66 protein-coding genes and 4 pseudogenes are annotated in these 90541 nt (G+C 70.3%); 32 read left to right on the top strand and 38 right to left on the bottom strand.

Annotated elements, in window-relative coordinates; genetic code table 11:
- The first annotated feature begins 106 nt into the window (after positions 1-106).
- The gene (locus JKV81_RS05260; RefSeq protein WP_202075017.1) at positions 107-1792 is read left to right on the top strand and encodes a lipopolysaccharide biosynthesis protein; all 1686 of its coding nucleotides are present in this window, start codon (positions 107-109) and stop codon (positions 1790-1792) included.
- Positions 1789-3027 (top strand): MATE family efflux transporter, encoded by a 1239-nt coding sequence (locus tag JKV81_RS05265; protein ID WP_202075018.1) that lies wholly within the window; start codon positions 1789-1791, stop codon positions 3025-3027. The genes JKV81_RS05260 and JKV81_RS05265 overlap by 4 nt, the downstream gene beginning before the upstream one ends.
- Here the strand turns inward: JKV81_RS05265 and JKV81_RS05270 are convergent.
- On the bottom strand, positions 2996-4501 hold the full coding sequence (locus tag JKV81_RS05270; RefSeq protein ID WP_129266062.1) for a hypothetical protein: 1506 nt from the start codon (positions 4499-4501) through the stop codon (positions 2996-2998). The genes JKV81_RS05265 and JKV81_RS05270 overlap by 32 nt on opposite strands.
- Before the next feature lie 108 nt (positions 4502-4609).
- Here JKV81_RS05270 and JKV81_RS05275 point away from each other — a divergent pair, with 108 nt between their 5' ends.
- Positions 4610-5770 carry a glycosyltransferase gene (locus JKV81_RS05275; protein WP_129266063.1) on the top strand — a complete coding sequence of 387 codons (1161 nt, stop codon included), beginning with the start codon at positions 4610-4612 and terminating at the stop codon, positions 5768-5770.
- A 4-nt stretch (positions 5771-5774) separates the two neighbouring features.
- Here the strand turns inward: JKV81_RS05275 and JKV81_RS05280 are convergent, their stop codons facing one another.
- Genes JKV81_RS05280 through gmd form a run of 5 tightly spaced genes read right to left on the bottom strand, consistent with a single transcriptional unit; the run spans position 5775 to position 10981 of the window.
- Positions 5775-6602: a glycosyltransferase family 2 protein gene (locus tag JKV81_RS05280; protein WP_129266064.1), complete on the bottom strand. Its 828-nt coding sequence runs from the start codon at positions 6600-6602 to the stop codon at positions 5775-5777.
- Complete coding sequence (locus tag JKV81_RS05285; RefSeq protein ID WP_129266065.1) at positions 6599-7300, bottom strand: Rv1352/Rv1906c domain-containing protein; 702 nt, start codon at positions 7298-7300, stop codon at positions 6599-6601. Before JKV81_RS05285 ends, JKV81_RS05280 begins: the two co-directional genes overlap by 4 nt.
- A complete protein-coding gene (locus JKV81_RS05290; RefSeq protein WP_129266066.1) occupies positions 7297-9552 on the bottom strand; it encodes a LamG domain-containing protein in 2256 nt (751 codons plus the stop codon). The genes JKV81_RS05285 and JKV81_RS05290 overlap by 4 nt, the downstream gene beginning before the upstream one ends.
- Positions 9549-9971: a hypothetical protein gene (locus JKV81_RS05295; RefSeq protein ID WP_129266067.1), complete on the bottom strand. Its 423-nt coding sequence runs from the start codon at positions 9969-9971 to the stop codon at positions 9549-9551. The genes JKV81_RS05290 and JKV81_RS05295 overlap by 4 nt, the downstream gene beginning before the upstream one ends.
- On the bottom strand, positions 9968-10981 hold the full coding sequence (gmd, locus tag JKV81_RS05300) for a GDP-mannose 4,6-dehydratase (RefSeq protein ID WP_124275257.1): 1014 nt from the start codon (positions 10979-10981) through the stop codon (positions 9968-9970). Before gmd ends, JKV81_RS05295 begins: the two co-directional genes overlap by 4 nt.
- Positions 10982-11096: 115 nt before the next feature.
- Between gmd and JKV81_RS05305 the strand changes: the two genes are divergently transcribed.
- On the top strand, positions 11097-12080 hold the full coding sequence (locus JKV81_RS05305; RefSeq protein WP_202075019.1) for a GDP-L-fucose synthase family protein: 984 nt from the start codon (positions 11097-11099) through the stop codon (positions 12078-12080).
- A 72-nt stretch (positions 12081-12152) separates the two neighbouring features.
- On the opposite strand, the gene JKV81_RS05310 is transcribed toward JKV81_RS05305, so the two are convergent.
- The gene (locus JKV81_RS05310) at positions 12153-13700 is read right to left on the bottom strand and encodes an exopolysaccharide biosynthesis polyprenyl glycosylphosphotransferase (RefSeq protein WP_129266070.1); all 1548 of its coding nucleotides are present in this window, start codon (positions 13698-13700) and stop codon (positions 12153-12155) included.
- Between the two features lie 202 nt (positions 13701-13902).
- On the opposite strand from JKV81_RS05310, the gene JKV81_RS05315 reads away from it, so the two are divergent.
- Positions 13903-14280 carry an ankyrin repeat domain-containing protein gene (locus tag JKV81_RS05315; protein WP_129266071.1) on the top strand — a complete coding sequence of 126 codons (378 nt, stop codon included), beginning with the start codon at positions 13903-13905 and terminating at the stop codon, positions 14278-14280.
- A gap of 68 nt (positions 14281-14348) precedes the next feature.
- Here the strand turns inward: JKV81_RS05315 and JKV81_RS05320 are convergent, their stop codons facing one another.
- Both JKV81_RS05320 and JKV81_RS05325 read right to left on the bottom strand, forming a co-directional pair.
- Positions 14349-15821 carry a catalase gene (locus JKV81_RS05320; protein ID WP_129267160.1) on the bottom strand — a complete coding sequence of 491 codons (1473 nt, stop codon included), beginning with the start codon at positions 15819-15821 and terminating at the stop codon, positions 14349-14351.
- 25 nt (positions 15822-15846) lie between these two features.
- Positions 15847-16293, bottom strand: coding sequence for a Fur family transcriptional regulator (locus JKV81_RS05325; protein ID WP_129266072.1), 447 nt, complete (start codon positions 16291-16293; stop codon positions 15847-15849).
- Between the two features lie 132 nt (positions 16294-16425).
- On the opposite strand from JKV81_RS05325, the gene JKV81_RS05330 reads away from it, so the two are divergent.
- The 9 genes from JKV81_RS05330 (at position 16426) to JKV81_RS05370 (ending at position 28846) form a co-directional block, all read left to right on the top strand.
- The gene (locus tag JKV81_RS05330) at positions 16426-17913 is read left to right on the top strand and encodes an AlkA N-terminal domain-containing protein (protein ID WP_129266073.1); all 1488 of its coding nucleotides are present in this window, start codon (positions 16426-16428) and stop codon (positions 17911-17913) included.
- An 86-nt stretch (positions 17914-17999) separates the two neighbouring features.
- On the top strand, positions 18000-18509 hold the full coding sequence (locus JKV81_RS05335; RefSeq protein ID WP_129266074.1) for a methylated-DNA--[protein]-cysteine S-methyltransferase: 510 nt from the start codon (positions 18000-18002) through the stop codon (positions 18507-18509).
- A gap of 252 nt (positions 18510-18761) precedes the next feature.
- Complete coding sequence (locus tag JKV81_RS05340; RefSeq protein WP_129266075.1) at positions 18762-19280, top strand: hypothetical protein; 519 nt, start codon at positions 18762-18764, stop codon at positions 19278-19280.
- Positions 19280-20674: a hypothetical protein gene (locus tag JKV81_RS05345; protein ID WP_202075021.1), complete on the top strand. Its 1395-nt coding sequence runs from the start codon at positions 19280-19282 to the stop codon at positions 20672-20674. Before JKV81_RS05340 ends, JKV81_RS05345 begins: the two co-directional genes overlap by 1 nt.
- A gap of 146 nt (positions 20675-20820) precedes the next feature.
- Positions 20821-22221 (top strand): vWA domain-containing protein, encoded by a 1401-nt coding sequence (locus JKV81_RS05350; protein ID WP_202075036.1) that lies wholly within the window; start codon positions 20821-20823, stop codon positions 22219-22221.
- 62 nt (positions 22222-22283) lie between these two features.
- Positions 22284-23396, top strand: a complete 1113-nt coding sequence (locus tag JKV81_RS05355; RefSeq protein ID WP_129266077.1) for an ATP-binding protein — start codon at positions 22284-22286, stop codon at positions 23394-23396.
- Positions 23393-26191 (top strand): DUF5682 family protein, encoded by a 2799-nt coding sequence (locus tag JKV81_RS05360; protein WP_202075022.1) that lies wholly within the window; start codon positions 23393-23395, stop codon positions 26189-26191. Before JKV81_RS05355 ends, JKV81_RS05360 begins: the two co-directional genes overlap by 4 nt.
- Before the next feature lie 145 nt (positions 26192-26336).
- Positions 26337-27395: a vWA domain-containing protein gene (locus JKV81_RS05365; RefSeq protein WP_099176671.1), complete on the top strand. Its 1059-nt coding sequence runs from the start codon at positions 26337-26339 to the stop codon at positions 27393-27395.
- A 233-nt stretch (positions 27396-27628) separates the two neighbouring features.
- Positions 27629-28846, top strand: coding sequence for an FAD-dependent monooxygenase (locus JKV81_RS05370; RefSeq protein WP_202075023.1), 1218 nt, complete (start codon positions 27629-27631; stop codon positions 28844-28846).
- Positions 28847-28936: 90 nt separating this feature from the next.
- Here JKV81_RS05370 and JKV81_RS05375 read toward each other — a convergent pair whose 3' ends face one another.
- From JKV81_RS05375 to JKV81_RS05400, 6 genes are all read right to left on the bottom strand, one after another.
- Positions 28937-29665: an ABC transporter ATP-binding protein gene (locus JKV81_RS05375; protein WP_202075024.1), complete on the bottom strand. Its 729-nt coding sequence runs from the start codon at positions 29663-29665 to the stop codon at positions 28937-28939.
- 10 nt (positions 29666-29675) lie between these two features.
- Positions 29676-30527, bottom strand: coding sequence for an ABC transporter ATP-binding protein (locus JKV81_RS05380; protein ID WP_202075025.1), 852 nt, complete (start codon positions 30525-30527; stop codon positions 29676-29678).
- Positions 30524-32620, bottom strand: coding sequence for a branched-chain amino acid ABC transporter permease (locus JKV81_RS05385; RefSeq protein ID WP_202075026.1), 2097 nt, complete (start codon positions 32618-32620; stop codon positions 30524-30526). The genes JKV81_RS05380 and JKV81_RS05385 overlap by 4 nt, the downstream gene beginning before the upstream one ends.
- Position 32621: 1 nt before the next feature.
- Positions 32622-33824, bottom strand: coding sequence for an ABC transporter substrate-binding protein (locus JKV81_RS05390; RefSeq protein WP_129266083.1), 1203 nt, complete (start codon positions 33822-33824; stop codon positions 32622-32624).
- Between the two features lie 77 nt (positions 33825-33901).
- Positions 33902-34303: a roadblock/LC7 domain-containing protein gene (locus JKV81_RS05395; RefSeq protein WP_099176677.1), complete on the bottom strand. Its 402-nt coding sequence runs from the start codon at positions 34301-34303 to the stop codon at positions 33902-33904.
- Positions 34300-36807: a sensor histidine kinase gene (locus JKV81_RS05400; protein ID WP_129266084.1), complete on the bottom strand. Its 2508-nt coding sequence runs from the start codon at positions 36805-36807 to the stop codon at positions 34300-34302. Before JKV81_RS05400 ends, JKV81_RS05395 begins: the two co-directional genes overlap by 4 nt.
- A gap of 764 nt (positions 36808-37571) precedes the next feature.
- Between JKV81_RS05400 and JKV81_RS05405 the strand changes: the two genes are divergently transcribed.
- Positions 37572-38504, top strand: a complete 933-nt coding sequence (locus JKV81_RS05405) for an endo-beta-N-acetylglucosaminidase H (RefSeq protein WP_129266085.1) — start codon at positions 37572-37574, stop codon at positions 38502-38504.
- Between the two features lie 78 nt (positions 38505-38582).
- Here the strand turns inward: JKV81_RS05405 and JKV81_RS05410 are convergent, their stop codons facing one another.
- The 6 genes from JKV81_RS05410 to JKV81_RS05435 all read right to left on the bottom strand — a co-directional run bounded on the left by JKV81_RS05410 (position 38583) and on the right by JKV81_RS05435 (position 46576).
- Complete coding sequence (locus JKV81_RS05410) at positions 38583-39620, bottom strand: glycoside hydrolase family protein (protein ID WP_129266086.1); 1038 nt, start codon at positions 39618-39620, stop codon at positions 38583-38585.
- A gap of 43 nt (positions 39621-39663) precedes the next feature.
- Entirely contained in the window at positions 39664-40944 is a 1281-nt protein-coding gene (locus JKV81_RS05415; protein ID WP_124275276.1) for a TRAP transporter large permease subunit, read from the bottom strand.
- Between the two features lie 4 nt (positions 40945-40948).
- The gene (locus JKV81_RS05420; RefSeq protein ID WP_202075027.1) at positions 40949-41524 is read right to left on the bottom strand and encodes a hypothetical protein; all 576 of its coding nucleotides are present in this window, start codon (positions 41522-41524) and stop codon (positions 40949-40951) included.
- Complete coding sequence (locus tag JKV81_RS05425; RefSeq protein ID WP_129266088.1) at positions 41521-43650, bottom strand: hydantoinase/oxoprolinase family protein; 2130 nt, start codon at positions 43648-43650, stop codon at positions 41521-41523. The genes JKV81_RS05420 and JKV81_RS05425 overlap by 4 nt, the downstream gene beginning before the upstream one ends.
- Positions 43651-43791: 141 nt before the next feature.
- On the bottom strand, positions 43792-45402 hold the full coding sequence (locus JKV81_RS05430) for an FAD-dependent oxidoreductase (RefSeq protein WP_129266089.1): 1611 nt from the start codon (positions 45400-45402) through the stop codon (positions 43792-43794).
- A gap of 55 nt (positions 45403-45457) precedes the next feature.
- Positions 45458-46576 (bottom strand): LacI family DNA-binding transcriptional regulator, encoded by a 1119-nt coding sequence (locus JKV81_RS05435; RefSeq protein ID WP_129266090.1) that lies wholly within the window; start codon positions 46574-46576, stop codon positions 45458-45460.
- 191 nt (positions 46577-46767) lie between these two features.
- Between JKV81_RS05435 and JKV81_RS05440 the strand changes: the two genes are divergently transcribed.
- Complete coding sequence (locus JKV81_RS05440; RefSeq protein ID WP_202075028.1) at positions 46768-47133, top strand: hypothetical protein; 366 nt, start codon at positions 46768-46770, stop codon at positions 47131-47133.
- A 272-nt stretch (positions 47134-47405) separates the two neighbouring features.
- Here JKV81_RS05440 and JKV81_RS05445 read toward each other — a convergent pair whose 3' ends face one another.
- On the bottom strand, positions 47406-47846 hold the full coding sequence (locus tag JKV81_RS05445) for a hypothetical protein (RefSeq protein ID WP_202075029.1): 441 nt from the start codon (positions 47844-47846) through the stop codon (positions 47406-47408).
- A gap of 510 nt (positions 47847-48356) precedes the next feature.
- Here JKV81_RS05445 and JKV81_RS05450 point away from each other — a divergent pair.
- Positions 48357-48683: a type 1 glutamine amidotransferase gene (locus tag JKV81_RS05450; RefSeq protein WP_307820489.1), complete on the top strand. Its 327-nt coding sequence runs from the start codon at positions 48357-48359 to the stop codon at positions 48681-48683.
- A gap of 232 nt (positions 48684-48915) precedes the next feature.
- Here JKV81_RS05450 and JKV81_RS05455 read toward each other — a convergent pair whose 3' ends face one another.
- Positions 48916-49725: an SAM-dependent methyltransferase gene (locus JKV81_RS05455; protein ID WP_202075030.1), complete on the bottom strand. Its 810-nt coding sequence runs from the start codon at positions 49723-49725 to the stop codon at positions 48916-48918.
- 89 nt (positions 49726-49814) lie between these two features.
- Positions 49815-51464 (bottom strand): SpoIIE family protein phosphatase, encoded by a 1650-nt coding sequence (locus JKV81_RS05460; protein ID WP_129266094.1) that lies wholly within the window; start codon positions 51462-51464, stop codon positions 49815-49817.
- A gap of 969 nt (positions 51465-52433) precedes the next feature.
- Between JKV81_RS05460 and JKV81_RS36080 the strand changes: the two genes are divergently transcribed.
- The 3 genes from JKV81_RS36080 (at position 52434) to JKV81_RS05475 (ending at position 54404) form a co-directional block, all read left to right on the top strand.
- On the top strand, positions 52434-52901 hold the full coding sequence (locus JKV81_RS36080) for a hypothetical protein (RefSeq protein WP_236055428.1): 468 nt from the start codon (positions 52434-52436) through the stop codon (positions 52899-52901).
- A 29-nt stretch (positions 52902-52930) separates the two neighbouring features.
- A complete protein-coding gene (locus tag JKV81_RS05470) occupies positions 52931-53647 on the top strand; it encodes a DUF4839 domain-containing protein (RefSeq protein WP_129266095.1) in 717 nt (238 codons plus the stop codon).
- Positions 53648-53861: 214 nt separating this feature from the next.
- Entirely contained in the window at positions 53862-54404 is a 543-nt protein-coding gene (locus tag JKV81_RS05475) for a hypothetical protein (protein ID WP_202075031.1), read from the top strand.
- Between the two features lie 353 nt (positions 54405-54757).
- Here JKV81_RS05475 and JKV81_RS36920 read toward each other — a convergent pair.
- Positions 54758-55054 (bottom strand): annotated as a pseudogene (locus JKV81_RS36920) (hypothetical protein); the annotation flags it as partial.
- Between the two features lie 52 nt (positions 55055-55106).
- Here JKV81_RS36920 and JKV81_RS05480 point away from each other — a divergent pair.
- From JKV81_RS05480 to JKV81_RS05510, 6 genes and pseudogenes are all read left to right on the top strand, one after another.
- Positions 55107-55451, top strand: coding sequence for a hypothetical protein (locus tag JKV81_RS05480; protein WP_202075032.1), 345 nt, complete (start codon positions 55107-55109; stop codon positions 55449-55451).
- 268 nt (positions 55452-55719) lie between these two features.
- A pseudogene (locus JKV81_RS05490) lies at positions 55720-65220 on the top strand (LamG-like jellyroll fold domain-containing protein); the annotation flags it as partial.
- Positions 65221-65231: 11 nt separating this feature from the next.
- Positions 65232-65750: a hypothetical protein gene (locus JKV81_RS05495; protein ID WP_014153388.1), complete on the top strand. Its 519-nt coding sequence runs from the start codon at positions 65232-65234 to the stop codon at positions 65748-65750.
- A 350-nt stretch (positions 65751-66100) separates the two neighbouring features.
- On the top strand, positions 66101-66316 hold the full coding sequence (locus JKV81_RS05500) for a hypothetical protein (protein WP_236055383.1): 216 nt from the start codon (positions 66101-66103) through the stop codon (positions 66314-66316).
- A gap of 190 nt (positions 66317-66506) precedes the next feature.
- Positions 66507-67308: pseudogene (locus JKV81_RS05505) on the top strand (IS5 family transposase).
- Positions 67309-67488: 180 nt separating this feature from the next.
- Positions 67489-67809, top strand: a complete 321-nt coding sequence (locus JKV81_RS05510) for a hypothetical protein (RefSeq protein ID WP_014153387.1) — start codon at positions 67489-67491, stop codon at positions 67807-67809.
- 75 nt (positions 67810-67884) lie between these two features.
- Here JKV81_RS05510 and JKV81_RS05515 read toward each other — a convergent pair.
- From JKV81_RS05515 to JKV81_RS05535, 5 genes are all read right to left on the bottom strand, one after another.
- Positions 67885-68666, bottom strand: a protein-coding gene (locus JKV81_RS05515) for an IS5 family transposase (protein ID WP_372444073.1) whose coding sequence is annotated in 2 segments (ribosomal slippage) — positions 67885-68354 and positions 68354-68666 — 783 coding nt in all. Because the reading frame shifts where the segments join, the coding sequence is not laid out codon by codon here.
- 92 nt (positions 68667-68758) lie between these two features.
- Positions 68759-69658 carry a hypothetical protein gene (locus tag JKV81_RS05520; protein WP_014153386.1) on the bottom strand — a complete coding sequence of 300 codons (900 nt, stop codon included), beginning with the start codon at positions 69656-69658 and terminating at the stop codon, positions 68759-68761.
- A gap of 41 nt (positions 69659-69699) precedes the next feature.
- Positions 69700-70869: a restriction endonuclease subunit S gene (locus tag JKV81_RS05525; protein ID WP_158687101.1), complete on the bottom strand. Its 1170-nt coding sequence runs from the start codon at positions 70867-70869 to the stop codon at positions 69700-69702.
- Between the two features lie 132 nt (positions 70870-71001).
- Positions 71002-72168 (bottom strand): N-6 DNA methylase, encoded by a 1167-nt coding sequence (locus JKV81_RS05530; protein ID WP_202075034.1) that lies wholly within the window; start codon positions 72166-72168, stop codon positions 71002-71004.
- Between the two features lie 389 nt (positions 72169-72557).
- Complete coding sequence (locus tag JKV81_RS05535) at positions 72558-73682, bottom strand: DUF4062 domain-containing protein (protein ID WP_202075035.1); 1125 nt, start codon at positions 73680-73682, stop codon at positions 72558-72560.
- 78 nt (positions 73683-73760) lie between these two features.
- Between JKV81_RS05535 and JKV81_RS05540 the strand changes: the two genes are divergently transcribed.
- The 4 genes and pseudogenes from JKV81_RS05540 to JKV81_RS05550 all read left to right on the top strand — a co-directional run bounded on the left by JKV81_RS05540 (position 73761) and on the right by JKV81_RS05550 (position 77379).
- Positions 73761-74213, top strand: a complete 453-nt coding sequence (locus JKV81_RS05540) for a hypothetical protein (RefSeq protein WP_014153382.1) — start codon at positions 73761-73763, stop codon at positions 74211-74213.
- 285 nt (positions 74214-74498) lie between these two features.
- Positions 74499-74673: pseudogene (locus JKV81_RS36085) on the top strand (ATP-binding protein); the annotation flags it as partial.
- A gap of 516 nt (positions 74674-75189) precedes the next feature.
- On the top strand, positions 75190-75687 hold the full coding sequence (locus JKV81_RS05545; protein ID WP_014153381.1) for an ATP-binding protein: 498 nt from the start codon (positions 75190-75192) through the stop codon (positions 75685-75687).
- A gap of 102 nt (positions 75688-75789) precedes the next feature.
- Entirely contained in the window at positions 75790-77379 is a 1590-nt protein-coding gene (locus JKV81_RS05550) for a hypothetical protein (protein ID WP_014153380.1), read from the top strand.
- Between the two features lie 298 nt (positions 77380-77677).
- Here JKV81_RS05550 and JKV81_RS05555 read toward each other — a convergent pair whose 3' ends face one another.
- The 3 genes from JKV81_RS05555 to JKV81_RS05565 form a co-directional block, all read right to left on the bottom strand.
- Entirely contained in the window at positions 77678-79207 is a 1530-nt protein-coding gene (locus tag JKV81_RS05555; RefSeq protein WP_099176720.1) for a helix-turn-helix domain-containing protein, read from the bottom strand.
- A 150-nt stretch (positions 79208-79357) separates the two neighbouring features.
- Positions 79358-79558 (bottom strand): DUF4236 domain-containing protein, encoded by a 201-nt coding sequence (locus JKV81_RS05560; RefSeq protein WP_124275325.1) that lies wholly within the window; start codon positions 79556-79558, stop codon positions 79358-79360.
- Positions 79559-79573: 15 nt separating this feature from the next.
- A complete protein-coding gene (locus JKV81_RS05565) occupies positions 79574-80305 on the bottom strand; it encodes a GNAT family N-acetyltransferase (RefSeq protein ID WP_129266105.1) in 732 nt (243 codons plus the stop codon).
- Between the two features lie 284 nt (positions 80306-80589).
- Between JKV81_RS05565 and acnA the strand changes: the two genes are divergently transcribed.
- Complete coding sequence (gene acnA, locus JKV81_RS05570; protein WP_124275327.1) at positions 80590-83304, top strand: aconitate hydratase AcnA; 2715 nt, start codon at positions 80590-80592, stop codon at positions 83302-83304.
- A 70-nt stretch (positions 83305-83374) separates the two neighbouring features.
- Positions 83375-84604, top strand: a complete 1230-nt coding sequence (locus JKV81_RS05575) for an ROK family protein (RefSeq protein ID WP_129266106.1) — start codon at positions 83375-83377, stop codon at positions 84602-84604.
- Positions 84605-84632: 28 nt separating this feature from the next.
- Here JKV81_RS05575 and JKV81_RS05580 read toward each other — a convergent pair whose 3' ends face one another.
- The 5 genes from JKV81_RS05580 to JKV81_RS05600 form a co-directional block, all read right to left on the bottom strand.
- Positions 84633-85655, bottom strand: a complete 1023-nt coding sequence (locus JKV81_RS05580; RefSeq protein ID WP_124275329.1) for a YihY/virulence factor BrkB family protein — start codon at positions 85653-85655, stop codon at positions 84633-84635.
- A gap of 185 nt (positions 85656-85840) precedes the next feature.
- Positions 85841-87220: a GH1 family beta-glucosidase gene (locus tag JKV81_RS05585; protein WP_129266107.1), complete on the bottom strand. Its 1380-nt coding sequence runs from the start codon at positions 87218-87220 to the stop codon at positions 85841-85843.
- Positions 87221-87228: 8 nt separating this feature from the next.
- Positions 87229-88086 (bottom strand): carbohydrate ABC transporter permease, encoded by an 858-nt coding sequence (locus tag JKV81_RS05590; protein ID WP_129266108.1) that lies wholly within the window; start codon positions 88084-88086, stop codon positions 87229-87231.
- Between the two features lie 5 nt (positions 88087-88091).
- The gene (locus JKV81_RS05595) at positions 88092-89063 is read right to left on the bottom strand and encodes a carbohydrate ABC transporter permease (protein ID WP_129266109.1); all 972 of its coding nucleotides are present in this window, start codon (positions 89061-89063) and stop codon (positions 88092-88094) included.
- An 11-nt stretch (positions 89064-89074) separates the two neighbouring features.
- A complete protein-coding gene (locus tag JKV81_RS05600; protein WP_129266110.1) occupies positions 89075-90337 on the bottom strand; it encodes an ABC transporter substrate-binding protein in 1263 nt (420 codons plus the stop codon).
- Between the last annotated feature and the right edge of the window lie 204 nt (positions 90338-90541).

Below are 90541 nucleotides of genomic sequence, written 5' to 3' on the forward strand. Positions count from 1 at the left end.
GGGCATCCGGGGACGCCGGGGCATCCGGGGACGCCGGGGCCGGGCAGGCCGGGACGGAACGAGGCGGGCCCGGGCAGGCCGGGGACGCCCGAGGGGGAGCACGCCGATGACACATCAGATCCGTCCCCTGGACGACCAGGACGAACCGGCGCTGCTGCGGGACCAGTTCCGCCAGCTCCTGCGCTACCGCGCTCTGCTCGCCGGAGGTGTCCTCGTGGGCCTCCTCGGCGGGGGGTTCCTCGCCCTGAGCGGCGACGACACCTACACGGCCGCCGGTGAGGTGCAGGTGCGTTCGGCGACCGCCGACCCCTTCGCCACCGGGGCCTCCGCCGACAAGGGCATCAACATCGGCTCCGAACGGCAGACGGCGGTCAGCGACACCGTGGGCGACCTGGCCGCCGGAACCCTGCTCAAGCAGGGCGACGACGTCACCGCCCGGAAGCTGCTGGCCGGGCTCCAGGTGACCAACCCGCCCAACACCCTCACCCTCCGCTTCTCCTACACCGGGGCCACCCCCGAGCAGGCCCGCGCCCGCGCCGAAGCGCTGGCCAACGCCTACCTCGCGCACCGCAAGGCGCGTACCGAGGAAAGCATCGACAACATGGCCGACGGCTACCGCGCCCAGCTCGAACCGCTGGAGGAGAAGCGCGACCTGCTGGAGGAGCGGACCGGGGTCGGCGCGGCGGACGACGTCAGCAGCGCCCGCGCCAACATCATCGTCTCCATCTCCGAGCTGAGCCGGAAGATCTCCGAGCTCAAGGCGCTCGACACCACCCCCGGCTACCTCAACAAGAAGCCCGTCGCCCCCACCACGCCCGCCGGTGCGGGGCTGCCGCTGCTCCTCGGGCTCGGCGCGGTCGTCGGCCTCGCCCTCGGACTGCTGCTGTCCTGGGTCCGCCTCGTCTTCGACCCCGCCGTACGCTCCCCCCGCGAGCTCGTCCGCTCGCTCGGGGCCCCGCTGCTCGGCACCCTGCCCAGGGAACGCGCGGCGGCGGGCACGCTCCTCGCGATCGGGCGCAGCGGTTCACGGCTCGCCGAGGAGTACCGCGCGGTGGCCTTCCGGCTCGCCTACGACCCGTCGTTCGCGGAGAGACGCCGGCTCCTGGTCACCGCCCCGCGCGGCGACGACACGGCCGCGAAGGCCGCGGCCGTCAACCTGGCGGCCGCCTTCGCCGAGATGGGCCGTGACGTCCTGCTCGTCGAAGCCGATCTGCGCACCCCGTCCCTCGCCCACGACCTGGGACCGGCCGCCCACGAGGTCCGGCCGCCGCGCTGGGCCGCCGACGACGGCGACCGGGGCTGGCCCGCCGGTGCCCGCTCCAACGTGGACGTGCCCGGCTCGGGAGCGTTCGCCCTGGTGGCCGGGGTCACCGCGGACAACGTGCCGCGCGCCCTGACCTCCGCCTCCGTCGGCCGGATCGTCGCCGAGGCCGACCGCCCCGGCGCCGTCGTCATCGTCCTCGCCCCGCCGGTCCTGTCGTACGCCGACGCGGTCGCCCTCGTCGACCGGGTCGAGGGCGTCATGGTCGTCTGCGACCCCCGTGAGGTGCACCGGAGCGACCTGGAGCGCATCCGCGAGATCATCGGCGCCTCCGGCGGCTCGGTGCTGGGCGCGCTGCTCCACACCGGCCGGGGCAGGCTGCGCCGCGCGGACCGCCGGCACAAGTCCCCCCGGCGCCGCACCGGCGGGCCCGGCGGACCGGCCGCCGACGCGGACGCACCGGAGGTCACCGGCAGCCCCGACGAGACGATGGGGCTGCGCTCCTTCACGCTCCCGGGGGCGCGCCGGTGAGAGCCCGCACCGCGATCCTCTGCTCGGTCGCGGACCAGGGCGTGGCGGCGCTCACCAACATCCTGGTGCTGGTGGCCGCCGCCCGGCTCTCCACCGTGGCCGACTTCGCCCGCTTCTCCGCGGTCTACCTCGTCTTCACGGTGCTGCTGGGCGTCTCCGGCGCGTACACGGGACAGCCGCTGGTCCTGCGGCGCGGCGGCGCGGACACCCTGGGCGCCTGCCGCTCGGCCGTCGCCTTCACCCTCGGGGCCTCGGCCGCCCTCGGCGCCCTGCTGGCCGCCGTCTGCCTGTTCGTCCCCGGGGACACCGCGCGCGCCCTGCTGGCCCTCGGCCTCGTCCTGCCGGTGGTGCTGGGCCAGGACGCCCTGCGCTACGCCTTCTCCACCCTCCAGCGCCCCCAACTCGCCCTGACCTCGGACCTGGTGAGGCTGGGCTGTGTGCTCGGCGCCCTGGCCGCCCAGGAGTACGGGGCGGCCCCGGCCCGGCTGATCGGGGTCTGGGGACTGTCCGCCCTGCCGGCCCTCCTGCTGTCCGCCGCACTGCTGCACCGCGCCACCGCCGGGGCACCGCTGCTGCTGCGCCCGATGCTGCGGCGCGGCCACCTCGGGCAGCGCTTCACCGTCGAGTTCGGCGTCGGCAACGCGACCAGCCAGCTCTCCGTCCTCGGCCTCGGCGCCGTCGGCAACCCGCTCCTGGTCGGCGCCCTGCGCGGCGCGACCACCCTGTTCGGCCCGCTCAACGTGCTCTACACCTCCGCCACGTCCTTCGGCCCGCCGCTGCTCGGCCGGATCGACGACGAGCGGCGCCGCGTGCGGGCCACCGCGGGACTCGCCGCCGTCCTCGCCGCCACCGCCGCCCTCTGGGCCGTCACCCTGGCCCTGCTGCCCGACGGCGCGGGCCGCCAACTCCTCGGCGACACCTGGCCGACGGCCGCCGCCCTGCTCCCGGCGACCGGCAGCCAGTACGCCGCGATGGCCGTGGGCACATCCGGACTGCTCGCCCTGCGCATGCTCGACCCGCGTACGACCCTCGGCATCCAGGTCGTCTTCTCGCTCACCGCAGTGGCCCTGATGGCCGGGGGCTACGCCCTCGGCGGCGTCCCCGGGGCCGCCTGGGGGCTCGCTCTCGGATCGCTCTGCAAGGCCGCCGCCACCTGGGCCCGCGTCGCCCGGCTGCGCCGCCGTCGGAGCACGGCGGAAGCGCTCAGCGCCGACGTGCTGCCCGCTGCTCCCTGAACGTACTGATCGCCAGCAGACACAGTGCGGCGATGGCCAGCTTCCCCGCCGCCTGGAGGAGCGGGCCACGCAGCAGGATGAAGGTGTATCCGGCGATCAGCGGCGCCGCGATCGCCAGCACGCTGCCCGGACCGGGCCCCGCCCGGGTGACGGCCAGCGCGTACCGGCGGTCGGTGCGGGCCGACGCGTAACCGATCAGGGCCAGCCCGCCGATCATGCCCGACGCGCCGAAGTCGACCCAGAACTCCGTCCACAGCGGGGCCGAGAGATTGGTCATCCGCAGTCCCATCCACTGCCCGACCCGGACCCCCGTGTCCTCCGGTTTCCCGCTCCACACCGCACGCGGCACGAAGAACAGTCCGGAGCCGGCCAGTTGGCGGCCGTACGTGTGCCCCCGGGTGTCGACCCAGGAGATGGTGTTGGCGAACATCACCATCTGGTCGTAGTCCTTGGTGACCAGCGGATCGAAGACCGAGGCCGACTGAACGGACCGCTGGCTCCCCTCCTCGTACCGGAACCGGTCGGCGTACGGGAACAGCACCAGCGCCCCCACCACGCCCGTCGTCAGCACCGTCCGGTAGACCGCCGCACTGCTCGGGAACGCGGCGAACGCGAACGCCACCACCACCGTGAGGAACCAGTAACGAGCGTTGGAGACGGGGTTGTTGACCAGGAGGTTCAGGGCCGCCAGAGCCACCCACACCAGCACCGTCGACGCTCTGCGCCGGGCCCGGTAGGAGGTCGCCAGGCGGCGGGTGTAGAAGAGCAGCGCCAGCAGCGCCGGGACCTGGCCGAAGCCCTTGATGAACGCGGAGCCGACATTCGACCCTTCCGTGACGACTCCGCTCGCCGCCACGGTCTCGTTGATCTCCTGCCGGCTGGAGAAGAAGACCGCGGGGCCGCCCAGCTTCAGCACGTAGAACGCGCTCGCCGTGAACGCCAGGAGCACGAGGAGCCGCAGCCGCACCGGATGCGCCACGGCGGGCCCGCCGCCCGGGCCCCGCGCGGAGGGCATACGGCGCCGCAGTGGCCGCCGCGAGGCCAGCAGCGCCCCCAGGTCGTAGGCGGCACACCCCACCAGGACCATCGCGATGGCCGTGACGAGATCCTGGCGCGGCCCCACCATCGGCGTCGGCGTCTGCCCGATCACCACTTGGGCGAACGGCGCCACGCCCATCGCGATGTACACGAACATCCAGAAGACGCCCTGGAGCAGCCGCCGGCGGGTGGAGAGGATCATCGTGGCAAGCCGGGCCCCCGCGTAGCAGGTCAGCACCAGCTGGAGCCAGTACGCCGTGTCCCGGACCCCCGCGCCGGGCTGGGCGGCGATCACCGCGGGCAGGAAGCAGACCAGGCCCAGGATGAGGGGCACGGACACGGCCCGCGACAGCATCGACCAGACGATCGGTCGTTCCGGCGCGTCGGAGGCGGGCCTGCGGGCCGGCGTGCGCGCCGACGTGTGCACCGACGTCATGCGCCCCCCCGGGATCAGTGAACCGCTGAACACCTTAACGAATCAGCCCACTTGAGGGGGGCCGATGGCTACGCTGTGAACACTTGGCCAAAGTCGAGGGGAACTCTGGTGAAAATACTGCACGTTGTCACGCTCCATACCCCGGACCACGCCTTCGGCGGTCCGACCCGGGTGGCGTTCAACCTCTCCAAGGTCCAGCGGGCGAACGGCGACGACGCGCGCGTCATGGCCCTCGGCGACGGCTTCCCCGAAGGTGAACTTCCCGGCCGGGTCGAGGGAGTTCCGGTCCATCTCTTCCAGGCCAGGCACGTGCTCCCGATGTTCGAGGTCAGCGGCATCACCTCCGCCGCGCTGCTGAACACCGCCCGCCGCATGATGCGCGGCGCCGACCTCGTCCACGTCCATCTGATGCGGGACCTGGTGACCCTGCCGGCCGCGCTGCTCGCACTCGCGACCCATACGCCCCTGGTCGTCCAGACCCACGGCATGATCGACCCCACCGAGAAGAAGGCCGCCCAGCTCACCGACCTCCTGGGGGTCCGCAAGGTGCTGCGCGAGGCGGACGCCGTCCTGCACCTGACGGAGATGGAACGGCTCGACGTGAACGCCGTCGCCGCCCCTGTCCCGCTCACCCGCACCGTACGGCTGGTCAACGGGGTCCGCCCGCAGGAGCGCAAGCCCGCCCGTCAGCCCGGCCGCCCGCCCACCGTGCTCTATCTGGCCCGGATCCAGGAGCGCAAGCGGCCCGAGGACTTCGTCGCCGCGATGCCGCACGTCCTCGCCCGCCACCCGGACGCCCGCTTCGTGCTGGCCGGTCCTGACACCGGCGCGCTGGCCGGCACCCTCGCCCTGGCCCGGAAGCTGGGCGTGGCCGGCTCCCTCGACCACGTGGGCCCGCTGGAGCACGACGAGGTCCTGGCCGCCGACCGCGAGGCGGATGTGTATGTGCTGCCCGCGATCGAGGAGCCGTTCCCGGTCTCGGTGCTGGAGGCGATGTCGGTGGGCACCCCGGTCGTCATCACCCGCACCTGCGGGCAGGCCCCCGATGTGGCGGAGGCGGGCTCGGGCCGGGTCATCGACAGCCGGGTCGGCGAGGACGCGGCCAACGGGCGCAAGGTCGCCGACGCGATCCTGGAGCTGCTGGAGCCGGAGGCCGCCGAGCAGGCGGGCAAGGCCGCCTGGGAGCTGGTGAACGAGCAGTTCACCATCGAGGCCGTCACCGCCACCCTCCGGCGGACCTACGAGGACGTGGTCCGCCGGAGGGCCTGACGCTTCAACCCGTCTTTCCTTCACGGGACTTGAGGGCGATCTGCCAGCGGTAGAAGCTCATCGCGAGCGCGAAGTCGAGGCCGGCCCGGCCGTCCAGGAATCCCCGCTTGTAGAGGTACATGTAGGCGAAGGACACCACCGGCTTGAACGGCGCCTTGTGGAACAACTGCCCCTGGCGCGACTTGACCTGGCGCACCTGCTCCTTCACCTGGGGGTGGTGCTCCAGCCAGGCCTCCCAGTCCGAGTAGCGGTTGTGCCGCTCGAACCACGCGGTGACCGGGTCGAGGTCCTGGTGCTCGATGGGGTTGCTGAGCGCCTCCGCGGTCGCCGCGACCGGCTGGTAGTGGCCCTCGACCTCACCGATGCCGGGCGCCGCGAGGTCGCCGACCTCCGGGTAGGAGCACCTGGTCCGGTCGGTCAGGGACCGCTTGCGGATCGTGTAGCCGTGCCGCAGCCGCTTCCCGGAGAACCAGTAGCCCAGCGGTATGTCGTACGCCGCCGGCTTCGGGCTCTCCCGGTCGGCGAAGATCCGCCGCAGCTCGGCGAGCAGGCCGGGGCTCAGCCGCTCGTCACCGTCGAGCAGCAGGATCCAGTCCAGATCCGTGCGGACGTTCTCCAGGCACCACTGCTTCTTGCGCGGATGCCCGCCGTCCCAGGTGTACGTGACCACTTCGGCGCCGCACTCCTCGGCGATCTTCGCCGTGTCGTCGGTGCTGTGGGAGTCCACCACGACGACCGCCTCGAAGTGGCCCAGGACCGACTTCACGGCCTCGGCGATGTTCAGGCCCTCGTTCTTCGTGGGGATCGCGACGGCGATGGGCAGCTTGCTCATCCGTTGTCTCCTTGCGGCAGCCAGGCGTAGCAGCCTGTGGAGGTGAAGGTGCGGGCGGTGGCGGGGACGGTGACGGTCACCGGCTCACCGGCGCCGGACGAGCCCGACGCCAGCTCCTTGCCCTTCGCCCCGGTCAGCTGCCAGCTGCAGGCGTCGGTGGGGGAGGGGGCGCGGTAGCGGCCGGCCCTGAGCTTCGTACCGGTGTGCGTGCCGTCGGCGTAACCGAGGGCGGCCTCGTCGACGAGGTCCTGGTGCCGGGGGCAGAGGTGGGTCACGGCCGGCTCCGCGCCGGTGACCTCGCCGGAGACGATCGCGGCGACGGCGATGTCCCGGTCGGCCTTGACCAGGTAGCGGAGCCGGTCGCAGGTCTCCTGGCCGGTCTGGAGCACCGCGGCCGGGTCCATCCCCTTCGGCACCCGGTCGGTCAGGTACTCCTTCTGCTTCTTGGTGAAGGTGCCGGTGGCCGGGGTGAGTTCCCCGGCGGGCGCCTTCGGCGTACTGCTGGGCCCGCGGGGGCCCGGGGCCGTCGTCGGGGAAGCGGACGGCGCGGGGGAGGCCGCCGCCGTGACGGACGGCGTGCCGCCCGCCGCGGCGGCGGTCTCCTTGCCCCGGTCGTCCTGCCCGCCGGACGAGCCGCAGGCGGCCAGTACCGCCGTCGCGAGGGCGACGGCGGCACCGGCCAGGAACGGGTGTCTCATTCAGCGTTCCTCAGTGCGTAGTGCGCGCTGACCTGGGAAGCGCTCAGCGCAGTCGGGTAGACGGCGGTCTCGTCGATCTGGCCCGCGAAGAAGTTGCTGGTCGGGCGGCTCGGCCAGTTGGCCAGGTTGTCGCCGCCGACCCGCCAGTACCCGGGGTAGTTCTCGTTGCCGGTGTAGAGGAAATTGGAGGCCCGCAGCTGCCCGTCGACGTACAGCGCCATGCCGCCGGTGCCCTGGGTGGCGACGACGTGGTGCCAGTTGCCGTCGTTGAAGGCCCCGGTCGTGGTGACGGTGCGGTAGCCGCCGCTGTAGACCCCGAAGACCAGCCGCCCGTTGTTGGCCATGTAGACCTGCTTGTCGTAGCGGGTGCTGTTCTGCATGGTCAGATTGCCGAACCCGATGATCTTGCCGCCCCTGACCGTGGTGGTTTTGATCCAGGTCTCCACGGAGAAGCGGGTGGGCTGGGCATGGCGCTTGTTGCTGTACGCGTACTCGCCGGCGCCGTCGAAGCCGATGGCGGTCGAGCTGCCCGCGATCGCCGCCGGGGTCTGCCGGTAGGCGGGGGCGTTGCGCAGGAAGCCGTTGTTCAGGCCGCCCGTGGTGTCCGCGGCGAAGGTCGAGGTGCCCTCGTCGTAGCGCCAGTACAGCGAGGCGCCGTCGGACAGCACCCGCGCAGGGTAGGGCTGGGCGGAAGCCGCGACGGTCGCCGACTGGGCGGGTGACTTGGCGCTGGTGTTGGTGCCGTCGCTCGCCGTGATGCGGTACGAGTGGGTCTCGCCCGCCGCCACATCGGTGTCCGTCCACTTCAGCTGCGGGCGGTCCCAGAAGAGCGAGTAGCCCGTGGCGGTGTGCACGGGTGTGCTCGCGCCGTCCTTGTAGATCCGGTACGTCAGCTCCCCGTCGTCGGTGTCGAAGCTGGTCTGCCACTGGACGTCGATCCGCCCGGGGGTGACCGTGGAGAGGCTGACGTTGGGCACCCAGGGCACCCCGGTGTCCGGGCCGTCGGCGAAGCGGGTCAGCCCCTGCTGGCCTGTGCCGTTGACGGTGGTGAACTCCCCGCCGACCCACAGGTAGTGGTGGCCGCCCTTGTCGGTCTGCGTCATCACCCGGGGCCCGACCGGCTCGCCGATGCCGTCGTTGGTGTCCGGGAACCAGGGCAGCAGCTTCGGGTCGTCGACGGACTGGGCCAGCAGATGCCTGCGCGGCTGGTCGGGGAACTCGTCCATGCTGGAGCAGTCATGGGCGTGGCTCCCGCTGTACAGCACGCCCGAGTGGACCAGGACGGCCTGGGTGGCGCCCAGGCAGGTGTCACGCCAGCGCTGCTGGTAGTCGTCGAGGTCGATGGCGATACGGCCGTCGAACACCCCGCCGCCCGTGCCCTCGTTGGCGGTGTACAGGCCGGTCGCGTCCGTGGTCAGGTCCTGCACGGTCGAGGTGTTGGGGATGAAGCCCGGGTAGCTCTTGGTGAGCGCGCCCGTCGTGGCGTCGACCACGGCCAGCGCGTGCGAGGTGGTGCCGTTCACGGTGAAGAAGTCACCGCCGAGCGCCACGTGCTGCCCGTCCGGGGTCACCTGCACGGCCCGCGCCACCTCGTCGGCGTTGGCCGTCCACGGCAGCAGACCGGCGCCCGTGGTGACCGCGGCGAACTTGTTCCTCGTCTGCCCGCCCACGCTGTTGAAGTCCCCGGCCAGATAGACCGTGTCCGCGGTGACGTCCAGGGCCCGTACGGTCGCCGACACGGAGATCTTGAAGTTCTGGCGAGGTGTGCAGGTCGCGGTGTCGACCGCCACGATGTTGCTGACGCCCACCCCGTTGACCGCGCCGAACTGGCCGCCCGCGTACAGGGTTCCACCGTCCGGTGAGAGGGCGAGCGCCCGTACGGTCGCGGTGCCCGAGGACAGGGTGAACGACAGGCTGCACCCGGTCGGCGCCCCTGTCGCCGCGTCGAACGCCGCGAAGTTGACGGCGGGCTGCTCCGAGGTGCCGGCCGCCGCGCCGGGCGGCCGGACGGTGGAGAACGTGCCGCCCGCGTAGACGACCCCGTCCGCCGCCGCCATCGACCAGACGATGCCGTTGGTCTGCCAGGTGGTGAGGTCGTCGGCGGTGAGGGAGACCGGCGGTGTCAGCGACGCCGCCGGGGAGGCGCCGGCCGCTGTCGCGGTCAGGGCTCCGGCGAACAGGCAGAGCGCGGCGGAGGCGGCCCGCACACGGCCGCTTCTCCCGGGTCTCCGCCCCGAGCTTGCGTTCATCATTCAACTCCGATGGTGAGGACGAGCTGCGGCCGAAAGGCCGTGGTTGCCTCGCCCGGCCGGATGCGGAGACGGTCCGTCCCGCTGCCGGTCGGGGCGAGTGAGGTGACGGAGCCCAGGGCCCCGCCCGGTGCTGACGCGGCCGGCTCCGCCGAGTGGCCGGTGGAGACCGGGACCGCGCCGGTGATGGTCCCCGGCACGGGCGTGGAGAGCGCCGGCCGGGTGTCGTGGGTGACCGCTGATCCGGTCGGTGTACCGGTGACCGGCACGCTGTCGTGGCTCCCGGCCGACCTCGCGATCGGGACCACGCTGTTGACACAGGTGTCCTCGCCCGGGGCGGCGAGCGCCGTGAGGCCCGGCACGGCGGCGAAGACCCTGCTCCGGGTGCGTCCGAGGCGTCCGGCGCCTCCCGGTCCGCTCATCGGTCCACCCGCACCGCGGACCCCGCCAGCTGGTCGCTCAGCAGCCGGATGTCGGCGTCCACCATGATCCGGGCCAGCTCCCGCGACTTCACCTCCGGCTTCCAGCCGAGCAGTTCCTCCGCCTTGGACGCGTCCCCGATCAGCGCGTCGACCTCGCTGGGACGCTCGTACTTCGGGTCGTAGCGCACATGCTCGGCCCAGTCGAGACCCGCGTGCTCGAAGGCGTACTCCAGGAACTGCCGGACGCTGACCCCCTCACCGGTGGCCACCACGTAGTCGTCGGGGGTGTCGCACTGGAGCATCCGCCACATCGCCTCCACGTACTCCGGGGCGTACCCCCAGTCGCGTACGGCGTCGAGGTTGCCCAGATGCAGCCGGTCCTGAAGGCCCGCCTTGATCCTCGCCACCCCGCGGGTGATCTTCCGGGTCACGAAGGTCTCACCGCGGCGCGGGGACTCGTGGTTGAACAGGATGCCGTTGGTGGCGAACATCCCGTACGCCTCGCGGTAGTTGACCGTCGCCCAGTACGAGTACACCTTGGCCACGCTGTACGGGCTGCGCGGGTGGAACGGGGTGCTCTCGTTCTGCGGGGGCGGGCTCGCACCGAACATCTCGGAGGAGGACGCCTGGTAGACCCGGGTCTCGATGCGGCTGGCCCGGATCGCCTCCAGCAGCCGGACCGTTCCGAGCCCCGTGACGTCCCCGGTGTACAGCGGCGCGTCGAAGGAGACCCGCACATGGGACTGCGCGCCGAGGTTGTAGACCTCGTCCGGCTGGATGTCCCGCAGCAGGTTCACCAGCGCGACCCCGTCGGAGAGATCGGCGTGATGGAGCACGAAGGAACGATTCGCTTCCTCGGGGCCCTGATAGATGTGGTCGATCCGCTCGGTGTTGAAGCTCGACGAGCGGCGTATCAGGCCGTGGACCGTGTACCCCTTCTCGAGCAGCAGCTCCGCCAGGTACGAACCGTCCTGTCCGGTCACGCCGGTGATGAGTGCGGTTTTTGCCATGACTCCCCCCTTCTGTGGCCGCCCTGCGGGCGGTTCGGTTCACCGAAATATCTGTATCTGAGCGGAATGCGGCAAAGTGTCACCCGGGTGCCGGGCTGCTGGCAGAATCCGAGCCATGACGACCGACCTCCCCGGACCTTCCCGGGAATCCGCCCGCCCCCTGCTGCGCCCCGGCTCCCGCATATTCGTCGCGGGCCACCGCGGCCTCGTCGGGTCGGCCCTGGTGCGCCGCCTCACCGCCGACGGCCACGACGTGATCACCCGTGGCCGGGACGAGCTCGACCTGCGCGAGGCCGCGCCGACCGAGGCGTTCCTGCGTGACACCCGCCCGGACGCGGTCGTGCTGGCCGCCGCCAAGGTGGGCGGGATCATGGCCAACAGCACGCGTCCGGTGCAGTTCCTGGAGGACAACCTCCGGATCCAGCTCGCCGTGATCGCGGGCGCGCACGCCGCCGGGATCCAGCGGCTGCTCTTCCTCGGCTCGTCGTGCATCTACCCCAAGCACGCCCCCCAGCCGATCCCCGAGGACGCGCTGCTCACGGGCCCGCTGGAGCCGACCAACGAGGCCTACGCGCTGGCCAAGATCGCCGGGATCGTGCAGGTCCAGTCGTACCGCCGGCAGTACGGCGCCTCGTACATCAGCGCCATGCCCACCAATCTCTACGGCCCCGGGGACAACTTCGACCTGGAGACCTCGCACGTCCTGCCCGCCCTGATCCGCCGCTTCCACGAGGCGAAGCGGGACGGCGCGGACCAGGTCACGCTGTGGGGATCCGGCAGCCCCCGCCGCGAGTTCCTCCACGTCGACGACCTCGCCGCCGCCTGTGTGCGGCTGCTGGAGGTGTACGACGGTGCCGAACCGGTCAACGTCGGCTGCGGCGAGGACCTCACCATCCGCGAACTCGGCGAAACTGTGCGGGATGTGACGGAGTACCAGGGCGGCATCGTCTGGGACACCTCGAAGCCCGACGGCACCCCGCGCAAGCTCCTGGACGTGTCCCGGCTCTCCTCCCTCGGCTTCAAGCCGCAGATCCCCCTGCGGGACGGCATCGCCCGCACCTACGCCTGGTGGCTCGGCCGGAACGCCCCCCGGGGCTGACGCTCCGGCCGGACGGCCGCGGTACGCACCGAACTCGTGCACGCCGGTCTCCTCGTGTCCCCCCACCACGTCTCAGTACGCCCCGCGGCCGTCGGTGACGGCGCGCACCGTGCGCGCCAGGAGCCCCATGTCCGTGACCACCGACCAGTTGTCGACGTACCAGAGGTCCAGCGAGACCGTCTCCTGCCAGGAGAGGTCCGACCGCCCGCTGACCTGCCACAGACCGGTCAGGCCCGGCCGCACCGCCAGCCGCCGCAGCTCCCGCTCGTCGTAGTGCGACACCTCCTCCGGCAGTGGCGGACGGGGACCGACCAGGGACATGTCACCCCGCAGCACGTTGAGGAGCTGAGGGAGCTCGTCCACGGACGTACGGCGCAGGGCGTGGCCGATGCGTGTCACACGGGGATCGCGGCGCATCTTGAACATCGGGCCCTCGCTCTCGTTCGCTGCCGAGAGCTGCTCCCTGCGGGACTCCGCGTCCGCCACCATCGTGCGGAACTTCCACATGGTGAACGGCCTGTTGTGCCGGCCGTGACGGATCTGCCGGTGGAAGACCGGCCCCGGCGACGAGAGCCGCACGGCCAGTGCCACCGCGAACAGGAGCGGCGCGAGCACCAGCAGCCCGAGCGCGGCGCCGGCCCGGTCCACGACGGTCTTGAGCACGGCCTGCGGGCCGCGCCGCAGCGGTGGTGCGACGTGCAGCAGGGTCAGCCCGGCGGCCGAGGCGGGCCGCACCCGGGCCGCGGCGACCCCCGACAGGTCCGAGAGCACGCAGAGGGCGAGACCGCCGTCGTGCAGGCCCCACGCCAGCCGGCGCAGCCGGTCGTCGTCGAGCTGGGGGCCGGGTGCGACGAGCACCAGATCCGCGTCGTGGGCGAAGGCGCCGCCCAGCACCGTGGAGACGTCGTCGTCGGCCGGCCTCGGCGCCAGCCGCCCCGTCACCGGAGTCCCGCAGTCCGGCGCCGCGGGGCCCACCGGGACCACTGCCACCGCCGTGTACGGGTGGTCCTCACGGGAGTTGAGCAGGCGCACCGCCCGGTCCAGTCCCGCCGCCTCACCGACCACCAGGACCCGGCGCACCCCCCGGCGCCCCGCCGTGCGTAACCCGCCCGCCGTCCCGGCGAGGACGGCCACGGCCAGGCCGGGCACCAGCGCCGCGACGGCGGCCGCCGGGTCGAGGTCACCGCCCGTCACGGCCAGCAGCACCGCCAGTAACCCGACGAGCACCAGCCAGTCGCCCGAGGAGGCGCGGGCCGCCCCGGGCGCTTCCCCCGGCAGCCGCCGCTCGTACCGGCCGCGCGCCGCGCGCACCCCGGTCCACACGAGTGCGGCCGACGCTCCGGCGGCCAGCGGTCCGGGCTGGTCGCCGGCCCGCAGCACTAGCCAGGCGGGAACTCCCAGGCCCAGCAGGTCGGTCAGGACGAGGAAGGGCACACGCGGACCGGACGACTTCTTCGCCGGTGGTCTCTCCGCGTGATCGCGCTCAACGGTCGTCGGGGTGCTCCACACGCGCTCCGGAGCCACCGTGCGGTTCCGGGAAGCGGCGGTACGCGGTCGTGGTGCTCCCGCGAGCCCGACAGGCCCGGATATATCCGATTCAGGTATCTCGACATGCCCCATGAACCCCCCAGCCACAGTTGCATCCCCACAAACGGGGCGCATCCGCCGATCCCATGGACAGACGGATGCGCCCTCGCTCGGTGCACGATATCCACACACGTGCCATTTCGCTGGAGTTCTCGTGAAGTTCAGACACAGCGGACGATGTGATCCGTGTCGCCCTCTCCGGAGGGTTGAAGGGGGCCACACCTAGAGTGGAGGGATGGAACCGCTTTCCGAGGAACAGACCCGCAAACTCGTCGCGATCGTGGCGGACCTGGCCAGGCAGGGGCGTACGCCGGAGCTCCTGGAGTTCTTCGACCACGGGCTGCCCGTCGACGTGCAGGACCCGGAGGGCAACACCGCCCTCATGCTCGCCGCGTACCACGGGCACACCGGGACGGTCGGGGCGCTCATCGCGCGCGGGGCCGACGTCGACCTCCGTAACGCCAGGGACCAGTCACCGGTGGCGGGGGCCCTGTTCAAGGGCGAGGACGCGATCGTCGCCGCGCTCGTCGCGGCGGGCGCCGACCTGGACGCGGGGACCCCCAGCGCGCGGGCCACGGCCGAGATGTTCGGGCGGACGGCACTGCTCACGTAGCCGCCCCGCACGCGTGAGGGCCCGGGGCGGCCGACCGCCGCCCCGGGCCCTCACGTACAGCCGGTGGTTCAGGCCTGCTTGGAGGCCTTCAGAGCCTCGATGGCCTTGCGCACACCCTCACCGTAGGCCGGGTCGGCCTGCGTGCAGTGGTTGATGTGACGCTCGACGGTGGCCTGGGAGGCGCCGTCGATGGCCCGGGCGGTGTTGCCGAAGAGGGCGTCCTGCTGCTCCGGGGTCATCGCCCGGAAGAGGTTGCCCGGCTGCTCGAAGTAGTTGTCGTCGTCCTCGCGGTAGTCGAACCGGTCGGCCGCGGCGCCGTCGAGCGCCAGACCCGGCTCGGCGAACTGCGGCTGCTCCGCCCAGCGGCCGTAGCTGTTCGGGGTGTAACCGGGGACCGCGCCCTGGTTGCCGTCCACGCGCAGCTGGCCGTCGCGGTGGTAGGTGTTGACGTTCTTCGCGCCGCGGGGCTGGTTCACCGGGATCTGGTGGTGGTTGACCCCGACGCGGTAGCGGGCCGCGTCACCGTACGAGAACAGCCGGCCCTGGAGCATGCGGTCGGGCGAGGCGCCCACGCCGGGCACGAGGTTGGCCGGGGTGAAGGCGGCCTGCTCCACGTCCGCGAAGTAGTTCTCCGGGTTGCGGTTGAGCTCGAACTCGCCGACCTCGATGAGCGGGTAGTCCTTCTTGGACCAGACCTTGGTGAGGTCGAACGGGTGGTAGCGGTACGTCGCGGCGTCCGCCTCCGGCATGACCTGGATGGAGAAGGTCCACTTCGGGTGGTCGCCGCGCTCGATGGCGTCGAACAGGTCCGCCTGCGAGGACTCGCGGTCGTCGGCGACGATCGCGGCGGCCTCCTGGTCGGTCAGGTTCTTGATGCCCTGCTGCGTACGGAAGTGGAACTTCACCCAGAAGCGCTCGTTGCTCTCGTTGATGAACGAGTACGTGTGGGATCCGAAGCCGTGCATGTGGCGGTAGCCGTCGGGGATGCCGCGGTCCGACATGACGATGGTGATCTGGTGCAGCGCCTCGGGGAGGTTCGTCCAGAAGTCCCAGTTGTTCTCCGCCGACCGAAGGTTGGTGCGCGGGTCACGCTTCACGGCGCGGTTGAGGTCGGGGAAGTGGTGGGGGTCGCGGTGGAAGAAGACCGGCGTGTTGTTGCCGACGACGTCCCAGTTGCCCTCCTCCGTGTAGAAGCGGAGGGCGAAACCACGGATGTCGCGCTCGGCGTCGGCGGCGCCGCGCTCACCGGCGACGGTGGAGAACCGGGCGAAGACCTCCGTCTCCTTGCCGACCTCGGAGAAGAGGGCGGCACGCGAGTAACGGGTGATGTCCTGCGTCACCTTGAAGGTGCCGAAGGCGCCGGACCCCTTGGCGTGCATACGACGCTCCGGGATGACCTCACGGCTGAAGTGGGCCAGTTTCTCCAGGAACCAGACGTCCTGGAGCAGCATCGGGCCACGCCGACCGGCGGTGACGGCGTTCTCGTTGTTCGCGACAGGTGCGCCGGCGGCAGTCGTCAGCGGCTTCGTGTTGTCAGAAATTTTCCTGCTCCTCCGTGTGAAGACTTCAATGCACCGACTCCGGGTCCCGCCGGCCGCGCGCGGTCCGGCAACCGGGGCACAGGCCCCAGTACGTGACCTCCACGTGGTCGATGGCGAACCCGTGGTCCTGGGGCGCCTCGGGGCGCGGAGAGCCCTGGGGGACATCGACGTCGGCGATCGTGCCGCACGAGCGGCAGACGACGTGCTGATGGTTGTCCCAGGACTGTCCCTCGTACCGTGCCGGAGAGTTCGGCAGGTCGATCCGCCGCGCCAGTCCGGCGTCGACGAGCGTCTTGAGTACGTCGTAGACGGCTTGGGTCGAGACCGCGCCGATGCGTGTACGGACCAGGGTGAGGAGGGTACTGACATCGGAGTGCGGGGCCTCGTGGACCGCCGAGAGCACGGCGACCCGGGGGCGGGTCACCCGCAACGACGCTTCCCGCAGGAGCGCCCTGGCCTCGGTTTCGATCACGTACGCAGTGAACCACCTTTCTGGAATGATTCCAATGAAAGACTGAAACCAGTTCTGGGGACCGGGGTGTGCAGGGAGCTTGATGTCCGATTCCCGCCAGCTCCGAGGGTGCGCATGACGCATCCTTGAAGCATGACCAGCGACGACAGCAGGTACGAGGCGGTGACGAGCCGCGACGCCCGGTTCGACGGCGAGTTCTTCTTCGCCGTGTCCACGACGGGGATCTACTGCCGCCCGAGCTGCCCGGCCACCACGCCCAAGCGCCGGAACGTGACCTTCTTCCCGACCGCGGCCGCCGCCCAGAGCGGCGGGTTCCGTGCCTGCCGGCGCTGCCGCCCGGACGCGGTGCCCGGCTCGGCGGAGTGGAACGCCCGCGCCGACCTGGTGGGCCGCGCGATGCGACTGATCGGCGACGGAGTCGTCGACCGCGAGGGCGTGGCCGGGCTGGCCGCGCGCCTCGGCTACAGCGCCCGCCAGGTGCAGCGCCAGCTGAACGCCGAGGTCGGCGCGGGCCCCATCGCGCTCGCCCGCGCCCAGCGGGCCCACACCGCGCGGGTCCTGCTCCAGACCACGACCTTGCAGGCCGCCGACGTCGCGTTCGCCGCCGGGTTCGCCAGCATCCGCCAGTTCAACGACACGGTCCGCGAGATCTACGCGCTCACACCCGGCGAGCTGCGCACCGCCCGCCCCGGCCGCTCCTCGCGCTTCGGTTCCGTCGGCGCCGCCGACGGGGCCGGGGGAGTGCCGCTGAGGCTCGCCTTCCGGGGACCGTACGCGACGGCCGGGATCTTCGACCACCTCGCCGCCCGCGCCCTGACCGGCATCGAGGAGATGGCCGGGGCGCGGGGCGACCGCACCTACCGGCGCACCCTGCGCCTGCCGCACGGAACCGGCATCGCCGAGGTCCAGGAGCGGACCGGCGACGGCTGGCTGGAGTGCCGGCTGCACCTCGGCGACCTGCGCGACCTGACGACCGCGACCCAGCGGATGCGCCGGCTCTTCGACCTGGACGCCGACCCCCACGCGGTCGCCGAACGCCTCGGCGCGGACCCCGCGCTGGCCCCGCTCGTCGCCCGTACGCCCGGACTGCGCGCCCCCGGAGCCGCCGACGTCCATGAGCTGGCCGTCCGGGCCGTCCTCGGCCAGCAGGTCTCCGTGGCCGCGGGCCGCCGGCTGGGCGGCGCCCTCGTCGCGGCCCACGGCGCACCCCTCCAGGTGCCCAGCGGCGCCCTGACCCGTACGTTCCCCGACCCCGCGGACCTGGCGGAGGCCGGCCTGGAGGAGCTCGGGGTGCCCGCGTCCCGGCGCGACACCCTGCGCGCCGTCGCCGCCGCGCTGGCCGACGGGCGGATCGCGCTCGACCCGGGCGCCGACCGCGACCGGGCCGAGAAGGAACTCCTGACCCTGCGGGGCGTGGGACCCTGGACGGCCGGCTACATCCGCATGCGGGCGCTCGGCGACCCCGACGTGCTGCTGACCGGTGACGCGGCCCTCCGGGCGGGCCTGCGGCACACCGGTGCCGACGCGGTCGACGCGGAGGCCTGGCGCCCCTGGCGTACGTACGCCCTGCACCACCTCTGGAACGCCACTGCCGGCCGGTCCCGTCCGGTGGCAGCGTGACGTCCGAATCCCGCCAGCCGAATCGCCCCGGAACCCGCACAGTTGACGTACACGACACCGACGCACAGCCCGGAAGGACCACGACCATGACGCTCTACACCACGATCGACAGCCCGCTCGGCGAGCTGCTGCTGGTGGGCGAGGAGTCGGCCACTGCACAGGGCGGCACCGCCCTCGCCTCGCTCTCCGTGCCGGGGCAGAAGGGCGGCGCCACGGTCCAGGACGGCTGGACGGAGAGCGCGGAGGCCTTCACCGTCATCGCGGGCGAACTCCGCGCGTACTTCGAGGGCAGCCGGACCCGCTTCGGGATCGAGCACGCCGCCGGCCGCGGCACCGACTTCCAGCGGCGCGTGTGGAAGGCCCTGGAGGACATCCCGTACGGCACGACCCTCAGCTACGGCGAGATCGCCGCCCGGATCGGTGCGTCGCGCGCGGCGGTGCGCTCCGTCGGCACCGCGATCGGCGCCAACCCGCTGCTGGTCGTACGCCCCTGCCACCGGGTGATCGGCGCGAGCGGCGCCCTCACCGGCTACTCGGGCGGCCTCGACCGCAAGAGGCGGCTCCTGGACCTGGAGAGCCGCCACCGGGCGGTCTGAACGGCCGCGTCCCGGTGGCTGGCCGAAACATGTCGCCCGCACGCGCCCCGAGTGGTCCGTCGCGACGGGAACGGCAGGCCCCGACCGGATCGGCCGGCGCTGCGACCGGGCCGCCGCCGTCCCCGGCTCCGCGCCATTGCCGTGAACCGCCCTCCCCGGCCCTCCTGGGCCGCTCCGGGCCGCGTTGTCAGTGCACGCCAGTAGGTTCATGAGTGTTCCGCCGGTCCGGCGGGAACACCCCCTCAGCTGTGCATGGGAGATGGCGCGTTGTCCGATTGGGAGAGGTCGAGCACGGCCCGGGTGATACCACCCGCGAGGCCACGCAAGCTCGCCAAGGTTCCGTTCGTCGAGCTGGCCGACGGGCGCCTGCAAGGTGTGGTGTCCAGCGGCTCGGACATCGGGCGCGTCTACGTCTCGTCCGTCGCCGCGGGGACCTACGCGTTCGCCTGCAGCACCAACAACAACCGGCCCTGCGGCGGCGCGCGCGGATCGTTCTGCAACCACATCGGCGCCCTGATCAACGAGGCGGTCCTCCAGTACGGCGCCGAGCGCGTCGTCCGGTATCTGAAGGCCGAGGTCCCGGAGGGCGAGGTCGACGGTGCCGTGCTGGCCTCGGCCATGAGGAGCACCCGGCCGCCGGCGGACGGGACCAAGGCCGCCGCCTCCGTCTTCAGCCGCTTCCTGCGCCACCTGGCCTACCTCGAACACCCTCCGGTCACGGCACCGTTGCCCGAGATGCAGTTCTTCCCGCCGACCCGGGCGGTGGCCTGATGCGCACCGGACTCCTCACCGAACCCGTCGACGGACTGGGCGAGGCACTGGAGGCCATCGACGCCTTCGACCGGGCGCTCGTCGCCGGCCTGCTCCGCCCCCAGGCCGACGGAGCCGCGGGCCCGGCACGGCTCGCCGACGCAGTGGCGGGGACACCGCTGGCCGCCAGGGTCGCCGAGGCGGCGGCGAAGGCGGCCGCCGGAGTGGCGGGCGAGGACCACTTCGTGGCCCTGGCCGCCGCCAGGACCGCGCTGCTCGGCTCCGTCCACGACGCACTGCTGGCCCGCGTCGAGGAGGCGGCCGGCCGTACGCGCGACGCGGACACCGCACCGGCCGCCGCCGAACGGCCGCCCGCCGCGAATCTGCTCACGGCCGCCCGCGCCTGGCTCTCGGACCTGGCGCGCTGCGGATGGCAGGGCCTCGACCACGAGGTGGTGTCCGGGGCGGCCGAGGTCGTCTCCGCGATGCTCCCCGACCCGTCCCGGCGCCGCCTCGCGACGCTCCTCGACGGTTTCGCCGCCGAACTCGCCGCGTCCTGCCCCGGCGCGTCGGCGGAGCGCTTCCCGGTACGCCGATGGGCCGACCTGTGGTCGCGCGGGATGCTGCTGACGGTGCCCGGAGCCGCCGTTGCGCCCGCTACGGGGACCGTCGACGGCCGGCTGCTGCCCCTCGGCATCGACCTGACGGAGCACGCGACCGCCGCGCAGGCGCAGGTGCACGCGGTGTTCGAACCCGCCGACGGATCCGCGTCCCGCCTCGTGCGCGCCGCGGTGTCCGTGCCGAAGCCGGACACCGTCGTCGGAGCTGGGATCTGGCAGCTGCTGCGCCCGCACATGTCGCTGCTCGCGGCCGCCGGCGAGGGGCGCTCGATGGAGCTCACCGGTATGCCGGTCACCGCCGAGGGCGACCTCCTCTGGAGCGACGAGCACGCCCGCCCCGGTGAGCCCGCCGAGGCGTTCGCCACCGCCCGCGTGGCCCTGCCCACCGCGACCGCCCCGGTGACCGCGCCCCTGGACCGGCATCCGGCGCGCATCGCCGTACCCGTCTTCCTGGAGGGCTACACCGCCCGGACGGACGACGACGGACGACTGACCTTCACCGTCGCCGGGACCGAACTGGCCGTGGACACCGACCGGATCCCGGCCGCCGGGCCGCTCACGCCCGAGGCCGTCGCCACGTCCGGCGCCTGCATCGCGCTGATCCGCTGGGACGCCGGCGCGTTCCGTGTGCAGCCGCTCGCCGTCGAGACCACGGTGCGGAAGAAGGTGACCCCGGTGCACGCGGGGGCATGGGCCGGGGGGACGGCCGACAAGGCCGGGGCCAGGGCCGAGAAGGCGGCCACCGACGCCGCGAAGGTGCTGAGCGAGCGCGCGGGAAGGCTGCTGCGGAAATGACCGGAGAGCAGAGCCCCGAGGTCACCGCAGGGACCTCCGCGTACGACGCGACCGCAGTGGACCTCCCGCTTCAGGCGACCGCGGAGGGCCCCTCGCCCGCGACGACCGGAGAGGCCCCTACGCCCGACGCGACCGCGGAGGCCGCCATGCCCGAGGCGCCCGGACAGGTCGCGCACGACAACCGCCGCCAGGTCATGTACTGGCGCCTCCTCGCCCGGCTCTTCGACCACGAGGAGCAGGCCTCCCTGGAGTCCGCGAGCCTCGCCGTGATCGAGGACATCGGCCTGCCGGCCAAGCTGCTGGACCCCCAGGCGTCCGTCGACTCCGTGGTCCAGCGCCACCCCGAGCTGGCCGCCGACTTCGAGGGCCTGATGGTCCCCGCGGCGGAGGAGGGCGAGGACGCCGGCCCCCGTGACCGGGCCGCCGAGGTGCGGCGCGCCGCGCTCGTGTCGAAGGTCCTGCTGAACGTCTTCCACACCCCGCCCGGCACCGTCACCGCCGGCCAGTTGTCCCGCTGGCAGTCAGACGCGGGCTGGCTGGAGCGCGCCCTCGGCTGCGAGCCCGGCGAGCTGCGCGGCGGACGCGCGGGAGGGACGGGAGCCGCCCCGACAGGCACCGGCGGCGGAGGCAGGACCCCCGACCTCAGCCGTCTCGTCCCCGGGATCGGCCCGGAGCTCGGCTCCATCGAGGCCGGGCTCGTCAAGCGCATGCGGCTCCGTGAGGTGCTCGCCGACCCCCAGCTGGCCGCACAGCTCACGCCCAGCATGTCCCTGATCGAGCAGCTGCTGCGCGACAAGGACAACCTCTCCGGTGTGGCCCTCGCCAACGCCAAGGCGCTGATCCGCCGCTTCGTCGACGAGGTCGCGGAGGTCCTGCGCACACAGGTCGAGAAGTCGACCGTCGGCGCCCTGGACCGTTCGGTCCCGCCCAAGCGGGTCTTCCGCAACCTGGACCTGGACCGCACGATCTGGAAGAACCTCACCAACTGGAGCCCCGAGGAGGAACGGCTCTACGTCGACCGCCTCTTCTACCGCCACACCGCGCGCAGGACGACGCCCCAGCGGCTGATCGTGGTCGTCGACCAGTCGGGCTCCATGGTGGACTCCATGGTCAACTGCACCATCCTGGCCTCGATCTTCGCGGGACTGCCCAAGGTGGACGTCCACCTCATCGCGTACGACACCCAGGCGCTCGACCTCACCCCGTGGGTGCACGACCCGTTCGAGACCCTGCTGCGCACCAACCTCGGCGGCGGCACCGACGGAACGGTCGCCATGGCACTGGCCCAGCCGAAGATCGCCGAGCCCCGGAACACCGTCGTGGTGTGGATCTCGGACTTCTACGAATGGCAGACCGAGCCGCTCTTCGAGAGCATGGCCGCCATCCACCGCTCCGGGGCCAAGTTCATACCGGTCGGCTCCGTCTCCAGTTCCGGCCGCGCCAGCGTCAACCCGTGGTTCCGCGAGCGGTTCAAGGACCAGGGGACCCCGGTCCTCTCCGGCCACATCCGCAAGCTCGTCCACGAGCTCAAGACCTTCCTGACCTGAGACCGGTCGAGCCTTCCCGGCCCCCGGTGCAGTCGAACCCGAAATCTTAGAGAGGCACACCCATGTCCGACCTGTTGCGCGCCCCCGCCGAGATCAAGTACGCCGAGGAGCTGGACTGGCTGGAGTCCGTCGACGACGGCCCCAAGCCGTTCTCCTGGCGCCTGTCACCGAAGATGGTCCGCCTCTTCATCCTGGGATCCGAGCGCTCCGACGGCCTCGACCGGGAGATCTCCCAGAAGTGGTACGGCGACCGGAGCTTCGTCGAGCGCTCCATCGTCACACTGGCCTCCGACCGGGGCCTGCTGCTCATCGGCGACCCGGGCACGGGCAAGAGCTGGCTGGCCGAGCTGCTGTCCGCCGCCATCTCCCGTAACTCCACCCTCGTGGTCCAGGGCACGGCCGGCACCACCGAGGACCACATCAAGTACTCGTGGAACGTGTCCATGGTGATCTCCAAGGGCCAGTCGCGGGAGTCGATGATCCCCTCGCCGATCATGACCGCGATGGAGACGGGGGCGATCGGCCGCTTCGAGGAGCTCACCCGCTCCACCAGCGACGTCCAGGACGCGCTGATCTCGATCCTGTCGGAGAAGTACATCTCGGTCCCGGAGATGGACAGCGACAACATCGTCTTCGCCAAGCCGGGCTTCTCCGTCATCGCCACCGCCAACAGCCGCGACCGCGGCGTCAACGACCTGTCCTCCGCGCTGAAGCGCCGCTTCAACTTCGTCCGCATCCCGGTGGTGACGAACAAGAAGAGCGAGGCCGAGATCGTCCGCTTCCGCACCGAGGAACTGCTGCGCCGCCACCGGATCGAGCTGGACGTCCCGCCCACCCTGCTCGACGTGCTGCTGCAGAGCTTCGCCGACCTGCGGGCCTCCGCCGCCGCGGCCGGCAGCGACGACGAGAAGCTGGAGTCCGCGCTGTCGAGCGCCGAGCAGATCGGCGTACTGGAGGACGCCATCCTGCACAGCAACTTCTTCGGCGAACGCGCGCTCACCGCCCGCACCCTCGCCTCCTCGCTCGTCGGATCGCTGGCCCGGCGCGAACCCGAGGACCTGGCCATCCTCAACAAGTACCTGCACGGTGTCGTCGAGCCGCGCAGCAAGGAGGAAGGGGGCTCCTGGCCGGAGTTCCTGGAGGGCGGCCGCGACGCGATCGCCACCCTGTCATGAGCGCCCTGAGCGAGGGGACGCCCTTCGAGGCGCTGCGCGGACAACTCCAGGACGCCGCGACCGAGTTCTCGGATGGACCGGACGCGCTGGAGGGCATCCTCCTGGGCATCGTCGACGACGTCGACCGCGCCGTGCGCGAGCCCCTGGAGATCTTCCCCGTCTGCCACCACTCGCCCGCCTCGGCGGTCGCGATGGCACGGCGGCTCCGGGAGAAACAGCCGAAGGTGGTGTATCTGGAGCTGTGCGAGGACATGGCGCCGCTGCTGACCGAGCTGCGCAACTGCCGGCTCCCGGTGGCCGTCCAGGCGTTCGCGAGCGAGGTGAAGGGCTTCCCCGCGGAATGGGCGCCGCTGTCGGTCGTGGCCCCGATCACCGAGGCCTCCGCCGAATACCAGGCCATCGCCTACGCCCTGGACACCCCCGGCGTCGAACTGGTCCTCGTCGACCGCTCCTCGGACCACGTCTTCCAGTGGCAGAGCGGCGCACCGGAGCCCACGGACCCCGACGCACCGCCCGCCGAGGAGGAGGCGGCGCTGCACGGCGACGCCGTCGGGGTGGAGATCGGCGACCTGCGCCCCCGCTTCGCCGAACTGGAGGAACACCTCCTGCACCACGGCCGTGTGCGGCACTGGTCGGAGTGGTGGCACCAGTACGTCGAACTGCCGCTCGGCGACAGCGACCACGACACCTACCGGCAGGTCATGCTGCTGATCGGCAGCCTCTTCCGCCGCCTGGCCCCCGGGGACGCCGGCCGGGTCAGGGTGGACGAGGACCGTGAGCGCTACATGTGGACACGGATGCGCGAGCACCTCGCCGCGACCGGCACCGACCCCGAGGACTGTCTCTACGTCTGCGGCGCGTTCCACGCGTCCAGCCGGGTCGAGGAGTTCGGTGTCCACGGCAGCGACACCTTCGTGATCACCCCGCCGAGCGAGAGCACCTGGCAGCACGGGCTGATCCCGTCCAGCCACGCGGCGATCGAGGCGCAGTTCGGCCTCGCCGCCGGATCGGTCTCGATCGCCGCCACCCAGTGGGCGAAGAACCTCAAGCGCACCCGGGTCAAGCCGTACCGGCTCGCGGGCCAGGCAGGCGCCACGAAGGCCGCCGGAAGGACGAAGGCGATCGCGCCGGCCGCCCCCGTGACGCCGGAAGCGCCCACCGACAAGCTCTCCGGCTTCCTGCAGAGCCCGCCCGCCCTCGACCGGCTCGACGAGGCCGAACTCCTCGGCTGGTCGGTGGAGATCGTGCGCTCCGCCCGGCGCAACGGCTACCTGGCCTCCACCGCCGACGCCATCGCCGTCTTCGAGACGTCGATCCTGCTGGCCGGCATGCGGGACCGGGCCAGGCCCACCCCGTACGACTTCCAGGACGCGGCGGTCACCTGCATCGAGAAGGACACCGTGCCGGGCAGGCGCGACGTCCGCCGCCTCGTGGAGATCCTCATGGGCGGCGACCGGATCGGCCAGGTCGGCTACGACGCCCTGCCGCCCCTGGCCCGGGACGTGCACGACCGGCTCGCCCCGCTGGACCTCAAACTGCAGCAGCGCGGTGTGCGGCGGGCCCTGCTCGACATGAACTCCCGGCCGGAGCTGCGCCGGTGCTCCGACGTGCTGTGGATGCTGCGCCGCCTCCTGCCCCACGGCGCCGCACGGCCGATCATGGGCGAGCGGGAGCTCGGCAAGCAGTCGGTGCAGGAGTCCTGGGACCTGGCGCTCGGCACCCACCAGCGGGCGCTCATCGAGCTCGGTTACGAGGGCGTCAGCATCGAGCAGGTCCTGGAACAGCGCCTGCGCCGCGCCGCGTACGCCCCGAACGCCACCACGGCGCAGGTCCTCGGGGCCGTCGAGGACGCCGTACTGCACCTGCGCGGCGGCCGGCTCGCCGACGAGCTGGGCACCCGCGCCCTGGAGGTGCTCGCCACCGAGCGCAGCGTCGACGGGGCACCGGAGGTGCTGCGCCGGGTGCGCCGGCTCCTGGCGTACTACCGGATCAGCCGGCCGGAGCTGCCGGCGTGGATCGAGTCCTTCGCCAAGACGGGGTACGCCCACTACTGCACGCTCCTGCCGACGGCGTTCACCGACGAGGACGCGACCGTCCGCCAGGTCGCCGCGATGCTGGGATTCCTCTTCAGCATGGAGAGCCTGGCCCTGTCGCTCGGGTGCGACCGGACCCAGCTGGACCTGGCCTTCGCACAGTCGCACCCGCAGGAGCCCTCACGGGTGGCCCTGCTGTGGGCGGCCCAGGTGCACCTCGGGCAGCTCTCCCGCGCGAAGCTGAGGGAGCGCTGCGACGCCCTGCTGGACAACCCCCTGGTGGTGCCCGCCTATCCGCGCTACCTCAGCGGTTTCCTGCACGCCCTGGAGCCGGTGCCCCAGCTGGCCGACTTCGTCGTGGAGGCGGTCTCGAACGCCTTCGCACGGCTGCCGGACCCGGTGCTGCTGCCCTGGCTGCCGACGCTGATCACCACCCTGCGCGCCGAGGGGGCGGAGCTGGCTCCGCTGCTGATCCGCGAGGCCGGACGCGTCTTCCCCGGCCGCCTCCCGGCCCTGGACGCCTGGACCCCGCCGTGGCGGGCCGCACCGGAAGCACCGGCCGTCCCGGCGGCGCCCTGCGGCGGCGCGGCGGGCCGTGCCGCACTGCTGGCCGCGCACCCGGAGACCTGCGACAGCCTGGCGGCGCTGCTGGGCTGCGAGGGCCCCTGGGAGACGGAGCCACCGGCACCCTCGGGCGCGGTGCTCGCCGGCCGCCACCCGGAGACGGCGACGGCACTGGAGGCGCTGCTGGCGGGCGTATGAGGGGGTCTGAGGGGGGCGACGGGGGATTGCCCGGACGGCGCGGGGGCGCCGGTGGCGGCGGGTGATCCGCCGTCAGGATCCGTTGTCAGTGCCTCCTCCTAGGGTGAAGACATCACTCGGGGAGCCTCGGCGAAGGAGCACAGCCATGTCCGCAAACAAGATCCAGCACAAGGTGAATCACGTCGCGCTGGTAGTGGACTGTTCGGGTTCCATGTACCAGCACCAGGGTCAACTGATCCGGGTGGTCGACGAGTTCGTGGCCGGTCTGAAGGCCGAGTCGGACATCCTCGGCCATGAGACGCGGATCAGCCTCTACTCCTTCGACCACCGGGTGGAGAACCTGGTCTGGGACATGGACGTGAAGCACCTGCCGTCCATGCGGGGCCTGTACAAGGTCAACAACGGCGCCACCGCCCTCATCGAGGCCTCGCTCAAGTCCCTGGACGACCTGGGCCACATCTGGGAGGAGTACGGCGAGCACAGCTTCCTCCAGATCGTGGTGACGGACGGCGAGGAGAACGCCTCCGGCGGCGACCGGAGGCACGACGGCGACATGACCATCCTCCGTCCCTGGCTCGACAGGATCGCGGCGAAGATGGGCGCGCTGCCGGGCCACTGGACGTCCGCGATCCTGGTCCCCAACTCCCTGGCGAAGCGCACAGCTCAGAACTACGGCTTCCCCGCGGGCAACATCGCCATCTGGGACGCGGACTCCCAGAAGGGCGTCGAGGACGCGATCGGTACGGTGCGCGCCGCCGCCACCAGCTTCCTGCGGGGGCGCGAGCAGGGCGTGCGCGGCACGAAGAACCTCTTCGCCGTCGGCCAGGACATATCCGTCGACGAGGTGCGGGCGAACCTCGAACCGGTGGCGGCCGACAGGTACCGGCTCCTGAAGGTCGACAAGGAGACCGAGATCCGCGCCTTCGTCGACTCGCATCCGGGCGTGACGTACCAGCGCGGTGCGTGCTACTACCAGCTGGGCACCCGGGTGCAGGTCCAGCCGGACAAGGACGTCATCGTCGTCGAGAAGGACACCGACCGCGCCTACACGGGCGACGCGGCGCGCAACCTTCTGTTCGGTACGGGCATCCACGGCACCGTCTCGGTGAAGGCCGGCAACAACCCCAAGCTGGAGGTGTACGTGCAGAGCCGCTCGGTGAACAGGAAGCTCAAGGCGAACACGCGGCTGCTCATCATGCTGTGACGCGCCACGGCCGGGGGCGGAGGCCCGGGCTGCCCGCCGTACGTGCGCCGCTCGCCTCCCGGACGCCCCTCGGTAGGATCCGGTGCGGGTCCTGACCGCACCCACCCGACGGCTCAACGACGGCCGCATACAGGCGAGTTACGCCAAGGCCGGGCGTCGTGGAGGAGCAGCATCCGGACGGGAGCGCGGCACCCGGAACGCGACCGTAACACCGAGTGAGTGGAGTGCCAGTCATGCGTGGAGGCAGCATCGCCGTGGTCGGCGGCAGCATAGCGGGGTGTGCCGCAGCGCTGGCCGCGTCGCGGGGCGGAGCCGAGAAGATCACCGTCTTCGAGCGCGCCGATGCCCGGCTCCGCGACAGAGGGGTGGGAATCGCCCTCCACAGCGACCGGTACGACGAACTGAGGGACGCCGGATATGTGGCCCCGGAGATGCCCTGGGCGCCACTGACCCGGCGGGTGTGGAGCGTGCGGGACGGAGAGGCCGACCACGGCCGGGCCATCGGCGAGCAGCCCTTCCCCTTCCGCGCCTACAGCTGGGGCTCGCTCTGGAGCGAGCTGCGCCGCAGGGTGCCCGAGGAGGTCACCTACCGTTCGGGCGCGGTGGTCACCGGCGTGGATCCGGACGACGACGGGGTGACGCTGCGTCTCGCGGACGGCCACCAGGAGCACTTCGACGTGGTGATCGGGGCGGACGGCTACCGCTCCGTCGTTCGCGAGGCCATGTTCCCGGGCACCGACGCGACGTACGCCGGTTACATCGGCTGGCGCGGTACGTCGTCGGACGTGGCCGGCCTGCCCTCGGACGGCCACGACGCGCACAACATCGTCTTCCCCGGCGGCCACTGCATGCTCTACCGGATCCCCGACGGCCTCGGCGGGGAGCTGCTCAACTGGGTCCTCTACACCGCACCCCCGCAGGCGGACGGCCTCCACCCCGACCTGACGCGCCCCACCTCGCTGCCGCCGGGCCGGCTCAACTCGGAGCTCACGGCGTACCTGCGTGCCCTGGTCGCGGACAACTTCCCGCCGTACTGGGCGGCCAGGGTGCTCCGCACCCCCGCCGAGACCACCTTCATCCAGCCCATCTACGACCTGGAGGTGCCGCACTACACCTCGGGCCGTATGGCACTCGTCGGCGACGCCGCGAGCGTCGCCCGGCCGCACATCGGCGGCGGCAGCGTGAAGGCACTCCAGGACGCCAACGCCCTGGAGGCCGCGTGGCGGGCCGGGGACAGCTGGAAGGAGGTCCTGGAGAGCTACGACGCGGGCCGGGGACCCGTCGGAGCGGCCATGGTCGCCCTCGCCCGCAGGATGGGCAGCGCACAGGTCGAGAACACACCCGACTGGTCGGCCATGGGCCAGCCGGAGTTCGACGTGTGGTGGCAGGACCAGAACAGCGGCTCCGACCAGCGCAGCGGCTTCGGCGGCCACAGCATCAAGGCCGGCTAGGCCACGGCGGGGCGGGCGAGACGGTGTGCGGCGGTCCGGCGGCCGGGGGCCACCGCGCCCCCCCGGCCGCCCCCGGCCCGCCCGCCCCCCTCAGGCCGCGCCCGGCGTCAGTTCCAGTGCGGTGTGCAGGGCGGAGGCGTCGGTGCGGGCTTCCTCGCCGGCGATGCGGAGCGTCATCCGGCCCGAGGTCAGCACCGTCAGCGTGCGGGCGCACTCGACGGCCCGGGCAGGGCTGGGGGACACCAGGAGTACGGCGATGCCCTCGTCCGCCAGCGTGGTCACCAGCTCGTGGACCTGCCGGACAAGGACGGGGGCGAGGCCCTCGGACGGCTCGTCGAGCAGCAGCACACGCGGCGAGCCGAGCAGCGCACGGGCCAGGGCCAGCATCTGCTGCTCGCCGCCGGACAGGTCCGTACCCCGGTTGTCGCGGCGCTCGCCCAGCCGGGGCAGCAGCTCCAGGACCCGCGCCGGGGTCCACACGCTGGGGCGCGCGGGCCCGCCGCGCCGCGGCGGACGGTAGGAGAGCCGCAGGTGTTCGGCGACGGTGAGCCCGGCGAAGACCCGGCGGCCCTGCGGGACGAGGCCGATCCCCGCACGGGCGACGCGGTGCGCGGGCAGTCCCGTCACATCCCGGCCGTCGAGGCGTACGGTGCCGGCGCTCGGGCGTATCAGCCCGGCGACGGTGTGGACGAGCGTGGTCTTGCCCGCGCCGTTGTGCCCGACGACGGCGTGGACCGAGCCGGCGGGCACCGACAGGTCGAGGGGGTGCAGCGCGGTGCCGCCGTCGTAGCCCGCGGTCAGGCCGGTGAGTTCGAGCATCGGTGGCCGGTCATCCTCTCGCCTCGGTCGCTTCGGTCGCTTCGGGGGTGGGCCGGTCCGAGGAGCCGCTCCGCGCCGTCGTACCCGGGTCGTGGTACGCGTCGCGGACATCGGGGTGGGCGAGGGCCTCCCGCGTCGGCGCGGTGACGAGCACCCGGCCGGCCGCCAACACGGTCACATCCGTGGCGAAATCGGCGACCACCTCGACATGGTGCTCGACCAGGATGATCGCGACGCTGTCCGGAAGGCCGCCGAGAATACCGAGCAGCCGCCCGATGTCACCGTCGGTCAGACCGGCCGCCGGCTCGTCCAGGAGCAGCAGACGCGGGTTCCCCGCCAGCGCGGCGGCGAGGTCGAGCATGCGCCGCTGCCCGTGGGAGAGCGTGGAGGCCGGCCGGTGGGCCAGGTCGGCGAGGCCGACCGTCTCCAGATGACCGCGCGCGGACTCGGCGTGCAGCCGGTGGCGGGACGGCCTGCGCCAGGCGCCACGGCGCTTCGGATGGTGCGGCCACCCGGCCAGTACGACGTTGTCCAGGACCGACAACTCGGATATCACCGAGGGCTGTTGGAAGCTCCGCGCGATACCGAGCCGGCTGCGCCTGGCCGTGGCCGTACGGGTGATGTCCGCACCGTCCAGCGCGATCGTCCCGTGGTCGGGCCGGTCGGTGCCCGCGATGAGGTTGAGCAGGGTGGTCTTGCCGGCCCCGTTGGGCCCGATGACGGCGTGCCGGGCACCGGGCGGGAGCCGCAGGCCGACGTCGTCGACGGCCGTGAGGCTGCCGTATCTGCGGGTGAGACGGGTGAGGTCCAGCAGCGGGGGCGCCGAGGCGGCGTTCGGTGCGGGCGTCGAAGGGGGTGTCAAGGGGAAACCTTCCCGGCGGGGCCGGCGGGGGTCGGGTCGGGCGCGGGCGGGTGCTGCTCGCCCGGCCGTGGCAGGCCGGGCTCCGGTCCGCTCCGGGCGGAGCCGCCGCGCAGTCCGGCCAGACCCCGGGGCAGCAGGTACACCGCGGCCACGAACAGCACCCCGAGCAGCAGCGGCCCGTGGCCGGGCCACGATCCGGCGACCCAGTCCCGGGTGACGACGATGAGCCCGGCGCCCATCAGGGCGCCGATCACGGACGTGGTGCCGCCGATGACGGCCGCCAGCAGTGCGAACGCGGCGATCTCGAAGCCGACGTCGGCGGGGGAGAGGTACTGCTGGACGGTGACCATCAGCGAGCCGCCCACGCCGGCCAGCGCACCGGCACAGATGTGCGCCACCAGCAGATAGCGTCCCACCGGGTGCCCGGAGGCGCGCATCCGCGCCTCGGCACCCCGGGTGCCGGTCAGCAGCTTCCCCGCCGGGGAGCGCAGCACGAGCAGGGTGACGGCGACGGCGACGGCGGCGACGACGAGCGCGAAGGTGTAGAGCTCGCTCTCCTCGAACATCCCCTCCCCGCCCCACAGCGCCTGCGTGGCAGGGAAGCCCACCAGACCGTCGGCGCCTCCGGTGACGGACTTCAGCCGGTTGACGACCGCGCCGGTCAGCTCCCCGACGGCGAGCGTGATCATCAGCACGGTGGTGCCCCGGGCCCGGATCACGGCCGGGCCCGTGAGGGCGGAGAAGAGCGCGGCCGCGAGCGCCGAGAGGGCGATCTGGACCGGGCCCATGGTCCACCCGGCCTGCGCGAGATTCGCCGTGGCGTACGCGCCGACCGCGAACGGCGCGGTCTGCCCCAGGGTCGGCAGGCCCGCGTAGCCGGTGAGGACGGTGACGCTGACGGCGAGCAGTCCCAGCGCCAGGGCGGAACCGGCCAGCGAGAGGGTGTACGCGTCGAGCACCCACGGCAGCGCGGCCAGCACCGCGAGGAGGACGAGCAGCGGCGCGGCACGCCGGGCGGCTCCACGCGGACGGGGAAGCGAAAACGGAAGGGAGATCGACGGGTACCCGGCCCCCTCGCGCCTGCTGCTGGCCCGGAGAAGTGCCGAACTCCCTGCCGAATCACCTGCGGTAGCCGCCACCGCCGCGCCCGGCCTCCGGCGCAGCCGTGCCGCGAGGTGGCGGCGCAGGCGGGCCACCGGGTCGGGGGGCGGGCCCTCCGGGCCGTGCGCGGCGGCCGGTTCCGCGAAGCGGGAGCGCAGCACCAGCACCGCCGCCATCGCGGCGAAGAGCAGGTACGGCGCGAGGTCCGGCACCAGCGAGACACCCAGCGTCTGCACCTCGCCCACGGCGACGGCCGCCGCGAGGGTCGCCCACAGCGAGCGCAGCCCGCCCAGGACGACCACCACGAGGGACAGCATCAGCACGTTCTCGGACGTGCCCGGCCCCGGCCCGATGATCGGTGCCCCCAGCACCCCCGCCGCCCCGGCCAGCGCGCCCGCCGCCGCGAGCACGCCGGTGTGCACGGCCCGGGGGCTGTGGCCGGTGGTCGCCAGCATCTGCGGATCGTCGGCGGCGGCGCGCACCGCGGCGCCCATACGGGTACGGGTCAGCACCCAGGTCCCGAACGCGGCGAGCAGCACGGCCATCACGATGAAGCACAGCCGGTACGCGGGGTACCGGTGGCCCAGCAGCCGCACCGAGGAGTCCAGCGCCTCCGGGACGCGTACGGGGAGTTCGTCCGCGCCGAAGAGCTGGATGAGCAGATCGCCGCCGACCAGGGCGAGCCCGAACGTCAGCAGGGCCTGGGCGAGATGCCCGCGCCGCGCGAGGGGAGCCGTCGCCGCGGACAGCCCCGCCCCGGCCGCGCACGCCGCGGCGGTCCCGGCGGCCAGGCCGAGGGCGAGGCCGCCCCAGGTGCCGTCGCTGAGCGCGGCCCCCGTGTAGGCGCCGATCGCGTACAGCATGCCGTGCGACAGATTCAGTACGCCCGCGGTGCCGAAGGCGAGGCTCAGACCGGCGGCGACCACGAACAGCAGCAGCCCGAAGGCCACCCCGTCCACCGCCGGTACGAGGTGGGCGTCGAGGAGATCCATGTCAGCTGCCGAGCGTCGCCAGGTCCTGGACCATGACGTTGGCCAGCTGGGACCCGTCCGGCCGCACCTGGCGCAGGTACCAGGTCTGCACCGGCGCGTGCGCCTTGTCGCTGAACTCCCAGGCGCCGCGCGGGCTGTCGATCTGCCCCAGACCCTCGATGGCCTTGTTGATGGTCTGCGGGGTCACGTCGCCCTTCTTCGCCGCGTCGGCGATGGCCTTGTCCAGCACGGCGGCCGCGTCGTACGACGCCATCGCGTACGTGGTGGGCTGGGTGTCGTGCTCGGCGGTCCAGTCGGCGGCGAACGTGCGGTTGGCCTCGTTGTCGAGGTCGGCCGCGTAGTTCAGGACCGAGTAGATGCCCTTCGCCGCGTCGCCCTGCGCCTGGAGCACGCTGCCCTCGGTGACGAAGGCCGTGTACAGCGGCAGATCGGCGATGTCGGACTGGGCGTACTGCTTGGCGAAGTCGATCGCGGCCTTGCCGGCGTAGAAGCAGTACACCGCCTTGGCGTCCGTCTTGGCGATCTCGGCGAAGTACGGCATGAAGTTGGTGGTCTTCGGGAACGGCGTCCAGGTCGTCTTCCCGCCGGGGTTGGCCAGCTTGCCCTTGACCCGCTTGAACTCCTCGGTGAAGCCGCGCAGTTCGTCGTAACCGCCCTGGTAGTCGGGGCCGATCGCATAGACCGGGCCGTCGACCTTCTCCTTGACGTACGGGGCGATGGCCTTGCCCGGTTCGTCGGACAGGAAGCTCGTCGTCCACACGTACTCGATGTCCTTCACCGGCGGCCGGGCGTTCGACCCCAGGAAGGGGATCTTGGCCTGCTCGACCAGCGGGAGCACCGCGTTGACCGATCCGCCGCTGACGAGGCCCGTCAGCACGTCGACCTTGTCCTTCTTGACCAGCTTGGTGGCCGCGGGCAGAGCGGTCGGCGGGCCGTCGCCCTCGTCCGCGACGACGAGCTCGGCCTTGCGCCCGCCGAGCTTGTTGTCATGGGTGTCCAGATACAGCTCGAAGCCGGTGCGCAGCTCGGTGCCGACCGGCTCGTACGTGCCCGAGAGGGAGGCGACCAGGCCGATCTTCACGGTGTCGTCGCCGCCGGATCCGCTGTCACTGCTGCAACCGGTGACGGCGGCCAGACCGAGGGCGAGGGCGGCGGCGCCGACCGGACGGAACCGGCGGCGGGGGCGGGGTATGTCGAAGAACATGAGGCTCTCATCAGGAGTGTCGGCGTCGGGCGTCGGGTGTCGGGTCGGGGGCGGAGGGGGCCGGGGAGGCCCCGCGGTCAGGCGGACGGCAGGCCGGCTTCGCGGACCTGGGGGGACAGTGCGTCACCGACCTGGTTGATCAGCTCGGACATCATGTAGCTGACCTCGCCGATGTCCGCGTCCCTGGTGGTCGTCACCAGGAGCGAGGCGCCGCTGGAGACGGCCATCGAGAACATGTAGCCGCCCTCCATCGCGGTCAGGCTGTGCTCGACGGGGTCGGTGTTCGTCAACTGGGCCGCTGCGGAGAGCAGATTGACGACGCCGGAGGCGATGGCGGCCAGCCGCTCGGCGTCGTCACGCTCCACACCGGTGTAGGCCAGCGCGAGTCCGTCCACGGACACGGCTATCGCCTGGGTGACTTCCGGTACGCGTCCGGCGAAGTCGCTCAGGATCCAGCTCAGGTCGGTGGGAGAGGTCATTTCTTGGTCCGTTCGGTGTCGTCGTCTGTGGTGGAGCGGCCACGGTGGTTCGTGCTCCTGTTGATCCCCTGGGCGTACGCAGCCAGGACGTCGGAGACCTGCCGGGAGTCCCGGCGGCGGGGCGAAGGCCGTGGTGCGGTGGGGCCGGGGCGCCGTTCGCCGCCGTCCCGTCGGCCCGCCGTGGGCCACTGCTGGGGCGTGCCGCGCTGCCGCAGCGGCAGCCCGGCGGAACTGACCCCGGCGATACGCGAAGCCGGCTCCTCGTGCACGGGGTGCGGCGCGGGCGTGGCGCCGTGCTCCCGTCCGCGCGGGCCGGCGCCCGATCCGTGCTCTGCGGGCGGTGTGCGCCGGTCGTCTTCACTCCGGCCGTCCGCACCCGCGTCGGCGCCGTTCCGGTCCGCGCCCAGGGGTGCGTCCGTCCGGCCCGGCCGGTAGTCGCCGGCCCGGGCACCGCCCGCCCCGGCGGCCGCTGCGGGGACGCCGGGGCGCCCGCCAGCCCCGGTCGGCAGCCGCCGGACGGGCTGTCCCGGCCGTGCGACCGGGCCCGGCACCTCGTAGCGGGCACCGCCGGTGTGGTCCTCGCCGGCCGTGTCCTGCGGGCGGGGCGTCTCCTCCCGCGGAGCCAGGGCCAGCACCTTCGCGGGCAGCGTGACCTCGGCGATCGTGCCGGGGCCGGACGAGTCGCGGAGCTCGACAACGATGCCATGGCGCGCGGCGAGCCGTGCCACCACATGCAGGCCCATGGACCGTACGTCGCCGATGCCTGTCTGCGGTTCGAGCAGTGCGGCGTTGTGGGCGGCGCGGCGCTCCGCGGGGATGCCCACCCCCTCGTCGACGATCTGCACGACGGCCCGGTCCCACAGCCGCCACACCGCGACCCCGACCTGTTTGTCGGGAGGCGAGTACCTGGTCGCGTTGTCGAGGAGCTCCGCCAGGATGTGCGCCACGTCGTGCACCGCACGGGCGGTGATGCCGATCCCGGACTCGATCACGCCGAGCGAGACACGGTCGAAGCGCTCGATCTGCTGGGCCGCCGCCACGATGACGGTGGAGCAGGCGACATCGGCCGAGCGCACCCGCGCGTTCCCGTAACCGCCCAGCACCAGCAGGTTGTTGGTGTTGCGCTCCATACGGACGGCGAGGTGGTCCAGCGCGAACAGGGTCTTCATCCGCGCCGGGTCGGCCTCGTCGCGCTGCACCGCGTCCAGCTCGGAGACCATGACCGCGGTCAGCCGGGCGCCCCGGCGGGCGACACCGACGAGGGTCTCGGCGAACTGCTCATGGGCGTATGCCTGTTGGGCGGCGAGCCGGACGGCTTCGTGGTGGACGGCGTTGAACGCCTCACCGACCTCGCCGATCTCGTCCTGGCCCGTCGTCCCGACCGGGTCGCCCGTCCGCAGGGCGACCTGCTCAGGTGTCGCACCCCGCAGCGCGCCGGGCTGGGACAGTTCGTTCATCACGGCGGGGAGCCCCGTGTGGGCGACGGTGTGCGCGGCGTTGCGCAGGTCACGCAGCCGCCGGATCATGACGCGCCCCAGGCGGATCGCGACGACGACGGCGACGACCAGGGTCAGCACCACCAGGGCGACCTCGGCCCCCGCGGTCCACATGAGGGTGGTGCGCGCGTCGGAGACCATCGCCAGGACGGCCTGGTCGACGCGTTCACCCACCGAACGCAGCAGCGCCTGGCGGTTGTCGGAGGCGGCCTGCCACTCCTTCGGGGTCACGGCGAGGTCCTTGCCGGCGCCCGTACGGCCGATCTCGTCCTCGAGCTTTCTGGCCTCCAGCGCCCTGTCCCCGGAGAGGGTGCGCTCCAGCCAGGTCCGCCATTCGCCGGGCCCCAGGTCGAACATGACGCCGATCGACTCGGTGTAACCCAGCCGGGCGGCGTCGAACGTCCGCTGCGAGGCGGTCGTGAAGCCGCCCGCGGCCTGCGCCCGCATCACCGTGACCTGCTGCTGAGCCGTGTGCTCGGACGCCTCCGACAGGGCGGCGGCGGCGCGGATCCGGTCGGCGATGTCGGCGTCGACACCGTCCGCCTGCGCGATGCCGTCGCGGTAGCCGTTGAGGTCGGCGATCACGATCCGGTAGCCGAAGGCCAGCGCGGAGATGGTGCTGCTTCCCGACCGGACCTGTGCGCGCAGCGCGGGCATCTCGTCGATGAAGCGCTCGATGCGGTCCAGGGCGTTCCGCGCGGTGCCGGGGACCTCGGAGAGGTGCCCGACCCGCTCGCGGAAGTCCGCGATGCTCCGGTCGGTCGCGTCGGCACGCGAGCGGAAGGTGTCCGCGTCGGTCTGCCGGGACACGAAGGCGGTCGCCGCCGCACGCTCGCGCTGGAGCTGGTGGGTCAACTGGCCCGCGCTGCCCGCGGCTTCGACCATCGCGGTCAGCCTGTTCGCCTGGAGCGCCTGGTTGGTCGCGGGGGCGAGGGCAAGGATCGCGAAGGTGACGGCCACCGTGAGAGGCGCGGTGACGAGGAGGACGAGACGTCGGTTGATTTTCACTGCGCGGCTCCCTGGTCGGAGGAGCCGGTGCTGAGTATCGGTAACACGCAGATACCTGTTAACGGGTAGTGGGAGGTGGGGGGCAACGTCGCCACATCGTCTGCACCACTGTGGATGGGACAGATGGGGCGGGTGGGGGACAAGGGGGCCCTGTGACGCGGCATGATCCTATGCGGTAGGACGTAGTTACGGACAGGTACATGTTCAAAAGTTGTGTGGACTCAAAGAGTCGAGGAACGGTCCAATCCGGTCACAACCGACGGGTCGAGGCGTCCAGCGACGCTGTCGGCACCGGGGGCGAGGGCCTCGGCGTACGCCTCCGAGAGGTGACTGCCGTCGCGCTGGACAGCGGTGTCGCCGACGACGACCGGGCAGACACCGGTGCGGGCGGCGCAGACCCACGGGGTCGTGTCGACGACCGAGGCGGACGCGGCGGCGCGCAGGGCCGTACCGCGTGCCGCGTCGCGGGTCGCCCCGGGCGGGTGGTTCGCGCAGATCGGTCCGCCGCCGCACGGGGGTTCCGCTGTTGCCGCCCCGGCCCGTCGCAGCCCTGAAGATTCAGCCGCGGGAGAACACCCGTTCACCTCACCGCCGCCCCGGGCAAGCCGACGGGCCCCTCGCCCGGGCGAGGGACATGCGGAGGAAACGTGAGAGTTCAGGCAAGGCTCCCGGGGCTCGCTCACGGGTGCGGAAGCCTCGGGAGGCTGACTCGGCGTTCTCGAACAGGTCGGGCGCCGACCCATGCGAGGGGAGACCGATCAACGATGTTCACTCCGGTACGGCGCAGAATACGCACAGCCTCGCTCGCGCTCGCGGCCGTCGCGGCACTCGCCTTCGGTACGACCGCCACGGCCGGTGCGGCGGCGGCCCCCGCTCCCGCTCCGGCCCCCGTTTCCGCGAAACAGGGGCCGACCTCGGTGGCGTACGTCGAGGTGAACAACAACAGCATCCTCAACGTCGGCAAGTACACGCTCGCCGACGGCGGCAACGCCTTCGACATCGCCGTGATCTTCGCGGCGAACATCAACTACGACACGGGCACGAAGGCGGCGTATCTCTCCTTCAACGAGAACGTGCAGCGCGTCCTCGACAACGCCGCCACGGAGATACGGCCGTTGCAGCAGAAGGGCATCAAGGTCGTCCTCTCGGTGCTCGGCAACCACCAGGGCGCGGGCTTCGCCAACTTCCCGACCGAGCAGGCGGCTTCGGCGTTCGCGAAACAGCTGTCGGACACCGTGGCCGAGTACGGCCTCGACGGCATCGACTTCGACGACGAGTACGCCGAGTACGGCGCCAACGGCACGGGGCAGCCCAACGACAGCTCGTTCGTGCACCTGGTCACCGCGCTGCGCGCGAACATGCCGGACAAGATCATCAGCCTCTACAACATCGGCCCGGCCGCGTCCCGGCTCTCCTACGGCGGCGTGGACGTCTCCTCCGCGTTCGACTACGCCTGGAACCCGTACTACGGCACCTGGCAGGTCCCCGGCATGGCACTGCCCAAGTCGAAGCTGTCGCCGGCGGCGGTCGAGATCGGCCGGACCTCGCAGAGCACGGCCGCCGACTTCGCCCGCCGCACCGTCAGCGAGGGGTACGGCGTCTATCTGACGTACAACCTCGACGGCGCCGACCGCAGCGCCGACGTCTCCGCGTTCACCAGGGAGCTGTACGGCAGCGACGCCGAGTACACGCCGTAAGGCGGCCCGACGCCCCGGAGGGTGGGCCTGATCCGGGCGGCCCGTGCAGGAGACGGGCCGCCCGGCCGGCGTCCTGGCTCACTTCCCACGAGCCAGCGCGATCGCCCCCTGGAGCCGCTCACCCGCTTCGTAGATCATGTACGGCACCCCGTTCTCAGTACCGAAACTCGGCGACGCCGTACGGCCGTTGTCCGGGGCGCCGTCCATCGAGTCGTGGAACACGCCCAGGTGGTCGCGGCGGGAGAAGTCCGTACCCACCTCGGTGATCATCAGATCGCCGCCGCTCGCCTTGTCCTTGTTGTAGACGACGTACGCGCTGCCGCCCCGGGTCAGCAGGTGCGGCCCGCCGACGTTCACCGCGCCCACGTCGGAGTGCCGGATCAGCGGCTCCTGGGCGAAGGCCCAGTCGCGGCCGTCGGGCGACCAGCCCCAGGCGATGTCACGGTGATCGGTGGTGTTGTTCAGCATGAAGAGCATCACGTACCGGGCGCCGCGGGCGGGCAGGTCATGCCGGAACACCCGGGCGTAGGACGTCTCGGTCGACCCCGCGGGCAGCATCGAGGTGGAGAGCACGACCTTGTCGTACGTGAAGTCGACGCCGTCCTTGGAGCGGGCGAGCCGGGTGGTGGTGTTCTCGCCGTGGAAGTACAGCCACATCTCCTTCTCGTCCTCGTTCCACAGCACATGCGGCGAGGAGACGTGGCTGACCTTGTAGTGCGGCTGCCAGTCGTTGGTGACGATCGGGTTGCCCGCGTACTCGGTGAACGGCCCCTCCAGGGAGTCGCCGTAGGCCAGGCAGATTCCGCCGGGGGCGTCGTGCGGCGCGTAGTAGAGGTGGAAGCGGCCGAGCGCCGAGGAGATCCGGCCCACCGTGCCCCGTACGCACGGGAAGATGATCTCGCCGGTCGGGTTGTACGCGAGGTCCGAGGGCTTCAGCAGGGTCCTGACGTACGTGTAGTCGGGGAAACCGCCCGGTCCCGCGGCGGCGGGGCCGGTCGTCGCGGCACCGACCACGAGGGCGGTGCCGGTGGCCGCCGCCCCGCGCAGGAAGACGCGTCGCGAGAGGAACGAGGGGCTTTCGGGGCTCTGTTGCGGCGTGTCGTGGTGCTCGTTCATGTCTGTACTCCGTCCCGGAAGTGGATGTTCGGAGAGTGCGTGCTCAGAGGTGGGCGGCGGCGGTGACGCAGAACCCGCCGAGTGCGACGGCCCAGACGTAGGGCAGGGTCCGCACCATGACCTGCTGCGGGCCGACGCCCGCGTACTGGGCGCTCCACACGGTCTGGGTGCTCGTCGGATCGGAGACCCCGAAGACCTGGTTGTACGAGGCGGCGAGGCCGAGCACCGCGACCGCGGGGTAGATGCCGGCCGCGATGAGGACTCCGGCGATGCCCGCGCCGAGGCCGTAGACGTTCAGCGGGCCGCGGTAGAGGCACAGCGGCACCAGCAGGGTGAAGACCAGGACGAACAGCACCGGGTTCTGCGGACTGACGGCCTTCACCAGGGGTTCGAGCGCGTCGATCGCGCCGGGCAGCTTCACCGCCGCGAGCAGGATGCCGATGGCGATGAACAGCGCGATGGGCGGCGCGGCGACCTCGAACCCGCCGTAGAGGGTGCGCAGCAGCCGCTTGTTCATCTCGCGTGGCCGCGTCGTGGTGACCAGGGCGTAGACCACGCCTGCCAGCAGCGACGGGATGATGGCCACGTCGAGACCGAGAGCCAGGACCAACGGCACGGCCGGGGTGAGCAGGGCGTACCAGGGTGCGTCGCCGAGTCGCTCACGGCGCGAACGCGGCTTGTCGGCGGCCGTCTTGAGCGACCAGGTATGCTCCACCCCCCGGCGGCGGGACTCGATCAGCACGAAGGCGACGGCGGCGACCAGCGCCAGCGGGAAGAGCTTCACCATGAAGCCTCGCACCGTCGGTACGGGCAGGTCCAGGGCGGTGGAGAAGAACTGCCAGATGGGCAGTTCGAAGGGGACGCCCACGGCGATGCCCATCAGGATGGTGCCCGCGGCGGTGACCTTCGGGATGCCCACGGCCACCATCGCCGGGATGCCGATGATGCCGGCGAGCATCGCGGCAGGCGCCGAACCCGTCACCGTGCCGATCAGCGCGGACACCGCGAGGACGCCGAGTGCCACGACCGTGGGCCGGTCGCCGCCGAACTCCACGATCTTGCGGACGATGGTGCCCGCGATCCCGGTCTCGTCGAGGAGCTTGCCGAGCCACGATCCGAGCAGGACAGCGATCATCGTGGAGGCGAGCATCGGAGCACCCTCCTGGAGGACCGTGTCCAGGACACTCTCCTTGCCGGTCAGCGGTGCGCCGGCGACGAACGCGATGACGACGCCCAGCAGGACGAGGGCGAAAGCGGTGGGGAGTTTGCGGGTGAGCATCGCGGCGACACCGGCCGCCATGACGATCAGGATGACTACGCCCATGACGCTACTTCTCTCTCTGGGTCACGGCGTCGGCGAGCGCGGCCGTGAGGTGCAGGGGGCTGCGGCCGAGTCCGCAGACGGTACGGGCGTAGGCGTGGGCGGCGATCTCCTCGGCGCCCGCCACATGTCCGTACAGCCGGAACCGGCCCGCGCGCAGGACGAGATGGCCCAGGGCCCGCTTCAGCGCGCCCTTCGCCGGGCCGTGGTGGAGCTGCTCGTGCACGGCCTCGTGGGCGAGGGCCGCTTCGCGGACCGAGCCGGGCGGATACCAGTGCCGCCAGCCCCGCGCGTCGATCAGCTCCTCGGCCGCCGCGAGCGTGTCGGTGTAGAGCTCCACGGTCGGCGTGGGCCGCGAGACGTAGCGGGCCAGCAGGCCGCGCTCCAGACCGTCGGCGCGCTCGGTGACCCTCGCCCGGCACGGTACGGGTGCCAGCGCCGCGCCGAATGCCCCGGCCGTACGCGCCCAGTGGCGCAGCAGCTCCGGGTCGCGGCCCTCGTGGACGGGGATCTCGGACAGCAGCCGCACCGCGAACCCGAGGTCGTCGCGGGTCTCCCACGAGGCCGCCGGTGGCGAGCTCATATGCGTGCCTCCAGCACCGCGACGACCGGTTCGTCGGCGGCACGGGAGTTCAGCTCGCTGCGGGCGAGCGCGAGCAGCGGCTCCGGGTCCAGCACGCCGGACAGGTCCGCGATCCGGGAACCGAGCAGCAGCCGCACCGCCGGGGCACGGACCCCACCGTCCCCGTACGACGTGGTCTCCCGCACCAGCCGGGCCAGCACCTCGGGCGCCTCGGCCACCCGGGTGGTCTCCACCCGTGCGTCGGAGAGGTGCAGCCGGATCACCCCGTCGGCGTCGACGACGCGCACCGGGTGCCGGGTGGCACGCAGGGTGCGCCGGACCTCCGCCCCGTACACCGTGTGGGCCGGGGTCCCGGCGAGGACCGTGACCCCCGACGGGTCGGTCCTGAGGCTGGCCGCCGCCGTGCGCAGCCGCTCCTCCTCGTCCGCGCGGTGCGCCCGGTCCTGGGTGCGCAGTTCGGTGGCGCCGGTGGCCACGGCCCGTACGGTGCTCGTCTGCGGGTCGACGATGACCTCGACCTCGACCCCGTCGGCCGCCGCGCCCTGTGCGACGACGGCGGCCTCCGCCTCGGCCCGTACGGCGAGGATCTGTTCCTGTCCCGCACCCGGGATGATCCGCTCGATCTGCTCGCGCACCAGGGCGAGCGCGACCCCGATGGGACTGATCACCTCGCTGTGCCGGGCGATGCGCCCCTCCAGGCCACTGGTCGCCGCGAGGTGCGGGGTGACGGACGCGGCCCCACCTCCGCCACCGACGAGCACGGCGGTGTCCCCGTCCAGGCGGTAATCACTCATCATCGTGTCGACGACGGCTCCGACCTGCGCCGTTCCCGCGTCGAGGAGCCGCGTCGCGGCGGTGGCGGTGTCCACTCCGAGAGCCTCGGCGAGCGGGGCGAGGGCCGCCTTCGCGACCTCCTGGTCGCTGCGGGCGAAGTCGCCCTCGGGCACCCGGCCCAGTGCGTTGGCCGCACAGGTCATGGTGAGCGCGAAGCGTCCGCCCGCCGCCTCGATGACGGCGTAGTCCGCCGGGTCGCCGGCCATCGGCCTGACGGTGCGCAGCGTCGCGTCGCGCAGATCCTCCGCCGACGCGTAACACGCGTAGGGCAGGCCTGCGATATGGGCACTGCGGGGTCCGACCCCGGTGACCTTGCCGCCGCCGATCCGCACCATGGAACCGCCGCCGACACCGACGGTGCGTACGTCCAGGGCGTTGAGGTAGGACTTCTTGCCGAGGATCGTCGCGTGCCGTACAGCCACCTTGCCGCGGCGCACGACGCTGATGTCGGTGGAGGTGCCGCCGGTCTCCAGGAACACGCCCTCGCTGATCCGTTCCTGCATCAGCGCGCCCGCGACACCGGCGGCCGGCCCCGAGAGGACCGTCAGCAGCGGCCTGCTTCGCATCTCGTCCAGCGACATCACCCCGCCGTCGCAGCGCATGACCATCAGCGGGGACGAGACCCCTGCCTTGGTGATCGAGGCGTCGACGAGATCGGCGGTGGCGAGCATGCGCGGCAGGATCGCCGCGTTGACCACGGCGGTACGGGTGCGTTTGTGCAGCCCGTAGAGGGAGGTGATCTCGTGGGCGGCGGTGAGCGGCAGCCCGGTGGAGCGGGCGGCCTCCACGACGGCCTTCTCGCCCTCCGGCCGGTCCACGCTGAACGGCTCGGTGGCGACGAGCACCTGGGCGCCGTCCTGGGCCAGGCCGTCGGCGGCGCGGCGGACGGACGCCGTGTCGTCGGGGTCGCCGACATGGGCGTAGACGAGCGGAAGTGTCTTGCCCGGGGTGAGCCGGAGCTTGCCGAGTGAGGCGAGCCGGCGGGTGAGCGCGGCGGCCGGGCCGCCACCGATCCCGATCAGTCCTACGGTGGCGACATCGCCCTCCAGCAGGGCGTTGGTAGCCTGGGTCGTGCCGTGCGCGAGGAACGCGACGTCCTCGGCGGCACGGCCGGTCTCCTCCAGCAGACGGTCGAGTGCTTCCACGATGCCGTGGGCCACGCCGTCCTCGTGATGGTGGCTGGTGGGGACCTTCACCTGTCCCAGGAGTTCCAGGGTCGTGGCGTCTACCGCCACGGCGTCGGTGAAGGTTCCGCCCACGTCGATGCCGATGCGGATGCGGTGGGTGGTCATGGTTGGGCACCTCCTTGTGCGGGTGGGCAGTGCGCGGGCGGGCCGGGTGGGACAGGTGGAGCTGTCCCACCCGGCGTTTCCGTGAGGTGGAGCGTCGTTCGGGGTGGTGCCGGGCGCCGTTGCCCTCAGGGACTGCCGCTCTCAGTAACCGCGTACGTCGGGCCAGTGGCGCTGGACCCCGTTCGAGTCGAGCACTTGGGCGAACTCCCCGAACCGCTTGTCGTCGGCCTGTACCTGGTGGGGGTCGACGCCCTCGGAGACGCAGTGCGCGGCCAGTGCGCCGGCGACCTCGCCGATGTTCCATTCGACCGGGTGGAGCCGGTAGCAGCCGTTGGTGATGTGGGTGGTGCCGATGTTCTTGCCCGCGGGGAGGAGATTGCGGACCCGGCGCGGCACGAGCGCGCCGAGCGGTATCTCGAAGGGCACCGAGCCGATGTCGACGTAGTTGTCGCCTCCGGTGGAAGGGTGCAGGTCGATGCGGTAGTTGCCGACGCCCACCGAGTCCCGGTACGCGGTCCGTCCGTAGGGTCCGACGACATCGATGGCGACGTCCTGTTCGGTGACGGTCGTGACGGCCTTGATCCGTCGCGACTCCCGGACGTACGGCGCCTTGGCGAGGCCGTCGGCCGTGCCCGTGATGTCGGGGCGCGGGCGCAGACCGGGGAAGCCGGTCCCGCCGTCCTCGCGCGGTGCCTCGGTCTGGAGCCAGTGGAGGACCGAGAGCGACAACTGCCGGGCCTCCGCGATCGCCTGGGCCGAGGTCTCCGGACCGCCCCCGATCAGCGGCTTCAGCCAGTAGTCGTTGAGCGGCCAGTTGACCAGGGTGATGTCGGAGTCGAAGGCACCGGTCCTGTGCATCCTGCGGGCGAGGATGCGGCGGAAGCCCCACAGCTCCTTGTCGCCCGCGTCGGCGCTCTGGTCGGCGTTGACGGCGAGGGGGTCGATCTCCGGGTTCGGGACGAACGTGCGGGGAACGGCCTCGAGCGACCGGGGGTCAGGGGCGAGGAAGCCGAGGAGCGGGCCCGGCCAGAAGTCGGGCCGGTAGGAGCGCCAGAAGTCGTAGTCGGCGGGCCGGTCGATGATGTGGTTCTCGCCCTCGTGGTGGGAGAGCGCGAAGCAGACGGTGATGCCCTGCTGGTTGAGGGGCTGTGCCTCTTCAGGGGCGTGCGGCTCCCCGAACTCGGCACGCGACTCGGCGCCGACGGCGTGCTCGACGCCGCCGAGTTCGAGGAGTTCACCGGTCTCCGTGGCGTCGATGACGTACCGCGCCCGGATCGTGGACCGGGAGCCGTCGCGCAGGTTCTCCAGAGTGACCGGGCCGATTACATCGTCGTCCGACTCGGCGGCGACCGCCCGGTGCTCGGTGAGCAGAGTCAGCCGCCCCGATGTCCGGTGCGGGGCGATCATGCCCTCCAGGACGGCGAGGGCGACACGTGGCTCGTGGCAGAGCTTGCTGACCCGGCCGGCCCCCGGGTTGAGGTCGGTCAGCGCGAGCGCCTCGGAACGCATCGGGTACCACTGGCGGTAGTAGTCCCGGATGCCCTCGCGCAGCGCCCGGTAGGTGGCGGTCGTGCCGAACTGCTCCACCCAGGGGTGCTCGTCCGGCGGGACCGCCTGACTGGTGAGCTGGCCACCGATCCAGTCGGTCTCCTCCGTGAGGACGACGGTCCGGCCGGCCCGGCAGGCGGCGAGCGCGGCGGCCACGCCGCCCAGGCCGCCGCCGACGATGAGGATGTCCGGTTCGTGGATCACAGTTCTCCTTGTGCGGTACGGATCGTGCCGTGCGGGTCCCGTTGTGGGGCGCGGGTCAGCCGGGGGCAGGGCGCGCGCCGGGTGGCGGCCCCGCCGTGGCGCCGGGCCGGTACGTGCAGGCCACCAGTGCCACCGGCCGCTCCGGGACGTCCTCCCCGGCGACCAGCGTGGCGAGCAGGCGTACGGCCTCCGCGCCCAACTGCGCGCGCGGGATGTCGAATCCCGTGGGCTCCGGCGCGTCGGCGAGGTCCGGCGGGGGACTGCCGAGCAATGCCAGGGAGAGGTCGCGGGGAGCCTTCAGGCCGGCCTCGCGGACAGCTGTGCTCAGCGCCCGCCAGGCGCCGCCGCTGTCGGTCTCCTCGGCCACGAACGCGGTGACGCCGCCGGCCAGCCACTGCCTCAGGCGCTCCGGTGTGAGGTCGAGCGCGGGGTCCGCGCTGCGGAACACCGCCTCCGTCTCCGGGAGTTCAGCCACCCGGAGGCCCTCCAGGAATCCCTGTTCACGGTCGGTGGAGGCCGGTGCCTCGTCGTCCTCGCGCACCAGGACGATGCGGCGGTGCCCGAGCGACGCCAGCCGCTCGACGACCTCGCGGCTGGAGCTGACGTAGTCGGCGCCGACCCAGGCCAGGCCCTCCGGTTCGTCTCTGCGGCCCAGGTGGACCACGGGAAACCCGTCGTCCACCAGCCTGCGCAGTTCGTCCACCGGGGCGTGACGTCCGAGCAGGAGGCAACCGTCGGCCAGCCGCGCCCGGTTCAGCGGGTGCGGACCGCCGGCACCGGCGCCGCCGGTGCTCGACCCGGTGAAGAGCACCAGGTCGTACCCGCGCGCGGCGGCTTCCCGCTCCACGCCGACGAGGAACGGGTAGTACGAGTGCTGGACGTCGGTGGGGAAGGTGGCCGTGAAGCTGAAGACCCCGAGAAGGTCGTTGCGCGCGGCGGCCAGCCGGCGGGCCGCGGGATCCGGTACGTAACCGAGGCGGCCCGCGGCGTCGAGCACGTTCTGCCGGGTCTCCTGCGAGATGGCGGCGCCCTGCTGCTTCCCACCCAGCACCAGCGAGACCGTCGCCTGCGAGACCCCCGCGAGCCGTGCGACCTCCGCCTGACGCGGCCGCCCCGTGCGCCCGGCCGGTGCGGGCGCACGGCCTCGCCTGGCCCGCTTCGTGGGTTCCTCCACCACTGTTCCTCCAGCTGTTAATGCGTATTAGTGATGCGCATTGACGAGCACTGTGCGCGCGTCGGGAACGTGGGTCAAGAGGTTGAACAGAACTTTGTGGCCGGGGAATCCGGCACGCCGGCCCCGGAGCCGGACGAGGCACCCGGCGTATCCTGACGGCACCGCCGGGGGAGCTGGGAGGGGGAGAAGCGATGAACTGGGTCTGGGTACTGCTCATCCTGTTCTGGACGGGAGGCTTCGCATGGGCGGCGGACAACGTCCGCACCGCGCTGCGCAACCGGCACGAGCGCAGGATGGAGCTGATGCGGGAGACGAAGCAGGAACGCCTGTCCCTCGAAGCGGCGTACAGGACGCCGGAGCCCGTCTGTGGATGCACGCACCACCTCGCCAAGCATGACAAGGCCGGCCGCTGCCATGAGCGCGTCGAGGTGCCGACGGCCTGGGACGAGGAGAAGAAGCCCCTCCGCTACGAGGCCGGGCAGTGCAACTGCCAGCAGTACGTGGGCCCGCAGCCACTGTCGCAGGTCTTCGCGGAGGATCTGACGGACCGGGCGTAACGACAGCGCACCATGTCCCTGGGATCGCTCCGCGTCACCGCAGGGACGGACCGGCCGTACGAGGGCCTCCCGTCGCTACGGCCGGGGAGCTCTCTCCCGTGTTCTCCCAGGGGGCAACACGGGGCGTCGGACGTGAGGCTCGGGGCGGCAGTTGGCGCTGAAGGCTACCCAGGGTTCGCGTGCACGTGAGGCTGAACGCGCGGTCCTCGCCTCGGGTCGGGGGGTCGAGCCGACGGTTCAGCTCGACGCGAGGGTGCGCCGGTGATCCCCGGTCAGCGGCGGTCGATGGCCAGGGTGACGAGGAACTGGCCGCCGCCCGGCTCGATGCCGGCGGTCACCGGCAGCCCCGGAACCAGCCGGGCGAAGCGGTCCACCAGCCAATCCGCCGCCTCTTGGGCGTCCCGCCTTGTCGGACAACGGCCCACCATCTCGCGGCCCCCCTTGCGCTCCAGCCGCCCGGCAACGGTGATCAGCGGCGCGGGTTCCACCACGTACAGGTGGTCCGGCCAGGCGATGACCACCTTGACGGCGCCTTTGCGGGTGTTGCACCCACGGTGTGCGAGCCGCTCGGCCATCTTGGCCTTCCGGTCGGCAGTCCGGCTGTCGACGCTGGGCCCCCGCGGGTCGTTCACCGACTCGTCGGGATCGACCGCTTCGTCGCATACCCAGCATCGCCAGCCGTCACGCTCGGCCACATCATCAAGGAGACTCATCCGAGCAAACTAGCCTGTCCGGCCGCGATCCTGCGTTCGGCGGTGATCTCCCGCTGTCGACCAGTCGTCCCACCGTGTCGGCGCTGACACCGAGCAAGGCAACGGCTTCCCCGATCCGGTCGCTGTGCATGTGCTGGTTATTCGGCAGCAGATGCAAGCGGAAAGTCTCTGTTACTTGGCATGACCTGGAATCCGTAGCAAATCAGGTCGCATGTGCGTTTATGTGGGATGTGCGCCCGGGTACGGTCACCGGGGAGGTGGTAGCCCGTGGGTCGGTCCGTCACAGCTTCGATCGCGCCACCGGCGGAACCAGGTCGTCCGTACGGCGATACCGAAGGGCGACCGCTGCTGCCGCGGGAGGAGCCGGCAGGCGTCCTGGTCGTCCAGCACACGCCCCACGAGGGGCCGCACGCCCTTTGGGCGGCGTTGGAGGCGGCGGGACTGCCGGTGCGGGTGTGCCGTACATGGGCGGGAGACCCGGTTCCGTCGTCGCCCCGGACTGCCGCGCTGGTGGTGACGGGCGAGCCCGCAGCGGCGTACGAGGACGCCTCGCCGTTCGCCCCGCGCGCGGCCCAACTGGCGCTGCCGCGTGCCGCGCTGGAGGCGGAGGTGCCGGTTCTCGGGGTGGGCCTGGGGGCGCGGCTCCTGGCCGTGGTGGGCGGCGGCACGGTTTGTGCCGGCGAGGCCCCGCGGATCGGCTGGGGGGAGGTGCGTACGGCTCCGGGCGCGCCCGACGACCCGCTGTTCGCCGGACTGCCCGAGCGTCTGCGCGTCCTGCACCGGCACGACGACAGGGTGGATCCACCCGCCGGCGCGACCCTGCGGTGGAAGACGTGAAGCACAGAGCGAACGGTGAACACAAGCGACGGGAGTGTGAGTCCCGCCGGCGGACAGCCGTGGAGGAGGCGAGGAAACTCGCGCTTCGAGAACAGCTCGCCGCGGGACTCCGAGATGAGGCCGCAAGGCGCTCTCCTCGTCGGCTGCGGTGATGCCGAGTACGACGTGCCCGGGCTCGCTGACATGGCGGGCTGCGATGACGGAATCCATAATCGGACGACGCCGCGGCTGCTCAGGGCTTTTTGGCGACTGCCCCGTACATGGCGATGTCGCTGCCGTTGATGCCGTTCTGTTCAGGGCCGGGGCGCCAGGAGTGCACCTGGGTGACCCCCGGCTCCTGCAGTTCCAGGCCGTCGAAGAGCGAGGTGGCGGTGGCGAGTTCGCGCAGGACGAAGGGCATGCCTTGCTGGCGGTATTCCTGGGCGACTTGGTTGACCTCCTCGGGGGCGAAGTCTGCGGTGCCGATGGTCATGGCCAGGTAGCTGCCGGACGGCAGTGGATCCAGCAGCTTGGCGATCAGACGCCGGTCGTCGGGCGGCAGGATGAAGTGCATGATGCCGATCACCATGAGGCCGACGGGCTGGCTCAGGTCGATCAGCTCCCGGAACTCGGGGCTGTCCAGGATGGCGTCGGGGTCGTGCATGTTCGCGTCCACGTAGGCGGTTGCGCCCTCGGGTGAACTCTGCAGGAGGGCGCGGGCGTGAGCGAGGACGATGGGGTCGTTGTCGACGTAGACCACGTTGGATTCCGGAGCCACTTCCTGCACGATCTCGTGCAGGTTCGGCGACGTCGGCAGGCCGGTTCCGATGTCGAGGAACTGGCGGATGCCCCGTTCCTCTGCCAGGAAGCGGGCGGCTCGGTGCATGAACCGGCGGTTCTCCAGCATGTGCACGGGCAGGGCGGGCCAGTGCCGGGCCATGGCGTCGCCCGCTTCCGCATCCACGGCGTAGTGGTCTTTGCCGCCCAGGATGTAGTCGTACACCCGGGCGGAGTGGGCACGTGTGGTTGCCAGCCCGTCCTGACGGTCGTTCGGCGTGTTCATACAGAGCCTCTTTCGTCCGGGGACGGGCGTTCTCGACGGTATAGAGGCACTGTTCCGGGTGCAAGCGATGAGGTGCTCGGTAAGGGTGGTCATGAGTCCGGCCGGGCTTGCAGGGCGATGATGGCGATGTCGTCCCGGCGGTGGTGAAGAGGTGGGAGAAGGCCGCGGATCAAGGAGCGCAGCGGAGGGCTTCGGCGGGCCAGCGCGTCGGTGCGTTCTCGCAGCCTTCGGAGGTTGTCGCCGATGTCCGTGTCCGGCGTCTCCACCAGCCCGTCGGTGTAGAACACCAGGGTGTCGCCCTCAAGCAGGTCTGCGTAGAGGGTGGCGCGGGTGAGGCTGTCGGTGACGCACAGGGGCGGGTCCGGGGCTGTGAGGTCGTGCAGATACCGCGACGGCGCGTCCGCCGGGATCAGCAGGGGCGGCGGGTGCCCGGCGTTGGACAGGGCGATGTACCAGCCGCCGTGTGTCTGGCGGCGCAGGACCGCGTGTACCGCCGTGACCATCGCCGGGCTGTCGAGCGCCTGCACGATGCGGTCGAGACGGCTCAGGGTGACCGCAGGACTGGCGGCCGGGCCGCTGTCGTACGCGAGTCCCCGCAGGATGCTGTTGACCCGTGCCATCGCCATGGCCGCGTCGAGGTCGTGCCCCGCGATATCGCCGATGGACAGGGCGAGGGCGTCCGCGGAGAGCCGGACGGCGTCGTACCAGTCCCCGCCGACCTCCGCCGCCGAGTCCGCCGGATGGTAGAGCGCGGTGATCGTGAGACCGTCGATGGACGGCGGGGCCGCCAGGAACGACTTCTGCAGCGCAAGCGCCTTGCCACGGATGCTCTGCAACTCCATCGTCCGGCGCAGCGGCCCGCTCATCTGCTGAAAGAGGTCCCGCAGCAGCGAGAGGTCTGCCTCGTCCGGGGGCGGGTTGCCCCGACAGGTTGCGATCGTCGCCAGCGCGACGGTCCGGCCGTCCACCACCACGGGCACCAACGCCACGCCAGTCGCCCCGGCCTCCCGCAGCCACCGCACGGAAACGTCCGAGAGCCCGTCCCCGGGAGGCCCGTCAGGGGGGAAGGCCAACAGGCTGGCCTCCTGGCTCTCGATCGCCCGCTGGGCGACCGGACCCAGCACAAAATCGGCGTCGAGCGGGGGCAGGGAAGGCAGCCCGGGGGCGAGCCCCACACGCTCCGGCGACGTTGCGGCCGGTGCGTCGGCGGGCCGCACACCGGCCTCGACGCCGTCCACGAGACGGAAGATGGCCACCGCGTCAGCGAGCTCGGGCACAACGGCTGCGGCCGTCGTCAGAAAAGCCTCCGAAAGATCGCGGGCCGCGGGCACCGCCGCCATACGAGCCAGCAACTTCTCCCGCATACGGCCGCGCCAGTGTTCCTCCGCGTCGGTGGCCGTTCCAACAAACTCCACCTCACCGTCCTCGTCGACAACGGGCGCAGCGATGATTTTGACGTGGCGGAAGCGGTCGACGGCACCGTCGAGCCGCACCCTGACGATCGTATCGAGAGGGGACCGCTGCTGCGTGGCCCTGCGCCACGCCCGCTGGAACCAGTCCCGGTCCTTGGGATGCACGGCATCCATCCACGAGGTATCAGTGCCGGGAGCCCACAGCTTCTCGGCGATCCCGCCTCCGGACAACACGGTGACGACACCGCCGGGCGACATCACCCACACCGACTGCGGTACGGCTCCCATGAGCGCCTGGTACCGCCTGAGGAGACGCTCCTCGTTCACGGCCGTCCCCTCCGCCGCCGGGCCGACGAGCCCGAGGACCGGGCCTGCGGCACGGCACCGCCTGCGGCCTGCCCTGAGCGCCTTCGCCCGTCCCACTCTCCGGACGGCGCCAGTGGATCATCACCACTCATGCTCCGATAGTCCCTCGCATCCCGCACATCAGCACACCCAGGCGCTGCGCGCGACCACCGAGCCTTGCAGCGGCCGACGGCGCCGCGGTACATACCGTCGGCCGCAGAGTGCACTCGCACACGAGTGGGCGGGATGGGCTGTCAACCGTGACGCCCGTTAGAGCTCTGGGCGCACTCACGCTGTGCGGGGGAGCTGGAGAAGTGGCTCTGACCTGGTCTTTTCCGTAGCGCACTCAGGCCGACATCTTCCCGATGACTCATCACGTGAAGAGCGCGGTGCACGGAAGCCGTCGCTCCTGGTTCGAAGTCCCAGAAAAGTCCCAGGGACTCCGTCACACCCCGCCTCGACTCGCATTTGTGCAGGTCAGAAGGAGTGTGACGGTGTTTCTTCTGCAGGCTTTCAGATGTCCCGGAAGAGACCAGTCGCTCAGCTGACCTGCGGGAACGCACGACCATCAGCCTCTGACCTGGGGAAACGGCCTTTCGGTTGTTTCACGCCTGTGCCCCTTGATGTGGCCGAAAGTCCCAGGAAAGTCCCAGAGGGCTCCCAAGGAGACCAGGCGTTCTTTCCAGGTCATGCGGGCTATGCGAGACGCCTTGGAGCTCAGCGGTCGGGGTATTCGTCGGCCGGGGCAGAGGCGAATCCATGGCGGGTTGAATTCCTGACCTCTGCGGTCTGGGGCGACCGGATCCGGACACCCCCGCTTGGCGGGGAGGATCGGCCCCGGACGTAGCCCATGACCGCGGCGTCCGGAACACCCCGCGTCGGTTGGGAGGACAATTGCTGACCTGCATCTTAAGAAGGGCTTTGCAGTTCCCGCACTGCCCGCCCCACTCCATGTGCCACACCTGCGTCTCATGGCTAGTCCAGAAAGGAGTCTCCCTCTACGAGCTCCAGCACCTCCTCGGCCACGAAAGCTTTCAGACCACCTGCAGCCGGACGCGCACAAGGCCGTCCTCGGGGCCTGGGAGCGGATGGAAACCCCGCTCTCGATCGCCGCATCAGCGTTCCTTCGCCCCTGTCCTGCTTGGACAGGAGCGAAGCCGGTTGCGAGCGGAACATGGTCACGATCACGGTTGCGAGTTCGAGTCGGGCGGCTCTTCGTGGGGGGAGCACCCTGCGGCCGTCCGCGTCGAACGGCCACAGACAGGCGTAGGCATCGACGTCGTCTTTATGCTCTGCATCCGCAGCCGAAACGCGCTGCTCAAGCGCGGTAGCGAGCGACCCGGTCGAGCGGGAGAGCAGGGGTCGAAGGCGACGCTCGTCTCACGCGGAGTCATCTATGCTCGCGCCCAGTTGGTATGACCAGTTCGCTTCAGGGGGCGGAGAGCCGCATGGCCGATGAGATCAAGTACGAGTACAAGGCCGTGCAGACGGTTCGGGGCACCGACGGTTTGGTGATCTCGAAGATGCAGGAGGACGGATGGGAGCTCGTGGAACAGCTCCGAGGCAGACTTCGCACCACCCTCAACTTCCGTCGGCCTAAGAGGCCACTGCCTTGGCGTCTGATCGGGGCGGGGGCTGCCACCCTCGTGGTCTTGACCGCCATCATCGGCACGGGCGTTGCGCTCGGCGACGGCGACGAGGAGAAGGGCGCGTCAGCCAGTTCGCCGGCCGCCAGTGAGAAGCCTTCCGCTACGCCGCCCGCAAACGAGCCGACCACCGCTGAGGTGATCACGGCGCAGAACAGTCCCGACTTCGCAACGTTGTTGAAGGCGGATCCGTGTGGCGAAGCGAACGTGAACTTCGCAACCAAGCACGAGGGGCAGACGGTCGCCTTCGACGGGTCAATCAGGCACATGGCGGCCCACGCGGATGACCGGACCCGCTACGACTTCCTTCTCGGCCCGGGCGACAAAGGGCCGCAGACGACGGACGGCCCGAACTTCAAGTACGAGGACGTCAACACCGGCAACCTCCACCTGACCGGCAAGGATATCCCTGCCGCCATTGCAGTTGGCGACAAGTTCCGCTTCATCGCCGAGGTGATCGAGTTCAACACAGTCCAGTGCCTATTCCGCCTCGCCCCGGTCTCGACGGAGACCCGGTAGCCGAGATGGCCAGCCTTCCCATCATGGAGGGAAATGCCCGATGGAACGGTGCCCTGCTCCATCCATTCGAGAGTTTTGAACTTTCCCACCAGCTTGCCAGACGGCAGCGCCATCCTGACCCATGCTCGCATCCAGCCCTGCCCAACGGCTCGCCGACCACGTTCGACAGTTCCTTGGCAGCGGACCGTTTCTCCAGCCCGGCGGATGGACCCACATGGGTGCTGTCATCTGCGACGTCAGCTTCCAGCCGCGGTGCAACTACGAGAGGACTCTCCGACCGCGGCTCCTCCATTTGCAACTGACCTGGGCTGATGCAAGGACAATCCGCGGATTCCAGCGCCGGCTCGTCACGGAAGACCTCACCGTGGTCATGAGGTTCAACCATGCACAGAAGGTTGCGACGGCCCAGCCATCACCGACCTTCTCGCTGCCGACGGGGTCGGTACCCGCGAGGACCTTCACGCCTGGCTCGATCGAGCCCGCCCAGCGCGTTGCGGACACCGACCTTGCCGGCGGCGTGCTGCAGGTCATGCTGGGCGGGTGGTTGAGCGGGGGCGGATGCGGGGCCGGGTCCCTACGGCGACGATTGGTGGCCCTCTCGCAGAAGCACGGCCAAAATCCGCTCGGCCTCGGCAGCATCCGCCATGCGCAGCTCCCGGCGCGCGCCGCCCACACTGAGCTCGAGGCGCTGCACCAAACCCTGTCTCTGGAGACTGGACAGAACGGCCGCCACGCGACCCGCTCGCAGGCCCGGTAGCGCCACCGCGACTGCATCGCGCCAGGCACGAAGGACACTCTGGTGGTTGCCCCCTCGTCGAGGAGCCTGCGGGCCAACCGCCAGAGCACCATCGGGTCCTCGTCCTCGATGATGAGCCACTCGTGGAGCCCCTCCGGCTCGCTGACCATCAGGCCGGGCTCGCGGGGCAACGCCCTCTCGGCGGCAAGTCCGTAATCCCTGCCCTGCGACGGCGCGCCGCTCAGCACACGCCACTCGATCCGCAAGGCGCTCGCGTCCGCTTCCACGTGGAAGGGCAGCGAGTTGCCGGGCCGCGCCCCTTTCGATGCCCGGTGCTCCGGCCTTTCCGGATGAGCGGCGGTGAATGAGGAGAGCGACGACGGCAGCGATGCGCGCAGGTAGGGGGCCAGGAGGCGGCGCAGCGCCTCACCTGGCTCCGGTGCCTGCGATTCCAGCAACGGGCGGGCCAGCTCCGCGGCGAGTAGGTCCAGGCCCTCGGACAGAAGTGGGGCTCCTCGTGCATCGGCGAGTCGGGCCAAGACCCAGGCGAGGTCCCGAGAATCACCGCGGCGCCGAGCGAGCCACGCGTCCACGGCCAGGACGTCGATCCGAGCGGAGCCGGTCTCATAGCGGTCCCAGTTCATCTCCTTCCACTGGCCGGCGCGGTCCAAGTCGCCTCGCCTGCATGCGAGATAAGCGACCGCCAGATCGAAGAGTGACCGGATGAAGAAGGCCGGGAACTACCACGCGGATACCATGCACAGTTTCAGCGACGAACGCGTCCTGGAGATTCTCAAGAGCCCGGACGCCGTGTACCACTCGACGGCGGGCAGCGGAAGGCTGATCTTCCGCCAAGGGGACGACATCGTGGTGACGGAGGGCGGCGGTGCCGGGGCGGGCAATGCCATCACGGCGTACGGCCCGTCCGGCATCAGAGGCGACTCCGGTGCGAGGGCACTCGGCGGCTTGCCCACCGACCCCGGGGGACCGGTCACTCACGCGGACGTGGTGGAAGGCAGAATTCCAGCCAAGAGCGGTTACATGGCTCCCGCGGTACAGATTCGATGAGGCGGCATTCACCATGAGACTTACCCTGGACGGCGACTGGAGTGCGACGGTGACGGACAACGCCCTGCGCATCTCCCCCCGCTTCGACTTCCGGAACCAGTGTGTGCGCATCGCGGAGTACGCGGACGTGGGGGAATGGCAACAGTCCCTCGGGAACACCTTCGGCAGCCAGGAGTGGCTGTGGGACGATCCCGACGAGCTCCGGTTCGACCCGGACGGCCGTGAACTGGTCGGTGCCGGGTTCCGCCTGCCCCACGAGGCCGCCGACTTCCCCGTACGGGTGGACCCGTCCCTGAAGTCGGTGAACGCGACTTCAGGGACGTACGTGCAGTCTCCGTACAACCAGAATTTCTCCAGTGACACCGTGCTGAAGACCGGCACCTACGATGCAGGGGGTCACAAGGCGGCTGCCTTCCTGCGCTTCTCGGGCCTGGAGACCACTCTCAAGAACGCCTGGGTGGTCAACACCAGCCTGGCGCTGTACAACACGTACTCCTACTCGTGTACGGCCAGGCCCGTGACGGTCCACCCGATCACGTCGAACTGGGCTGAGTCGACCACGACCAAGTACCCCGGGCCGTCGACGGGTTCTGCTCTCGCGTCGAAGAGCTTCGCGCACGGCTGGCGCCCGGAGGGGCAGACCGCTTACCCGTGTGGTGGTGCCAAGTGGGAGTCCATCAAGCTGGGTTCGGCCGGACGCAAGCTGGTGGATGACTGGACACACGGTCGGAAGAAGAACTACGGGCTGGCCGTCAAGGCATCGACGTCCGACTCCAAGGGATGGAAGCAGTTCGGTTCGGACGACTACCCCAACGGGAAGCCGAGCCTGGATGTCACGTGGACGCCGTACGGGGCGACCTACGGGCTGGGCGACTTCACCGCGCCGGTTACCGCCACCACTCAGGGGTCGATGAAGGTCACCGTCACCAACCGGGGGCAGGCGACCTGGCCCAAGGGCGGCGACTACAGGCTCCGCTACAACCTGTACAACGCTTCCGGCACGGAGATCACCGACAGCTCGAAGATCGCTTACACGCTCATGCCGAGCGACATCTCTCCCGGCGAGAGCGTGACGCTGGACGCCAAGATCGCACCGTTGACGCCAGCCACGTACACCATCGAGTGGACGATGACGGATCTCGGCGTCTCCCGCTTCACCACGGCAGGGGTGCCGGGCGCGGCCGTCAAGATATCCGCGGTCAACATACCGCCGGTGCTCACGGCCGAGGCGCCTGCGAGCGGCACCCCCGTGGACTCCCTCACTCCGGCCCTCTGGGCGAACGGAAAGGACACCGACCGATACCCGTCATCGGCCCTCAGCTACACCTTCGAAGTCTGCGAGATCGAGGGAAGCGACAGCCGTAAGAACTGCCGCAAGGGGACGCGGAGCACCAAGCAGCAGTGGACGGTCCCGGCGGGATGGCTGTCCTGGGGCAAGACCTACGCCTGGTACGCATACGTCTACGACGGCAGTGCGACCTCGTCCCAGCCGCACGCCTCCGTCTTCACCACATCGGTCCCGCAGCCCGCGGTGACCAGTCACCTCGGTGGCGCGGACGGCACGAGTGAGATCGGCGCCCGCTCCGGCAACTATGTGACTGCGGCGACCGACGCGGCGATGCCGACCGTCGGACCGGAGCTCTCCGTCACCCGTACGTACAACTCCTTGGACCCGCGCCGGACCAACGCTTTCGGCGTCGGCTGGTCGACGCGTTAGGACATGCGACTGGTCCAGGAGACCGTGGGCAACACCGTGATGGTCACCCGGGCCGACGGGTCGCAGGTGCGCTTCGGCCGCAATCCGGACGGCACGCTCGCGGGTCCCTCCGGCAGCACCACAGACCTTGTCGCGGACTCGACCGGCTGGACCATGCGCCAACGCGGAGGGACGACAGCCCGGTTCGACAGCTCGGGACTGCTGACCTCCGTCACCGACAGCGCCGGCCGAGTACAGACACTGACCTACGGAGGGGCGGACAACCGCACGCTGAGCACGGTCTCGGACAAGCTCTCGGGCCGTTCGCTCCACTTCACCTGGACCGGCGGCCGCATCAGCTCGGTGACCACGAGCCCCATGGGTGCAGGCTCACCCGGACTCACCTGGACATACAGCTACTCCGACGACCGGCTGACGAAGGTGTGCCCGCCTTCGTCCTCGACCCAGTGCACTGGGTATGACTATGAGAACGGTTCGCTATACCACAGCATGGTCCTCGACGCGGGCCCACAGTCGTACTGGCCACTTGGCGAGGAGGAAGGCTCCACCGCGAGCAGCAGCGCGCCCTCCCGCGACGGCCTCAACGACGCCCTCTACCGTGACGTGACCCTTGGCGCTACTTCCGCGCTCACCGGAACGACGGACACCGCTGCCTCCTTCGACGGCCGGGACTCAGTCGTCGAACTCCCGGACGCAGCTCTGGAGACCTCCGACATCCTGACGGTCGAGCTCTGGTTCAAGACCACCCAGCCCGGAGTACTCGCCACTCTCCAGGACGCCGAGATCGGATCCAAGCCGACCCGATACAGTCCTTTCCTCAACGTGGACGCCGACGGCAAGCTGCGAGGCCAGTTCTACACGGTGGAGTACGCCGGCACGAAGCCGATCGTCTCCCCCAAGGCAGTCACCGACAACGCCTGGCACCATGCCGTCCTGACCAGCCAGGGCACCGCGCAGACCCTTTACCTGGACGGGGCCAAGGTCGGAAGCCTGACCGGGACCGTCAGCATGCGCGAAGACCAGAAGGCATACCTCGGCGCGGGCTGGGCCAACGAGGGCTGGATGGGCGTAGCGGCTGACACCCACCGCTTCAGCGGCACGATGGACGAGGTCGCGGTCTACGGACGCCCCCTCGACGCGGCGACTGTCAAGGACCACTACACCGCGCGCGAGGCCGCCGGCCGAATCACCAAGGTGACCCTTCCCTCGGGCAGGTCCCACGCTTCCGCCGTCTACGACCCGGCCACCGGCCGACTCACCGAGCACACCGACGACAACGGCGGAACGTGGAAGGTCTCCGCCCCCGACTACTCAGCCGGTTCAGTCACGTACGCCGACGAAGTGCGGGCCTTCGCACCAGAGGGCTACTGGCGGCTGGGGGAGCGCTCCGGATCCAAGGCGGTCAGCGCCGCAGGCGACGGATCGGAGGGTTCCTACGGGGACGGGACAACGCTGGGCGCAGCCGGTGTCTTCGCGGACGGTGACGACACCGCCGCCACCTTCGACGGGAGCGTCGATTCCTACGTCCAGCTGCCCAACGACCTGCCCACGAGCCCGACCACTCCCACGGTCGAGCTGTGGTTCAAGACAGCCAAGTCCGGTGTGCTGATGGGCCTGCAGGACGTGGAGCTGGGCGAGACCCCCACGTCCTGGCGGCCGGTGCTCAACATCGACACCGCCGGAAAGCTACGCGGAGAGTGGTACCTGGCCGGTAACCCGGGCGCGGACCCGATCACGTCGAGCCAGACGGTTACCGACAACAAGTGGCACCACGCCGTTTTGACCGGAGCAGTGAATACGCAGTCCCTCTACCTGGACGGTCAACTGGTCGGGTCGATGGCCGGCACCATATCCGACCAGGGAAGGCCGTACGCCTACCTCGGTGCGGGTTATGCGAGCTCCGGCTGGATGGGGGTGGCTGCGGGTACCTACCACTTCACCGGCCAGATGGACGAGGTCGCGCTGTACGAGCGCACCATGAGTGCGGCAACGGTCAAGAAGCACTACGCCGCCCGGTCCGCACTGATCACCGGTGACAGCGCCCACTACCGCGGCGAGATCGTCGGGGACGCCCCGGCCGCGTACTGGCCGCTGGACGAGAACAAGGGCGCGACCACTGCAGTCAGCAGGGTCACAGCTGCTCAGGGCAACGGCACCTACGTCAATGCGACTGCAGGAACGACAGGCATCTTCGGCACGGGCGACGGGCAAGCGGTGCAGCTCTCCGGGACCGGGGCGGTCTCCGTCCCCGGCAATCTGGTGGCAGGCACCACGGACCTCACGGCCGAACTTTGGTTCAACACGACGAAGTCCGGTGTGCTGCTCGGATTCCAGAACGCCGCACTCGGCGCCACGCCGACTTCTTGGCGCCCCGCCCTCAACATTGACGAGGCAGGGAAGTTGCGTGGTGAGTGGTATCTGACGGGTAATCCGGGCGCGAAGCCGATCACTTCCACCCAGACGGTGACCGACGGCAAGTGGCACCACGCAGTGCTCACCGGTGCCCGTACCACTCAGTCGCTCTATCTGGACGGTGTGCTCGTCGGTTCGCTGGCAGGCACGATCTCCGAGCAGGGGCTGGCGTACGCCTACCTCGGCGCAGGGTACGCAAGCTCCGGGTGGATGGGAGTAGCCAGCGGTACCTACCGGTTCACCGGACAGATCGACGAAGCAGCCATCTACCGCAAGGCGCTGTCGGCCGACCAGGTCGCCGACCACTTCCAGTCACGCGAGCGGTCCGGGCTCTCTTCGCTGGCGGCCACCATCGGCGTGACCGACCCCCTCGGACACACGGTCCGTACGTCGTACGACGCGCTCAAGGGCATGCGGCCCACGCAGGTCACGGACGCCGAAGACGGGGTGACCACCTACACCTACGACACGGGTGGCTTCATCCACACCGTGACCGACCCCAACGGGCACGCCACGGTCACCGGGCACGACGCCCGGGGCAACGCGGTCACCACCACGACGTGCCGTGACGCGGACTCGTGCTGGAGCGCGTACACCGAGTACTACCTCAACCCGGACGACGAACTCGACCCGCGCAATGACAAGCCGGTCACTGCACGGGACGCACGTTCCACCGGGCCGGACGACGACCGCTACAAGACGTCCCTGACCTACACAGCGCTCGGCCTGCCCAGCACCACCAGGCTCGCGGACGCCCGTACCGCGACCACCGCCTACACCGACGGCAGCGAAGCAGTTGTCGGCGGCGGGACCACCCCGGCCGGGCTGGTCGCCAAGGAGACGACTCCTGGCGGCGCGGTGACCACCTACCGGTACTTCGCCACGGGAAGCACCGCCGCGATCACCTCGCCCTCCGGACTGGTCACCGAGTTCACCTACGACGGCCTGGGCCGCAAGACTGCCGAGAAGCAGATATCCGACGCCGCTCCTGAGGGCGTGACCACCAGCTACGGCTACGACACCATGTCCCGAGTCGTCTCCGAGTCCGGCGTCGGCGTGAAGAACGAGATCACCGGAGTGACACACACTGCGAAGATCACCCGGTCGTACGACGCCGACGGCAACCTGCTCACGGAGTCGGCCGAGGACACCTCAGGCGGCGACGCCAAGCGCACCACGAGCTATCACTACGACAGCCACGGCCTGAACGACACGGTCACCGACGCGGAGGACCATGTCACTTCCCTCACCCACGACGCCATGGGACGGGCCGCCACGACGACCGACCCGACCGGCACCCGTCTCACCTACGCTTACACACCGCGCGGCCAGCACGCCGAAACCGTCCTGAAGGACTGGACCGGGTCACCTACCGGCGAAGTCCGCGACCTGGTCGTCACCTCCAACGCCTACGATCCCGCAGGCCGCCTGGCCTCCTCGACCGACGCGATGGGCGCCACCACCACGTTCAGCTACTTCGACGACGGTCTTACCGCGACGAGCACGGCACGGCAGGTGAAGCAGGCGGACGGCACCCGGCGCGATGTCCAGCTGGAGTCGAACACTTACGACGGTGCCGGAAACCTCACCCGCCAGGTCACCGGCGGCGGCAGCGTGACCATGACGCACACCGTGGACGCGACCGGGCGCACCACCCGCAGCGCCCTCGACCCGGACGGCCTGAACAGGATCACCGACCTCGCCTACGACGCGGACGACCGGCTGACCGAGGAGAGCCGGCCGGTCGACGGCTCGGGGAAGCGGCTGACCACCACCGCTGAGTACGACGCCGCGGGCAACGTCACCCGCCAGCAGATCACCGACGGCACGTCCACCCACATCACCACCAGCACCTATGACCAGCGAGGGTTGCCCACCTCCACCGTCGCCCCCAGGGGCAACGCGGAAGGAGCCGACCCCGACACATACCGCACCACTTACCGGTACGACGCGCTCGGGCGCCTGGTGGAAACTAAGGCACCGGCCACTTCAGTCGAGAACAAGGGCGGGACGGCTGCCACAGCCACGCCGACCACTCTGGGCGGATACAACACCTTCGGCGAAGCGACGGACAGCCGTGACGCACGGGGAGCCGTCACCCGCACCACTGTGGACGGCCTCGGACAGCCCACCGCTGTCACCCTCCCCGACTACACACCGCCCAGCGGCACCAAGATCAGCGCCGTCAGCAGCACCACGTACGACGCCCTCGGCAGACCCGCCACGACGACGGACCCGCTGGGCCGCACCAGCCGCTACACCTACGACCAGTTCGGAAGCCTGGTCCGGCAGACCGACCCCGTCGCGGGCACCGTTCCCACTGTTCTCGGACTGGAGAAGTCCGGCCTGCTGGACAGCACCTCCACCGACCTCGACGGAGCGGGCGTCTCGGAGTTCACCTGGACCCCGACCGGCCTGCAACTCTCAGCCACCGACCCGACAGGGGCCAGGACTCAGGCCACCTACGACGAGCTCGGTCGTCAGCTGACCGCGACGACTGTCGAGCGGTATCCGACCCTGCAGAACCTCACGACGCGGTACGTCTGGGACGACGCGGGCAACCAGACCGCATCCACCACCCCCGCAGGCCGCACCACCACCGCCACGTACAACCCGGCGGGGGAGACGACCACGGTGACCAACCCGGTCTACGGCGTCACCCGGCTCAGCTACGACCGGCTCGGCCGGCAGACCCAGATGACCGACCCGACCGACCGCAGGAGCACTACCACATACGACGCGCTCGGCAACGTCACAGCCGCAGCGGACTACGGCACAGGCCAGAGCGTGCTGCGTACCGCGAAGGCGGAGTACGACGCCGACGGCAACAGGACGGCCACCGTCTCCAGCACTCAGGCGCGCACCACGTACACCTACGACGCACTGGGGCACATCACCAAGCAGGTCGAACCCGTGACGGACGCCAAGTCCATCACGACGACCTTCGGCTACGACGCGGCGGGCAACCGCACGCGGCTGACTGACGGCCGGGACAACACCACGACGTACACCTTCACGCCCTGGAACCTGCCCGAGTCCACCATCGAACCCTCCACCACCGCCCACCCAGCCCTTACCGACCGCACCTGGACGACCGTCTACGACAAGGCGGGCCAGGACATCGCCGAGCTGCTGCCCGGCGGCGTGGAGCGCCGACGTACCTTCGACGGCCTCGGCCGCCTCGTTCGCGAGACCGGCACGGGCGCGGAGGCCGCCACCACCGACCGCACCCTCACCTATGACCTTGCGGGCCGCATCACCGCCGCCGGCACGGGCAACGACCTCGCACGGAACACGTACACCTACAACGACCGAGGACAACTGCTCACCGCCGACGGCCCTGGCGGAAGGGTCGGCTACGGCTACGACGCCGACGGCAACATGACCGAGCGGGTGGGCGTCGAATCCGAGTCGTACTACGGGTACGACGACGGCGGCCGGATCGACTGGGTCTGGGACTCCCTCAGCGACAGCGACATCTGGTACGACTTCGACACCGCAGGCAGGCCCCTGCTCGAGGAGTACGCGGTCAAGCCCGCAGGCTCCACGGAGTACGAAGCCATCGCCCGTCGCGACTACACCTACGACAGCCTCGGTCGCCTCGCGAGCGACAAGGTCGCCAACCTGGACAAGACAACGCAGAAGGCCGGCACCACCTACGGCTACGACCTCGACGACCGCCTCACCGAGAAGACGACGAGCGGAACCGCAGGCGCGGGGAAGAACACCTACGGCTACGACAAGGCCGGCCGGATGACGTCCTGGACCAGCGGCACGACCACCACCGCATACGGATGGGACGACGCCGGCAACCGCATCAAGGCAGGAGCAGCCACCGCTTCGTACGATGCCCGCAACCGTCTGACCGACGACGGCACCACCACGTACGGCTACACCGCACGCGGAACTCTTGCCGCGGCCACCAAGGGCGCCGGCGCATCCCGGGCTCTGACGTTCGACGCCTTCGAGCGCAAGGTCAGCGACGGTTCGGCGACGTTCACCTACGACTCGTTCGACCGCGTCGCCCAACAAGGCAACGCCACGTTCAGCTACGACGGCGGATCCAACAACCTACTCAGCGACGGCACCAGCGTCTACAGCCGCACCCCGGACGGCGCCCTGCTGGCCAGCCAGGCGGGCAATGCGGCCCCGCAGTGGTCCATCACCGACCAGCACACCGATCTGGTCGCCGGCCTCTCGGCCGACGGCACCCAGGTCACCAGCTCCACCGCCTACGACCCCTTCGGCCAGGAGACCGCCACAAACGGCACCACCCCCGCCCTGGGTTACCAGTCCGGCTGGACCGACCCCACATCCGGCGACGTCAACATGGCGGCCCGCTGGTACCAGCCCGGCACCGGAGGCTTCACCTCCCGCGACACCTGGCAGCTCGACCCCTCCCAGTCCGCACAACGCGCCAACCGCTACTCCTACGGCTTCGGATCACCCCAGAACGGCACCGACCCGACCGGGCACTTCTTCCCACTCGTAGCTCTCGGCGGACTCGCTGTCTGGGAAGCGCTGGGTTGGGGAACCGCCGGCGTAATCGCCGTAGGAGGCGGAGCAGTGGCCGCCGACCGGTACGTGCGTTCGCGTAGCGACACCATGAGTAACAGCTACGTCCAGACCAATGTCCTGTCGAACAGCTACGCACGGTCCACGGCCGCCGCGATCCGAGCCCAGGCCAGCAGGTTCAGCAGCTCGCACTCCACTGGATCATCGGCAGGGGGAGGGAGCGGCGCGGGATACACCCCCTACTACCCCCGCTGGAACACTGCCCCCACCTATCCGAACCTGGGCAGTGCTGCAGCCCAGACAGTCCGCGCCGCAGTTCGCCCGCCCCGCCCGGTAATCGACCAGAACGTCAACAACGGCCCGAACCCCAAGCCGGCCCCGAATCGGCCGGCGCCCAAGCCCGACTGGGACCCCAAGAACGGCGGCTGGACGCCCGGCGATGGCTGGAAAATGATCGTCGGCGCACTAAACATGCTGAACCTGGCCGGCAACGACCAGTACACGCCGGACCAGGCGCCGACCACGCATCCGGCACCCGGCGTTGACCCTGGTTCGGGCAACGGGCCGGACAGCGAGGAGGAAGAGGAGGACTGCACCAGCCACCTGGCCAAGACAAACGCACAGCGTGGAATGTCCGGTCCAGTGTGCTTCCGGGCGCCCAGCGGGGCGACCAAAGCACAGATCGATGAGTTGAAGGACCACATTGCGGCGATCAACGCGGTCCGGCAGCACTGGTCTCCCAAGGGAAGAGTTTCCCCGGGCACGGAGCTGATGGGCAGCCGACCCAACAGTAAGCCGATCACCTTGGCGCAGGTGGCCGAGGAGTACAAGGAGCGTCACATCAGAGAGGTCCGGGGCACTCCGTACCAGTACAACGGCAACGTGGCAGGGCACCTTCCGGATACCACTTGGTCAGGTAAGTGGAGCCCGTACTGTTGGCACCAGCAGGACGGGAGGGTCAACTCATTGGTCGGGTCGTACGCAAGGAAGTACAACCAGGGATACCAGCCGACCGGCTTCTACTACGCCGGCGTCTCGAAGGACCCGAGTACCTACACCACGGAACATGTGACCGGGTCGGTCAAAAGAGGCAAGTACGGTATTTGCCAGATATCGCGCCCGTGAGGAGTTGAACTGTGCAGATGCGTGACCTCGTCACCCAGGTGGTGGTTGAGCGAGTGAAAGAGTACTTTGCGGATTCACCGGTGGGTACCAGCCCTCTTCCTGCGATCCGTTCCCCTGCTGACGCCGCGGCGCTGGCCGAACTGGAGCGCCGATCCGGTCAGACGCTCGAGGCCGGATACCGAGAGTTCCTGTTGCTTACGGACGGCCTGGAAGGCTTCTCCATGCTGCTGCTCGGCTGCCGCGACTGGGAGCCTGGCGGGATGGGTGAGGCCGCTGAGGAATTCCGGGAGACGGTTCTGGACAGCGAGCCGGAGGATGTGGGGGTACCCCTGGGGGCGCCTCTGTTTCCGGTGGCCGTCAACGGCGACCGCAGCCAGGGCATCTTCCTGATCGATACCGCAGGCCCAGCCGAGGAGCGGTTCTGGTGGACCGGCGAAGGAGACAGCTTCTTCTTCACGGGGTTCGCCGACGTCCTCGGCTTCCTGACCGACGCGGGCAGCTATAACCCAAAGGAGTCACTGAGCAGTTGAAGCGTGTGGCAGGGTCGTGGTGACGCAGGCGTGCGAAATGCGGGACGGCCGTTCGCCGGGGAAGCCTGGACCACGCAGCAAACACCGCATGAGACGAGCCGCTGGACCTTGCTCGACGGCCGAGCGACAGCGTTTGTGCGTGGCAGCTCTGACCGGTGAGGTGCGCCCGTCCAGCGAACGGCTCTCGGCGAGCGGGGGGCATGGGTTCGTGAGCCGGCGCGTCGTGTAGGGACCAGCAGGCCCTGTACCTGGTCGATACGGACTGTGCCGACGGGGTCGATACCCGCGAGGACCTCCACGCCTGGCTCGATCATCAGGCCAATCGCGCCGCTCTGCGCACGGTGAAGGGAGTGGGGCCGAAGAGCATCGACTACATAGGCAATCTCGTCGGCCGTTCGCATGTCGCCGTTGACGTACACCTGCGTGCCTTCGCCGTGGATGCTGGTGTTCCGGACCTCCCGTACGCCCAATTGCGCGCCGTGTATGAGGAAGCCGCCGCGCTTCTCGGGCACGACAAAGGCGGGCTGGAGCATGCCGTTTGGCGGCATAAGTCGAAGGCCACGTAGCCACTTGGCGGGCCTGGCCGTTGTAGGTGCGGTTGCAGCAGGCTGATCTGCTCGCCGAGTCCGTGGACCTTTTCTCCGGTTTTCCCCTCCCACCAGTTAGTGAAGATCCTGCGGTGGCACCATCGAGGCCAGGCGGAACTGTCCTGTGGCCGGGGAGCTACCGTGATCCGCGCGTTGGGTCGACTGTTCGATCCGCTATGCGGCTGAAGTCGCGAACGACCCGCCCGTTCCCGGCAGGCAAGGGCTCTTCGGAGCAGTTGAGCCGGGCCCCGTGGACGGGCGTTCAGTCGAGCGGACTGTACGCGCGCGATCCTGTTCGTGTTGCATACCGGGATCCAGTGGGAGTACCTGCCGCAGGAGCTGTGCTTCGGTTCAGGCATGACGTGCTGGCGTCGGCTCGCTGCCTGGAACGAGGCCGGCGTCTGGGACAGACTGCACGTCGTGCTACTGGCCCGGTTGCGAGCGGCGAAACAGCTCGACTGGTCGCGGGCGGTGATCGACTCTTCCCCCGTCCGGGCCGCTCGGCGCGGCCCAAAAACGGTCCCAGCCCGGTCGATCGCGCACGGCCGGGCAGCAAGCACCACATCCTCGTCGACGGGCAGGGCATCCCGCTCGCGGTGTCCCTGACCGGCGGAAACCGCAATGTCATTACCCAGCTGCTGCCCCTGCTCGCCAAGATCCCGTCGGGCCCGGGACTCGTGGGACGACCCCGTCGAAGGCCCGACGTCCTGCTCGGCGACCGCGGCTATGACCACGACAAGTACCGCCGGCTGGTCTGGGCGCAGGGCATCAAACCGGTCATCGCCCGCCGTGGAGTAGCGCACGGCTCCGGCCTTGAAAGCCATCGCTGGGCTGTCGAGCGCACGATTGTCTGGTTCCACGGCTTCCGACGCCTCCGCGTCCGATGGGAATGACGCGACGACATCCACGAAGCCCTCCTCGGCCTTGCGACCTGCCTCATCACCCACCGACACGTCCAACGCCTTTGTTAGGACCTCTAACTGATCGTTTCAAAATGAGATCCGGAGACAGCGAGGGCACATGCGGTGCCGCCGGTTGAGGCGAGGGCCTGTCCGGCCCTGCAGCTCTGACTCAAGCCTGCCCCACCCCCACGGCGGCCAGCAGCCGCACAGACTCGCCCGTCCAGCCTGGCCGCCGTGCATAGTGTGCTCATGGATCGATTCGCGGGTCAGGCCCGCCTCGAATGGTGGGCCAATCACGCGACGTGTCTTGAGAAGTACGACATCACCGTCACTGTCGACGCGGTCGGCGCGTGGCGAGCAACCGGTCGGCATGCCAACGCCCTCGACACGACCCAGCGTGAGGGCTGGGACTTCCTCATGGAGATGGACCCCCATTTCTCCATAGTGTTTACCGGCGAGGACAACGGCGGGATCTTGGTGAGGGTCTTCGAGGCAGAGGATGGAATTCTCACGCTCACGAAGGCGCCGGACTGGGACGGTTCGGGAGGCGTCACCTTCGACCTCCCCTGAGTTCAGCCGCCCAAGGGCAGGAACCAACTTCGCCGACCTGCCACCACCTCCGGCATGTCGCCTATCACTGATCCTTCAGAATGAGGTTCGGAGTCGGCGAAGGCAGATGAGACTGCAGGCCAGTTCGAGGAGACCTTGGTGTAGATCCGCGCGTCGTTCGTAGCGGATGCGGAGTCGCTTGAACTGGTGCAGCCAGGCGAAGGCGCGCTCGACGACCCAGCGCACCTTTCCCAGTCCGGAGCCGTGTGCGACCCCGCGTCGGGCGATCATCGGCTTGATGCCGCGCTTCCACAGCAGACGGCGGTACTTGTCGAAGTCGTAGCCTCGATCGGCATACAGACGACGGGGCTTGCGGCGGGGGCGTCCTCGCCGGCCCCGAATCGCTGGGACGGCGTCCAGCAGCGGCAGCAACTGGGTGACGTCATGTCGATTCCCACCGGTGAGCGTGACAGCAAGCGGTGTGCCGTGGCGGTCGACGATCAGATGGTGTTTGGAGCCGGGACGGCCACGGTCGACAGGCGAGGGACCGACGTGATCCCCCCTTTTAGGGCCCGGACATGTGACCCATCCACGGCGCAGTCGTCCAGGCCCAGAACGTCAGCGCGGCGCAGTTCGGCCAGGAGGGCGGCATGCAGACGCGGCCAGACGCCGGCCTCGGTCCAGTCCCGCAGCCGGCGCCAGGCCGTCACCCCGGAGCAGCCCACGGTCTCGGCCGGGACATCGCGCCAGGCGACACCGGTCCGCAGTACGAACATGACGCCCGCGAGAGCCGCCCGGTCCGGAACCCGAAGTCGACCCGGGTGGCGACGGCGCCGTTCAGGAGCGGACGGCAGCAGCGGAGCCACCCGGTCCCACAGGTCATCCGAACAAGATCAGCACGCACTCGGAACACCCTGCCGACCAAGATCACCCGAGCGCAAGACCCACAGCTCAACTCATTCTGAAACGATCAGTAAGCCCACCACTCCGTAGGCATCTCCCGCACGAGGTAGCTCCACGGATCGTTCCGAAGAGCCGGTGGTGGGTCTTCCTCGTACAGGTGGCGAGAGACCTCCTGGCAGACGAACTGCGTGAGCCCACGGAGGGTCACCCGCAGGTGCTCCCAGCCGTGCGTGTCCTCGACAACTTCCACGAATCGTTCTGGACGACGCGCATCGTCCGTGACGTGTGACAGGGTGTTCCTGCGTGCCCCGAAGCGGCTGAAGTGATTGTTGAGCTGGGAGAAGACTGGCTGTGAGAGCAAGGGCCGCGATTCCACTAGCAGTTCCAGAAGTGCTCGGCCGCCATCCCCGGCCCCCGGTTTCAGTGCCTCTGCGATCCCGTAACCGCGCCAGTAAGTGGACGTCTGCATCATCTCGGGCCACGGCTCGGCCATGCCCTCCAGCGCAAGAACGTGGTTGACGAGCCCGAGGTACGCCGCGACGAGGTTATCGTCGTCAGGCATGCTTGCCGGAGCGACGGGTTCGACCGGTACGTCAGTCGAACTTAGGCTGACGACTGTGCCGAAAGTCCACCCATATATGACCGGGTTGAGGACCGATGGCAGGGGCATCTTGAGGTCGGGGACCTCGCTGATCGCACGCCTAAAGACGTTCGCCCTGAGCGCCGAACTCAGCGTGTTGTCGTCGCCTGTGTTGCGAAGGCCGGCCAGTATCCAGGTAGCCAGGAGGGCATGCTCGGAACTCCCCACCGAGATGTTCCCGACGCCTTCCGCACCGGCCAGTTCCAGCTGCATCGCCCAGTACTCGTCGTAGGCGTCGGCAGCGGTACTCAGCCACGCGGGGGCGTACCCGATCTCGCTCAGCCGCTCTTCGATGTCGTCGTACCACTGCTTGTCCGCGGCAAGCAACCGGTACAACTCCGCCTAGACGAGGGGTGAAAGCGTGCAGCTCATGCCGTCCACAAGACCTGCTCCAATTGGTCCGCCAACCCCACGTCCGGATCGACGTCCCCTTCGAACTCGAGGGCTTCTGCAGGGATCGGGAATCTCGCGATGTCCGCCCTCCGCAAGGACGGAACCGTCATGCCCCGCAAGAACATGCGCCTCCTGGTCTGCCCCTCGCGCCCGTTCAGGAAGTGCGCGAGCGCAGGTCCTTGTGACTGGTCACGCAACCGGAGGACGAAGATGCCCGGATCCGCGACGGCCGGGCGTTGTGCGACGGTGGCGTACGAGTACTCGCCCACGCGGGAGATCAGGAGGTCGCCCGGGGTGATGAGGGTGACGGCGGTGGACTGCGGCGCGGCCCATCGCCGGGTCGGACGGCCCCCCAGGACACTTACGTCCACGACCGGAAGCGTGCCCGGCAGTTCTGTCGGCACCTCGAAGCTGCGGGTTGAGCGGGACGGCTTCATCTCGCGTACGAAGGAACCGAGCGGTTCGCCGTCCTCCAGGAGCTCGGGACGAGGAGTGGCGAGCATGATCCCCCAGTCGTCCCGGAGCCGAAGGTCGGCCGTGACCCACCACGTCGACTCCGACGGCTCCTCCTCGCGATGTGTTTTCGCCTCGATCGAAGCCAGCACTCCGTCGAGCCGCTGGACCTCCACAAGGGGCGGCAGGGGCACGCCCATCTCCAGCAAATCCGGCATCTTCACGGACGCCATGGTGGTACCTGTCGCCAGCGACGCCCGGCGAGCTTGTCCCGCCGGCGAGTTCAACACGGCCCAGATCCACCGGGAAAGCACCGGTTCGAGAGGCCGGAGGGCTATGAACCGGGATGAGAGGAGCGCGCCGTTCAGCTGGTCGTCGACAAGAACGGCCGGCCCGGACGGCGAGGGCGGCACCAGGACATCACCACGCCGAAGGCCGCGCGTCCCGATTGTGAATGCCTTGCCTTGGTACTTGGTGCTCCGGCGCCGAATCGCCCCGGTGCGCGCCACCAGGCCAGCGGGCGCGATGACCGGGGAACCAGCGGTCGCGACACTCCCCGCCCGGACAGTGGTAACTAGTTCCCGCAATGGGACCACCGGCGCCGCTGTCGGCCAAGCGAAGGTGGAACCAACCAGGCGTCCTGGATCCCAGTCGGCCTCGCCCCGCAGGTCAACTGCCAAGAAGCTGCTCATGACCGTCCTGCGGTACGTGGCCGGTCGTCTTCTGCGTCGACGAACTCCAGGACGGCGTTCAGCCCGGGACCTTCCGGGCCGAGTTGCGTCTCCCAGTCCTCACCGAGATGGGTGACCAGCGTCTCCGCGGGCTCAGTGCGGTCGATGACGACGAGAACAGAACGGACACCGGTGCCCGTGATCGCTCCTGCCGGAAGCCCGATAAGAGCGGCTACGTGGAAGTTCTCGGCCAGGAACATCCTGTACGCCGCGTACCGGTCCGCGAAGGTGAACGAGTGAGCGATATTGCAGGACAGCGCGTCCTCCGGGCTTCAGCGCCCGCACACACTTGTCCAGCGCTGCGACATAGCCCTCGGACGTGGTCGATCCGTCCAGGAGAAGGTGGCGGTCGGCCAGGGAGAGACCGACAGGCGGCGCCGTGACAACGACGTCGGCATCCGCGAGGCCCCTCTGGAAGGAGTCGCCCTTCTCGATCACCACGTGCCTCGGCGCGTCCCGACCGATCCCTTCCGCGAGTTCGGCGAGCTGTGCGTCGAACTCGTAGCCGATGAACTCCGCCGCGACGCCTTGCTCCGCAGCATGGTCCAAGGCCGCCCAGAGGAACGATCCGGTTCCGCAGAACGGATCCAAGACGGTGCCAGCCAGATGCTTCTCCACCAGCGCCGAAACGGCGGAGGCAACCACTCGGGGTGAGCTGAACTCTCGGTGTCTGCCACGAGAGGCGAACTCGGTCAACGCGTCCCGCTTCGCGCGCCAGAGTACGTCTGCCCGAACCGGCACGAACCCACCGTCGGGCAGTTCGATACCCGGCCTCCCATTTCGGGAGGACGTCAGGACGTTCCCGGAAGGAAAGTACCGGTCGGCTGAGACCCCGGAGTTGCGGAGACGGTCCGCCTCGAACCACAGACGTTGCACCAGGAGGGAGGTAGCCAGCGACCGGTCGGTGACCAAGCCTTGCGAGCCGTGCTCGGGCAGAGTCGGGCCGTCGACCGGCTGCAAGGAACGGACACCACGGTCGGCCTTGAACCACTGCCCATTGATCACCGCGTAGTGCTCGAGCGTACCCAGCAGGTCCCGGCTGCCCGCCAGGGAGGGAAGGACGAGCTCGGGCTGCCTGAGTTTCTTGTACTCGACAACCGCCCACGGCACGAGTTCCCCGTCGGCATTCGACGCCCACGCCAGTACATCCGGCCGAAGGTTCGACAAGTTTTCAAGCCGCGGCTCTACCTGCAGAATCGTGTAGCCGACGGCACGCATCGCGGCACGAACCTCGGCGATGTCGGACCTGTGATTCGGCATGGGGCTCCCGTCCCTTCTGCCGCCTTCCGCAACAAGGCAGCCCGGCAGGCTATCGCGTCTGATCATGCCCTGCCAACGGAGGCGCGACGGGTACGGAGGCCGGTCCGCGCCTTCGACTCGGGCAGCGGTGTCGAGGCTGGGGCGCGACTGGCCCGTGCGGCCCCGGAGACACGAAGTGACACTGGCGTTGACCTGCACCCTTCCGTCCGGTACATGGTTCACGCGGTGGAACTCGGCTGGACGGCCCGGGCGGGGTGGTGTGCTCAGTAGGTCGACCGTCCGCGTCAGTCGCTGGAAGAAGAGGGCGTCGATCGCCAAGCCGATTCGGACCTTGTCAAGCGTCACACGAGTGCAGGCTTCGGCCGTGCCCGCTTGCTGTCGAAACGACCTCAGGCAGCGGAGGGGTGGTGCGCGATCAGTCCCCGCGCGAGATGTTCGGCAACTTCCTCGGCTCCGGCCTGCAGGGCCGCCAGGGTGACGGACTCGTCGGGTTCGGTACGCAGGGCGAACGACCTGCCGAAACCGGCGAGACTGGCTGTGCGCCGTGACTGACGTGGGTCGAAGGTATCGATGCTGGTCATTGCGGGCTCCGACACGCCAGCAGTCACCACGATGCAGTCCTGCCTGATGATGTTCAACGCAATGGTGAACCTGAGCAGTTCGGCGATCTGCTTGGGCAGGGCGTTGGAATCGAGGATCGGCCCCATACTGTCCTGGGGAAGCAAGGCCCGGGTGGAGAGCTGGCCCGTCTTGTACAGGCGGACCTCTACGAGCTGGCCCGGGCGGGGCGTGTCCCACGTAAGGGGGCGGCTGGCAGGGACGGAGACGGCCATATGGCCCTGCGGCCGGGAAGAGTTTAGGGGGACATCGTCTTCGACCATACCGGTCGCGCGTATACGGCCCGTCAGCGATTGGCCGAGCGCCTCCAGTTCCCTGGCTGAGTAACCAGCAGAGTCCAGCGGTAGGACGTGCAGCTCCAAAAGGGTGGTCACGCCGGCGGTCTGCAGACCGCCTGTGCCCTCCTCAAGGGTCCAGTGCAGGGCGGGTGGCTGGGCCAGCTTGGCGAAGGCCAGGGGGGACGGGCCCGACTCCAGCTCCCGGATCTTCCCGGCGACCTTAGGGAGAAGATCCGCGGCCGTGCGGAAGCTGTCGCGGAATACCCCGGTGGCGTACGCCTCCACTACGCGTACGAACGCGTGCTGATTGGGCTCGAAGGTCACGTCCAGCTTGCGATAGACGAGGCGGGGCATACCTGCTTGCTGGGCTGCTACCCACTCGTCATGGGTTGCTGACTGCCCCGTCTCGGGGAACACGTGGCCGTAGTTCGGGCCTAGGAGGAAGAGGCACGCGTCGGCGGTCGACAGAGCTTTCAGGCAGGCTTCCCGGCTCGGCGTGGTCTGAGCTGAGAAGTCCTCGAACCGGACAGGGGTGTGACCGAGAGCGCGGACCAGCCCGTCAAGGGCGTCACGCTCCTCCTCCAGACCCTTGCGGGCGCTACTGATGAAGATCCTCACGTTACGGTGTCTCCACTGCTGAGGGTTCTGCTGTGAGGCGAACTGGGTGGCTGGTGCCGGCATTCAACTGGGGGTTTGATGGCCGAGACGTCGGAAGAGGCGATACGCGCCTATTGGAAGGAGCACCGAGAACAACTGCGGCAGTGTGAGACCCAGCGCTCCACATTGACGAACCTCCTGCTCATCGTCACGGCAGCCCTGAGCGGTCTGATCGTCCAGCAGAAGTTCACGCTGAACGTTCTGCCTTTGTGCCTCTTCGTCGCGACGACTGGAGTCTACGGGGCTGTGGCGGTGGCCAAGTACTACGAGCGGGCCTCCTACCACCTCACCCAGGCACGGGCGTTGTCCCGAGACCTGGCGGACCGGGGCGTGCTGGGGTCCGATGAAGGGCTCGCCCGGGCACGCGCGGCGCACTACCGCGCGTTTCCCCGGCTGCACCGGCTTCGGCTTCACCGCCTGTGGGTAGGGCTGCACCTCGCTATAGCCCTCTACGGGCTCGCCCTCCTTCTCGTCTGTGTGATTGTCGCCTGACGACTCAGGGAGAAGGAGCACAACACACGTGCGGCGCTCTGGTGCGGTCAACTGCCGCCTGAGCAGTAGTTGTCGCACTGCCTGCCTGGACCCCGTGATCCGCTCTGGTTCTTCGCGGCACCGCCAGGTTGTCTCCACAGCACTCCCTTGCTCTGAATGAGCTGCCCCGAGTTTCGTAGCGTCCGATCTTGATTGGTTCAGGCGGACTGCGGGATTTGCTCCTGGCTCCGCCAGAAGGCTTCTTCGTCCGCTCCCACGACCGGCCATGCGCAATCCGTCGCGGCTGTGCTTCTCCAGCGGTTCAGCTCCACCCAGCGAGCGTGGCGCGCACCTCGCCCGTCGGCTCTTGCTGCACCAGCTCGACGCATGGGGCGTGCCGCACGGTAGCGAGGCATCTGACACCGCCGCGCTGCTCGTCGCGGAAGTCGCTGCCAACGCCGCCCCGCACGGCCGCCTTCCGGCCGGTACATCGAGGTCGCCGCCGAGGTCCTCGGCCGGACCCTCTTCCCGCGCGTTACCCCTGCCCTACGTGCTGATTCGGCGCAGGGCGAGGAGCGTCGCGTCGTCGGTGCGGGTCGTCCAGGCGGGCCGCGAGGTGGTCGACGTAGTCCTGGAGTCCGGCGTGGCCGGCGCCTGGGGCGGCTTCCCGGAAACAGGTTGCGCAGCTACGAGAAGGCGGCGCGTGTCATGGTCCGGGTCGGCCGGACGACGTTCGATCAGGGCGGTCCGAGCACTTCAGGACGAGGTCACCGATATCCTGCGGCGTGGCGATGGCGGTGCAGGTCGCGCCGGGGCAGGACACCCAGAGAGAGCCCGGGCCCGCCGCCGTGGGTCGGTAGCTGGGTGGCGTGACCATCGTGCATCAGGAGGGGGCGCGATCTCCCGTGCAGGCCCAGCGAAGCAGCGCGCATGCCCGCGCTGAAAATCCTGCCTGAACAGGTGGTGCCTCGTCGAGGCATGTGAGGGGGCGGTACGTGTGCCGGTCACCCGAATCGTCGGCCGGCCGGACGGAACCGGCGTCGGCGACGCCTTCCCTCACGGCTTTCCGGTCGTCTCCAAGCCCCGCACCGACCTCGAGTCCCGCGGTGTCACCGTCGTCGAGAACCGAGCCAGCCTCGCCCGGCTCCCGTTCGTCGCCGAACTCGCCGTCCTCTACGGCATCCCCGGACGGGGCTTCGCCCCGCCCCTTTCCCACAACGAGAGCCTGGGCGTCGTCCGAATCGCGGTGACCGACCTTCACCTCGCCCGGTTGGCGCGACCGGCTCCCGATCCGGACGAGGGCGGAGGCCGCAGAGTGCTCCTCGTTGACGCGCTCGCCGCTGACTGGCGCCTGCGTGACCACTCCCGGCCCGGGAAGACGGTCCGGGCGGAGTGCGCAACGGCTCCCCGTTTCATCGGGCCCGTCGGGGCCAGCAGGTATGGCGTTCGGTCGACCGGACGGTCGGCCCCGAAGATCCGCCCAGGGCATTACTGACATGGGCGGAGCGGTATTAGGGTTGCTCTCCGAGCGGTGCCCTGACCGCTTTCGAGGGGGAAACGGTCGTCGCCCAGGGCATCGGGGGTGAGGGGAGCCGCCGTGCAGGCGCTGTACGCCGTCAGTTTCGACATCCGGTCCGCCCAGGAGCAGCCGGGCCGCGTCTACGAGAGCCTTCGCGGCCATCTCGCCGACTGGCTCGGCCACCACGGACGCGTACCGGCACCTTCGGTGGCCGAACTCGACCGGGATGGCCGGGCGGTGCTCGTCGGCAAGTTTCCCGGCCATGGTGACCGCACAGTGAGCTGGACCGTGGCGGGCGACGAACTCACCCGCGCGCTGCGCATGACCATCCATCAGCCGCTGTCTACTGGACCGGCCCAGTTCGTCACCCGGGTCACGGTCTCCGAGTGGGAGGAAGGCGGTGGCGGGCTCAGGATCGTCATGGGCAGGGAGATCCCCGACGGTTGGATAGCACCGGTGCAGGATCCACAGCTCAAGCGCCCGAACCTGCTGCGGGCGGTGCTCGGCGACCAGGAGCTCGAAGTGCGGGTGCTGAGCCAGCTCGCCACGGGGCGGTACGAGAGGATCCGGGAGGAGAGCCATGCTGACGTACTCCTTGATGTCCTGGCGCTGCGCACGCGGCTCCCCATTCTCCTGATACATCCCAGGGACCAGGCGGGATGGAGCGCGGCGGCCGACGCTTCGGGCCAACTCGCTGGCCTGGCCCAGGTGGTGACCCTGAACTACGTGACTGCACAAGCCGTCCGGCGAACCCACGAGCAGTTGGCCGTACCCAGCGGTGGCGCCCGGCTGGTCTGGCCCGACCTCGGCTTGGAACACCCCTCGTACTCGCGTGAGGAGGTGTCCCAGACGTCCTTCGTGGAACGGCGATTGATGCTGTCGCTCGCCCATCTTTCTGTCATCGCCCGTGGCAGTGACACGGCGTGGGAACGTGCGCGGCAGGCTTCGTACCGCGCGGGAGCCCGTAGGGCGGCGGAGCAGTTGTCGCGCGCCCAAGCCGCCGGAGACACGACCGCCGAGCTCGAAGCCCTGCAGAAACGTGTCCGGCAGCTCGAAGAGGACGCCACGTCCTGGGAGGACATGGCACAGAGCTGCATGGAGGAACGCGACAAGGCGCGAGACGATGCCGCCACCGCTGAGGCCCTGCGTCAGGACCGGGACTACTGGAAGAACGAGTACTTGGGCCTGTCGAAGGGCGGGAGCGGGCGGGCGGCCACATTCGATGCCTGGAGCGAGATCCCTTCTTTGGGATCGGATGCCGTGCTCACTTTCGAAGCTCTCGCCAAGGCGTCGGAGGAGCACATCGTGTTCACGGCGAAAGCGGCACGCGCCTGGAAGGACTCCCGCTACCCGTACCCCCAGGAGATGACCGACCGGCTGACCGCCCTCGCGCAGGCTGCGATGGACCTGTACTCCAATTCCGGCAAGATGCCCAGGCTGGCCCAGTGGTTCTACGACAACCACGGACTGAAATTCGCGCCCAACGACGAGAAACTTAGCAAGGACAAGGACAAGCGTTATTTCACGTTCAACGGGAAGCGCTGGGACGGATTGCCGCACATCAAGGTACGGGACGCCGTCTCGCCCAACGAGGTCGGACGCATCTACTTCGCCCTCGACTCCGAGGAGAAGCGGTTCATCGTGAACCATGTGGGACTGCACCTGTAGTCGGCCCTGGCCGGCACTTTGGCGGCCTGTTCACCGACTGTCGGCTGTGACGCTCGTTTGACGCTCCAGGTACCCACACGCAGGATGGCGAGCTGAGAAATGGTGTCTGACCTGGGCTTTTCCGTGACTCGCCCAGGCCAACGTCTTTTCGATACTCATCACGTGAAGAGCGCGGTGCACGGAAGCCCTTGCTCCTGGTTCAAAGTCCCAGAAAAGTCCCAGGGACTCCGTCACACCCCACCTTGACTCGCATTTGTGCAGGTCAGAAGGGGTGTGACGGTGCCATTCTTGCGGGCTTTCAGATGTCCCGGAAGATCTCGATCTGCGCGCCCACCGAGTTCAGCCGCTCCGCCAGCTCCTCGTAACCCCGGTTGATCACATACACGTTGCGCAGCACCGACGTGCCCTCGGCCGCCATCATCGCCAGCAGCACCACCACCGCCGGCCGCAGTGCGGGCGGGCACATCATCTCGGCGGCGCGCCAGCGGGTGGGGCCCTCGACCAGGACGCGGTGCGGGTCCAGGAGCTGGAGCCTGCCGCCGAGGCGGTTGAGGTCGGTGAGGTAGATCGCGCGGTTGTCGTAGACCCAGTCGTGGATCAGGGTCTTGCCGTGCGCGGCAGCGGCGATCGCCGCGAAGAACGGCACGTTGTCGATGTTCAGCCCGGGGAAGGGCATCGGGTGGATCTTGTCGATCGGCGCCTCCAGCTTGGAAGGGCGGACCGTCAGGTCCACCAGCCGGGTGCGGCCGTTGTCGGCGGCGTACTCCGCCGTACGGTCGCAGTCGACGCCCATCTCCTCCAGGACCGCAAGCTCGATCTCCAGGAACTCGATCGGGACCCGGCGGATCGTCAGCTCGGACTCGGTGACCACCGCGGCGGCCAGCAGGCTCATCGCCTCGACCGGGTCCTCGGAGGGGGAGTAGTCGACGTCCACGTCGATCTCCGGCACACCGTGCACGGTGAGGGTCGTCGTCCCGACCCCGTCGACCCGTACGCCGAGCGCCTCCAGGAAGAAGCACAGGTCCTGGACCATGTAGTTGGAGGACGCGTTGCGGATGACCGTCGTGCCGTCGTGCCGCGCGGCGGCCAGCAGCGCGTTCTCGGTCACCGTGTCGCCGCGCTCGGTCAGCACGATCGGGCGGTCCGGCCGGACCTCGTGGTCGACCTGCGCGTGGTACAGCCCGTCGGTCGCCGCGATCTCCAGGCCGAAGCGGCGCAGCGCGATCATGTGCGGCTCGATCGTGCGCGTGCCGAGGTCGCAGCCGCCGGCGTACGGCAGGGTGAAGCGGTCCTCGCGGTGCAGCAGCGGGCCGAGGAACATGATGATGGAGCGGGTGCGGCGCGCGGCGTCCGCGTCGATGGCCTCCAGCTCCAGCCGCTCGGGCGGCAGGATCTCCAGGTCGACGCCGTCGTTGATCCAGCGGGTGCGCACACCGATGGAGTTGAGGACCTCCAGCAGCCGGAAGACCTCCTCGATGCGGGCCACCCGGCGCAGCACGGTGCGGCCCTTGTTGAGCAGGGACCCGCAGAGCAGCGCGACGCAGGCGTTCTTGCTCGTCTTCACGTCGATGGAGCCCGAGAGCCGGCGGCCGCCGACCACACGCAGATGCATGGGTCCGGCGTAGCCGAGCGACACGATCTCGCTGTCGAGGGCCTCGCCGATACGGGCGATCATCTCAAGGCTGATGTTCTGGTTGCCACGTTCGATGCGGTTGACGGCGCTCTGGCTCGTGGCCAGCGCCTCGGCGAGCTGACTCTGTGTCCAGCCACGGTGCTGACGGGCGTCACGGATGAGCTTGCCGATACGGGCGAGGTAGTCGTCTTCCATGTCTGCACGCTATCTCAGATATGAGATGACGCTCGTGCCGGGGGTGTGGGGTTCGGGTGACGGTCGGGTGCCGGACCGCGGGCGGGCGCCTGATTGAAGGGTCAGCCGCGCCCGGCGGCCCGGCGTGCGGAGCTCCGCCGAACGGGTGAGTCAGCTGCGACGGCTGCGCTTGGTGGTCCTGCGCCAGCCGAAGGGGCCGGGCAGGTCCATCGACGTGGTGCGTCGGCCGGTGCTGCTCGTGGTCCGCCTCGGCCCGTGCCGTCCGCCGGAGGTGACGGACCACGAGCGGCGGTTGATGTTCAGCCGGACGCCCGGAAGGATCTGGAAGCTCTTACGGAAGGTGAGCGGCATTCTGTGCCTCCTCTGTCAGGAGTACGCCTGTCCCGAAGCCGCCGGGTCATGCGTGCCGGCCCGTGATCCGGGGCGTCGGTGTCCCGCCGGGCCCGGCCCCCGCAGGGCGTTGGCCAAGGGGGCTGTCACGCGCCATCCGGTCGCCTCGTACAGCGCCCGCCCCTCCGCCGACGAGGCCAGCAGTCCGACCGTCGCGCCCTGTTCGGCGGCCGCGTCGGTGAGCGCGCGCATGATCAGGCGGCCCAGGCCGCGGCGCCGGTGGGCGAGGTGGGTCTCGACCTTGTCGACGACGGCGGTGGCGCCGGTGACGGCCGTCTGGCCCCGCGCGGCCTGCGTGCCGTCGGCCGCGCACACCCGGGCGTGGGTCACGCCGTCGCGGGTCCAGGTGCGGAGCCGGTAGCCGTCGGGGAGGAGGGGCGGGAGGGCCGGGGTGCGGGCGGAGTGGAGCGGGGCCGACATCAGGTGGCCCGGTTCGCCGGAGAGGGACCAGCCCGGTGCGATCCACGGCGCGAGCGCCTCCGCCCGTACGAACGCCTTCAGCCGGACACCGGGCCTGGTCGTGCCCGCGGTGACCTCGCGTACGGTCGCGGCGTCGGCGGTGGTCAGGACGTGGCTCACGGCGTGCCGGGGAGGGCCCGTGGTCACGGTGAAGCCCCAGGGCGCGGGGTCCGGCTCGGCCGCTCCCCGCGAGAGGGCCCAGCCGTGGACCCATGCCCGTACGGCCTCGGAGGTGGTGGTGAAGTGCACGGCGCCTTCCCGGACGGGGGTGGATCGGCGTCGAAATCTACCGGTCCCGCCGCGCGCGTCATCGCGGACCGGCGCGGGACACGGACGCCCGGGCATGACCGCGCGGCGGCGATGTACTAGAGTTATCTCGACATCGAGATATCTGCCGAGGCGCACCGCAGCCGCCGCTCGGTAAGGGTTACCTAACTAATCCTTACCTTAGCGGATGGTGGGGGCCGCAGGCGGCGCCGGCCGCACATGAGGCGCGGCGCGGTTGAACGCGCACATTGAAGAAGGAGACTGTCGTGTCGGCGAACAGCTTCGACGCCCGCAGCACGCTGCAGGTGGGCGACGAGTCGTACGAGATCTTCAGGCTGGACAAGGTCGAGGGCTCCGCGCGCCTCCCTTACAGCCTGAAGGTGCTGCTGGAGAACCTGCTCCGCACCGAGGACGGCGCGAACATCACCGCCGACCACATCCGGGCGCTGGGCGGATGGGACTCCCAGGCCCAGCCCAGCCAGGAGATCCAGTTCACGCCGGCTCGCGTGATCATGCAGGACTTCACGGGCGTCCCCTGTGTCGTCGACCTCGCCACCATGCGTGAGGCCGTCAAGGAGCTCGGCGGCGACCCGGCGAAGATCAACCCGCTGGCCCCGGCCGAGCTGGTCATCGACCACTCCGTCATCGCCGACAAGTTCGGCACCAACGAGGCGTTCGCCCAGAACGTCGAGCTGGAGTACGGCCGCAACAAGGAGCGCTACCAGTTCCTGCGCTGGGGCCAGACCGCCTTCGACGAGTTCAAGGTCGTCCCCCCGGGCACCGGCATCGTCCACCAGGTCAACATCGAGCACCTGGCCCGCACGGTCATGGTCCGGGGTGGCCAGGCGTACCCCGACACCCTCGTCGGCACCGACTCGCACACCACCATGGTCAACGGCCTGGGTGTGCTGGGCTGGGGCGTCGGCGGCATCGAGGCCGAGGCCGCGATGCTCGGCCAGCCGGTCTCCATGCTCATCCCGCGCGTCGTCGGCTTCAAGCTGACCGGCGAGCTCCCGGCCGGCACCACCGCCACCGACCTCGTGCTGACCATCACCGAGATGCTCCGCAAGCACGGCGTCGTCGGTAAGTTCGTCGAGTTCTACGGTGAGGGCGTCGCCGCCACCTCCCTCGCCAACCGCGCCACCATCGGCAACATGTCGCCGGAGTTCGGCTCCACCGCCGCGATCTTCCCGATCGACGACGAGACGCTGAAGTACCTCCGCCTGACCGGCCGTGACGCGCAGCAGGTCGCGCTCGTCGAGGCGTACGCCAAGGAGCAGGGCCTCTGGCTCGACCCGGCCGCCGAGCCGGACTTCTCCGAGAAGCTGGAGCTCGACCTCTCCACGGTCGTCCCCTCCATCGCCGGCCCGAAGCGCCCGCAGGACCGCATCGTCCTCGCCAACGCCAAGGCGCAGTTCGCCCAGGACGTCCGCAACTACGTCGCGGACGACGAGGAGGCGGGCAAGGAGTCCTTCCCGGCCTCCGACGCCCCGGCCTCCTCCAACGGCGTCCCGACGAACCCGGTCACCGTGACCGCCCCCGACGGCACGACGTACGAGCTGGACCACGGCGCCGTCACCGTCGCCGCGATCACCTCCTGCACCAACACCTCGAACCCGTACGTCATGGTCGCCGCGGCGCTCGTGGCGAAGAAGGCCGTCGAGAAGGGCCTGACCCGCAAGCCGTGGGTCAAGACCACCCTCGCCCCGGGTTCCAAGGTCGTCACCGACTACTTCGACAAGGCGGGCCTGACCCCGTACCTCGACAAGGTCGGCTTCAACCTCGTCGGCTACGGCTGCACCACCTGCATCGGCAACTCCGGCCCGCTGCCGGACGAGGTCTCCAAGGCGGTCAACGACCACGACCTGGCCGTCACCTCGGTGCTCTCCGGCAACCGTAACTTCGAGGGCCGGATCAACCCCGACGTCAAGATGAACTACCTGGCGTCCCCGCCGCTGGTCGTCGCGTACGCCCTCGCCGGTTCGATGAAGGTCGACATCACCAAGGACGCCCTCGGCGTCGACCAGGACGGCAAGCCCGTCCACCTCGAGGACATCTGGCCGACCGAGGCCGAGGTCAACGACGTCGTGGCGAACGCCATCGGCGAGGACATGTTCAACAAGTCCTACCAGGACGTCTTCGCGGGCGACGCCCAGTGGCAGGCGCTCTCGATCCCGACCGGTAACACCTTCGAGTGGGACTCCGAGTCCACCTACGTGCGCAAGCCCCCGTACTTCGAGGGCATGACGATGGAGACGTCCCCGGTCGAGGACATCACCGGCGCCCGTGTCCTCGCCAAGCTGGGCGACTCGGTCACCACCGACCACATCTCCCCGGCCGGTGCGATCAAGGCAGACACCCCGGCCGGCAAGTACCTCACGGAGCACGGCATCGAGCGCCGTGACTTCAACTCCTACGGCTCGCGCCGTGGCAACCACGAGGTCATGATCCGCGGCACGTTCGCCAACATCCGCCTGCGCAACCAGATCGCGCCGGGCACCGAGGGCGGCTACACCCGCGACTTCACCCAGGGCGACGGCCCGGTGTCGTTCATCTACGACGCCTCGCAGAACTACCAGGCCGCGGGCACCCCGCTCGTCATCCTGGCGGGCAAGGAGTACGGCTCCGGCTCGTCCCGTGACTGGGCGGCCAAGGGCACCGCGCTCCTGGGCGTCAAGGCCGTCATCGCCGAGTCCTACGAGCGCATCCACCGCTCGAACCTCATCGGCATGGGCGTCCTCCCGCTCCAGTTCCCCGAGGGCCACACCGCCGAGTCCCTCGGCCTGACCGGTGAGGAGACCTTCTCCTTCGCCGGCGTGACCGAGCTGAACAACGGCACCACGCCGCGCACCGTCAAGGTCACCACCGACACCGGTGTGGAGTTCGACGGCGTCGTCCGCATCGACACCCCCGGCGAGGCGGACTACTACCGCAACGGCGGCATCCTGCAGTACGTGCTCCGCAGCCTCATCCGCAAGTAGAGGCACCGCGAAGTGAGCGAGGGCCGCACCCCGGTGGGTGCGGCCCTCTCCCGTTAGGCTCGAAGGTCTGATGAAGAACACCCTCACCTCGCCGGCGGCCAAGGCCGGACACGAGTCCGTGCGCCGTCACAACCTCAGCCTGGTCCTGCGGACCGTCCGCGCGGAGGGGGAGGTCACCCGGGCACGGGTGGCGAGCCTCGTGGGACTCACCAGGGCCGCCGTGTCCTCACTCGTCGAGGAGCTGCTCGCGCTGGACTGCCTCAGCGAGTCCGGCAAGACCTCCAGCGGATCGGCCGGACGCCCCGGCACCGTACTGAAGCTCTCCAGGACCGGCCCGGCGGGGCTCGGTGTGGAGATCAACATCGATTACGTCTCCGTGTGCGCCGTCGACCTCACCGGCACCGACCGCGTCCGGGTCACCGAGCACACCGACCACCGGGACGTCCCGCCCGCCGAGGTCCTGGCCCACGCCGCCCGGCTCACCAACCGTGTCATCGCCTCCACGCGGGAGCAGGAGCTGCGGGTGGTCGGCGTCGAGCTGGCGCTGCCCGGCCTCGTCTCCGGCGGCGTCGTCCGGCAGGCACCCAACCTCGGCTGGAGCAGGGTCGCCGCCGAGGGCATCTTCGGGCAGGCGCTCAGCACACTGCGCCCGGCCGGACGGGCGCTCGCCGTCGGCTCCGACAACGAGGCCAATCTGGCCGCCCTCGCCGAGCTGTGGTTCGGCGGACTCGGCGGCGTACGCACCTTCCTCTATCTCACCGGTGAGATCGGCGTCGGCGGCGCGCTCGTGGTGAACGGCGAGATGCTGCGCGGCGCCCACGGTTTCGCCGGGGAGATCGGCCATGTCGTCGTCGACCCGAAGGGCCCCCTCTGCCGGTGCGGCGCGCACGGCTGCCTGGAGCAGTACGCCGGCCGGGCCGCCCTGCTGCGCGCGGCCGGGATGGACCCGGACACCGGCGTACGCGGGATCGCCGAGCTGGAACAGCGCGCTGCGGCCGGCCAGAAGAAGGCCCTCGGGGCGCTGCGCGAGGCGGGGGACAGGCTGGGCGTGGTGCTGGCCGGCGCGGTGAACCTCTTCGACCCCGAGGCCGTCGTCCTCGGCGGGATCTACCGCGGCCTCATGCCGTGGCTGGAGGAGTCCGCGGACGCCCAGCTCACCGCGCGGGTGGTGTCCGGCCGCTGGCACGAGAACGGCAGCCGGCTGCGGGCCTCCTCCGTCTCCGGCGACGCGGCGCGGGGCGCGGCGGCCCGGGTGGTGCACGAGGTGCTGGAGAACCCGGCGGCGTACGCCCTGCGATGAGGGCGTACGCCGGTGCGGAGGCCGCGGCTCAGCCGAGCTGGCGGCGGTCCTCCTCGGTCCACTTGGCGGTGTCGCGCGGTTCCACGTACGGCTCCTCGGCCTCGGGGTGGCCGCCGTCGATGGCCCGCTGCCGGGCCATCTCCGCGTCGAATTCGAGGCCGAGCAGGATCGCCAGGTTGGTGATCCACAGCCACACCAGGAAGATGATCACGCCCGCGAGGGCGCCGTACGTCTTGTTGTACGAGGAGAAGTGCGACACGTACAGCGCGAAGCCGGCCGAGGCGACCATCCAGAGCAGCAGCGCGAGGAAGCTGCCGGGGGTCACCCACTTGAAGCCCCGGCCCCGGGCGTTGGGCGCGGCCCAGTACAGCAGCGCGATCATGATGATGACGAGCAGGACCAGGACCGGCCACTTCGCGATCGACCAGGCCGTCAGGGCGGGGCCGCCGACACCGAGGGCGGAGCCGGCCTTCTGGGCGACGGGGCCGGTGAACACCACGATCAGGGCGCTGACGACCGCCAGCACCATCAGGGTCACCGTCAGCGCCAGGCGCAGCGGCAGCACCTTCCACGCCGGCCGGCCCTCGGGCATGTCGTAGACGACGTTGGAGGAGCGGATGAACGCCGCGATGTAGCCGGAGGCCGACCACAGCGCCAGCAGCAGACCGACCACGGCCATCAGCGACCCGGTGCCGCCGTTGCCCTGCAACTGCTCCACGGCGCCGGAGAGGATGTCCCGGACCGGCCCTGGCGCGAGTTTCTGGAGGTTGTCCATCACCTGCCGGGTGGCGGACTCGCCCGCGATGCCGAGCAGGGACACCAGGACGAGCAGGGCGGGGAAGAGCGAGAGGACGCTGTAGTAGGTCAGGGCGGCGGCCCGGTCGGCGAGCTCGTCGTCGGTGAACTCACCCACCGTGCGCTTGAGTACCGCCCACCACGACCTCCTGGGCATCGAGGCCGGCCCGTCGGGTGCGTCGCGCTCCACCTCCGGGTCCGGACCGACGTGGCCGCCGTGGGTGTGCTGAGCCTGTGGTTCCGGTGTTCGTGCCATGGGTGTCCGGTTACCGCCCAGGCCGGACGGAAACCGGTCGCGCCGGATTCGCCCGGGCACGGTCCGCCGGTCACCGGTGACCCGTACGGGCCCGGGGAGACGCACAGGGGCCTGAGGGAGACGCACAGGGGCCCGGGGCAGCTGTTGTCCGGCCGTCCCGGGCCCGCGAGCCTTATCCGTGCCGGTCAGGCCTTGTGCGCCGCGATCAGCTGCTGATACCAGCGGTAGCTGTCCTTCGGGGTGCGCTCCAGGGTGTCGTAGTCGACCCGGATGATCCCGAACCGCTTCGCATAGCCCAGCGCCCACTCGAAGTTGTCCAGCAGTGACCACACGTAGTACCCGCGTACGTCGACACCCGCGTCCATGGCCGCGCGCAGGGCCGTCAGATGCGTGCGCAGGTACTCCACCCGGTCCGCGTCGTGGACGGAACCGTCCGCCTCGACGCTGTCGAACTCCGCCGAGCCGTTCTCCGTGATGTGCACGGGCGGCAGGGCGTCGCCGTACGTCTGCTTGAGCACGGTCAGCAGATCGGTGAAGGACTCCGGGACGACGGGCCAGCCCATCGCCGTCGTGCGGACGTCCGGGTAGGTGCCCTCCGCGTACCGGTTGTCCGTGGCGACACGCAGCGCCGGGTCCGCCTCGCGGTGCGGGGCGGCGCCGACGACGATCGGCCGGTAGTAGTTGATGCCCAGGAAGTCCATGGGCCGGGAGATCAGCTCCAGGTCGCCCTCGCGGCGGAAGTCCTGGCCGGTGATCAGCTCACCCCAGGTCTCCTCCTCGGTGGCCGGGTAACGGCCGGCGAGGAGCGGCTCGGTCCACACCAGGTTGTGCTGGGTGTCCGCGCGGACGACCGCGGCGAGGTCGGCGTCCGACTCGGTGGCCGGGACGTTGCGGTCCAGGTTGAGCGTGATGCCCGCCTCGCGGACGCCCGCCGCGCGCAGCGCGTTCATCGCGTGGCCGTGGCCGACGAGCAGGTGGTGGGCGGCGGCCAGCGCGCCGCGGCCCTCCCGGGCGCCCGGCGCGTGCCGGCCGACCGAGTAGCCGAGGAACGCGCTGCACCAGGGCTCGTTGAGGGTGATCCAGCGCGGCACGCGGTCGCCCAGGTGCTCGGCGACGATCGCCGTGTACTCGCCGAAGCGCTCGGCGGTCTCGCGGACCCGCCAGCCGCCCTTGTCCTCCAGGGCCTGCGGCAGGTCCCAGTGGTAGAGGGTGGCGGCCGGCTCGATGCCCGCCTCCAGCAGCGAGTCCACGAGCCGGGAGTAGAAGTCCAGCCCCTTGGGGTTCACCGCCCCGCTGCCCGTCGGCTGGATCCGGGACCAGGCGATCGAGAAGCGGTACGACTCCACGCCCAGGTCACGCAGGAGCGCCACGTCCTCCGGGTAGCGGTGGTAGTGGTCGCAGGCGACGTCACCGGTGTCGCCGCCGTCCGTGCGGCCGGGCGTATGGCTGTAGGTGTCCCAGATGGACGGGCCGCGGCCGTCTTCCTCCACGGCGCCCTCGATCTGGTACGAGGCCGTGGCCGCGCCGAAGACGAATCCGGGCGGGAAGACCGGGAAGTCACTCATGGAAACCCTCACTTGACCGAGCCGCCGGTGATCCCGGCGGCGATGTACTTCTGGGACAGGACGAGGAGGACCGCGGCGGGCACGGCCGAGAGCACGGACGCGGCCATGACCGAGCCCCAGTCACCGACGTGCGCGCCGATGTACTGGTAGATGCCCAGGGTGATCGGCTTGACGTCGTCCGTCGTGTTCAGCGTGAGCGCGAACATGAAGTCGCTCCACGCGTACAGGAAGGAGAACAGCCCCGCGGTGATCAGCGAGTTGCGGCTCATCGGCAGGACGACCTGGACGAACGTACGGATGCGGCCCGCGCCGTCGACCTCGGCGGCCTCGATGACCTCACGGGGGATCGACACCATGAACGAGCGCATCAGCACGATCGCGAAGGGGATGCCCAGCGAGGCGTCCGCCAGCATCAGACCGAAGTAGGAGTTGACCAGGCCGAGGTCCACGTACGCGCTGTACAGGGCGTTGGCGATGACGATGCCCGGCACCATCTGGGTGATGAGCGTGCCGAAGACGATCGTCCTGCCGCCGCGCAGGTTGAACTGCGCCAGGCCGTACGCCGCCGGTGCGGAGATCGCCAGGCAGATCGCCACGGCGCCCAGCGCCACCGCCAGCGAGGTCAGCAGGTTGGTGCCCTGGTCGGTGAGGGCCGAGGTGAAGCCGGAGAAGTCGATGCCCGTCGGCACCGGGCCCACGTCGACCAGGCTCGCGTCCGGCTGGAGGGCGGTGTTGATCATCCAGTACAGCGGGAACAGCATGACCGCGAGGACGACGAGGCCGAACACGGTCGCACCCCAGCGGCGCCCGGGCCGGTGGACGGCGGCGGGAGCCGGGGCGGCGGGGATCTGGGTGGTGGTCGCCATGCCGGTCACTTCCCCTCGTTGCGGTTGACCCGCAGGTAGAACACCGCGAAGACGGCGGAGATCAGGATCAGGATGTTGCCGACCACGGCACCGGCCCCGAAGTCCATCTGGACGAAGGAGTTCTGGTACGTGAGCGTGCCGAGCGTCTGTGTGGAGTCGGCGGGGCCGCCGTCGGTGAGGGCGAGGACCAGGTCGAGGATCTTGACCGTCGACATGAAGCCGAGCACCAGCACCACGGTGATGACGGGCTTGAGCATGGGCAGGGTGACCGAGCGGAACGTACGCCAGGCGGACGCGCCGTCGAGCGCGGCTGCCTCGCTCAGCTCCTTGGGGACCTCCTGGAGGCCGCCGTAGAGGATCACCATGTTGAACGGGATGCCGATCCAGATGTTCACCAGGATCACCGAGATCAGCGCCATGCTCGTGCTCGTCAGCCACGGGGTGTCGCCGGGGAGGCCGACGGTGCCCAGGAAGGAGTTGAGGACCCCGGTGTCCTGGTCGAAGATGCGCCGCCACACGATGCCGGAGACCACCATCGGGACCAGCCACGGCAGCAGGATCAGCGAGCGCAGGATCCCGTTCAGCGGGAAGCGGCGGGTGAAGAAGACGGCGAGGGCCAGACCGATGCAGAACTGGCCGACGAGCGAGCCGACGGTGAAGAGGATCGTCTGCCAGAGGGCCTTGCCGAACAGCCCGTCGCCGAAGACGTTGCTCCAGTTGTCGAAGCCGTTGAAGGGCGCCTCACCGGTGAAGAACGTGGACGGTGAGTAGTCCTGGAAGCTCATCACGATGTTGCGGACGAGCGGGTAGCCGAAGAACAGCGCCATGAAGATCACGGCGGGGGCGATGAACCCCCACTGGGCGAGCGACTTGCGCCGCCTGGCGCTTTGCGGGTTCACCGGCCTGCCGGCCGTACCGGCCGCGGGGGCCTTCGTCCCGGCGGGCGGCGCGGCGGCCGGGGCTGTGGTGGATGACATGGTTCGTTACCTCAGTTCCCGCTCGTGACCTGCTGCTGGGCACGCTTCAGAGCGGCCTCGCTGGACTCGCCGGTGAGCGCGGACTGGAAGGCGCTCTGCAGGGCCAGCGACACGGACGACCAGCGCGCGCCGACCTTCGCGGTACGGGAACGGGCCGTGGCGACCTGGTCGGCGAGCGCCGCCAGCTCGGGGGTCTTCTTCCGCCAGATGTCGGCCGCCTTGGTGTTGGCGGGGACCATCCAGCTGTTGATGGCGTAGGAGATCTCCTCCTGCTCACCCGACATACAGCCGATGATCTTCGCGGCCGTCTTCTCACGCTCGGTGTCACCGGTGTTGGGCACCGTCAGCACACCGCCGCCCAGCGGCCCGACCGAGTCGTCGCCCGCCTTCGGGACCGGGATCTCGGCGATGCCCCAGTCGAGGCCCTTCTTGGAGTTCAGGGTCTCGACCTGCCACGGGCCGTTGATCATCATGGCCGCGTTGCCGGCCATGAACTGGTCGTTCACGTCGGCCTGCGTCCAGTTGACCGTGGACTTGGAGAGCGAACCGTCCTTCAGGAGCGCCTTCCAGTAGTCCAGGGCCCCGGCCACCTCGGGGGTGTCGAGCTTCGCCTCGTCGCCGCCGTTGGACCACATGAACGGGGTGAACTGGAAGACGCCGTCCTCCGCGCCGCCCGCGCTGAGCGCCAGTCCGTACCGCTTGCCCTGGGTCAGCTTCTTCGCCGTCGACTGCATCTCGGCCCAGGTGGTGGGCACCTCGAGACCGGCCTTGTCGAGGGTGTCCTTGTTGTAGAACAGCGCCAGGGTGTTCACCGTGCGCGCGGCCCCGTAGTACGTCCCGTCGAACGAGCCGAAGTCGACGATCCCGTCGGGGATGTCCGTCGTGGTGAGCCCGAGGTCCTTCAGCGGGATCAGCCCGCCGGCCTCGGCGAAGGTCGGCATCTCGGAGGCGTCCAGCTGGAGCACGTCCGGCAGCGACTTCGAGGAGGCCATGCGCAGCGCCTTCGTCATCAGCTGCGAGGCCGGAACGCTCTGCTGCTCGATGGTGACCCCGAGCTCCTTGCTGCAGCGCTCCAGGGTGTCACCGTCCCAGCGGTGGTACGACTCGTCGGTCGAGGAGTTCATGACGGTGTAGACGTCCTCGTCCCGCTGCTGCCCGCACCCCGACAGAACGGTGCCGGCGACGATCGCGGAGACGACGGTGAGGGGGACGACGATCCGCCTGGTGCGACGGCTGCGGCGTCCGGTCCGCCCGTCCGGGGAAGGTTCTGTCACGGTGGTGCCCTTGCGGTGAGAGGGTGGCCGGGCCCATGGGAACGCTCCCACGGGATGTTCGTCAAGCCCCTGCGCGGATCCGGCGGAGTCACGGCGGGACGTTCCCGGGCTGCCCGGCGGTGGTGGTGTGACCGTCGGGGAGCCCGGGGGTGGGGTCAGCGGACGCCGATGAGGTGTTCCATGGCGAGCTGGTCGAGGGCTTCG

This window comes from Streptomyces silvae (assembly GCF_016745505.1).
In the GTDB taxonomy this organism is placed as follows: domain Bacteria; phylum Actinomycetota; class Actinomycetes; order Streptomycetales; family Streptomycetaceae; genus Streptomyces; species Streptomyces silvae.

Bases quoted from the DNA above. Each gene is read 5' to 3' on its own strand.
- JKV81_RS05260 (WP_202075017.1), top strand. From the start codon at position 107: ATGACACATCAGATCCGTCCCCTGGACGACCAGGACGAACCGGCGCTG.
- JKV81_RS05270 (WP_129266062.1), bottom strand. From the start codon at position 4,501: ATGACGTCGGTGCACACGTCGGCGCGCACGCCGGCCCGCAGGCCCGCC.
- JKV81_RS05280 (WP_129266064.1), bottom strand. From the start codon at position 6,602: ATGAGCAAGCTGCCCATCGCCGTCGCGATCCCCACGAAGAACGAGGGC.
- JKV81_RS05285 (WP_129266065.1), bottom strand. From the start codon at position 7,300: ATGAGACACCCGTTCCTGGCCGGTGCCGCCGTCGCCCTCGCGACGGCG.
- JKV81_RS05290 (WP_129266066.1), bottom strand. From the start codon at position 9,552: ATGATGAACGCAAGCTCGGGGCGGAGACCCGGGAGAAGCGGCCGTGTG.
- JKV81_RS05295 (WP_129266067.1), bottom strand. From the start codon at position 9,971: ATGAGCGGACCGGGAGGCGCCGGACGCCTCGGACGCACCCGGAGCAGG.
- gmd (WP_124275257.1), bottom strand. From the start codon at position 10,981: ATGGCAAAAACCGCACTCATCACCGGCGTGACCGGACAGGACGGTTCG.
- JKV81_RS05305 (WP_202075019.1), top strand. From the start codon at position 11,097: ATGACGACCGACCTCCCCGGACCTTCCCGGGAATCCGCCCGCCCCCTG.
- JKV81_RS05310 (WP_129266070.1), bottom strand. From the start codon at position 13,700: ATGGGGCATGTCGAGATACCTGAATCGGATATATCCGGGCCTGTCGGG.
- JKV81_RS05315 (WP_129266071.1), top strand. From the start codon at position 13,903: ATGGAACCGCTTTCCGAGGAACAGACCCGCAAACTCGTCGCGATCGTG.
- JKV81_RS05330 (WP_129266073.1), top strand. From the start codon at position 16,426: ATGACCAGCGACGACAGCAGGTACGAGGCGGTGACGAGCCGCGACGCC.
- JKV81_RS05335 (WP_129266074.1), top strand. From the start codon at position 18,000: ATGACGCTCTACACCACGATCGACAGCCCGCTCGGCGAGCTGCTGCTG.
- JKV81_RS05340 (WP_129266075.1), top strand. From the start codon at position 18,762: ATGGGAGATGGCGCGTTGTCCGATTGGGAGAGGTCGAGCACGGCCCGG.
- JKV81_RS05345 (WP_202075021.1), top strand. From the start codon at position 19,280: ATGCGCACCGGACTCCTCACCGAACCCGTCGACGGACTGGGCGAGGCA.
- JKV81_RS05350 (WP_202075036.1), top strand. From the start codon at position 20,821: ATGCCCGAGGCGCCCGGACAGGTCGCGCACGACAACCGCCGCCAGGTC.
- JKV81_RS05355 (WP_129266077.1), top strand. From the start codon at position 22,284: ATGTCCGACCTGTTGCGCGCCCCCGCCGAGATCAAGTACGCCGAGGAG.
- JKV81_RS05360 (WP_202075022.1), top strand. From the start codon at position 23,393: ATGAGCGCCCTGAGCGAGGGGACGCCCTTCGAGGCGCTGCGCGGACAA.
- JKV81_RS05365 (WP_099176671.1), top strand. From the start codon at position 26,337: ATGTCCGCAAACAAGATCCAGCACAAGGTGAATCACGTCGCGCTGGTA.
- JKV81_RS05370 (WP_202075023.1), top strand. From the start codon at position 27,629: ATGCGTGGAGGCAGCATCGCCGTGGTCGGCGGCAGCATAGCGGGGTGT.
- JKV81_RS05375 (WP_202075024.1), bottom strand. From the start codon at position 29,665: ATGCTCGAACTCACCGGCCTGACCGCGGGCTACGACGGCGGCACCGCG.
- JKV81_RS05385 (WP_202075026.1), bottom strand. From the start codon at position 32,620: ATGGATCTCCTCGACGCCCACCTCGTACCGGCGGTGGACGGGGTGGCC.
- JKV81_RS05390 (WP_129266083.1), bottom strand. From the start codon at position 33,824: ATGTTCTTCGACATACCCCGCCCCCGCCGCCGGTTCCGTCCGGTCGGC.
- JKV81_RS05395 (WP_099176677.1), bottom strand. From the start codon at position 34,303: ATGACCTCTCCCACCGACCTGAGCTGGATCCTGAGCGACTTCGCCGGA.
- JKV81_RS05405 (WP_129266085.1), top strand. From the start codon at position 37,572: ATGTTCACTCCGGTACGGCGCAGAATACGCACAGCCTCGCTCGCGCTC.
- JKV81_RS05410 (WP_129266086.1), bottom strand. From the start codon at position 39,620: ATGAACGAGCACCACGACACGCCGCAACAGAGCCCCGAAAGCCCCTCG.
- JKV81_RS05415 (WP_124275276.1), bottom strand. From the start codon at position 40,944: ATGGGCGTAGTCATCCTGATCGTCATGGCGGCCGGTGTCGCCGCGATG.
- JKV81_RS05420 (WP_202075027.1), bottom strand. From the start codon at position 41,524: ATGAGCTCGCCACCGGCGGCCTCGTGGGAGACCCGCGACGACCTCGGG.
- JKV81_RS05425 (WP_129266088.1), bottom strand. From the start codon at position 43,650: ATGACCACCCACCGCATCCGCATCGGCATCGACGTGGGCGGAACCTTC.
- JKV81_RS05440 (WP_202075028.1), top strand. From the start codon at position 46,768: ATGAACTGGGTCTGGGTACTGCTCATCCTGTTCTGGACGGGAGGCTTC.
- JKV81_RS05445 (WP_202075029.1), bottom strand. From the start codon at position 47,846: ATGAGTCTCCTTGATGATGTGGCCGAGCGTGACGGCTGGCGATGCTGG.
- JKV81_RS05455 (WP_202075030.1), bottom strand. From the start codon at position 49,725: ATGAACACGCCGAACGACCGTCAGGACGGGCTGGCAACCACACGTGCC.
- JKV81_RS36080 (WP_236055428.1), top strand. From the start codon at position 52,434: ATGTGCCACACCTGCGTCTCATGGCTAGTCCAGAAAGGAGTCTCCCTC.
- JKV81_RS05470 (WP_129266095.1), top strand. From the start codon at position 52,931: ATGGCCGATGAGATCAAGTACGAGTACAAGGCCGTGCAGACGGTTCGG.
- JKV81_RS05475 (WP_202075031.1), top strand. From the start codon at position 53,862: ATGGGTGCTGTCATCTGCGACGTCAGCTTCCAGCCGCGGTGCAACTAC.
- JKV81_RS05480 (WP_202075032.1), top strand. From the start codon at position 55,107: ATGAAGAAGGCCGGGAACTACCACGCGGATACCATGCACAGTTTCAGC.
- JKV81_RS05510 (WP_014153387.1), top strand. From the start codon at position 67,489: ATGGATCGATTCGCGGGTCAGGCCCGCCTCGAATGGTGGGCCAATCAC.
- JKV81_RS05525 (WP_158687101.1), bottom strand. From the start codon at position 70,869: ATGAGCAGCTTCTTGGCAGTTGACCTGCGGGGCGAGGCCGACTGGGAT.
- JKV81_RS05530 (WP_202075034.1), bottom strand. From the start codon at position 72,168: ATGCCGAATCACAGGTCCGACATCGCCGAGGTTCGTGCCGCGATGCGT.
- JKV81_RS05540 (WP_014153382.1), top strand. From the start codon at position 73,761: ATGGCCGAGACGTCGGAAGAGGCGATACGCGCCTATTGGAAGGAGCAC.
- JKV81_RS05555 (WP_099176720.1), bottom strand. From the start codon at position 79,207: ATGGAAGACGACTACCTCGCCCGTATCGGCAAGCTCATCCGTGACGCC.
- JKV81_RS05560 (WP_124275325.1), bottom strand. From the start codon at position 79,558: ATGCCGCTCACCTTCCGTAAGAGCTTCCAGATCCTTCCGGGCGTCCGG.
- JKV81_RS05575 (WP_129266106.1), top strand. From the start codon at position 83,375: ATGAAGAACACCCTCACCTCGCCGGCGGCCAAGGCCGGACACGAGTCC.
- JKV81_RS05580 (WP_124275329.1), bottom strand. From the start codon at position 85,655: ATGGCACGAACACCGGAACCACAGGCTCAGCACACCCACGGCGGCCAC.
- JKV81_RS05585 (WP_129266107.1), bottom strand. From the start codon at position 87,220: ATGAGTGACTTCCCGGTCTTCCCGCCCGGATTCGTCTTCGGCGCGGCC.
- JKV81_RS05590 (WP_129266108.1), bottom strand. From the start codon at position 88,086: ATGGCGACCACCACCCAGATCCCCGCCGCCCCGGCTCCCGCCGCCGTC.
- JKV81_RS05595 (WP_129266109.1), bottom strand. From the start codon at position 89,063: ATGTCATCCACCACAGCCCCGGCCGCCGCGCCGCCCGCCGGGACGAAG.